Consider the following 98,327-nt stretch of genomic DNA (forward strand, 5'->3'; position numbering starts at 1 on the left):
TGGAGATGGAGGCGTGCCCGCTTTCGATGGATATTGCGATCGGGCGCGGTCTCGATGCAGCCGTGCAGGGTGCGCTTGAAATTGGCCCGGCCCACCGCGCGCTGGAAGGCCAACCCGCTGAAGTTCGCGCGGCAGCCATCCATTCGCTCCGCGAAGCGCTTGCGCCGCTCGCCAGCGGCGACACGGTGGTGCTTCCCGGGTCGATCTGGATCGTGACGGCGCGCGCTTCGTAGACGGGCTAGGCCCGCTCCTCGAAAATCATCGCCAGATGCACGATGGTCTGCACCGCCTTTTCCATGTCCTGCACGCTCACCCATTCCAGCCGCGAATGAAACGCGTGCTCGCCGGCGAAGATGTTGGGACAGGGCAGCCCCATGAACGACAGCCGCGAGCCGTCGGTGCCGCCGCGGATGGACGTCTTCGTAGGCGTCAGCCCGGTACGGCGGATCGCCTCCATCGCGTTGTCGATGATTTCGGGGTGACGATCGATCACCTGCTTCATGTTGCGATACTGCTGCTTGATCTCCAGCTTGCAGGTCGAGCGCGGAAAGTCCTTCATCACGTCCCGGACGATGCTTTCCAGCAGCGCTTCCTTCTCTTTCAAACCCTCGTCGGTGAAGTCGCGCACGATGAAATCGAGCGTGGCTTTTTCCAATGCCCCTGAAATGCCGATCGGATGCAGAAAACCTTGCTTGCCCTCGGTGGTTTCGGGCGAGCAGGTGGTCTTGGGCAGGCGTTCGATGATCGCGGCGGCGATCTTGATCGCGTGCTCCATCTTGCCCTTGGCAAAGCCGGGATGGGTGCTGACGCCTTCGATGGTGATGGTGGCGCCGTCGGCGGAAAAGGTCTCGTCCTCGATATTCCCCGCGGTTTCGCCGTCCATCGTGTAGGCAAAATCGGCGCCGAGTTTTTTCAGGTCGGCCTTGTCGACGCCGCGTCCGATCTCCTCGTCCGGCGTGAACAGGATCTTGATCGCGCCATGCCTGATCTGCGGGTTGTTCAGCAGGAACTGCGCGGCATCCATGATTTCGGCCAGCCCCGCCTTGTTGTCAGCGCCGAGCAGGGTGGTGCCGTCTGACGTGATGATGTCGTTGCCGATCTGGTCCTTGAGCGCGGGATGGTCCGCGGCGCGAATCACCTGGGTGGGGTCGGCCGGCAGCACGATGTCGCCGCCGCGGTAGTTCTTGACGATCTGCGGTTTGACGTCCTTGCCGGTGCAATCGGGCGATGTGTCCATGTGCGAGCAGAAGCAGATCACCGGCACCTGCTTATCGGTATTGGCCGGGATCGTCGCATAGACAAGCCGTGCGCGTCGAGATGCGCGTCGGCGAGGCCCATCGCCTGCAACTCGCCGGCCAGCAGCCGGCCCAAGTCCTTTTGTTTTTCGGTCGAGGGGCAGGTGGGGGAGGTCGGGTCCGACTGGGTGTCGATCACCACGTAGCGCAGGAAGCGCTCGGTCACGGTGTGTGTGAAGCCTGAAGGCAAGACCACAATCAAAACCGCTGGCAGGGCCGGGAAAGCCGGGTGGAGGGCCGAAACGTCATTCCGGGGGCCGCGTCGGCCGCGCCCGGAATGACGCCAAGTACGGATTACTCAAGGTCAGATGCCGGAAAACGCGTCCGTCAGACGGCTTCCTTCAGCTCCTTGGCCGCGCGGAAGGCAACCTTCTTGCTGGCCTTGATCTGGATCGCCTCGCCGGTGGCGGGGTTGCGGCCCATGCGGGCGGCGCGCTTGCGCACCTGGAGGATGCCGAGGCCGACGATCCGGATGCGTTCGCCCTTCTTGAGGTGCTTGGTGATGCGGCTGACCAGGTCGGTCAGGATGGCTTCCGACTGCTTCTTGGACAATTCCTGGTCCTCGGCGATGGCGGCCGCCAGATGCTTGAGCGTGACGGTGGTCGGGGTCGCTGCCTTCTTCGCCATATTTGGCCCTCCTCGTTGATGATGGCTTAAGGAAACTCAGATGTATCAGGCCTTAAACGATTCGGTGGCGAACTGACTACGCTGTTTTGCCTGCAAATAGGCCATTATTTGCATCGACATCGCAAAAATGCCCGACTTATGCGGGGATTCGCAACGACCTTGACTTGGAAGGAACGCGCCTTTATGCCGTCCCTTCGAAGCGGATCAGTCACCGATCACGGCATCCGCGGGAGTAGCTCAGTTGGTTAGAGCGCCGCCCTGTCACGGCGGAGGCCGCGGGTTCGAGTCCCGTCTCTCGCGCCAGTGATCGCTGGATTGGCAAAACTTCATTTCCTGGACATCGCCAAACGCAAAAAGGCCGCCCGAAGGCGACCCTTGTTCCGGCTATCCCGGCGGAAGTCCAGACTTTGCCTTAGCGGACCATCGAGGCGTTCGAGCTGGTCACCGTGATCGCCTTGCCGGCCTTCACCACCTGAGCAGTCTGGCTGTAATCCGAGCTGGTGCGCGCCGAGATCCCGAGTGCCGCCACCGCGATGCCAGCCACCAAGGCGACAACCACGATCTTGAGGTGGGTGGAGCGATCCGCCGAGTGAATTGAGTGGTTCATCTGAGCCTCCAGGGCGACTTTGCCGCCGCGTCGTTGGCTGGATGAGTACGCCCGCTCTGTTTCCGGATGGTTTCGTGGGTTCCGCAAAATGGTTTCGTCGGGATTTCCGGGGTATTTCGGCCGCAGGTCGTGACCGCAGCAACCGTCTGACCGCTACCGCCGCCGAGACCCTCGCACCGAAAAAGAAGCTGGGCTGAGAGGTCGCCTCTCGCCTCGCTCCCGAGTTATCCCGCCGCATCTGACGGTGGCTGGGGCCTCAAAAATAGCTTGTCTTGCGCCCCTTGTTGCGCTGCGCTAAGCCTCAGAACAATTCCAATTAACGAATCTGCGGCCCCAGAAACCGCGGAATAAGGGCTTCGCCGATGACCGGCATCTTGCAGCAATATCTTCCCCTGGTGGTGTTTATCGGGGTCGCGGGCCTGATCGGTTTGGCGCTGCTGATCGCGCCCTTTCTCCTCGCCTTCCAGCAGCCCGATCCGGAAAAGCTGTCCGCCTATGAATGCGGATTCAACGCTTTTGACGACGCCCGCATGAAGTTCGACGTCCGGTTTTATCTGGTGGCGATCCTCTTCATCATCTTCGACCTCGAAGTGGCATTCCTGTTCCCGTGGGCGGTGGCGTTCGGAAAATTGGGGGCGACCGGGTTCTGGTCGATGCTGGTTTTCCTCGCCGTCCTGACCGTCGGCTTTGCCTATGAATGGAAGAAAGGCGCGCTCGAATGGGATTGAGCCCCACCGCCGCAAGACCAGGATTTGCACCGGTGATCGCGCCGGCTGCATCAGGCATTCTCGATCCCTCGACCGGCCGCCCGGTCGGGGCCAACGACCCGTTTTTCCTCGAGGTCAACCACGAGCTGTCGGACAAGGGCTTCTTCGTCACCGCCACCGATGACCTGATCACCTGGGCGCGCACCGGCTCGCTGATGTGGATGACCTTTGGTCTGGCCTGCTGCGCGGTCGAGATGATGCAAATGTCGATGCCGCGCTACGACGCTGAACGATTCGGCTTTGCCCCGCGCGCTTCCCCGCGGCAGTCCGACGTGATGATCGTCGCGGGCACCCTGACCAACAAGATGGCGCCGGCGCTGCGCAAGGTCTACGACCAGATGCCGGAGCCGCGCTACGTCATCTCGATGGGATCCTGCGCCAATGGCGGCGGCTACTATCATTACTCGTATTCGGTCGTGCGTGGCTGTGACCGTATCGTGCCGATCGACATCTACGTGCCCGGCTGCCCGCCGACCGCGGAAGCTCTGCTGTACGGCGTGATGCTGCTGCAGAAGAAGATACGGCGCACCGGAACCATCGAACGCTGAGAGACGCCATGACTGATCCCGCAGACATGATCGTGCCGCTGCTTCGTGAAATGCGTGCTGAAAACCTGGAGCAGCACGAGCAGACAAGAGCCTTGATGATGATGCTCGACAAGCGCTTGGGCGGGGTTGAAGAGGCACAGAAGAGTTTCCGGCAAGCGCTCACCGCCGACACCCTTCTAAGCAAGCTCTTGACGGGTGAGTTCGAGGAACGGATCGAAGCTCCTGAAAACAAGGTGCGCGAGTTAGAGGGTCATAAGTGAGCAAGCTTGCTGAGCTCGGCGAAACGATAAAGGCGTCGCTGCCTGGCGTTGTTACCGGATATACGATTGCTTTTGACCAGCTCACCGTCGCTATCGACGCGAGCAAGGTCGTCGATGTCGTCAAATTCCTGCGCGACGATCCCGGCTGCCGTTTCGTCAGCTTCATCGACGTCACGGCGGTCGACTATCCGGGCCGCGAAAAGCGCTTCGACGTGGTCTATCACCTCCTGTCGCCGACACTGAACGAACGCATCCGTCTGCGCGCGCAAGCCGACGAGAGCACCCAGGTGCCCTCGATCATCGAGGTTTTCCCCGGCGCCGACTGGTTCGAGCGCGAGTGCTACGACCTCTATGGCGTGATCTTCACCGGTCATCCCGACATGCGGCGGCTGTTGACCGATTACGGCTTCGACGGTCATCCGCTGCGCAAGGATTTCCCGCTCACCGGCTTCGTCGAGGTCCGCTACGACGACCAGGAGAAGCGGGTGGTCTACGAACCCGTCCGTCTCAACCAGGAATTCCGCAAGTTCGATTTCCTCTCGCCCTGGGAAGGCGCCGACTATCCGGTCCTCCCCGGCGATGAGAAGGCGGGGCCGAAAGTCTGATCATGACCGAAGCAGCAGCACTGCGTAATTTCACCATCAATTTCGGACCGCAGCATCCGGCCGCGCACGGCGTGTTGCGACTCGTCCTAGAATTGGACGGCGAGGTTGTCGCGCGCCTCGATCCGCATATTGGCCTGCTTCATCGCGGCACCGAAAAGCTGATCGAGCACAAGACCTATCTGCAGGCGATTCCGTATTTCGACCGGCTCGACTATGTCGCGCCGATGAACCAGGAACACGCGTTCTGCCTCGCGGCGGAAAAGCTGCTCGGCATATCGGTGCCGCGCCGCGGCCAGCTGATCCGCGTGCTCTATTGCGAGATCGGCCGCATCCTGTCGCATCTGCTCAACGTCACGACGCAGGCGATGGACGTCGGCGCGCTGACCCCGCCGCTGTGGGGCTTCGAAGAGCGCGAAAAGCTGATGGTGTTTTACGAGCGCGCCTCCGGCTCGCGAATGCATGCGGCCTATTTCCGGATCGGCGGCGTGCATCAGGACCTGCCACCAAAACTGGTCGACGATATCGACGCCTGGTGCGATCCGTTCCTGCAGGTGGTCGCCGATCTCGAGACCCTGCTGACCGGCAACCGCATCTTCAAGCAGCGCAACGTCGACATCGGCGTGGTGACGCTGGCGCAGGCTTGGGAATGGGGTTTTTCCGGCGTCATGGTGCGTGGCTCGGGTGCTGCCTGGGACCTGCGCAAGGCGCAGCCCTACGAGTGCTACGCCGAGATGGATTTCGACATTCCGATCGGCAAGAACGGCGATTGCTACGACCGCTACTGCATCCGCATGGAAGAGATGCGGCAGTCCGTGCGCATCATGAAGCAGTGCATCGCGAAGCTGCGCGCGCCGGACGGGCAGGGACCGGTCGTCGTCGAGGACAACAAGATCGCGCCGCCCCGGCGCGGCGAGATGAAGCGCTCGATGGAGGCGCTGATCCATCACTTCAAGCTCTACACGGAGGGTTTCCACGTGCCGGCCGGCGAAGTCTATGCCGCGGTGGAAGCCCCGAAGGGCGAGTTCGGCGTCTATCTGGTCGCCGACGGCACCAACAAGCCCTACAAGTGCAAGATCCGCGCGCCGGGCTTCGCGCATCTGCAGGCGATGGACTTCATCTGTCGGGGCCACCTGCTGGCTGACGTCTCGGCCATTCTCGGCTCGCTCGATATCGTGTTCGGAGAGGTCGATCGGTGATGGCGATGCCGCCCATCCAGTTTGACCGTGGTTCCGGGGCTCTCGAGGGGGCCAACCTGTGGGAGCGAACGGCTGCGCTGGCATTGGCGACCGGCTCCAAGATTTCGTCGCACTTCTCGCATCGCGGCTACAATATGTGCGCCAATCTGCTGCGCAAGACGCTGCCCGAGCGCGATATCGACATCAGGCTGAATGCGGACGCGATCTTCGCCTTTCCCTATGGCGACGGCTACTGGAGCAAGCTGCTCAATCGCTCGTTCTCGTATGAAGACGAACTCGAGCTGCTGTTTCAGCACTCCGCCGATGTCGACTACACGCTGCTCGATTGCGGCGCCAATTACGGCTACTGGTCGGTACTGGTTTCCAGCGCACCCTATGGGTCGCACAAGGCGATTGCGATCGAGCCGTCGTCGCAGAACTTTGCGAAGTTGAAGAACAATGCCGAGATCAATGGCAACCGTTTCGAGGCGATGAAGTGCGCGATCGGCGCTGCGAGGGGCACCGCCCGGCTGTCCGGCACCAAGCACGAGGCATTCAGCATCGCCGGTGACGGCGATGGCGGCGAGGAAGTGCCGGTTATCGCGCTCGATAACCTGATCGATGACGGCAAGGTTTCCGCGAACGGAAAATTCCTGATCAAGCTCGATGTCGAAGGCGTCGAGATCGAGGCGATGAAGGGCGGCACGCGCCTCCTGCAGGGCGACAGCGTCATTCTGTGCGAGGAGCACGGCAATGATCCCCATCACACCGTATCGCGCTACATCCTCGAACAGACTCCGCTGAAGCTGATCGTCTACGATCCGCGCAGCAATCTGCTGGAAACCGTGACCGAGCTTTCGATACTCGATCGCATCAAGGTTTCAACCCACGTCGGCTACAACGTGTTCGGCACCGCAAGCGCTTTCTGGCACAACCGGATCAGCGCCCTGAACGCCGCGCGCCGCGCGCAATGAGAGACTGAGAGACAATGTCCGTCCGTCGCCTTGCTCCGAAGGAACTGCAGCCCGCGAACTTCACGTTCACAGCGGAAAACCTCGCTTGGGCCAAGCAACAGATCGCCAAATATCCGGAAGGCCGCCAGGCTTCCGCGGTCATACCGATCCTGTGGCGCGTCCAGGAACAGCATGAGGGATGGGTGTCGGAGGCGGCGATCCGCGCGGTCGCGGATTTGCTCGGCATGCCCTACATCCGGGCGCTCGAAGTTGCGACCTTCTACACCATGTTCCAGCTGCAGCCGGTCGGCAAGAAGGCCCATGTGCAGGTCTGCGGCACCACGCCGTGCCGCCTGCGCGGCGCTGGCGATATCATCGAAGTGTGCCAGAGCCGCATCCATCATGATCCCTTCCATCTGTCCAAGGACGGCAATTTCAGCTGGGAAGAGGTCGAGTGTCTGGGCGCCTGCGTGAACGCGCCGATGGTGCTGATCTGGAAGGACACCTACGAGGACCTGACCAAGGAAAGCTTCGGCAAGGTGCTGGACGGCTTTGCCTCCGGCAATCCGCCGAAGCCGGGTCCGCAGATCGACCGACAGTTTTCTGCCCCCGTGGGCGGATTGACCACGCTGAAGGAAACGACATGAACAGGGTTCGCGCGGCCGGGCGGGGAGTGCCGGTGCGATGAATAGCTGGCTCTACATCGCGATGCACACGGTCGCGGCTGCGGCGTTCATTTTTCTGCTGCAACGCTATGCGCTGAACGCGTCGCTCGATTCAAGCCTGCTCTGGGCGCTGACCTTCGGCGGATGTGCCGCGGGTCTCGCCTACATGCAGTCCAAACGCTGACCTCCGAGGGAAGTTTCACGTCATGCTCGACGACAAGGATCGCATCTTCAAGAACCTCTACGGCCTCCACGACTGGGGTCTCGAGGGTGCGCGCCGCCGCGGCGCCTGGGACGGCACCAAGGCGATCATCGACAAGGGCCGCGACTGGATCATCAACGAGATGAAGGCGTCCGGCCTGCGCGGACGCGGCGGGGCGGGATTCCCGACCGGACTGAAATGGTCGTTCATGCCGAAGGAATCGACCGACGGCCGGCCGAGCTATCTCGTGGTCAATGCCGACGAATCCGAGCCCGGTACCTGCAAGGACCGTGAGATCATGCGGCACGATCCGCATCTTCTGGTCGAGGGCTGCCTGCTCGCCAGCTTCGCGATGAATGCGCATGTTTGCTACGTCTACGTGCGCGGTGAATTCATCCGCGAGCGCGAGCATCTGCAGGCCGCGATCGACCAGGCCTATGAGGCAAAACTGGTCGGCAAGGACAATATCAACGGCTGGCCATTCGACATCTATGTCAGCCACGGCGCCGGCGCCTACATCTGCGGCGAAGAGACCGCCTTGCTGGAAAGCCTCGAAGGCAAGAAGGGCATGCCGCGGCTGAAGCCGCCATTCCCCGCCAATGTCGGTCTCTACGGCTGTCCGACCACGGTCAACAATGTCGAGTCGATCGCGGTGGCGCCGGATATCCTGCGGCGCGGCGCGGCATGGTTCGCCGCGATCGGCCGCCCCAATAATGTCGGCACAAAGCTGTTCTGCATCTCCGGCCATGTCGAGCGGCCCTGCAACGTCGAAGAAGCCATGGGGATCCCGTTCCGCGAGCTGATCGAGCGCCATTGCGGCGGCATCCGTGGCGGCTGGGACAATCTCAAGGCGGTGATCCCCGGTGGCTCATCGGTGCGCATGGTGCCGGCCGACCAGATCATCGACACCCCGATGGATTTCGACAGCCTCGGCAAGCTGCGCTCCGGCCTCGGCACCGCCGCCGTCATCGTGATGGACAAGTCGACCGACCTGATCCGGGCGATCGCGCGGATTTCCTATTTCTACAAGCACGAGAGCTGCGGCCAGTGCACGCCGTGCCGCGAGGGCACCGGCTGGATGTGGCGGGTGCTGACCCGCATGGCTGAGGGCCGCGCCCACAAGCGCGAGATCGACATGCTGCTGGAAGTGACCAAGCAGGTCGAGGGTCACACCATCTGTGCGCTCGGCGACGCCGCGGCGTGGCCGATCCAGGGCCTGATTGCGCATTTCCGTCACGAGATCGAGGAACGCATCGACCAGTATTCGCACAAGGCGGATGCCGACGACGCCGGCATTCGCGATCCCGCGCATATGGTAGCGGCTGAGTAGGAAAGACTTGAGGCAATGACCATACTCATCGTCGATGGCAAAGAGATCGATGTCCCCGCGGACTTCACGCTGTTGCAGGCCTGTGAAATGGCGGGCGCGGAAATCCCGCGCTTTTGCTACCACGAGCGGCTGTCGATCGCGGGCAATTGCCGGATGTGCCTGGTCGAGGTGAAGGGCGGCCCGAAGCCGGTGGCAAGTTGCGCCTGGGCGGTTCGCGATTGCCGTCCCGGTCCCAAGGGCGAGCCGCCGGAAATCTCGACCCGCTCGCCGATGGTGAAGAAGGCGCGCGAAGGCGTGATGGAATTCCTGCTGATCAACCACCCGCTGGATTGCCCGATCTGCGATCAGGGCGGCGAGTGCGACCTGCAGGATCAGGCGATGGGCTACGGCGTCGACACCAGCCGCTTCGCCGAAAACAAGCGCGCGGTCGAGGACAAATACCTCGGCGCGCTGGTCAAGACCTCGATGAACCGCTGCATCCAGTGCACGCGCTGCGTCCGCTTCGCCGCCGAAGTCTGCGGCGTGCCGGAAATGGGCGCGACCGGCCGCGGCGAGGACATGGAGATCACCACCTATCTGGAATCGGCGCTGACCTCGGAACTGCAGGGCAATCTGGTCGATATCTGCCCGGTCGGCGCGCTGACCTCCAAACCCTATGCCTTCTCGGCGCGGCCCTGGGAGCTCGGCAAGACGCAGTCGATCGATGTGATGGACGGCGTCGGCTCGGCGATCCGGGTCGATACCCGCGGCCGCGAGGTGATGCGGATCCTGCCGCGCGTCAACGAGGCGGTGAACGAGGAGTGGATTTCCGACAAGACCCGCCACATCGTCGACGGCCTGCGCACCCAGCGGCTCGACCGGCCCTACATCCGGGAGAACGGCAAGTTGCGCGCGGCGTCGTGGCCGGAGGCATTCGGCGCCATCGCGGCCAAGGCCGGCCGCATCGACGGCAAGCGGATCGGCGCCATTGCCGGCGATCTCGCCGCGGTCGAGGAGATGTTCGCGCTGAAGGAGCTGCTGGCCAAATCCGGCTCCGCCAATCTGGCGGTGCAGGGCGGCGACGCCTTCGATCCCAAAGCTGGCCGCGCCTCCTACATTTTCAATCCGACCATTGCCGGCATCGAGCAGGCCGACGCATTGCTGATCGTGGGTTCCAACCCGCGCAAGGAGGCCGCGGTTCTCAACGCGCGCATCCGCAAGCGCTGGCGCTCCGGCCAGCTCAAGATCGGCGTGATCGGCGCCAGGGCCGATCTCACCTATGATTACGACTATCTCGGCGCGGGCACGGATTCGCTGAGCGAACTCGCCGCCGGCAAGCACGCCTTCGCGAACGTGCTGAAGGGCGCCAAGAATCCGATCGTGCTGGTCGGCGCCGGCGTGGCCGCGCGCCATGACGGGGCGGCGGTTCTCGCCGCCACGGCAAAGCTCGCGCTCGATGTCGGCGCGGTTACGGGCGACTGGAACGGGTTCGGAATATTGCACGACACCGCCGCGCGGGTCGGCGCGCTCGACATTGGCTTTTCCTCGGGCGCAAGCGGCCTGACCGCGGCGCAGATGACGACATTCGGCACACTCGATGTTCTGTTCCTGCTCGGCGCCGACGACATCAAGGCGCCTGACGGCACCTTCGTGGTCTATATCGGCACCCACGGCGACCGCGGCGCGCATCGCGCTGACGTCATCCTGCCGGGGGCGGCCTATACCGAGAAATCCGGCATCTACGTCAACACCGAGGGCCGGGTGCAGATGGCCAACCGCGCGTCATTTCCGCCGGGCGAGGCGCGCGAGGACTGGGCGATCGTCCGCGCGCTGTCGGATGTGCTTGGAAAGAAGTTGCCTTGGGATTCGCTGGCCGCGTTGCGGCAGGCAATGTTCAAGGCCGTGCCGCATCTGATGCGCATCGACCAAATCGAGGCCGGCAAGGCCGATGACATCAAGAAGCTGGCGGGCAAGGGCGGCAGCGTCGAGAAGGCGCCGTTCAAGACCGTCGAGGATTTTTACCTGACCAACCCGATCGCACGCGCGTCAGCGATCATGGCGGAATGTTCCCGCCTGGCCTCCGGGCAAATGCTGACGGCGGCGGAGTGAACTGATGGCTGAATTTTTCGCAAGCGGATTCTGGACCGGCTTCCTGTGGCCGCTGATCATCATGATCGCGCAGAGCGTCATGCTGCTCGTCATTCTACTGGTCGCGATCGCCTACATCCTGTTGGCCGACCGCAAGATCTGGGCGGCGGTGCAGATCCGGCGCGGACCCAACGTGGTCGGCCCCTGGGGCCTGTTCCAGTCCTTCGCCGACCTTTTGAAGTTCGTGCTGAAGGAGCCGATCATCCCGTCCGGCGCCAACAAGGGCGTGTTCCTGCTGGCGCCGCTGGTGAGCTGCGTGCTGGCGCTGGCGGCCTGGGCGGTGATCCCGATGGATCTCGGCTGGGTTATCTCCGACATCAATGTCGGGGTGCTCTATATCTTCGCGATTTCGTCGCTGTCGATCTACGGCATCATCATGGCCGGCTGGTCGTCGAATTCGAAATACCCGTTTCTGGCAGCACTTCGCTCGGCGGCGCAGATGGTCAGCTACGAGGTCTCGATCGGTTTTGTGATCATCACGGTGCTGTTGTGCGTGGGCTCGCTGAACCTGTCGGCCGTGGTCGAGGCGCAGCACACCCGTGGCCTGGCGAGCCTGATCGGCCTGCCGCAGCTGACGATCCTGAACTGGTACGTCTGGCCGCTGTTCCCGATGTTCGTGATCTTCTACGTCTCGGCGCTGGCGGAAACCAACCGTCCGCCGTTCGATCTGGTGGAAGCCGAATCCGAGCTGGTCGCGGGCTTCATGGTCGAATACGGCTCGACGCCTTATCTGCTGTTCATGCTCGGCGAGTACGTCGCGATTACCACGATGTGCGCGCTGGCGACGATCATGTTCCTCGGCGGCTGGCTGCCGCCGATCGACGTCGTGCCGTTCACCTGGGTTCCCGGGGTGATCTGGTTCACGCTCAAGGTATTTTTCATGTTCTTCCTGATTGCGATGGCGAAGGCGATCGTGCCGCGCTACCGCTACGATCAGTTGATGCGGCTGGGCTGGAAGGTGTTCCTGCCGCTGTCGCTGGCGATGGTGGTGATTGTGGCCGGTGTGCTGCATTTCGCCGGCATCGCGCCGAAATGAGGTCGCTATGAGTGTCAACATCAACGCTACGGCCCGCTCGCTCCTGCTGACGGAATTCGTCTCGGCGTTCTTTCTCGCGATGCGCTATTTCTTCAAGCCGAAGCCGACGCTGAACTATCCGTTCGAGAAGGGGCCGATCTCGCCGCGCTTCCGCGGCGAGCACGCGCTGCGCCGCTATCCCAATGGCGAGGAACGCTGCATCGCCTGCAAGCTGTGCGAGGCGATCTGTCCGGCGCAGGCGATCACGATCGAGGCCGGCCCGCGCCGCAACGACGGCACAAGGCGCACGGTGCGCTACGACATCGACATGGTGAAATGCATCTATTGCGGATTGTGCCAGGAGGCCTGTCCGGTCGATGCGATTGTCGAGGGACCGAATTTCGAATTCGCGACCGAGACCCGCGAGGAACTCTATTATGACAAGGCGAAATTGCTCGCCAATGGCGACCGCTGGGAGCGCGAGATTGCGAAATCCATCGAACTCGATTCGCCGTACCGGTGAGGTGAGGGCATGATCCTTCCAGCCCTGTTCTTCTATCTGTTCGCCGGCGTCTGTGTCGCCTCGGCGGTGATGGTGATTGTGTCACGCAATCCCGTGCACTCCGTGCTGTTCCTGATCCTGGCCTTCGTCAACGCCTCCGGCCTGTTCATCCTGATGGGCGCCGAGTTCCTGGGGATGATCCTGGTCGTGGTCTATGTCGGCGCGGTCGCGGTGCTGTTCCTGTTCGTGATCATGATGCTCGACGTCGACTTCACCGAGTTGCGCGAGGGATTCCTGGAATACCTACCGTTCGGCCTCGTGATCGGCGCGATCTTCCTCGCCGAGTTGCTGCTGGTCGGCGGCGGCTGGGTCATCAATCCCGACGTCGCCAAATCGGTTACGTCGACGATCCCGGCCAATATCAGCAATACCGAGGCACTCGGGCTGGTGCTCTACACCAAGTACATTCATTACTTCCAGATCGCCGGCATGGTGCTGCTGGTGGCGATGATCGGCGCCATCGTGCTGACGCTGCGCCACAAGGTCAGCGTCAAGCGGCAGGACATCAACGTGCAGAACGCGCGGACGCCGGAGCTCGCGATGAGCGTGCGCACGGTGGCGTCGGGGCAGGGGCTGCAGGACGCGGACGCGCCGGAGTGGGTGAAATGACCATCGGTCTCGGACATTACCTCTCGGTCGGCGCCATCCTGTTCACGATCGGGATCCTCGGCATCTTTCTCAACCGCAAGAACATCATCGTCATCCTGATGTCGATCGAGCTGATCCTGCTCGCGGTCAATATCAACCTGGTGGCGTTCTCGACCTTCCTCGGCGACATCGTCGGGCAGGTGTTTGCGCTGCTGGTGCTCACGGTGGCCGCGGCGGAAGCCGCGATTGGGCTTGCGGTGCTGGTGGTGTACTTCCGCAATCGCGGCTCGATTGCGGTCGAAGACGTCAATCTGATGAAGGGTTAACGCGCGAAATGATCCAGGCAATCGTCTTTCTGCCGCTGATCGGCGCTGTACTCGCGGGCCTGATCGCTATCTTCGGTGCGCATGCGCGCAACCCGAGCGGCGATGTGGTCGAGCATCACGATGACGGCCATGGCCACGGCGCGTATGCGTCGGATGCCCATGACGATCACGGCCACGATGACCATGGCCATGACGACCATCATGCGGCCGAGCCGCCGGCGGCGGGCTCGCGCGCGGCCGAGCTGATCACGACCGGACTGTTGCTGGTGTCTGCCGCGCTGTCCTGGGTCGCTCTGGTCGACGTCGGCTTCATGCACCATGACGCGCGCATCGCGCTGTTCACCTGGATCAATTCCGGCGACCTGCAGATCGCGTGGGCGCTGCGCGTCGACACGCTGACCGCCGTGATGCTGGTGGTGGTCAACACCGTGTCGTCGCTCGTGCACCTCTATTCCATCGGCTACATGGATGAGGATCCGCACCGGCCGCGGTTCTTTGCCTATCTCTCGCTGTTCACCTTCGCGATGCTGATGCTGGTGACTTCGGACAATCTGGTGCAGCTGTTCTTCGGCTGGGAGGGCGTCGGCCTCGCAAGCTACCTGCTGATCGGCTTCTGGTACCAGAAGCCGTCGGCGAACGCCGCCGCCATCAAGGCCTTCGTGGTCAACCGGGTCGGCGATTTCGGCTTTGCGCTCGGCATCTTCGCGATCTTCATGATGATCGGCTCGACCGACTTCGAGACCATCTTCGCCGGCGCGCAGGGGCTGACCGGCAAGACCATCAATTTCTTCGGCTGGCACGCCGATGCGCTGACGCTGATCTGCCTGTTGCTGTTCATGGGCGCGATGGGCAAATCGGCCCAGTTCCTGCTGCACACCTGGCTGCCGGACGCCATGGAGGGCCCGACGCCGGTCTCGGCGCTGATCCACGCCGCGACCATGGTCACCGCGGGTGTCTTCATGGTGGCGCGGCTGTCGCCGCTGTTCGAGCTCGCGCCGAATGCGCAGGCCGCGGTGATGTTCTTCGGCGCCACCACGGCGTTCTTCGCTGCCACCGTCGGGCTCGTGCAGAACGACATCAAGCGCATCGTGGCGTATTCGACCTGTTCGCAGCTCGGCTACATGTTCGTGGCGATGGGAGCGGGGGCCTATTCGGTCGGCATGTTCCATCTGTTCACGCACGCCTTCTTCAAGGCGCTGCTGTTCCTGGGCTCAGGCTCGGTGATCTATGCGATGCATCACGAGCAGGACATCCGCAACATGGGCGGGCTGAAGGACAAGATCCCCTTCACCTACATCGTGATGGTGATCGGCACGCTGGCGCTGACCGGATTCCCGCTCACGGCGGGCTATTTCTCCAAGGACGCGATCATCGAATCCGCGTTCGTCTCGCACAATCCGTTCGCCTTCTACGGCTTCCTGATGACCGTGATCGCGGCGGGCCTGACCTCATTTTATTCATGGCGTCTGATCTTCAAGACCTTCCATGGCGAGCCGCACGATCAGAAGCACTATGAGGCCGCGCACGAGGCGCCGTTGTGGATGCTGGTCCCGATCGGCATTCTCGCTGCCGGATCGATCCTCGCCGGCTTCCCGTTCAAGGAGCTGTTCGCCGGCCACGGCGTGGCGGAATTCTTCCGCGACTCCGTCAAGATGCATCCCGGAATCATCGACGAGATGCACCACGTGCCGCAGGCCATCGCGTTCCTGCCGACGGTCATGATGGCGCTGGGCTTCGTGGTGTCGTGGCTGTTCTATATCCGGCGGCCCTACCTTCCGGTGGAACTCGCCAACCAGCACCAGATGCTCTACCAGTTCCTGCTCAACAAATGGTACTTCGACGAGCTCTACGATTTCATCTTCGTCCGGCCGACCAAGTGGCTCGGCCGCTTCCTGTGGAAGAAGGGCGACGGTTACGTCATTGACGGGTTCGGTCCCGACGGCGTATCGGCGCGGGTGCTCGATGTCACCCGCAATGTGGTGAAAATCCAGACCGGCTATCTCTATCACTACGCCTTCGCGATGCTGATCGGGGTCGCAGGTCTGATCACCTGGTTTATGTTCGGCGCGGGGGCCCATTGATGACTACCTGGCCCATTCTTTCGGTCGTCACCTTCCTGCCGGTGGTCGGCGCGCTGCTGATCTATCTCAGCCGCGGCGACGACGAAGCGGCGCGACGCAACGCGCGCTGGATCGCGCTGTGGACCACGCTGATTACCTTTGCGGTGTCGCTCATCCTGGTGTGGCGCTTCGATGCCGCGCAGCCGGATTTCCAGTTCGTCGAGAAGGCGCAGTGGCTCGCCAGCGGCATCACCTATCACATGGGTGTCGACGGCATTTCGCTGCCGTTCGTGATCCTTACCACCGCCCTGATGCCGTTCTGCATCATCGCGAGCTGGAAATCGATCACCCAGCGGGTGGGCGAATACATGATGGCGTTCCTGCTTCTGGAAACGCTGATGATCGGCACCTTCTCCGCGCTCGATCTGGTGCTGTTCTATCTGTTCTTCGAGGGCGGCCTGATCCCGATGTTCCTGATCATCGGGGTGTGGGGCGGCCCGCGCCGGGTCTATGCCTCCTTCAAGTTCTTCCTCTACACGCTGCTCGGCTCGGTGCTGATGCTGCTGGCGATCATGGCGCTGTACTGGAACGCCGGCACCACCGACATCCCGACGCTGATGCAGACTGCGGTGCCGCGATCCTTGCAGACCTGGGCGTGGCTGGCGTTCTTCGCTTCCTTCGCGGTCAAGATGCCGATGTGGCCGGTGCACACCTGGCTGCCGGACGCGCATGTCGAGGCGCCGACGGCGGGCTCGGTGGTGCTGGCCGCGATCCTCCTGAAGATGGGCGGCTACGGCTTCCTGCGCTTCTCGCTGCCGATGTTCCCGCTGGCCTCGCATGATTTCGCGCCGCTGATCTTCGGGATGTCGGTCATCGCCATCATCTACACCTCGCTGGTGGCGTTGATGCAGGAGGACATCAAGAAGCTGATCGCCTATTCGTCGGTCGCCCATATGGGCTTCGTCACCATGGGCATTTTCGCCGGCACCACCCAGGGCTTCGCCGGCGGCGTGTTCCAGATGGTGTCGCACGGCATTGTCTCGGGCGCGCTGTTCCTCTGCGTCGGCATCGTCTACGATCGCATGCATACCCGCGAGATCGCGGCCTATGGCGGCCTGGTCAACCGGATGCCGCTCTACGCCGTCGTGTTCATGGTGTTCACCATGGCCAATGTCGGTCTGCCCGGCACTTCCGGATTCGTCGGCGAGTTCCTGACGCTGGTCGGAACCTTCAAGGTCTCGATCCCGACCGCGACCGCGGCGACGCTCGGCGTCATCCTGTCGGCGGCCTATGCGCTGTGGCTCTATCGCAAGGTCGTGTTCGGCAAGCTGACAAAGCCGTCACTGGCCAGCATCAAGGATCTCACGCTGCGCGAGAGCCTGACGCTGGTGCCGCTGTTGTTTCTCACCATCCTGTTCGGCGTCTATCCGAAGCCGGTGCTCGATATGTCGGCAGCCTCCGTGCAGCAACTCGTCAACAACTACAACACCGCGATCACTGCCGTGAAGGCAGCCGCGCTGCTGCAATAGCGGCAGCGGGTCAGGACAACGCCATGAGTTTTGAATCTGCAGGATATCAACTGCTGCCCGTGCTGCCGGAGCTGGTGCTGGCGGTCGGCGCCATGGCGCTGCTGATGCTGGGGGCCTATGGCAAGGAGACGACCAGGCTCGTCACCGGCCTTGCGATCGGCCTTCTGGTGGTGGTCGGTGCGCTGGAACTGATGCTGCCGGCCGGCAAGCTGACCACCTTCGGCGGCAGTTTCATCGTCGATGATTTCGCCCGCTTCCTGAAGATCCTGACGCTGATCGGTTCGGCGGCGACGCTGATCCTGTCGGCGGAATTTCTGGCCGATCCGTCGCGGCGGATCTTCGAATATGCCATCTTGGTGCTGCTCTCGACGCTCGGCATGATGGTGCTGATCTCGGCCGGCGACCTGATCATGCTCTATCTCGGCCTCGAGCTGATGAGCCTCGCGCTCTACGTGGTCGCCGCCAGCAACCGCGATAATGCCAAATCCACCGAAGCCGGCCTGAAGTACTTCGTGCTCGGCGCGCTCTCGTCGGGCATGCTGCTGTACGGCGCCTCGCTGATCTATGGCTTCACCGGCACCGTCAGTTTCGCCGGGATCGCCACGGCCGCCAAGACCGGCAGCATCGGCATCGTGTTCGGGCTGGTGTTCCTGCTGGCCGGGCTTTGCTTCAAGGTTTCCGCGGTGCCGTTCCACATGTGGACGCCCGACGTCTATGAGGGCGCGCCGACCCCGGTCACCGCGTTCTTCGCCTCCGCGCCGAAGGTCGCTGCCCTCGCGGTATTCACCCGCGTGGCGCTGACCGCCTTTCCGGGCATCGTCTCGGAGTGGCAGCAGATCGTGGTGTTCGTGGCGATCGCCTCGATGGTGCTGGGTTCGTTCGCCGCCATCGGCCAGACCAACATCAAACGCCTGATGGCCTATTCGTCGATCGGCCATATGGGATTTGCGCTGGTCGGTCTTGCCGCCGGCACGGTCGAGGGCGCGCAGGGCGTCCTGGTCTATATCTCGATTTATGTCGCCATGACGCTCGGCACCTTTGCCGTGATCCTGACCATGAAGCGCAATGGCCAGCACGTCGAGAGCATCAGCGATTTCGCAGGGCTGTCGCGCACCAACCCGCTGCTGGCATTCTTCTTCGCCATGCTGCTGTTTTCGCTGGCTGGCGTTCCGCCGCTGGCGGGCTTCTTCGGCAAATTCTATGTGTTCGTGGCGGCCATCAAGGCCAATCTGTTTACGTTGGCCGTGATCGGCGTGGTCGCCAGCGTGGTCGGCGCCTATTACTATCTCACCATCATCAAGGTGATGTATTTCGACGAGCCGCTGGCCAAGCTCGACCCGATGCGGATGGAATTGCGCACGGTGCTGGCGGTCGCGGGCCTCTTCAACATCTTCTTCTTCGTCTATCCGGGGCCGCTGGTCAGCGTGGCGACGTCGGCGGCGAAGTCGCTGTTCTAGATGGCATTTAAGCTCGGTCCGCGGGCCATTTCGGCGGGCTACCGGCTCACCGCCTTCGACCAAATTGGCTCGACCAATGCGGAAGCCATGGCGCGGGCGCGCGAGGGCGAGTATGGTCCGATGTGGTTCGTGACGTCGGAGCAAACGGCTGGGCGCGGACGACGGAATCGCCCCTGGATCGCTCCGCGCGGAAATCTGGCGAGCAGCATCCTCGAAGTGATCGATGTGGCGCCTGCGGTTGCGGCGACGCTGGGTTTTGCCGCAGGACTTGCAATCGAGACGGCACTGCAAAAAGTAAGCATCGAAGCATCGCTGAGGTCGGCGGGATCGGAACATATGAAGTTTTCGCTGAAATGGCCCAACGACGTCCTGGCCGGGAATAAAAAGCTCGTCGGCATCGGACTGGAGGCGGAGGCTGTCGCGGGTGACCGGCTGGCCGTGGTGGTCGGCATCGGCACCAACGTCGTGGCGGCACCAGAGGGCACGCCGACCCCAGCGACGTCGCTGGCGGCCATCGGCGTCGACATCGGCGCGGAGGAATTATTCACCGAACTGTCGAATGCCTGGGCCGAGTCCCGCGGCATCTGGGACAATGGCCGGGGCTTTGGCGAGATCCGGCGGCTGTGGCTGGAGCGCGCGGCCGGGCTGGGACAGCCGGTCGCGGTCCAGACCGGCACCGCGTCAATCGAGGGGATATTCGACACCATCGACGAGCAGGGCTGCCTGATCGTCCGCAAAGCGGACGGCCATCGGGTCCCGATATCGGCCGGAGACGTCTATTTCGGCTCTGCAGCATCGGCGGGGGCGGTCTGATGGCGCGTCCGGATGAACTGACCTTTGCGCCGCTCGGCGGCGTCGGCGAAATCGGCATGAATCTGTCGATCTATGGCCTCGGCAACCGCCACCAGCGGTCCTGGCTGGCGGTCGATCTCGGTGTCTCCTTCGGCGACGAGGAGCATCTGCCGGGCATCGACCTGATCATGCCGGACGTCCGCTTCCTCGAAAAGGAGCGGAAGAATCTGGTGGGCCTGGTGCTGACCCATGCCCATGAAGATCATTTCGGCGCCATCATGGACCTGTGGCCGAAGCTGAAATGCCCGATCTACGCGACCCAGTTCAGCGCGGCTTTATTCGCGGCCAAATGCGCTTCCGAGCGCCATCCGCCGAAAATCCCGGTCACCGTGGTGCCGTCGGGCGGCCGCATCGACATCGGCCCGTTCAGCGTCGAGTTCATTCCGGTGGCGCATTCGATTCCGGAGTCCCACGCGCTGGCGATCCACACCTCCGCCGGCACCGTGCTGCACACCGGCGACTGGAAAATCGATCCGACGCCGATCATCGGCGTGCCGACCGACGAGCGGCGGCTGCGCGAACTCGGCGACGCCGGAGTCTTGGCGCTGATCGGCGATTCCACCAATGCGGTGCGGGAAGGCCGCTCGCCGTCCGAACTGGAAGTCGCCAAGACCATCACTGAGCTGGTGAAGAGCGCAAAAGGCCGGGTCGCGGTGACTACCTTTGCCTCCAACGTCGCGCGGCTTCGCGCCGTGGCTGACGCGGCAAAAGCCTCCGGACGCGAGGTCGTCGTGGTCGGCCGCGCCATGGAGCGGGTGGTACAGGTGGCGCGCGAGACCGGCTATCTCGACGGCGTGCAGAGTTTCCGCGGCGCCGATCTCTACGGCCATTTCCCGCCGGACAAGGTGCTGGCACTGTGCACCGGCAGCCAGGGCGAGCCGCGCGCAGCGCTGTCGCGCATCGCCAATGACGACCATCCGCAGGTCACCCTGAACAAGGGCGACTGCGTGATCTTTTCCTCGCGCACCATTCCCGGCAACGAGAAGGCGGTCGGCGGGATCATCAACGGACTGATCACGCAGGGTATCGAGGTGATCACCGACCGTACCCATCTCGTCCACGTTTCCGGCCATCCGCGCCGCGACGAGCTGCGCGAGATGATTTCATGGGTTCGTCCGCAGCTGCTGATCCCGGTTCACGGCGAGGCGCTGCATCTGTTCGAGCACGCCAAGCTGGCGCGGGCCGCGGGCGTGCCGAAAGTGCTGATCTGCCGCAACGGCGACCTGGTCAAACTGGGGCCGGGCGATTCCGGCGTGTTCGAGGAGCTGCCGTCCGGGCGGCTCTACAAGGACGGCTCGATACTCGAGGATTCCAAGTCGCGGGCGGTTGTCGAGCGCAAGAAACTGGCATTTGCCGGCTGCGCCTTCGTCGCCTTCGCCGTCACCGACAAGGGCGAGCTGGCCGACGATCCCGAGGTCGATCTGGTGGGCATTCCCGAGAAGAACACCGCGGGCGAACTGATCGACGAGATCGTGTTCGACGTGGTGGTCACGACCGTGGAGGGGCTGCCGCGGGCCAAGCGGCGCGATCCCGACGCGATGGGGGAGTCGGTGCGCCGCGCGGTGCGCGCCACGATCAACCAGCAGTGGGGCAAGAAGCCCCTGTGCTACGTTCATGTTCTGACGGTTTAGGAAATCAAGGCGGAGGGGGTGCCATGCTGGGCCGGCTCAATCATGTGGCGATCGCGGTCAAGGACGCCGAGAAGGCCGCCAAAATCTATGGCGCGGCGTTCGGGGCGGAGATTTCCGCCGCGGTGCCGCTGCCCGAGCACGGCGTCATCACCGTGTTCGTGACGCTGCCCAACACCAAGATCGAATTCATCCAGCCGCTCGGCGAGGCCTCGCCGATCGCAAAATTCATCGAGCGCAACGCTGATGGCGGCATCCATCACATCTGCTACGACGTGCCCGACATCATCGCGGCGCGCGACAAGTTGATCGGGGAGGGTGCCCGCGTACTTGGCGACGGCGTGCCGAAGATCGGCGCGCACGGCAAGCCGGTGCTGTTCCTGCATCCGAAGGATTTTTCCGGCGCGCTCGTCGAAATCGAACAGAACTGAGATGGCCTATTCGATCTCAACCGCGCTGGCGATCTACTTCGTATTGTGGTGGATCGTGCTGTTCGTGACGCTGCCGTTCGGCGTCCGCAGCCAGCATGAAGACGGCGTCGGCGCGCCCGGCACCGACCCCGGCGCGCCGATCACAACCAGGATGGGCCGCAAGCTGATCTGGACCACCGTGATCGCGGCGGTCGTCTACGGCATCGGAATGCTGGCCTATCGCGCCGGCTACCTGAACATCGAGCGGCTGTCGAATTTGATGGGGACGTCGTTCTAGGGCATGCTCAGCGCGGGACGATAACGAGTCCCCGAGGCCAGACCACCCACAGTCGTCGTCCCCCGCGAAAGCGGGGGATCCATTATTCCAGAGCAGTTGCGCTAGAACGCGAGGGCGCGGCGTACTGGGTCGCCCGGTCAAGTGCCGGGCGATGACAGCGATGCTTGCTTCGCGCCCAGAGTATAATCCCTCAATATTCAGCGTAGATTTCGATGATGTTGTCCTCGGGGTCGCGAAAGAACAGCGTGCGGTGGCGCCAGTCCGGCAGATCGGTTGGCCCCCTCAGGATCGGCACGCCCTTGGCGACCAATTCCGCATGGCAGGCGTCGACCGCGGGCGGCGGAACGCGAAAGGCCAGCTGAACCGCCGCCGATCCGGGAATTGATTTGCCGTCGTCGCAGACGGTCCAGGCCGTGCGCGGCCGCAGCGTCAACAGCGCGGCGCCCACGCGAAAACTGACCCAATGCTCTTGGTCGGTCTCGACAGGAAACTTCATGACGTGCGGTAGAATGCCCGCGTTTCATCCATCCTGTTGCACAACAGGACCGTATAATCGAGGTTGGTAATTCCACCCAGGTTCACTGAGATACTCCTCCGCTACTTTCCGTCATATGGATTCGCCGCGCGCTGAATCAATCAACGCGGAAGCTGCGAACGCATTGAATCATTCGATAGCTCTGTATTATGCTGGCGAGTGGGGAGAATTGGAAATGACGTTTCAAAGGATTGTCGCCGGGGTTCTGCTGCTGCTGGTCGCCGCTCTTGCGGGCGCCTTCTACATGAACTGGAAAACGCTGGGCCAGTTGCGGACGGTGAAAGCCTTTGTCGAAGGCTATGTCTTTGCCGAGGCGGTGGCGGCCTGCGAGAGGGCGCCGAGCACGACGCCGTTCAAATGGAATACCGGGACCAGGACCGCGGTGGTCGGGTTGAACTCGGTGCGGCCCGACAAATACACCGTCATTGCGAACTACACGCTCGTTGCTGACGGCGTTTATTGCGATTACGATCCGATCAAGAAGAAAGCCGACATCGGTTCGAACTTCCTGGAGCGGGATTGAAAAAGTCAGGCTTCGATTTGCGCCCGGCTTAAGGCGACAAGGCGATCGATGTCACCGAGCAATTTCCGCCACGCCGCGTCGATCTCGGGTGACCAGTCGTTTCCGAGCACCTCGCGCATCGTGGTCGCGATTATGCCAAAAAATTTGCCGAACAGTTCGCGTGGCGTGCCGTAGGCGTCGTGCGACTGCACCTCGCATTCGATCATGCGAAAACGTCCTGACCGCTCGCCGGCGAAGTCCAGCATCGCGTCGATGGTCTGTGCCAACATCGAGCCCCTGACGAGTTCGCTTCCGTCGCTGCGGAACATCGCCAGCGTTTCCGGGTGTTCGCGGAACAGCCTTTCATAGACCAGTGGAGTCAGATCCTCGCAACGCTCCGCGGCGAGTTCAAAGCTGTGCTGGATCGGATTGGCCTGTGCGGTCATGCGCTGCGTCGCGATTTCGTTGCGTGAGCCGGTGATTCCAGAACATCGCGAAAAATAATCTCGAAAAAAAAGAGCAGGGCGCGAAGCCCTGCTCTGAAAATTGTGTCGACCCTATTTCCCCGCAAGATTGGATTTGATCTTGATTAGACGGGGCGACGCTGCTTGTGCGCGCCAGGGCTCCTCCCGAGACTTGGACCACCAGACCTGCCTTACGGCCAGCCTGAGCCCGCATTGGTAGACCATCTTTTTCGTTTTGTCATCAATTTCAGCAACGATTGTTCAAAATTAGAGCAATCGACGAAATCATTGGGATTTAGCAACCAGCGGTGGATTTCGCCGTAGAGTGCGCCTTTTGGTAAAAGAGTAGGCTCGTGGTGGGTGATACTATCCTGATGGTTTCAGCCCGACTTGCACCACGCCGCGAACGTTGTCGGAGTTACGCCGGCGCTGATAATTCCAACCGTAATGATGGCGACTCCGACCCCGTTCCGCAGCCAGGCCGAGGTAGCCCGGCGGCGCAGCAGCGGAAGGCCGAGGCCCGCCCCCACGAGCACCGGCAAGGTGCCAATGCCAAAACCGGACATCACCAGCGCCCCGCCGAACCACGAGCCCGAAAGCATCGCATAAAATAGCGCGGCGTAGACCATAGCGCAGGGAAGAAAGCCCCAAATCGCCCCGCCCAAGAAAAGCCGGGCCGACGCCGGTAGCCGTGACGCGCTTGCGACGGTGTCCATTGTGCGACTGACGGTTGAAGCAACCTGATAGAGCACAGCCGGAAGAGGCATGAGATCGAGCATGGAAAGCCCGATCCAGGCCAGCGTCGCTGCGGATGCCCAGCGAAGAACCGCATGGGCTGACGAATGATCGAATGATCCGAAGATGCTGGAACCGATGCCGCCGACGATCGCCCCTGCGGTCACGTAGCCGATTATCCGTCCCACATTGACCAGCACCGTTGTTGCCAGGAGACTGCGCGCAGGTCGATTGGGATCGAACTCGGCGGCGAAATGCAGGCTGGCGGCTATGCCGGAGCACATGCCGAAGCAGTGCAGGCTCGATGACAACCCTAGCAGCAATCCGGCAAAAAGCAGGGGTTGGTCGAAGTCGAACATTGATATTCCCGCAGATGAGTGGGAACAACATCCGACTTTGACGGTTTCTGCATTGCGCTGCATCAAACCGCTTTGCGCCTCACTGTCAATTGTCGATCAGAAACCCCATCGCTTGATTGGTGCCGATCCCCAGCGAACCAAAGGCGCATGCGAACGGGATGAGGCCGAGGTCGAGGAGGTTGCCTCCGCTGGCAGTGACCAGGGTCCGCATACCGCCCACGTCGAGGTAATACACGGCGACCAGGAAGAGCGCGCCGAAGGCGGCCCCGGTCGCAAAGGGAATAGCGACATGGGCGATCAGCAACTTCAGATTCGTCCGGCTCATCATTTGCTCCCCAAATCTATCAGACGTCGAAGTTTCGCCCGCGCGGTCGTTTCCGGCTCCTGATAGTTCATCAGGCCGGTGAATTGCCCCTTGCTGTTCATCATGTAGATCGTTGCCGTGTGGTCCATGGTGTACCCGTCGCCCTCCAGTGGGACCCTGCGGGCATAGACGCGATAAGCGGTCATCGCGGCGGATACGTTTTCGGGCGTTCCGGACAAACCGGTGATGCGGGCATCAAAGGATGAGAGATAAAGCGCGAGTTGCTGCGGCGTATCGCGTTCCGGATCGACGGTGACGAACACAACGTTCAACTGATCGGCGTCGGGGCCAAGTTCCTTCAGCCGCGCCGTCAACTCAAAGAGCGTCGTCGGGCATACATCAGGGCAGTTTGTGAACCCGAAGAAAATCAGCGTCGGCTTGCCCAGGTAATCGCGCTCGGTGACGGATTTGCCATGGTGATCGACAAGCGCGAACCGCCCGCCGATTCCGGCCATTGCGGGCAACTTGCTTTCCTTGTGTTGAACCAGCCAGATCAAGCCAACCACGCAAGAAAGGATCAGAATGGCAACGGTTGCCACGATCCGTACGACCTTCAGGTTGTTCTCAGGCATCGCTGTGACCGTGTTTTGTTGTTGTGGCCGCGCTCGTGTGCGACGGCTCGGGCAGGAGGGATTGGCGGGCATCTTATGCTCCACGCATGGCGGCGATGTCCTGACGGACACGGCGCACTTCCAGAATCAATCAAGGGCGAGATTTCGGCCGCCAACGGCCGCAAGCACTTCAGGCGAAGCGCGGAGGCGCGCGAGGCCTGATCGGCAAGAGCTCGGCCGGATCGCGCGCGCCCAGTGCGATCCGTGGCTTCAGCGGCGATGAACGGGACGACGCATAATCCGGTGTCGAAACGGGAATCGCGTTAGCGGTCGCAGCCAATCCCGGAACCATGCACAGGATACAGCATGCGTCGTGCCGGTGATCGGCCGGCGCACCGGGAGCCTTGTCCTGGGCCGCTGGATTGTCTGACGACAGGCAAATCACGACGGACAGGCCGTCGAGCGGATTGGCCTTTCCCTGGGCCTGCAGCGCAAGGCCGGGCAGCAGGGCTGAAACCAACAGGGCATAGATCGCGACAAGCGCGACATATGCCCTCCAGCATGGCTGCTGTCGATCTATCATTCCTCGAACCTAAGGAGCCGATGTAACGTTTGCAATTGCAAACTATAGGGAGGCGATCATCCGTACATCTTCTTCCCTTGGCGCCATCGTCCTTGCTCTGCATCAAACAAGTTTTGCATTCGGGGACCTATGATCCAAAATGCATTATTGGCGGGAACCCGATCTCGACTCCGGACTCCCTCCATGATTAATTGGTTGCCTTGAAGAGGTGGTTGTTGATGCGCCGGCGGTTGTGGAAATTTCTTCCCATCGTCCTGATGGCTCTCGCGGTGCAAGTCCTTGCACCGATCGGTGCCTGCTGGGCGGCCAGCATCGCCGCCTCCGATCCCCTCCATGCGGCTCCGATCTGCTCGGGCGGTGCCGCTTCGGCGACCGACCAGACCGGTCAAACCGGCCAGCATCGTGCCCATGACGGCGCCTGCGCGATGTGCTGCGTGGCGCATGCGGGCGCAACCCTCGACACGCCCGAAGCGACCTTCGCAACGCCGTTGCGAGGCTCCGAGCGCGTGGTGTGGCTCGATGCCGCGCCCGACCGGCAGGGTTCCCGGGCCGGCTGGCACGCCCAGGCCCGCGCGCCTCCGTCCATTTCCTGACGACCAAACACTCCCCGTGATCGGTATGGCGCAGGCCATGCCGAATGGTGCCGTTGATCTGACTGGCCGCTGCGCCAGCGTCAGGAATGTCGAATGTCCAGTGCTCATAATGTCTCACGCGTGCTCGCGCGCCGCTTCTTGCTGGCCTCCGCCGCCGCGATCGTTTCTGTTTCCGCAGCTGCGCAAACCAGCCCGCAAGCGCCGCTGCCAGCCATTACCGTCGATGCGCCCCAGCAAAGGCGCGCTGCGGCGGCCCGCCCGCCGCAGCGCAGCGTCGCGCCCTCGGCGCGGGCGTCCCGTGTCAGCAATCCCGCCGCACCCGCCGCGAGCGATCAGGCGAGGGGACCCGCGCTGACGGTCCTCACCGTGCAACAGGCGCTGCGCGACATTCAGCAGACCCCCGGCGGCGTCGCCATCGTGCCCGCCGAGGCCTATCGGAATTCGACTGTCGCCAACACCATCAAGGACGTTCTGGATTACGTCCCGGGCGTATTCGCGCAGCCCAAATGGGGCGACGATACGAGGCTGTCGATCCGCGGTTCCGGCCTGTCGCGCAACTTCCATCTGCGTGGCGTCCAGCTCTACATGGACGGGATTCCGATCAACACCGCCGACGGCTATGGCGATTTCCAGGAAATCGATCCCACCGCCTACAAATACGTCGCGGTTTACAAGGGCGCCAATGCCCTGCAATTCGGCGCCAACTCAATGGGCGGCGCCATCAATTTTGTAACGGCAACCGGCCGCGATCCGTTTCCGAACGGGGTGTCGGCCGATATGGGGGCATTCGGGTTCAATCGGCTGCAAGCCAATGCCGGCGGCGCCAACGGTCCATGGGACGGCTTCGTCACCGCCTCGACGCAGGCTTCGGACGGCTTCAGGGATCACAGCAACGGGCATGCCACGCGCCTCAGCGGCAATGTCGGCTATCAGTTCTCGCCTGACGTCGAGACCCGGTTTTACCTGAACGCCAACGAAGTGCGCCAGCGCATCCCCGGCGCCGTCACCAAGGTTTCTGCCTTGAGCAATCCCCAAGCCGCCGCGCCCGCAAACGTCGCGATGGACCAGCAGCGCAATATCGATACCGTGCGGCTGGCCAACAAGACGACGATCCGCCTCGATAATACGATCATCGACTTCGGCGTCTTCGGCGCCGACCGCCATTTGATGCACCCGATCTTTCAATGGCTCGACTACCGTTACGAGGACTACGGCGGCTTCGCCAAAGTCACCGACGACCGGTTGATCGGCGGCTTCCGCAACCGCCTCGTCGCCGGCGTCAACGTCCTGAACGGCAGCATCGACAATCAGCAGTTCGCGAATGTCGGCGGCCGGAAGGGCGCGCTGCTGTCGTCCTCCATCGATCGTTCGAAAAACACCTCCCTCTTCATGGAGGACAGTTTTTACTTCCTGCCGAACGTCGCCGCGATCGCCGGAACGCAATTCCTCTACGCTGCCCGCAACCGGCAGGATCGCTTTCTCACCAACGGCGATGATTCGGGCGCGACCAAGTTCAGTCTGTGGTCGCCGAAGGCCGGTCTGCTCTGGGATATCGATCCGACCTGGCAGGCCTACGCCAACATCTCGCGAAGCGCCGAGGTGCCGAGTTTCGGCGAAAGTTCGAACGGAGGAGGAGGCACGCAGGTCATTGCCTTCACCAGTATCCGCCCGCAGATCGCCACCACCTATGAGATCGGAACCCGCATGAAGCGGCCCGATTACGCCTGGGAGATCACGGCCTATCGCGCCAACATCCGTGACGAGCTACAATGCATCTTCGGCAACGCCGCCGGAACCTGTAACGTCACCAACGCCGATCTCACCATTCACCAGGGCATCGAAGCGGGTGCCGGCGCCGCGATTTTCCGCGGCATCTTCGACAACGGCCCGGCACCCGACAAGATCTGGCTGAATGTTGCGTACACGCTGAACGATTTCCGTTTCGACAACGATCCAAACTTCCGCAACAACGTACTGCCCGGGGCGCCGCGCCACTACCTCCGTGCCGAGGTGCTGTACAAGAATCCGACAGGTTTCTATTTCGGGCCCAATATAGAATGGGTGCCGCAGTCGTATTTTGTCGACAACGCGAACACGCTGAAGACCGAGCCCTATGCGATCTGGGGCCTCAAGGCAGGCGTCGACAATGGTGGAACTTATTCGATGTATGTCGAAGCCAGAAATATCGGCAACAAGGCCTATATTGCCTCCGCCAGCATCATCAACACGGCCAGTTCGGCATCGCTGCTGTTCGAGCCCGGGTCGGGTCGCGCCGTGTATGCGGGCGTCAAGGCCCGCTGGTAAAATGAACCACGGGCCGGGGCCGATATCCTCGCGACTAACTCCTTCACCGAAGAAAAAAGGGACAAGAGACATGAAACAAGCCGTACGCACCCTAAGCTACGCCGCTGCCTTCGCCGCCCTGCTGATCGCGCCCGCGGGCGCGCAGAACGTCAAGGCCGGCGATCTCGTGATCAGTCAGGCCTGGAGCCGCGCCACGCCGGGCGGGGCGAAAGTCGCCGGCGGGTATCTCAATATCGAGAACAAGGGCGCCGCCGCGGATCGGCTGATCGGCGGTTCGGCTGATGTGGCCGGCAAGTTCGAAGTCCACGAGATGGCCGTCAAGGATGGCGTCATGACGATGCGTCCGCTCGACAAGGGACTCGCCATCGAGCCGGGCAAGACGGTCAAGCTCGCGCCCGGCGGCTATCACCTGATGCTGATGGATCTCAAGGGCCCGCTCAAGCAGGGTGACAAGGTGCCGGTCACGCTCGAGTTCGAGAAGGCCGGAAAGGTGAAGGTCTCGTTCGACGTGCAGGGGGTGGGCGCGCAGGCTCCGGCGGGCGCGGGTCATTCCGGCGGTCACGACATGAAACACACGCCCGGTCATTCCGGCATGAAGAAGTGAGGTCCCTGATGTCGAAAGCCATCCTTCTCGCCGCCATCGCCACAACAGCAGCATGGCCGGCCGCCGCGCACGTCTCGCTGGAAAATCGTCAGGCGCCGGTCGGTGCGGGCTACAAGGCGGTATTCACCGTGCCGCATGGCTGCGCCGGCTCCGCCACGACAAAAATCCGCGTGCAAATCCCCGAAGGCGTGATTGCGGTCAAGCCGATGCCGAAAGCGGGCTGGAGCGTCGAGGCGATCAGCGGCAAATACGCCGTCGAGTACAGCTATCACGGCCGGAAATTCACCGAGGGTGTCAAGGAAGTGGTGTGGAGCGGCGGCAAGCTGCCCGACAGCCATTACGACGAGTTCGTCATCAGCACCTATCTGACCGGCGGCCTCAAGCCCAACACCACGCTGTACTTCCCGGTGGTGCAAGAATGCGAGCAGGGGGTCAGCCGCTGGATCGACATCCCGGCGCCGGGCGCCGGCCATTCCCATGACGACAAATCGCCGGCGCCGGGTGTCAGGTTGATGCCGAGACCGTAAGGCGGAAAGCGGATGCGCCTGATCGCCGGCCTGGCAATACTGCTGTCGGTTCTCTGCCACGCCACCGGCGCATCCGCCCATGCCACGCTGGTGTCGACCGATCCCGGCGACGGCAGCATCCTGGCGCAGGCGCCGAAGTCGGTTCACCTGCGATTCAACGAGGCGATAACGCCGGCGGTGGTCCGCGTGATCGATGCGGCCGGCACGACGCGCGACGATGTAACCGTACGTGTCGCCGGCGATACCATCACTGTGACGCTGCCGGACAATCTGCCGCGCGGAACCCAGGTCGTCAGCTACCGCGCCACCTCGGAAGACGGCCACCCGGTCGCGGGCTCGATGGTGTTTTCGATCGGCGCCGCGACCGGCGCGGTGGCGAACGAGAGCCGCAGCAGTTCCGTCAACGGCCTGATCTGGCTGGCGCGGATCGGGGTCTATCTCGGGCTGTTTGTCGGCGTCGGCGGCGCATTCTTCATAGGCTGGATTGGCCTGATACGGGCGGGTTCGCGGCTGGTCGTCGTCGCCCTGGTGGCAGGCCTGGTCAGCGCGGCGGCGGGGCTCGGGCTGCAGGGGCTCGACTTGCTGGATCTGCCGCCGGACAGCCTGTTGACGGCGGCGCCCTGGAAGGCCGCCGCGGCAACCAGCCTGTTCCAGTCCCTGCTGATCGCGATGGCGGCGATGACCGCCGGCATATTTGCGCTGCGGAGCGGGGTCGCGGGTGTCGCCAGGACGCTGTCGGCATTCGCGCTGGCCGGCGTTGGCCTGTCGCTCGCCTCCAGCGGGCATGCCGCGACCGCGACGCCGCAATGGCTGACCGCCCCGGCCGTGTTCCTGCATGGCGTGGGCGCAGCCTTCTGGGTCGGTGCGCTCGCGCCTTTGGCGGCGATGGCGTGGCGGCCGGCGCAACCGCTGCTGCCGGTCCTGAACCGGTTCTCCCATGCCGCGATTTTCATCGTGGCCATGCTGGTGCTGACAGGGCTGGCGCTGGCCATCGTCCAGCTCGGGAGTTTTGGCGCGCTGATCGACAGCCGATACGGGATCATCCTGTCGATCAAGCTTGCGCTGGTCGCGGCACTGCTCGGGCTCGCGGCGCTGAACCGTTTTCGGCTGACATCCGCCCTTGCAATCAATCCCCAAAACACCCGGCCGCTGCGGCGATCGATCCTGGCCGAGTGGATCATCGCCGTGGCCATACTGGCCGTGGTCGTCGGCTGGCGCTTCACGCCGCCGCCGCGCGCGCTGGCTGCGGCCGCCGCCCCGCCGCTGGCGATCCATATCCACACCGAGAAGGCCATGTTCCAGGTGCTGGTTTCACCGGGCAAAGTGGGCGTCGACCATTTCGTCCTGCAACTGATGAACGGCGAGGGCACGCCACTGGCAGCCAAGGAAGCCACCCTGACGCTGAGCGTGCCGGAGCGCGGCATCGAGCCGTTCGAGCGCAAGGCCGTGCTCGGCGCCGACGGCTACTGGTCGGTCCGCGGCGTCGCGATCCCCTTTGCCGGCCGCTGGCATTTGCGCATCGATGCCCTGGTGACGGATTTCGAGAAGATCACACTGGAAGACGATTTCGACGTGCCGTCGCGCTGAAGGGATTTCAGCAAGGAATTTCAAGAGGATTTCCGGCCGCCTTTCACAAGGCCGCGTTTGCGCCTTAATCGCAAGGTCCATTGGACTGGTAAAAGTGACGCGTAATCCGCTGTTTTAGCGGCTTTTTCCGACCCCGCCCTTGTGTTTTTGCAGCCGATCCGGTTTCACTGGCACGCACCCCGTGTTCCCCCGATTCTTCGAGTGTCCTCATGCGATTGTCGCGGTTTTTTCTGCCCATCCTTAAAGAGAATCCGAAGGAGGCCGAGATCGTCTCGCATCGCCTGATGCTGCGTGCGGGCATGATGCGGCAGGAGGCGGCCGGCATCTATGCCTGGCTGCCGCTGGGGCTGAGGGTGCTGAAGAAGATCGAGCAGATCGTCCGCGAGGAACAGAACCGCGCCGGCGCCATCGAGCTGTTGATGCCGACGCTGCAACTGGCTGATCTCTGGCGCGAAAGCGGCCGCTACGACGCCTATGGTCCGGAAATGCTCCGCATCACCGACCGCCACAAGCGCGAGCTGCTATACGGGCCGACCAACGAGGAAATGATCACCGGGATCTTTCGCTCCTATGTGAAGTCCTACAAGAGCCTGCCGCTCAATCTCTATCATATTCAATGGAAATTCCGCGACGAGCAGCGTCCGCGTTTCGGCGTGATGCGCGGCCGCGAATTCCTGATGAAAGATGCCTATTCGTTCGACGTCGACGAGGCCGCGGCGCGGCGCTCCTACAACCGGATGTTCGTCGCCTATCTCAGGACCTTCGCCCGGATGGGATTGAAGGCGATTCCGATGCGCGCCGAGACCGGTCCGATCGGCGGCGATCTCAGCCATGAATTCATCGTGCTCGCCGAAACCGGCGAGTCCGCGGTGTACTGCGACAGCGACGTGCTCAATCTGCCGGTGCCCGGCGACGACATCGACTACGAAAGCGATCTCGCCCCGATCATCAAGCAATGGACTTCGGTCTATGCCGCGACCGAGGACGTGCACGACGCCGCGCGTTTCGACAGCGAAGTCCCCGCTGAGAAGAAGGTGCAGACCCGGGGCATCGAGGTCGGCCAGATCTTCTATTTCGGCACCAAATATTCCGACACGATGAAGGCCCTGGTGGCTGGCTCCGACGGCGCCGAACTGGCGGTTCACGGCGGCTCCTACGGCGTCGGCGTCTCGCGGCTGGTCGGCGCCATCATCGAGGCCTGCCATGACGATGCCGGCATCAAATGGCCGGAGGCGGTGGCGCCGTTCAAGGCTGTCATCCTGAACCTGAAGCAGGGCGCCGAGGATGTCGATGCGGCCTGCATGACGCTTTATCGCGAGCTCGAGGCCAAGGGCGTCGAGGTGCTCTATGACGACACCGACCAGCGCGCCGGCGCGAAATTCGCCGCCGCCGACCTGATCGGCATTCCCTGGCAGATTCTGGTCGGCCCCAAGGGCCTCGCCGACGGCAAGCTCGAGCTGAAGCGGCGCAGCGACGGGACGCGGGAGAATCTGAGCCCGGCGGAAGTCGTGGCGCGGCTGACTTCGTGACGAATTATCCACCGCGACAGGTGGAATGTCGGACGACACGGCCACAATTGGCCCGAATCGTGTGAGAATCGAACTATGGATGAAGCCATGAGCGAGCCAGTTCGAACCCCACCTTTCGCGCCCTTCGAATGGCTCTTGTCCGGACGCTATCTGCGCGCGCGCCGCAAGGAAGGTTTTATCTCCGTGATCGCCGGGTTCTCGTTCCTCGGCATCATGCTCGGCGTTGCCACCCTGATCATCGTGATGGCCGTGATGAACGGCTTCCGCAAGGAATTGCTGGACAAGATCCTCGGCGTCAACGGCCATATCCTGGTGCAGCCCTTGGAATCGCCGCTGACCGACTGGAAGGACGTCGCCGAGCGCATCAGTCAGGTCCAGGGCATCCGCCTCGCGGCCCCCGTGGTAGATGGCCAGGCGCTGGGCTCCTCGGCCTTCAACGCCGCCGGCGTGTTCGTGCGCGGCATCCGCGCCGCCGATCTCGTCAACCTCACCTCGATCGCCAAGAACATCAAGCAGGGCTCGCTCGAGGGTTTCGACGAGGGGCAGGGCGTCGCCATCGGCCGGCGGCTCGCCGATCAATTGTCGCTGCATTCCGGCGACAGCATCACGCTGGTGGCGCCGAAAGGCGCGGTGACCCCGATGGGCACCACGCCGCGCATCAAACCCTACAAGGTGGCCGCGGTGTTCGAGGTCGGGATGTCGGAATATGACGGCATCTTCGTCTTCATGCCGCTGCCGGAGGCGCAGGCCTATTTCAACCGCAAGGACGACGTCACCGCAATCGAGGTGTTCACCACCAATCCCGACAAGGTCGATGTCTTCCGCAAGACCGTGACCGAGGCAGCGGGGCGGCCGGTGTTTCTGGTCGACTGGCGGCAGCGCAATTCGACCTTCTTCAACGCGCTTCAGGTCGAACGCAACGTGATGTTCCTGATCCTGACCATGATCGTGCTGGTCGCGGCGCTCAACATCGTCTCCGGCCTGATCATGCTGGTGAAGGACAAGGGACAGGACATCGCGATCCTGCGCACCATGGGGGCTTCGCAGGGGTCGATCATGCGGATTTTCCTGATTACGGGGGCTGCGATCGGCGTGGTCGGCACGCTGACCGGATTTTTCGTCGGCATGGTGATCTGCCTGAATATCGAATCGATCCGCCAGTTCCTGTCCTGGATGACCAGCACCGAATTGTTTCCACCGGAGCTCTATTTCCTCTCCAAGATGCCGGCCGAGATCGACGTCGGCGAGACCATCGCGGTCGTGATCATGGCGCTGACGCTGTCGTTCCTGGCGACGCTGTACCCGTCGTGGCGTGCCGCGCGCCTCGATCCCGTCGATGCGCTCCGCTATGAGTGAGGGCCAGATGGAGCAGGGGGCGGAAGATGTACCGGTTGTCTATCTCCACGAGATAAAACGCCAGTATACCCAAGGCACGGAGACGCTGACCATTCTCGACGGCGCCAAGCTCGCGCTGTGGGCAGGGCAGTCGGTCGCGCTGGTGGCGCCCTCGGGCGCCGGCAAATCGACGCTGCTGCATATCGCGGGCCTGCTGGAGACCCCCGACGACGGCGAGGTCTATATTAGCGGGGCGCCGACCTCGCAATTGTCCGATATCGAGCGAACCATGATCCGCCGCAGCGATATCGGCTTCGTCTATCAGTCGCACCGGCTATTGCCGGAATTCACCGCGCTGGAAAACGTCATGCTGCCGCAGATGATCCGCGGCCTCAAGCGCGATGAAACCGTCAAGCGCGCCACCGAAATCCTGGCCTATCTCGGCCTCAGCGAGCGCATCAAGCACCGGCCCTCCGAACTGTCGGGCGGCGAGCAGCAGCGGGTCGCGATCGCGCGCGCGGTCGCCAACGCGCCGCGGGTGTTGTTTGCCGACGAGCCGACCGGAAACCTCGATCCGCATACCGCCGATCACGTGTTCGGGGCGTTGATGCAACTGGTCGCGGCGACCCGCGTCGCGATGCTGATCGTGACGCACAATATGGAACTGGCGGGCCGGATGGACCGCCGCGTGTCGCTGGTCGACGGCAAGGTCGTCGAGCTCGACTAGTTCTTGATGGGTCGGGAGGCCCTGCTGCAGGGCCTCCCCAAAAATCTCGAAATCAACCCCATGCACAGATCGCGTGCGCCCTATTATGATACCGTTGGCGCAAAGCTATCGCCGCTCGGGACCGATCAGGTGGCCGGCCGTTGCCGCTGTGAGCGCCGAGGCCCCGCGAAATAGGGATTGATCTCACACTGCGCGGCGCGGCCCGATGCCGAGCCGGCGCACTGGGCCAGCGAGGTGTAGCGGCATTCCCAGTAGGTGATCAGTCCATACACGTGCAGGCAAACCGGATAGGCCGGGTCATAGGTCTGGGCCGCCGCCGGTGCGGTTGCCGAGATCGATGCGATAGCCGCAATCGCCAAAGCCAGTTTACGCATCGGTGCCTCCTTCGGACGCGCCATCATTACCGGGGATAGGGGGGCGGCAAGCGGTCGCGGCCACGCGCGGCCCGGGGATCTCTGTCCGGGCCGGGATCGTAATAGGGATTTTCGATGCACCAGAGAAAACGCCCCGAAGCGGTGGCCTGGCACTGCTCATAGCTGGTGAAGTTGCATTGGCTCAGGCCGGGAATTTCGTTGCCCTGGATGCAATAGGGATAGCGGGTGCCGACGGCCTCGGCCGGCGCTGCGCCGACCATCGCGAGGCCGCCCGCGCTCAACAGAGCCAGAACCAGGTTACGCATCAAAATCTCCCATCGGCCGCTGCCGCGCTTCGTCGAATCCTTGATGGAAACCAGAACCGGTCCGGCGGCACTTCGTCAACTCACGTTCGTGCGTGCTAAGCCTTCGAGCGAGATCGCTCAATCGCGTCGACGAGGGCCGCCGTGACGCGGTCTACGGGCAGCGAGGCGTCGATGGTTCCAAGCACGCCCCTGGCGGCATGGCCGATCGCGATCGCACCCATGTTGATGGGCCGCTCGCGCTATCGCTCGTTCTGCCGGTTCTGCGCACCGCGATGGGGCTCCGGCGAGCGCGGGGCGCCGGGGCGGCAGACGCCGCCCCGCAAGGCTCGGTCAATGTGCCGGGGCTGCCGCTGGCATTGCTGCGGTCGAAACCGGCCGGATCGACAGCAGCAGAATCAGCCCGGACAACAGATAGAGCGCAATCACGAAGTACATGCTGTAAGCATTGTCACCGGTGGTTTTGACGATGAACCCGTTGATCGAAGGGGTTATCGCCGGACCGAGATTGCCGAGGCTGCTGATCAGCGCGAGGCCGCCAGCGGCGGCACCCACCGACAGATATTCGCTGATCAGCGCAAAGAACAGCGGTGTCGCAGACGCGATTCCGATCACCGCGAACGACAGCGCCAGCACCGAGCCGACCAGGTGGCCCTGAAACAGCGTGGTCACGAACAGGCCGATGGCCGCGATTGCGACGCAGGCCGCGAAATGCCATCGCCGTTCACGCCATTTATCCGAATTGCGGCCGATCAGGATCATGCCAATCACGCCGACGGCATTCGGGATCGCCGCATAGATTCCGATCAGCATCAAATCCTTGACGCCCCAGCTCTGGATCAGGGTCGGCAACCAGAAGACCATGGTATAGGTCGCGCCGAGCAGACAGAAATAGACGAGCGCCAGCAAATAGACCTTGGGATCTCCCAGCATCTGACCGAACGTTCCGGCAGGCTCGTTTTCAACGTTCTTGACGTCGCGCCGGAAACTGTCGCCGAGCAATTCCTTTTCGCGGTTGGAGAGCCAGGTGGCGCTGGCGGGCTTGTCCTCCAGCAGGAGATAGACCAGCACGCCGAGAACGACCGCAGGCATTCCCTGCACCAGGAACAGCCATTGCCAGCCGTGAAGACCGGCGAAGCCGTCGAAATACTTCAAGGTCGCGCCGCACAGCGGACCTGCGATCACGGAGATGATGGTGGTCGCCGACATGAAGGTGGCAATCACCTGTCCACGCCGCACCGACGGGTACCAGTAGGTGAAATACAGAATGACGCCGGGGAAGAAGCCCGCCTCGAACACGCCGAGCAGAAATCGCAGCACATAGAACTGCAGCGGCGTGGAGACGAACATCATGGCCGACGCCGTGAGGCCCCACAGCACCATGATGCGCAGCAATGTCTTGCGTGCGCCGATCCTCTCCAGCAGCAGGTTGCTCGGCACCTCGAACAGGAAATAGCCGATGAAGAACACGCCCGCACCGAGGCCATAGACGGTGTCGTCGAACGGCAAGGTCTGCTTCATCTGGAGTTGCGCATAGCCGATGTTGATGCGATCGAGATAGGCGATCATGTAGGCGATCAGCAGTATCGGAATCAGTCGCCAGCTCACCCGCGAAAACAGCGCCTTGATCTCCGCGCTCTCGGGCGCCAGCGCTTGCGGCGACGACTTGTTCGTATCGATTGGATGCATGGCCGTTCCCCCCTTTGAAGACTCTTTGGTTGTTACGCAGCGGTCGCGCTGCCGGACGCCCGTTCGACCGGTGGCAGCGCCTCGATCTCGCGCAGCGCGGCCCGCAGGTGCTCCACCAGCTCGTAGGACTCGTCCTGCGACAACACGCGGCGGCAGGCGGTAAGACCGAATTCCAGCAAGCCCGCGTAGCTTTGCACCGTGATGTTCAGCGCACTGCCATGATACGGGATCGACACCGGGTGGTAGTGCACCATCCGCGCGCCGGCCATGTAGAGCGGCATCGACGGGCCCGGAACATTGGAGATCAGGACATTGCCGGCCGCTGGCGCGCGACCCGCGAAGTTGGAGCGGCCGAGCAGCGAGGCGAGCCCGGTCATCAACCAGGGCGAGCCCGTGATCGGCACGTTGACCCCGAGCACCGGTTTGAGCTCCCGCACCACCGCCTTGGCGGCCTCTGACGAGGCATGGATCGCCTTGAAGCGCGCCGGCAGCTCCTTGATGTCGGTCGCCAGGTCGACGCGGACCATGGACACCTGATTGTTCATCGCGCTGTCGCCTTCCGCGCGAAGGCTCACGGGAACCACCGCGATAAGCGGTTCCTTCGGAAGCAGATCACGCTCCCTGAGGAAGCGATCCAGCGCGACGCTGCACACGGCCATGACGATGGTGTTGACGGTGCCGCCGACCCGCTTGCCGAGTTCCTTGATGTCCGCCAGCGGCAGCGACAACGTCGTGTAGGAGCGCTGGTTCGTGATTGATTCGTTGAAGATCGTCCTTGGGGCGAGGCCGAGATTCAGGGAGCGTTCGCCGCCGGCCGTGCGCTGGCTTGCGAGGACGGTTGCCGCTGCGGTGAGCGCCTTGGCAGCGGTAGGCAGCAGATCCGCCAGCTTGCGATATTGTTGGGCCGAATTGGCGACCGCCGCTTGCAACAGTTCGGTGACGCCAAGCTGGTAGGAGACGGCGCCGCTACGCTTGCGGCGTGGCGGCGGCACCTCGCGCATCTGCGGCGAGACATCGTAGAGCACCTTGGCAAGCTCGACCCCGGCCTTGCCGTCGACGCCGCTGTGGTGCGCCTTGGAATAGAACGCGACCTGTCCGTTCTCGAGGCCCTCGATGACGTACATTTCCCACAATGGCCGGCTGCGGTCGAGCAACGTCGAATGCAGCCGCGCGATCAACTGCTCGAGCTGCGCCATCGTGCCGGGCCGGCGCAGCGTAACGCTGCGCACATGATAGTCGAGATCGATGTCGTCATCCTCGATCCATACCGGTTCGGCGAGCTCGAAGGGCATCTGCGCCAGCTTGCGGCAAAGTACCGAAGCCAGATGCAGGCGCTTGCCAAGCATGGTCTTCACTTCTTCGTAGTAGTCGCCCTGATATCCCTCGGGGAGCTCGAACGCCATCAGGCTACCGACATGCATCGGCGTCTCCGGCGTTTCGAGATGCAGGAAGGAGGCATCCATGCCACTGAGTTGATCCATCCTCATCGCTCCTTTGTGGTGTCGAGGAAATGCGCGCATCCGGCGCTGAAGTCGTTCATCCTGCCGCTCCCGCGCGCCTCACTTGCCGGCGCTCCTCTTCGTCGTACAAATCCTTCTTCGAAATCTTTCCCACGGCGGTCTTCGGCAACTCGGGGCGGATGTCGAGCGCCTGCACCATCTCGTGTTTGCCGAGTTTGTCCTTCAGGAACGCCTGGAGCTCGCCGAGCGAAGGCGCCGCCGCACCGGCTCTCAGCTTGATGAAGGCCTTGGGCGACTGGCCGCGGTAGTCATCATGGATGCCTATTACCGCTACTTCCTCGACCGAGGGATGCATGTAGATCGCTTCCTCAAGCACGCGCGGATAGACATTGAAGCCGCTGCACAGCAGCATGTCCTTGGTACGATCGACGATGAATATGAATCCATCCTGATCCATGTAACCGACGTCGCCGGTGCGCAGGAAGCCGTCGGACGTGGTGACATCGGCGGTCGCCTGCGGATTGTTCCAGTAACCCTTCATGACGTTGGCGCCGTTGACGCAGATTTCCCCGCGCTCGCCGAGCGGGACGTACTGCTCCCCACCGTCGAGACCGAGGAACTTGATCACGATGCCGGGCGCCGGCATTCCGCACGATCCGGCCTTCCGCATGCCGCCGGGCTGTGCCGGCGTAAAGGTGCCGCTCGGCGAGGTTTCGGTTATGCCCCAGCCTTCGGTCAGATGGCAGCCGGTGATATCCGCGAACCGTTGCGCCACTTCGAGCGGCAGCGGCGCTCCGCCCGAACCGCAATATTTGAGCGAGCGAAGGCTGTGCTTCGGCGTCTCGGGATGGTTGATCAGCGCTGTGAACATCGTCGGCACGCCGCAGAACACGTTAACCTGCTTCTGCGAAATTTCCGCCAACGCAGCCGCAGGATCGAAGCGCACATGCTGAATGATTTCGGCGCCGGCGAGGATGCCGAACAGCACGTTCACGGTGAGCGCGTAGATGTGAAAGGGTGGCAGCACGGCGAGCATTCGTTCCTGCCCCTCGACCAGCACCGGCGGATTGCCGTGCGTCGTCTCCCAGAACTGCTGGCAGGCCGCCGATAGATTGCCATGCGTCAGCATGGCGCCCTTGGGCAGTCCGGTCGTGCCTCCGGTATATTGCAGCACGGCGATCTGTTCGCGCGGATCTGACATCGGTGGTGTTCCGGCGCGCCGTCATTGTCGAGCAGGTCGGCAAAGCGAATGCGACTGTCGTCCCATGTCACCTCGCTCACTTGCCCGGCCGCCTTCATCTCGCCTGCGAGCACGTCCGGCGACCCCGTCATCTCGGCCAGACTGCCGACGATCAGCTTCCGCAGCCTTGTCTTGCCGAGCATCGCCGCCATCTGCGGATACAGCGTGACGTGGTCGAGCGTGATCAGGAAATCGGTCCGGCTGTCCTCGATCTTGTGTTCGAGAACCCTGGCGGCATCGAGCGGCGAATAGTTGACCACCGTGCCGCCGGCCTTCAGCACGCCGAAGAAGGCGATGACGTAATGTGGCGTGTTATGCAGGAACAGGCCGACATGCACGCCCGGCCGGACGCCGAGTTGCTGGAGCCCCTTCGCCGCGCGATCCACCTGGTCGCCGAGTTCGCGATAGCTCAGACGCTTGCCCATGAACTCGATCGCGGGCCGATCCGGCCATTTCGCGATGGTGTCTTCGAGAATCTTCTGCACCGGCATCGAAACGATTTCGGCGTCCCATCGCACCCCCGCGGGGTAGGATTTGATCCAGGGCATGTCGTTCATCTTGCGGTCCTCCCGGATATGGCTCAGTGGCGCCGGATTACTTCGGCTGCAATAATTTCTGCAGGTTGCCGAGATTTTCCTGCAAGCGATCCTGAACGACCTTCCAGGTGTTGTTGCGGGCCTGCGCTTCCAACTCGGATAATTCGCTGAAATTCGCCAGGGCCTTTTCAACGCCAGCCTTGGCCGCTTCGGCCTGCCTGGCGAGACCGTCGGCGCCGGTCGCGTCCTTGATCGCAGCCTGCCATTGCGCGAGCGTCTCTTGCAGGATCTCGTTGCGCCGCTCGACAAGCGCGGTGACTCCCGCATAGGCCTGCCGGTTGGCTTCGGCCAGCGCTTCCATGTCCTTGCGCTGCCACTCGATCAGGCCCGCGATATCGAGGCCGGGCATTTGAAACTTTTCGAGCAGCGCCTTGAGATCGACGGACGACATCGCGTCGCCAGCCGGCTTGCTGTTTGATTCCATGGAACTCTCCTCTGTTGAACCTGTGTTTGAGACACGACGCGGGGGCACGATGCGCTATGCGGCGAATGGCGCGCCATCGAGGCCCGCGCCAGCGGGACGCCGCGGATCCGGATAGAGCAGGCGCCTGAGGGCGCTGCGGCCGCTGCGATCGAACGGCCGCCATTCGCCTTCCGGCATCGCAAGCCGCTCCGCGACGGCATAGAGCGCGACCGGGTTGTGCCCGAGCCCGCAATGACTGCCTTCCACCTCGATATTCTCGGTCATCGCGCTCTCTTGCTCGCGACAGCCCTGCCACGCGACGATGCCATCGCTGCGGCTATAGATCGCGGTGCTCGGTACCGGCGGCGGCAGCTTCATGGCCTCGCGCCCGGGCCAGTCTTCCGCGCGGCGCCCGCTCAGGGTTTCATAGAGCTGCCAGGCGTTGCTTGCTTTCGGTTCGTTGGCGAAGGGGCTGCCGAGCGTGATCACCTGGCGTACCAGCGATGGCGTCCGTCGCGACGCCTCGCGTGCAAAGACGCCGCCGAGGCTCCAGCCGATCAGGCTGACCTTGCGCTGATAGCGCGCGTGCAATTCTGCGAGCCGTTCATCGATGCCGGGTTCGACGCCGGGATGCGGACCATGGTTCGACCCTTGCTTCCAGCCATGAGCTGCGTAGCCCAGGTCTTTCAGCAGCGTTCGCAGCGGTCGGGTCGAGACATCGCTTGCCGCCAGGCCGGGCAACACCAGCACCGGATGGCCGTCGCCGCGCGGCGCCCGTCGCAGCAACGGATATGTCGTGAAGAACGCCTGCAATTCCCAGATGCCGCGCATCTCGAGCGCCAGCAACAGCCGCGACGGCGGCCCGACGGGTTCGGTTGCCCGATCCATCACACTTCCTCCCCCTCTGGATGCCGCGCTCATGGCGCTCTTCACATCAAGTCTTGACTTGATCGGGGATCGGAACGCTCAGGTTCGGATCAGCCCTTTCGTGCAGCTTGATTTGTGGTCACGGTAACGAGCGCCTGTGACCCTCGAAAGGTGCGAAAGGACCGCTTGCCCGGTGAGTTTGGGACACGACCCGCGATGCGAAGCCCCGTCGGAATCCTGCTGCACCGTAATCGGTCAACGGGCGGCGACCGCCAGGGCCCGGAACAAAATTTTCAAGAACAATCCCATGCCAGGCAGGAAATGGGGCCCGGCTAGATGCCAAGCGAGAGCCGGAAATCAGAGGGAGACTTGCCTGTCCAGCGCAGGAACGCGTGCCGGAAGTTGGCGGCATCGCTATATCCCAGCCGATTGGCAATTTCCTCGTTGGTCATTTTCGTTTTGCGAAGGTACTCGATGGCAAGACGCATCCGCACCTCGGCCAGGATATCGCGGTAGGCTGTGCCTTCCACCTCCAGCCTGCGCCGCAGCGCCCGCGGATGCATCGAAAGCTTTTCGGCAATCACTTCGATGCCGGGGTATCGGCCGCGCAGTTCGATCAGCAACCGCCGAACGTCCGCCGCGACGCCGCCGCCGCGATTGACCTCAGCCATGATCTGCTCGCACATCTCGCGCGCCATGGCGTGGCTGCGTGGGTCCGCGAGTGACACCGGCCCATCGGCTGTCGCCAAGTCATAGCCGTAGGCGTTGCTTCGCTGCGTGAACTGAACCGGACATCCGAACACTTCGTCGTAGACGGCGGCATGTTGCGGCGCCGGATAGACGACGCCGACGTTCGCGAACCCGAATGACGGCCCCACCACATCCCGGGCGATCATCAAATGTGCCGCCAGTGCGAACTCCACCGCAAACCGATAGGCGTCCTCGGTGGGGTCGACCCAATGCCGTGGCTCGACGGTGCACAGCACGGCCGTTCCGTCATAGGCATTGCGGGCATCGCAGAACGGGCCGATCACACGGATGTAGCGGTTGGTGAAATCGCGGAGATCTGCGTAAGTCGGACTGCTCAGCAGCGCGTATCCATACATCCCATATGTCGTGATGCGCATGCGTTGACCGGCGCGGAGCGCGATGGCCGAATCTTTCGACAGGCGGAGGGCATTGCGGATCACCGTATCGAGTTGCCGATACGAAATCTGGGTGGTGTGCGCCTCCAGCTGCGGGCGATCAAGGCCGGTACCGTCGAGAGTTTCGACCGGATCGACGCCTTGCGTGTCGAGCTCCGAAACGATCGCCGCGATCGAATGCGGTGGATAAATGCGCTGCACGAAGTCCTGCCGCGATTGGGAACACGATTCGCCATCCTGTTTTCGTGACTTGGCTCCCACGTTCATGGTCGTGCCTACCACTCCGCTTCCGCGTTACCTGCGGGCAGGGACAGTACTTAGCGCTCGCAGCGCAGACAACGCATTGTTCGGTTTTGTGAAGGTGCCTGACGTGGCGGATTCCGTGCTGCATCGCAACAAGGTCAGTGTCGAGCGTAGATCACAGCAGTCCTTCGCGTCCGGCGCCGTTGTCATTTTCGCCCTAGGCAATGATGGGCCCGTTTGCCCCGAGCACCTCTAATATAGAGGACTGGAGTACCAAAATTAGCGCGGTGGTCGACCAGGCGGGCATGCCGGTGCGCATCGTGGTGTCGCAGGGCTTGTGGCAGCGATGCTTGCCTGTTTTGTCCCTTGGAATGTGGTAGAATAGGGCATGCCGATGAAGCCGCTCGACATCACGGAAATGGACATCGAGCGCGCCCGCCGTATCGAGCGCTCATGGGCGCCGAAAGACCTTTCTGAAGGTCAGGCAGAATACGTCGTGAGAGCCATCGCTCAGGGCATCGCCCAAGGTCGCCAGCAAGGGCTGGAATTGGCGAAGGGTTCGAACGACTGACATCGTCCCAACGCCACGACGACTTCAACCAGTTCGCATCAAACGACGACTCCGCAGCGGTACAGCGGCGGCCGTCCTGAGAAGGCTCCGATGACGAATTAACTATCGGGGTTAGTTCTCAAGCTGCCCCATTTCTCACCGCTTGACTGGGAATTATATACTTGACACCACACGATACATGATTTAGTTTTCGGGCATCAGAACGGATCGAACGCCATGCCCGCCGCCAAAGCCCCTGCCAAACACTCCCAGTTCAGCGCTCCGCATTTCCAGAGCGTCGATGCTGCCCGGACCTACCTGGAAGCCCTGCGCTGGGGCGCTGATCGCGTTTGCCCGCATTGCGGCACCGTGAACGCCTCGTTCGCCACCAAGAAGCCGGGCGTCTACCGCTGCCAGTCCAAGGGTTGCCGCAAAGACTTCAGCGTCACCACCAAGAGCGTCATGGAGTCGAGCCATATCAAGCTGAACGTCTGGCTTCAGGCGTTCTTCCTGATGGCGTCGTCAAAGAAGGGTATTAGCTCCCATCAGATGCACCGCGCTTTGGGCATCACTTACAAATCGGCTTGGTTCCTGACCCATCGTATTCGCGAAGCAATGCGCGCTGGCGGCCTCATGTCTCCCATGGGCAGCGGCGGCGGCACCGTCGAAGTGGACGAAACCTATTTCGGTCATTTGGACGGCCAGCCCAAGAAGGGCCGTCTCGGCACGTCCAATATGAACACCGTTGTTACCTTGGTCGAGCGCGGCGGATCGTCCCGCAGCTTCCATGTGGACGGCAACCGCATTGCGGATATCGCCCCGATCCTGCGCGCAAACCTGAGCCGCGAAGCCAAGCTGATGACCGACGAACACGCCTCCTACATCAAGCTCGGCACCGAGTTTGCCAGCCACGATGCCGTCAACCACGGCAAGGACGAATACGTCCGCTATTGGAACGAAGTGACCGACAAGCTGCGCGACGATGGCAAGCCGGTAGTCGAAACCACGGTCATCACCACCAACACCGTCGAAGGCTACTTCTCAGTGTTCAAACGCGGCATGAAGGGTACCTATCAGCATTGCGCTGAGAAGCATCTGCACCGCTACCTTTCCGAATTCGATTTCCGTTATTCAAACCGTTCCGCGCTCGGTGTGACCGATGGTGAACGGGCAGACCTTGCCGTCAAAGGCGCGGCTGGCAAGCGTCTGACGTATCGTCAAGCTAACTGATCCTGATTTCAAACGGCAGGCCCGGCGCTTCTTGCGCTGGCGGGCAAAGCATTACCCCAAGCCCAAACCTCGATTCGTCAAATACTGGCGGACTAGGTAGCCACCGAACTCAACAAATACGGCGTTCGCACAATGACGTATACTGTCACTGCGAGCGCCGTAGAATTGGCTGCGATAAGCCCACCAATAAACAGGGGCGTATACCAAAACCCGGGCGCAGCCTGCCAAAGCTTATAAACCTCCCGCTCCTCAACGGAAAAATACGTCTGATAGATATGCGACATGCTAGCGCGCAATCGCTTCATCGTGTTCTGAGTATGCAGCATACAGGCCGCGCTATAACCAAAGGCACATAGCGATACGACAACGAGGATCGTCTTTTCCACGCTTGTAGCGTTCTTAGCCAGAGCAGCCATGATCGCGTAAACGACAAGAGAATAATTCGTAATGATCCACTGTTGGCGCTTGAGAAAAATGATGTTGTCAATCGCGCCCTTGTAAAGGATCTTCACACCCTCGCTCATGGTTTCGGTCATTGCCACCCCCTTGTATCTGAGGGTAGCCTACCGGCGTTTTGCTACTTTGGCTTGCCTTTTGTATTCTTCGTCACCTTCTTCGCCTTCGGCTTTTCCTTCAGCGGCTTGTGGGGCGTGTTCAGCGCTCCGCGAAGAGCGGACTCAAACCGCGCTTGGGCTTCCACGTCGTTGAAATTGTCTGACTCGCTCTTCTTTTTTTCCTTCATGGAGCCTCAACAGTGGACGAAAAAGAAACCCTCAAAATATTCGAGGAGGTCGGCCGACTTTGCGTTTCCTGGTCATTCCTCGAAGTTGTAACCGAAGCTGCAATATGGGGATTGCTAGATATCGACGATACTCTCGCGCCCCTGATAACCTGGAACAAAGATCTGGAGCAACGAGGCAAACTAATCGTTGAACATGGTACGCTGAAGCACCCTTCCGAAGAAGAGGCACTAAAGAAATTCAATACTGGCCTTCGAGCCGTAATTCAGGACCGCAACATCATTGTTCACGGCGCAGTGCACAAGAACGAAAGCAGGCCGCCCTGCTGGACCGTTTGGCGCGGCGTCGGAAAGGGAAAGAATTTTCCAACATCTTCAGACGCAGCCCACATCGTCCGAACTAACATAGACAAGCTTGCGGACCAGCTTCGTGCGTTCAACGCACGACATAATTATGGGCGAACTAGCAGACTATCCGATCAGATCGAGAACGATTGGCCAAAGCCGCTTTGAGTATGAACCGAACCATTTCCCGCGGATCGGATTCGCCCTCGGTATAAAGAAATAACTCCGCGACCCCCGCCTCGATCATAGCCAGGGTTACTTCAATCTCGGGCGCGCCAGCATCCGGCTTTGGGCCTTCCGCAGGCTCGGAACTATATTTTGTACCGTGTGGTGTCAAGTATATAATTCCCGCTTGACTCCTGGAACAAAAAAGGAACAATGTTCTTATTATGTTCCAGTTCTCAGGAGGCGGGCATGTTGAAGACGTTTGTGGAAGAAGCTGCGGCGCTGGCGTCGCTTACGCTGTTTGTCGGGATGATCGCGGTCTGGGCGCAGCTGATTCCCCAGCTCTGAGGCCGTGACAGAACCGGCGGCCGGCAGGAAAGCGGGGACGCTTGGCCCGGTTGCGCGGTTCGGCGTGGACAGGCCGGGCCCCAGGCATCACCATTGAGGCGCGAGTCGGCCCTGTGAGGGCGGCCTGCCTCACTCATGCCAGATGATCGCTCACGTCCATGACTTCAAAACCTTCGGCAACCGTTGCCAATGCCGGATTCGTCCATCTCCACGTCCACAGCGCCTATTCGCTGCTGAAGGGCTCGATCAAGATCCAGAAGCTGGCGGAACTGGCCAAGGCGGACCGCCAGCCGGCGCTGGCGCTGACCGATACCGACAACATGTTCGGGGCGCTGGAATTCTCCGACAAGATGGCCGGCTACGGCATCCAGCCGATCATCGGCTGCGAGCTCGCGGTCGATTTCGGCGATCAGGATCCGGCCGCGCGCAACGCGCTGGCTGCTGGCCCCGCGCGGATCGTGCTGCTGGCGGCGCGCGAGCGCGGCTACCGCAGCCTGATGCGGCTGAACTCGCGGGCGTTTTTGGAAACGCCGATCCATCAGGCGCCCCATATCAAGTTCGAATGGCTGGAAGGTGACGCCGAGGACCTGATCGCGCTGACCGGCGGTCCGGAGGGGCCGATCTCGCTGGCGATCCATGCCGATCATGCGGCGCTGGCGGCAACGCGCTGCGACCGGCTGGCGAGCCTGTTCGGCGACCGGCTCTATATCGAACTGCAGCGCCACGGCGTCGACAAGGAGCGCCGCGCCGAAGCCGGCCTGATCGATCTCGCCTACGCCAAGGGCCTGCCGCTGGTGGCGACCAACGAGCCGCATTTTGCAACGGCGGACGATTACGAAGCCCATGACGCGCTGCTCTGCATCGCCGGCGGACGCATGGTCGCCGAAACCGATCGCGAGCAACTGACCCCCGATCACCGTTTCAAGACCCGCGCCGAAATGGCGGTGCTGTTCGCCGACATTCCGGAGGCGCTGGCGTCCACCGTCGAAATCGCCGAGCGCTGCGCGTTCCGCCCGATGACGCGCAAGCCGATCCTGCCGCGGTTTACGGTAGGCGCTGCCACCGCGGACTCCGTCAGCGACGAAGCCGCCGAATTGCGCCGGCAGGCCGAGGAAGGGTTGGCCTACCGTCTCAAGGTCCACGGCTTGGCGCAGGGCGAGACCGAGGAAACCTATCGCGCTCGGCTGGCGTTCGAGATCGACGTCATCACCCGCATGGAATATCCGGGCTACTTCCTGATCGTCGCCGACTTCATCAAATGGGCGAAGAGCCAGGGCATTCCGGTCGGACCGGGCCGCGGCTCGGGCGCGGGCTCGCTGGTCGCCTATGCCCTGACCATCACCGACCTCGACCCGATCCGGTTTGGCCTCTTGTTCGAGCGCTTCCTCAATCCGGAACGCGTGTCGATGCCCGACTTCGACATCGACTTCTGCCAGGACCGCCGCGGCGAGGTCATCGACTATGTGCAGCAGCGCTATGGCCGCGACCAGGTCGCCCAGATCATCACCTTCGGCACGCTGCAGGCGCGCGGCGTGCTGCGCGACGTCGGCCGCGTGCTGCAGATGCCCTATGGGCAGGTCGACAAGCTGACCAAACTGGTGCCGCAGAATCCGGCCGCGCCGGTGACGCTGGCGGCGGCGATCGAGAGCGAGCCGAAACTGCAGGCGTTTCGCGATGAGGATCCGGTGGTGGCGCGCGCCTTCGACATCGCGCAGCGCCTCGAGGGCCTGACCCGGCACGCCTCGACCCATGCCGCCGGCATCGTGATCTCGGACCGGCCGCTGAGCGAGCTGGTGCCGCTCTACCGCGATCCGAAATCCGACATGCCGGTGACCCAGTTCAACATGAAATGGGTCGAACCCGCAGGCCTCGTCAAATTCGACTTCCTCGGCCTGAAGACGCTGACCGTGCTCGACGTCGCCGTGAAGCTGTTGAAACAGCGCAACATCGAGATCGATCTCGCGACCCTGCCGCTCGATGACGAGAAGAGTTACGCCATGCTGGCGCGCGGCGATGTGGTCGGCGTGTTCCAGGTGGAAAGCCAGGGCATGCGGCGGGCGCTGGTCGACATGCGGCCGGACCGCTTCGAGGACATCATCGCGCTGGTGGCGCTGTATCGCCCGGGCCCGATGGCCAACATCCCGACCTACTGCGCCCGCAAGCACGGCGACGAAGAGTCGGAATATCTGCATCCGATGCTGGAGCCGATCCTGAAGGAAACCTACGGTGTCATCATCTACCAGGAACAGGTGATGCAGATCGCCCAGGTGATGGCCGGCTATTCGCTCGGCGACGCCGACCTGCTGCGCCGCGCCATGGGCAAGAAGATCCGCTCGGAAATGGAAAAGCAGCGCGCCATCTTCGTCGCCGGCGCCATGAAGAACAACGTGCCGAAGGCGCAGGCCGACACCATCTTCGAACTATTGGCAAAATTCGCCGATTACGGCTTCAACAAGAGCCATGCGGCGGCCTACGCGCTGGTGTCGTACCACACCGCCTACATGAAGGCGCATTACCCGGTCGAATTCCTGGCGGCGTCGATGACGCTCGACCTCAGCAATACCGACAAGCTCTCGGAATTCCGCGCCGAAGCGCAACGGCTCGGCATCAAGGTCGAGGCGCCCAGCGTCAACCGTTCCGGCGCCACGTTCGAAGTCAGCGACAACACCATCTATTACGCGCTGGCGGGCCTCAAGGGCGTCGGCGGCCATGCGGTCGAGCTGATCGTCCAGGCGCGCAAGGAAGGCCTGTTCACCTCGCTGGCGGATTTCGCCGCAAGGGTGAATCCGCGCGCGATCAACAAGCGCGTCATCGAGAGTCTCGCGGCGGCCGGCGCCTTCGATGGCCTCGATGCCAACCGCGCGCGGGTGTTCGCCGGCGCCGAGGCCATTCTCTCGGCGTGCCAGCGCAGCCACGAGGCCGCGACCATGGGGCAGAACGACATGTTCGGCGGCGCTGCCGACGCGCCGACCATCATGCTGCCGCAGATCGAGCCCTGGCTGCCGGCCGAGCGGCTGCGTCGCGAATATGACGCCATCGGATTCTTCCTCTCGGGCCATCCGCTCGACGACTACGCCACGGTGCTGAAGCGGCTGCGGGTGCAAACCTGGGCGGAATTTTCCCGCGCCGTCAAAACCGGCGCCACCGCGGGCAAGGTCGCGGCCACGGTGGTGTCGCGGATGGAGCGGCGCACCAAGACCGGCAACAAGATGGGCATCATGGGCCTGTCCGATCCGACCGGCCATTTCGAAGCCGTGCTGTTTTCCGAAGGGCTTGCGCAATATCGCGACGTGCTGGAGCCGGGTGCGGCGGTGCTGCTGCAGCTCGGCGCCGAGCTACAGGGCGAGGACGTCCGCGCCCGGGTGCTGCACGCCGAACCGCTGGACGCCGCCGCGGCGAAAACCCAGAAAGGTCTTCGCATCTTCGTGCGCGACACTAGGCCGCTCGAATCCATCGCCAAGCGGCTCTCGATGCCCGAGCCGGGGCAGGGCGGCCCGGCGCGCGGCCCTCAGGCAAAACCGGTTGCGGTGGCGCCCGGCGGTGGCGACGGCGACGTCTCGCTGGTGATGATGCTCGACCTCGAAACCGAAGTGGAAATGAAGCTGCCCGGCCGCTTCAGGGTCTCGCCGCAGATCGCCGGCGCCATCAAGGCGGTGTCGGGCGTGGTGGACGTGCAGCAGCTGTAGGCGGGTCCGGGCCGGCGTCCGATCAGGGAGTTAATGATGGATCCCGCGCAGGTGATCGAGGAATTCGGCGTCGAGGACGGGTTGCCGATCGCGGCGATTTGCGCGGCGCAGGCTGATCGCGATGCGATGGTGCCGGTCTTTCTGCGCACGCTCGATGATCTTCTGGAACTGCGCGGACCGGTCGACCCCGCCGCGATCTTTTTCATATTTCATCTGCTCGGCGAGTGGCGCGAGAAATCCGCCTACTGGCCGTTGGCGGTTCTGCTGCGATTGCCGCCCGACGTTCTCGATACGATCCTCGGCGCCGCCATCACCGAGACGGTCCATCGCGTGATGGCGGCGGTTTTCGATGGCGAGCCCGAACCGCTGTATCAGATCATTCGCGATCCCGAAGCCGACGAGTATGTCCGCTCGCATATGTTGCACGCGATCGCCATGCTGACGCGAAGCGGCGAACTGCCGCGCGACGCGACGGCGGCCTTCCTGCGCGACTGCTTTTCGCAACTCGAGCCGCGGGAGGATTGCTATGTCTGGTCGGGCTGGCTCGACGCGGTGGCCTGGCTCGGATTGGCCGAGCTGAAGCCGCTGGCGCAGCAGGCATTTCAGCGCGGGTCGATCGATCCCGAATGGCTCACCTTCAAGGAGTTCGAAGAGGACCTGCAATATTCCGTCGACCATCCCGACGCCGAGCCACTGAACCCTGACGGCAATCTCACGCTGTTCGGCGACACGGTTGAGGAATTGTCCCGGTGGGACTCGTTCAAGCCGAAGCCGTCGAGCGACGAACCCCCGTGGGGCATGTCGGAAGCCGACGGCGTGCCTCATCGCGATCCCCTGCGCAACGTCGGGCGCAACGATCCCTGTCCCTGCGGCAGCGGGAAGAAATACAAGAAATGCTGTTTGACGTAGGCGTCCGATGCTCTGTCGGGCGGGGGCAAAAAGCCTCGTGTCCCGGACGCGGTGCAGCGTTCTCCCGGCGATGCGAAGCATCGTCCGGCACGGTGCTCCGCGGAGCCGGGACCCATGCGGGGGCACATGCGGGGCACGACGATGGACCCCGGATCAGCAGCGCACCGCCATAGCGCGTCGCAGACGCGCGTGAACGCGCTTGTGGCGCTGCGCTGCGTCCGGGGAACGAAATCCTCGTTCGCTTGACGCCGTCGCATCGGCCGGGATTTCAGCCGGTCTGCCTTCCGTCGCGCACATTTCTTTGATTTCCCGATTCATTTGTTCAGCTTGACTTCGCCGCAACGCAATATTAGTGAGTGGTCACTTACTTTAGTTGAGTGATTACTCACTGGACAGTCTCGTCAATGCCCGATGCCATCAAAACTACCCTTTCTGAACCCTGCCTTTTCTACGGTGCCCGCGTCCGGATGAGCCCACTCGGCCGCGAACGGCATCCCAAATACGGCGATCGGGAAGGGCTGATTGTGGGGAGCGGGTCTCCGAGCAGCTGGCGGGTCAAGTTCGACAACCGCAAGACCATCCAGGCGATCCACCGGGACTATCTCGAACTGGCCGCTCCACCGGCCGGCGCGTCGGCTCGAGGCGCCTCCCAAGTTGCTCCGCAACTCGATCCTCGGGGCGCGAGGCCGTGCTCGTGAACGTCAATTTCCAGCCTGGACATGTCATGCGTCGCATCCATCATCGGCCGTCGGTCTCGTTGATCCTCGTTTCGGCGCTGAGTTTTCTCGTCGCCGGATGCGCCTCGCTGCCCCGGACGCCCTATGGCGTGGCCGATGCGCCGTCGGCGCGCGTTCTCAATCTGACGGAGCTGCGGCGCTACGCCGACGAACCGGCCACCACGTTCCGGCAAGATCGACAAGACCGGCAGCAGGCCGTGCTGCGGGGGCCGCGCACTTATCTGGCGCTGTCAGGCGGCGGGGCCGACGGCGCCTACGGTGCCGGCGTTCTCAACGGCTGGACCGAGGCGGGGACACGCCCTTCGTTCTCGATCGTGTCGGGCGTGAGCACCGGCGCGCTGATCGCACCGTTCGCGTTCCTCGGCTCCGGCCATGACGCGACGTTGCGGCATCTCTACACCAGCGGCGTCGCCGAGAGCCTGCTCGACGCGCCGAGCGCATTCAACGCGATTTTCGGGGCGGGCCTGTTCGGCAACAAGCGGCTGCGCGAACTGGTGGCCAATTATATCGATGCCGACTTCGTCGCTGCGGTCGCCAGCGAACACGCCAGGGGGCGGCTGCTGCTCATCGTCACGACCAACCTGGACTCGCAGCGCACCGCGATTTGGGACATGGGAAAGATCGCCTCGCTGCGCACGCCCGAGGCCTTGAACCTGTTCCGGGACGTCGTCGCCGCATCGGCAAGTCTGCCGGTGGTATTCCCGCCGATACTGGTCACCGCCGAAGCCAACGGCAGGCAATTCCAGGAGATGCATGTCGACGGCGGCGTGACCGCGCCTGTGCTGACCCTGCCGGAGGCATTCCTGCTGCGCGACGCCAAACTGGCCAAAGCCGGCGATCTGCAGCTCTACATCCTGATCAACAACAAGGTCGAGCCGGAGTTTCAGCTCGTTGCCAACAGCACGATCGAGATCGCGGCGCGGTCCTCGTCGACCATCGTCAAGACCCAGACGCGATCGATCCTCTACAGCACCTGGGATTTCACCCGCCGCAACAAATTCGGCTTCAACCTGACCTACATCGAAGGCCGCATCCCCGCGGCGGCGAGTTCGGGATTCGATACCGCCTATATGCGCGGGTTGTTTCAGTACGGCTATGAGCGGGCGCGAAGCGGCCAGGCCTGGTCGAAATCTTCACCGCCTGACGGCATGAACCCGACAGCCGGCTACCGGACGTCATCTGCGCGGCAGGCGGTCGTCGGTCACTGACCTGTCAGACGAATCAACCACGCCTAGCCGTTCCGAAAGGAGTGCCCCATGACAACATCCGGCGGTCAGGAGAATGACCATGCGCAATAAACTGGCGAAGCGTCTCATCCTGTTGATGCTGCCGTTGCTCCCGCTGATTGCGCCCGTGTCGGCGTTCGGCCGCGAGTCTGCCGATCTTGGGTCGCCGTCCGTTCCGCAATCCAATGAGTCCGAAAGCGAAGCGCTCCTGCAGGAAATCAAGGTATTCGCCTATGCCCAAATTTCCGCCCGGCGTGCGATTGCCATCGCCGAGAGGCTTGGCGCCGGCGCCAGGGCCGTCGACCTCGGTTTCGACGGATCGACCTCCCATCCGGCCTACCGGGTGAAAGTCCTTCTGAACGGAGAATTGTGGGACGGGGCGATCGATGCTTCGACCGGGGTGGCCGTCAGTACCGGGCCAACGACGCCTGTATCGAGGCTGCGGGAGGAGAACCAGACGATACTGGCCGCTTTCTCCGCAGCCGGCATCGGTCTTTCCGAGACGATCGCCATTGCCGAACGATACGGCTCCGGCAAAACGGTCAGCGCGGGACTGCAGTACAACGGCGCGAAGCTCGTCTTGCTGGTGGTTGTTGTCAGCGAAGGCTCATTGAAGGAAATCTCGGTCGAGCCGCCGGAAAGCCGAAGCCGCCGGCGCAAGACGTCTGCCCGCGACAAGAAATGGAAACGACCTTCGTCCGGTGGATCGTCGCGGGGGGTGTCCGCCTGATCGAATAGCTTCGTTGCCCGAAAGTCCGGCCTTCATGGACCGCTGGGCCGGGGGCAGGGCGGTGATTACCCGGGAAATGCCCGGATTTAACGGCCGGGCACCCGGTATACCCGCCTCAGGGCCGCCAAAACTGGCCGTATTTCCTTGCTTCCCGCCGGAATCCGGCTATATACCGCGCCATCTCACACGGAAGCATGGCTCAAAAGGCCGTCCGGTGGCAGCCGGGCCGCAAGGCTCGTTTGCTCACACGCTTCCGGAGGAACCAACCGGAGAATATCACGATGGCGCTACCCGATTTTTCTATGCGTCAGCTGCTTGAAGCTGGCGTTCACTTTGGCCACCAATCGCACCGCTGGAATCCGAAAATGGCGGATTACATTTTCGGTGCCCGCAACAACATCCACATCATCGATCTCGCCCAGACCGTGCCGCTGTTGCATCGCGCGCTTCAGGCGGTCAGCGATACCGTCGCCAAGGGCGGCCGTATCCTGTTCGTCGGAACCAAGCGGCAGGCGCAGGACGGCGTCGCCGAGGCCGCCAAGCGTTCGGCGCAGTATTTCGTCAATTCGCGCTGGCTCGGCGGCACGCTGACCAACTGGAAGACGATTTCCGGTTCGATCAAGCGGCTGCGGCATCTCGAGGAAGTGCTCAATTCGGGCGATGCCAACGCCTATACCAAGAAGGAGCGTCTGACGCTGCAGCGCGAGCGCGACAAGCTCGACCGTTCGCTCGGCGGCATCAAGGACATGGGCGGTCTGCCCGACCTGATCTTCGTGATCGACACCAACAAGGAAGACATCGCGATCCAGGAAGCCCAGCGGCTCAACATTCCCGTTGCCGCGATCGTCGATACCAATTCGGACCCCAAGGGCATCACCTATGTGGTGCCGGGCAATGACGACGCCGGCCGCGCCATCACGCTGTATTGCGATCTGATCGCGCGTGCCGTGATCGACGGTATCTCGCGTGCGCAGGGCGATTCCGGCATCGATATCGGCGCCTCCGCGCAGCCGATCCGCGAGGAAATCCCGGTGGCGCCGCAGCCCGCCGGCTTCCAGGGCCTTGCCGGGCCGCGCGGTGCCGCCGACGACCTCAAGAAGCTCACCGGCGTGTCCGGCGCGATCGAGAAGAAGTTCAACGATCTCGGCATCTTCCATTACTGGCAGCTCGCCGAACTCGATCACGACACCGCACACAAGATCGGCGAAGAGGTCGGGCTTCCGTCCCGCGCCGATGGCTGGGTAGCCCAGGCCAAGGCGATGACCGCGGAAGCGGAATAACGCGAACAAGCGTGGCCGGAATTTTCCGGCCACCGCTTCGGTTCCAGATACGACATTCCCTGGTGGTGGAAGGCGGCGAGGCGGCAACAGCCGCGCCGCGGTCGCCCTGACAGGCAAGAAGGACATTCAACGATGGCAACGATTACAGCAGCGATGGTCAAGGACCTGCGCGAGACCACCGGCGTCGGCATGATGGATTGCAAGCAGGCGCTTGCCGAGAACGACGGCAACATGGAAGCCGCGATCGACTGGCTGCGCAAGAAGGGCCTGTCCAAGGCCGCCAAGAAGTCCGGCCGCATTGCCGCCGAAGGCCTGATCGGCGCGCTGACCCAAGGCACCAAGGGTGTCGTGGTCGAGGTCAATTCCGAGACCGACTTCGTCGCGCGCAACGAACAGTTCCAGGGCCTGGTCAAGATGATCGCCCAGGTCGCGCTCAAGGTCGGCGCTGACGTCGAGAAGATCAAGGCCGCGCCGGTCGGCGACGTTACCGTCGAGCGCGCGATTCAGGACGCCATCGCCACCATCGGCGAGAACATGACGCTGCGCCGGGCGGCTTCGCTCGAAGTCTCGAGCGGCGTGGTCGCAAGCTATGTGCACAACGCCGTGGTCGAAGGTGCCGGCAAGATGGGCGTGATCGTGGCGCTGGAATCCACCGGCAGGACCGACGAACTCGCCGCACTGGCGCGCCAGATCGCGATGCATGTCGCCGCCACCAACCCGCAGGCGCTGGATTCGGCCGGACTCGATCCGGCCGCCGTGACGCGTGAGAAGGACATTCTGTCCGACAAATACCGTCAGCAGGGCAAGCCCGAGAACGTGATCGAAAAGATCGTCGAGTCCGGCCTGAAGACCTACTACAAGGAAGTCTGCCTGCTCGAGCAGGCCTTCATCCACGACAACGCCAAATCGGTCGGCCAGGCGGTCAAGGAAGCTGAGGGCAAGATCGGCGCCCCGGTGAAAGTGACCGGGTTTGTGCGCTATGCTCTCGGCGAGGGAATCGAAAAGCAGGAATCCGATTTCGCGGCCGAGGTCGCCGCCGCCAGCGGCAAGAAGTAACCGCCGGACGAGGCCTTCCGGCGTGCTTACGCCGGAGCAGGCCGGGCAGGCCCAAGGGAAGTAGCAATGGCTGAGCCGGTCTATCGTCGGGTGGTGATCAAGCTCTCGGGCGAATATTTTGCCGGCGCGCATTCCTTCGGCATGGATCAGCCGACCATCGACCGCATTGCCGGCGACCTGATCGCCGCCAGGCAGCTCGGCGTCGAAGTCGCCGTCGTCATCGGTGGCGGCAACATGGTGCGCGGTGTCGAGGTATCCTCGCGCGGCGTGTCCCGTCCCACCGGCGACACCATGGGCATGCTCGCCACCGTGATGAATTGCCTGGCGCTGGAAGCCGCGATCGAGCGGCGCGGGACCCCGGCGCGGACCCTGTCGGCCTTCGTGATGCCGCAGGTCTGCGAGCTGTTCACCCGTACTGCAACGCACAAATATCTCGCCGAGGGCCGCATCGTGCTGCTCGGCGGTGGAACCGGCAACCCGTTCTTCACCACCGATACCACGGCGGTGCTGCGGGCGGCCGAGATCGGCGCCCAGGCGGTGCTGAAGGCCACCAATGTCGACGGTGTCTACAGTGCCGATCCCAAAAAGGATCCGTCCGCCAAGCGGTTCGACCGTTTGACGCATTCACAGGCGATCGAAGGCGGCTACAAGGTGATGGACGCGACCGCTTTCGCGCTTGCCCGCGAGACATCGCTGCCTATCATCGTGTTCTCGATCGCCGAACCGGGTTCGATAGGCGCGATCCTGCGCGGCACCGGCCACGGCACCATCGTCGGCGGCTGACAGGCCGGCGACGCATCTGATGCGCGCGGGCCTGACGGCCTCGGCGTTCAGTTTTCAGGAGGGAGAGCGTTATGCCCACGGGTGGTTTCGACATCAACGATCTGAAGCGCCGCATGCAGGGCGCCACGGCGGCACTCAAGCATGAGCTCGGTGGATTGCGCACCGGCCGCGCCGCCGCCTCGATGCTGGAGCCGGTGCAGGTCGATGCCTACGGCACCCACATGCCGCTCAACCAGCTCGCGACCATCAGCGTGCCCGAGCCACGGCTGCTCTCGGTCCAGGTTTGGGACAAGTCGATGGTCAAGGCCGTCGAAAAGGCGATCGTCGATTCCAACCTCGGCTTGAGTCCCGCGACCGAAGGCCAGGTGTTGCGGCTGCGCATTCCCGAACTCAACGAAGAACGCCGCAAGGAACTGGTGAAAGTCGCGCATAAATATGCGGAAGCCGCCAAGGTTGCGGTGCGCCATGTCCGCCGCGACGGTCTCGACACCATCAAGAAACAAGAGAAGAATCACGAGATTTCCGAGGACGATCAGGAGCGGCTGGCCCATGATGTGCAGAAGGCCACCGACGGCATGATTTCGGAAATAGACCAATTGCTTGCGGCGAAGGAAAAGGAAATCCTTACCGTTTAACGCGCTAGGATCAGCCGATGTCGAATGCTGCCGCCCCTGCGACCGAAGCCCCGGATCCTTCCGGTGCGCCGTTGCATGTGGCGATCATTATGGACGGCAACGGACGCTGGGCGGCCGCCCGCGGCTTGCCGCGCGCGGAAGGCCATCGCCGTGGCGTCGAGGCGTTGCGGCGGGTGGTTCGCGCGGCCCACGAGCTCGGCATTCAGTATCTGACGATTTTTTCCTTCAGCTCGGAGAACTGGTCGCGTCCGGCGAGCGAGATCGGCGATCTGTTCGGGCTGCTCCGGCGCTTCATCCGCAACGACCTCGCGACATTGCACCGCGATGGCGTCCGGGTCCGGGTGATCGGCGAGCGCGACGGCCTGGAGCCGGATATCTGCGCGCTGCTGAACGAGGCGGAAGAGCTGACCAAGGGCAACACCAGGCTCAATCTCGTGGTCGCGTTCAACTACGGATCGCGCCAGGAAATCGCCCACGCCGCCCAGCGGCTGGCGCGCGAGGTCGCCGAGGGAAAGCGTGACCCTTCGTCGATCGATGCCGACACAATGAGCCGATACCTCGACGCGCCCGAAATTCCCGATCCCGACTTGATCATTCGCACCAGCGGCGAGCAGCGGCTTTCGAATTTCCTGATGTGGCAGGCCGCCTACAGCGAACTGGTGTTCGTGCCGATCCACTGGCCGGATTTCGACAAGGCGGCGCTGGAAGAGGCGATCGCCGAATATGCCAGGCGGGAGCGCCGTTTCGGCGGTCTGGCCGCGAAAACCGGATCGTGACCGAGGGCGAAGCCGCACCGGCGGCGGATGCCGAGAAGGGGTCGCGCAATCTGATGATGCGCGTGCTCGCCGCCCTGGTGCTCGCACCGGCGGCCATCGCCATCGCTTATGCCGGCGGCTGGCTGTGGGCCGCGCTGGTGACGCTGGCCGCGATCGGCCTCTATGTCGAATGGCTGATGATCGTCGGCGCGGGGCGCGAGCCGCGCGTGATCGCGCTGGGCGCCGCGGCCCTTGCCGTCGGCGGGATTTGTCTCGCCTTGGGGCGGATCGATACCACGCTTGTTGTGCTGGCGGTCGGTCTCGCCGCCGTTGCGTTGCTGTCGGCTGAACGCCGGCTCTGGACCGCGACGGGATTTGTCTACGCCGCCGCCGCCGCGCTTGCATCGGTGCTGGTGCGCCTCGACCCGGTCAAGGGATTTACCGCGCTGATGCTGATCCTGCTGGTCGTCTGGGCGTCCGATATCGGCGGCTACTTTGCGGGCCGCGGCATCGGCGGACCCAAGCTGTGGCCGCGGGTCAGCCCCAAAAAAACCTGGGCGGGCGCGATCGGCGGTTTTGGTTTGAGCCTGGTCGTTGCCGGCGGCTTTGCAGCCTTCGGGTACGGCCCGGCCGGCCCGTTATTGCTGCTGGCTGCGGTACTCTCGATCGCGTCGCAACTCGGCGATCTGTTCGAATCCGCCGTCAAACGCCGTTTCGGCGTCAAGGATTCCAGTCACATCATTCCCGGGCATGGCGGTCTGATGGACCGCCTCGATGGCTTCGTCGCCGCGGTCGTCCTGGCTGCGATTTTCGGTCTTTTGCGGGGCGGCGCCGATGGCGTCGGCCGCGGTCTTATGGTTTGGTGAGAATATGAGCGCTGTCCCGTTGCGTAACAATAAGGCCGCGGCATCCGCCGTGCGCTCCGTGACCGTGCTGGGTGCCACCGGCTCGATCGGCGACAGCACGATGGATTTGCTGCGGGCCTCGCGCGACCGCTATCAAATCGAGGCCTTGACCGCGAACACCAATGTCGAGGGGCTGGCCAAGCTCGCCCGCGAATTCGGCGCGCGGTTTGCAGCCGTAGCCGATCCCGATCGCCTCGGCGAGCTGAAGGACGCGCTGGCGGGCACAAGCACCGAATGCGGCGCCGGCGAGAGCGCCATCATTGAAGCTGCGGCCCGCCCGGCCGACTGGGTCATGGCCGCCGTCAGCGGCGCGGCCGGATTGAAGCCCGCGCTCGCGGCGGTCGATCGCGGCGCCACCGTCGCGCTGGCCAACAAGGAATGCCTGGTTTGCGCCGGCGACTTCTTCATGCAGCGCGCGTTCAAGGCGGGGGCCTGCATCCTGCCGGCGGATTCCGAACATAACGCGCTGTTTCAGGCGCTGGCTTCCGGCAACCGCGAGGAACTGGTTCGCGTCATCATCACCGCTTCGGGGGGACCGTTCCGGACCTGGGCGGTCGCCGACATCGAGCAGGCGACGCTGGCGCAGGCGCTGAAACACCCGAACTGGAGCATGGGTCAGAAGATCACCATCGATTCCGCCTCGATGATGAACAAGGGGCTCGAGGTCATCGAAGCCTCCTACCTGTTCGCGCTGACGCCGGACGAGATCGACGTTCTCGTCCATCCGCAGTCGATCATCCACGGCATGGTGGAATTTTCCGACCGTTCCGTCGTGGCCCAACTCGGCGCGCCCGACATGCGCACGCCGATTGCGCATTGCCTCGGATGGCCCGACCGGATCGTCGGTCCCGCCGCCAAGCTCGATCTCGCCAAGATCGGCCAGCTGACCTTCGAGGCGCCGGATTTCGACCGGTTCCCGGCGCTTCGGCTGGCTTTCGATGCGCTGCGGACCGGGCGGGGCGCGACCACGGTCTACAATGCCGCCAACGAGGTCGCGGTGGCGGCCTTCATCGCCGGCAAGATCAAATTCGGCGCGATCGCTCGCCTGGTCGAAGCCACCATGAACGACTGGATCCGGTCCGGGAACCTGGCGCCTTTGAGCTCGGCGGACGATGCGATTTCCGTTGACCATAATGCGCGAAATAAAGCTGCCTCCCTCTTGCCTCAAATTGCCTTAAAGGCATCCTAGACGGTTGGGGACAGGGCCTGCGGCCTTGGTTAAGGGGAATTGGATGTCCGAGTTTTTTCTACATGGTTTCAATACGTTGACTCATGGCATCATCGGATATGCCATTCCCTTCCTGTTCGTGCTGACCATCGTCGTTTTCTTCCATGAGCTCGGCCATTTTCTGGTTGCCCGCTGGGCCGGGGTAAAAGTACTGACGTTCTCGCTCGGTTTCGGGCCGGAACTCGCAGGCTTCAACGACCGCCACGGCACCCGCTGGAAGCTCTCGGCGATCCCGCTCGGCGGCTACGTCAAATTCTTCGGTGACGAGAGCGAGGCCTCCACGCCGTCGTCCGAAACGCTCTCCGCCATGACTGCGGAAGAGCGCGCCGGCAGTTTCCACCACAAGAAGGTCGGACCGCGCGCCGCGATCGTGGCGGCCGGGCCGATTGCCAATTTCCTGCTGGCGATCGTGATCTTCACCTGCCTGTTCACGTTCTTCGGCAAGCCGAGCACGACGGCGCGCGTCGACAAGGTGGAAGCGGGCAGTGCCGCCGACAAGGCCGGTTTTCAGGCTGGCGACGTCGTAACCTCGATCGATGGCAAGGCGATCGGAAGCTTCTCGGAGATGCAGCGCATTGTCGGCACCCGCGCCGGCGAGCAGCTGTCGTTCACCATCAAGCGCGGCGATTCCAGCCTGCAGTTGCAGGGCACGCCGCAGCAGCGGGAAGTGAAGGATACGTTCGGCAACGTTCACCGCCTCGGTGTGCTCGGCATCACCCGGGCGACCAATCCCGGCGACACGGTGACCGAGCGGGTGGATCCCGCCACCGCGCTCTGGCTCGGCGTCAAGGAAACCTGGTTCGTCGTCGAGCGCACGATGGCCTATATCGGCGGCATCTTCACCGGGCGCGAGGCGGCCGATCAGGTCGGCGGGCCGATCCGGATCGCGCAGATTTCGGGTCAGGTCGCCACCATCGGGGTTGCCGCCCTGATCCACCTTGCTGCGGTGCTTTCGATCTCGATCGGACTGCTTAACCTGTTCCCGGTACCGTTGCTCGATGGCGGTCACCTTTTGTTCTATGCGGTGGAAGCCGTGCGCGGGCGGCCGTTGTCGGACCGGGCGCAGGAGTTTGGCTTCCGAATCGGACTTGGCCTGGTGCTGATGCTGATGGTGTTTGCGACCTATAACGACATCCTGCACCTGGCGGCATCGTGAAACGGCTTTTTTGTGACGTGGCCGATAGGCAACGTCTTGGAATGAAAATGAAATTGCACTGCGATAGGACGTTTGCGGCTTCAGCAAAAATGGATACAAGCGAGCAACAAATGGGAATCTGTTGGTTCGTAGGGGTGCGGACCAACCGTGGAATCACAAGGGCGCTTGGCGCATGAATGTTGGAATGCGAGTGCGGGGAGGCTTGTTGGCCACCCTGATCATGTTCGCGATGCCGGTCGCCGTTGCGCTGGCCGCTATGCTTGTGCCGTCTGCGGCCGTTGCCCAGACCGCATCCTCGATCGTGGTGGAGGGTAACCGGCGCGTCGATGTCGAGACCGTTCGCTCCTATTTCAAGCCGGGGCCCGGCGGGCGCCTTGGACAGGCCCAAATCGATGACGGCCTGAAGGCGCTGATTGAGACCGGCCTGTTCCAGGACGTGCGAATCAATCAGGCCGGCGGGCGGCTCTTGGTGACCGTGGTGGAAAACCCCGTCATCGGCCGCATTGCCTTCGAAGGTAACAAGAAGATCAAGGACGAGCAGATCTCGACTGAAATCCAGTCCAAGCCGCGCGGTACGCTGTCGCGCCCGATGGTGCAGTCCGACGCCCTGCGCATCGCCGAAATCTATCGCCGCTCCGGCCGCTATGACGTGCGCGTGGTTCCTGAAATCATCGAGCAGCCGAACAACCGCGTCGATCTGATCTTCACGGTGACCGAGGGGTCGAAAACCGGCGTCAAGTCGATCGAGTTCGTCGGCAACGTCGCCTATTCGTCGTATCGCCTCAAGGACGTCATCAAGACCCGCGAATCGAACCTGCTGAGCTTTCTCGGCGGCGCCGACGTCTACGATCCGGACCGCGTCGAGGCCGACCGCGACCTGATCCGCCGCTACTATCTGAAGAACGGCTATGCCGACGTTCAGGTGGTCGCCGCGCTCACCGAATACGATCCGGAGAAGAAGGGCTTCCTGGTGACCTTCAAGATCGAAGAGGGCCAGCAGTACCGGGTTGCCCAGGTCAATTTCGCCTCCAGCATCACCACGCTCGACGGCAATGTGCTGCGCAGCTTCTCGCGCGTGCGTGTCGGCTCGCTCTACAATGCCGAAGCGCTGGAGAAATCCATCGAGGAAATGCAGATCGAGGCCTCGCGCCGCGGTTACGCCTTTGCGATCGTGCGTCCGCGCGGCGACCGCAATTTCGAGGCGCATACCGTCTCGATCACCTTTGCCATCGACGAAGGTCCGCGGACCTATATCGAGCGTATCAATGTGCGCGGCAACACCCGCACCCGCGACTACGTGATCCGCCGCGAATTCGACCTGTCGGAAGGCGACGCCTACAACCGCGCGCTGGTCGATCGCGCCGAGCGCCGCCTGAAGAATCTCGATTTCTTCAAGTCGGTGAAGATCACGAGCGAGCCCGGATCCTCCAGCGACCGCGTGATTCTGGTGGTCGATCTCGAGGAGAAATCGACCGGCGACTTCTCGGTGTCGGGTGGCTATTCGACGACCGATGGCGCGCTGGCCGAGGTCAGCATCTCCGAGCGTAACTTCCTCGGCCGCGGTCTCTATGCGAAAGCGTCGGTGACCTACGGCCAGTACGCGCGCGGTTACTCGCTGTCCTTCGTGGAGCCCTATCTGCTGGACTATCGCGTCGCACTCGGGCTCGACCTGTTCCAGCGCGAACAGCTCGCCAATTCCTATATTTCTTACGGCACCAGCACGATCGGCTTCAGCCCGAGGCTGGGCTTCAGCCTGCGCGAGGATCTTTCGCTGCAGGTCCGCTATTCGATCTATCAGCAGAAGATCTCGCTGCCGGACTACCTGCGGAACTGTAACAACAACCAGTTCCTGGCCGATGGCGTCACGCCGAATCCGTCGTACAATCCGAGCCCGGCCTTCATGGCCAACGGCAATCCGGCCAGTGCCTTCAACACATCGGCGCTCGGCTGCTACGTCGATGGCGAAGCGTCGCTGCCGGTCCGCAAGGAATTGCAGAACGGCCAGACGCTGACCTCGTCGATCGGCTATTCGCTGAACTACAACACGCTCGACAACAACAAGAACCCCACCGACGGCTTGCTGGTCGATTTCAAGCAGGACTTCGCCGGCGTCGGCGGCGATGTCAGCTATCTGAAGTCCGCGATCGACGCGAAGTATTACACGCCGCTGGTCTCCGACATCGTCGGGTTGATCCATGTCCAGGCTGGCATGCTCAACAAGATCGGCAATACCGACCTGCGCATGCTCGATCATTTCCAGATGGGCTCGAATCTGGTTCGTGGCTTTGCGCCTAACGGCATCGGTCCGCGCGACATCAACCCCTATGGCACCAGCGACTCGCTCGGCGGTAGCAAATATTGGGGCATTTCGGCGGAGCTGCAGATGCCGTTCTGGTTCCTGCCGAAGGAAGTCGGACTCAAGGGCTCGGTCTATGCCGATGCCGGCGGGCTCTACGACTACAAGGGACCGACGTCGTGGGCCTTTACCAACGAAGTCAATGCGCCCGGCTGTATTCCTGGCACGACCAACCCTGTCACGACCGGAACTTGTACCGGACTGGTGTATGACAACGGCAACGTCGTCCGGAGCTCGGTCGGTGTCGGCCTGATCTGGGCGTCGCCGTTCGGTCCGCTGCGCATCGACTACGCGATCCCGCTGACCAAGGGTGCGTATGACCGTGTCCAGCAGTTCAAGTTTGGCGGCGGAACATCGTTCTAAGGCGTTTTCGAGCGAAGTGGATTTCCGTTTCGCGTGACGAGAGCGCGGCAAACAGAGACAGACCCCGGTTGTGATTGATCAGAACCGGGGCTCTCGTTCGATCACCGGCCGGACCGCGACGGGTGGAATGGCGCAGCCGACATTTTCCAAGCAACCGCCGTCGTCGACGCTGGCCGAACTCGCCGCGTTGACGAAAGCGATTCTGGTCGATCCGTCCCGCGGCGGCCTCAAGATCAGGGGCCTGGCTTCGCTCGAGGAAGCCGGCCCGATGCATCTGGCGTTCTTCGACAACCTGAAATATGCCGACCAGCTCGCTTCGACCAAGGCCGGCGCGTGCCTGGTCAGCGCGCGTTTCGAGGCCAGCGTGCCCGCTCATGTCGCGGTCCTGCGCGCGGCGCAGCCGTTCCGCGAATTTGTGACGATCGCCCGCGAGCTGTATAGCGACGCGCTTCGCCCGCAATCCTGGTTCGGCAATGCCGGCATCGCTCCCTCCGCCGTGATCGATCCGACGGCGCATCTGGAAGACGGCGTGATCGTCGATCCCTTGGCGGTGATCGGCCCAGGCGTCGAAATCGGCGCCGGAACGGTGGTCGGTTCGGCGGCGGTGATCGGCGCCAATGTCCGGATCGGCCGGGACTGCAACGTCGGCGCGCATACGGCGATCCAGTCCGCGCTGATCGGCAACAACGTCCTGATCCATCCCGGCTGCAGCATCGGGCAGGACGGCTACGGGTTCGTGTTCTTTGGCCCGGGGGGCCATCTGAAAGTACCGCAGACCGGCCGCGTCGTGATCCAGAACGACGTCGAGGTCGGCGCCGGGACCACCATCGATCGCGGCAGCCTGCGCGATACCGTGATCGGCGAGGGCACGAAAATCGACAATCAGGTCCAGATCGGCCACAATGTGACGATCGGCAGGCATTGCCTGCTGGCCGCCCAGATTGGGCTGGCGGGCAGTCTGACGATTGGCGACAATGTGGCGTTGGGCGCCAAGGTGGGGATCAACAACCATCTCAAGATCGGCGACGGCGCCCAGGTTACGGCGATGAGTGCGGTCAAGGATGACATTCCGGCCAACGGGCGTTGGGGTGGCCATTTTGCCAAGCCGACAAGGCAGTGGTTCCGGGAAATCGTGGCAGTGGAGCGTCTGGCGCGCGATGGCGCAGCCGACAAGGGCGAGGGGCGGGAATGACGGAGGCGGCGGCAGTCAGGTTTGCGCTGGTCGATATCAATGAGATCCTCAAGACGCTGCCGCATCGTTTTCCGATGCTGCTGATCGACAAGGTGATCAATATCCGCACCGATTATTCGGGCACCGGCATCAAGAATGTCACCTTCAACGAGCCACCGTTCCAGGGGCATTTTCCCGACCGCCCGGTCTATCCGGGCGTGATGATGATCGAAGCCATGGCGCAAACCGCCGGCGTGATCGGCATCAAATCGGTCGAAGGCACCGAGAAGCCGCGCGCGGTTTATTTTCTCACCATCGACAAGTGCAAGTTCCGCAAGCCGGTGATGCCCGGCGATACCATCGAATATCACATGCGCAGCATCGGCCGCCGCAAGGCGATGTGGTGGTTTCACGGCGACGCCATCGTCAACGGCGTGACCGTCGCCGAGGCCGACGTCGGCGCGATGCTGACCGACTAGCGGCGCATCGGCTGATCTGTTGCGCGCGTCGGCGGATACCGGCGTGCCGAAACACGGCGTAACCATACGTCACTGGACAGGTCAGGGATGTCGCGCTAACCACCGGAAAACCTTGACAATTAACCTCCACCCCTTGGCTTTACCGGATCCGTTGGATGAGCATGATCGATCCCACCGCGCGGATTGAGGATGGCGCTGTGATCGGCGAGGGCACCTCGATCGGACCCTATTGCGTGATCGGGCCCGACGTCGTGATCGGCGCCAACTGCAAGCTGCTCGCGCATGTCTACGTCACCGCGCAGACCACGATCGGCGACGGCTGCACGATCTATCCGTTCGTGTCGCTCGGCACCGCGCCGCAATCGTTGGCCCATCGCGGCGAATTGACAAAACTCCAGATCGGCCAGGGCTGCACCATCCGCGAGCAGTCGACCATGAGCGCAGGCACCGTGGCCGGCGGCGGCATCACCCGCGTCGGCGATCGCGGCTACTTCATGAATTGCAGCCATGTCGGGCACGACTGCGTGGTCGGCAACGACGTGATCTTCGCGACCTCGGCGACGCTGGGCGGCCATTGCGAGATCGGCGATTTCGTTTTCATGGGCGGCCTGTCGGCGGTGCATCAGTTCGGCCGCGTCGGTTCGCAGGTGATGGTCAGCGCACTCACCGCCGTGCGCGGCGACGTCATTCCCTACGGCCTTGCGAACGGCCAGTTCGCCCACCTCGCGGGGCTCAACATCGTCGGCATGAAGCGCCGCAAATTCACCCGCGAGCGCCTGGCGAAAGTTCGAACATTTTACCTGATGCTGTTTCACGGCCCCGGTGTGTTTGCCGAACGCCTGAACGAGGCGCGGCAACACGCGGGTGCCGATCCTGCGATTGCGGAGATTCTCGATTTCATCGATGCCGGAAAGCATCGCGAGTTGTGTCAGCCGCTGAAGGCCGGCAAGGCGCCCTGATCCTTGACCTTGATCCTTGGGGCGTCGGGGGCATGCTATGACGAATGAGGCTTTGCCAATTTCTTCGCCGGTCGGCGTGATCGCCGGCGGTGGCGTCATGCCGTTCGCGGTGGCGGATTCGCTGGTCGCGCGCGGCCTCAAACCCGTGCTGTTCGCGCTGAAGGGCGCCTGCGATCCGGTTGCCGTCGAGCGTTTTCGCCATCACTGGATCGCGGTCGGCCAGGTCGGCCGGGCGATAAAGCTGTTTCGCAGCGAGAACTGCCGCGATCTGGTGTTCATCGGCACCCTGGTGCGGCCGGCGCTGTCGGAGATCCGGCTGGACTGGACCACCATTCGCATGCTCGGCCGGGTCTGGGCGGCGTTCCGCGGCGGCGACGATCATCTGCTGTCCGGGATCGGCCGCATCCTCGAACAGGACGGTTTTCGTATGGTCGGGATCAAGGATGTCGCCCCTGATCTGCTGATGCCCGAGGGATGCGTCACCCGGACCGCGCCCGATGACAAGGCCGAAGCCGATATCGGGCGCGGGCGTGACGTGCTGGCCGCGCTGAGCCCGTTCGACATCGGTCAGGCCACCATCGTGATCGACGGCCATGTGGTCGCGGTGGAAGACATCGAGGGCACCGACGGCCTGCTGGCGCGGGTGGCGCGGCTGCGCGGCGAGGGGAGGATCCGCGCCAGGGCGCCGCGCGGCGTGCTGGTGAAGGCCCCGAAAAGCGGTCAGGATTTGCGCTTCGATCTGCCGACCATCGGCCCGCGCACCGTCGAGCGCGCGATCGAGGCCGGCCTCGCCGGCATTGCCATCGTCGCCGGCCATACCATTGTGGTCGAGCCGCAGGCCATGATCGCGGCCGCCGACGCGGCCGGCCTGTTCGTGACGGGTTTGCCCGCGTGATCCCGCCACGCCCAACCACCGACATCGTGCGCAAGATATTCCTGATTGCGACGGAGGAATCCGGCGACCGGCTTGGCGCCAGCCTGATGAAGGTGCTGCGCCAGCGGCTCGGCGGCGCGGTGCGTTTCGAGGGCGTCGGCGGCCAGGCGATGGCGCGCGAGGGACTGGTGTCGCTGTTTCCGATCGAGCAATTGTCGATCATGGGTTTTGCCGCCGTGGTCAAGCAGCTGCCGATGCTGCTGCGGCGCATCAACGAAACCGCCGCGGCGGTGACGCAGGCCTCGCCCGATGTGCTGGTCATCATCGACAGCCCCGATTTCACCCATCGCGTCGCGCGCCGCGTCCGCGCCAGCGATCCCGCGATCCCGATCGTCAACTATGTTTCGCCCTCGGTCTGGGCCTGGCGGCCCGGCCGGGCGCGCGCGATGACGGCCTATGTCGATCACGTGCTGGCGCTGCTGCCGTTCGAGCCCGAGGAATATCGCAAGCTGCGCGGTCCGCCCTGCAGCTATGTCGGCCATCCCCTGATCGAACAGATCGGCACGCTTCGGCCCGCGGCCGACGAGCAGAAGCGCCGCGATGAAACCCCGCCGGTGCTGCTGGTGCTGCCGGGCAGCCGCCGCAGCGAGGTCCGGCACCACATGGCGGTGTTCGGCGCGGCACTCGGCCGGCTGCGCGACGACGGCGTGGCGTTCGAACTGATCCTGCCGACCATGCCGCATCTGGTCGATGCGGTGCGGGAAGGCGCCGCAAGCTGGCCGGTGCAGCCCCGGATCGTGATCGGCGAGGCCGAGAAGCGGGCCGCGTTCCGGATCGCGCATGCGGCGCTGGCGAAGTCAGGCACCGTGACGCTGGAGCTGGCGCTATCCGGCGTGCCGATGGTGACGGCCTATCGCACCGGCGCGATCGAGGCCTGGATCATGCTGCGGATGATCAAGGTCCCCTCGGTGATCCTCGCCAACCTCGTGGTCGGCGACAACGTCGTGCCGGAATTTCTGCAACAGGATTGTACGCCGGAGAATTTGTCGCGCGCGCTGCGCGATGTGCTGGAGGACGCGCCATTGCGGCGGCGCCAGGTCGAGGCGTTTGCGAAGATCGACGCGATCATGTCGACCGGCAACGCGACGCCGAGCACGCGCGCGGCGGATATCGTGCTGGCGACGATGCGGAAGGCGCGGGGGAACGCGTAGAATCGTAGGGTGGGCAAAGGCGCACTTGCGCCGTGCCCACCATCTATCATCAGCAGCGCTTTGAAATGGTGGGCACGTTTCCGCCTTCGCTCTTTGAGCTACGGCGGAATCTTTGCCCACCCTACGCCACTGTGTATGCTCACGGTGATTGGCTGTTTGAAATTTGAATCGGAACTTTCACAACGTCATTGCGAGGAGCGCTTGCGACGAAGCAATCCAGCTTGCTTCCTTCTTTGGCGCTTCCAGAAAGCTGGATTGCTTCGCTTCGCTCGCAATGACATTGATAGAGTTGAAAACAACCTTTGAATCAAAAAGCCGGATGCGGTGACCGCATCCGGCTTTCAAATGGTCGCGATGTCTGCGCGCTTACTTGCGCTTGTCGATCGCCACGTAATCCCTGCGGCCGACGCCGGTGTAGAGCTGGCGCGGGCGGCCGATCTTCTGCTGCGGGTCCTCGATCATCTCGCTCCACTGGCTGATCCAGCCGACGGTGCGGGCGACCGCGAACAGCACGGTGAACATCGAGGTCGGGAAGCCCATCGCCTTCAGCGTGATGCCCGAATAGAAGTCGACGTTCGGATAGAGCTTGCGATCGATGAAGTAGGGATCGCTGAGCGCGATCTTTTCCAGCTCCAGTGCGACCTTCAGCATCGGGTCGTCGCCGTGGCCGGTCTCGGCCAGCACCGCGTGACACATCTTCTGCATGATCTTGGCGCGCGGATCGTAGTTCTTGTAGACGCGATGACCAAAACCCATCAGGCGGACTTCGCTGTTCTTGTCCTTCACCTTGGCGATGAATTCGGGGATCTTGTCGACGCTGCCGATGTCGGCGAGCATCGCCAGCGCCGCTTCATTGGCGCCGCCATGGGCCGGGCCCCACAGGCAGGCGATGCCGGCGGCGATGCAGGCGAACGGGTTGGCGCCGGAGGAGCCGGCGATGCGCACGGTCGAGGTCGAGGCGTTCTGCTCGTGGTCGGCATGCAGGATGAAGATCTTGTCGAGCGCGTCGGCCAGCACCGGGTTGATCTTGTAGTCCTCGCAAGGCACCGCGAAGCACATATGCAGGAAGTTCTCGGCGAAGGAGAGCGAGTTCTTCGGATACATGAAGGGCTGGCCGATGGTGTATTTGAAGGCCATCGCCGCCAGCGTCGGGACTTTCGCGATCATCCGCATCGACGCAATCATGCGCTGCCTGGGATCGTTGATGTCGGTGGAGTCGTGATAGAACGCGGCCAGCGCGCCGACCGCCGCCACCATGATCGCCATCGGATGCGCGTCGCGGCGGAAGCCCTGGAAGAAGCGGGCCATCTGCTCGTGGACCATGGTGTGGTGGATCACGCGGCTGTCGAAATCGGCCTTTTGCGCCGGGGTCGGCAGTTCGCCGTAAAGCAGCAGGTAGCAGGTTTCGAGGAAGTCGCCCTTTTCCGCCAGCTGCTCGATCGGATAGCCGCGGTATTCCAGGATGCCGGCGTCGCCGTCGATATAGGTGATCTTGGACTGGCAGCTGCCGGTCGAGGTGAAGCCGGGGTCATAGGTGAACATGCCGGCCTGGGCGTAGAGCTTGGCGATGTCGATGACATCGGGCCCGACGGTGCCGCTCAAAATCGGGAAATCATAGCTCTTGTTGCCGACGGTCAGCGTTGCGGATTTCTTGTTGGATGTTGCGTCCATCGTGTAGTCCCCGATGAGATCGTTGCGAAAACCGGCGGCCGGGGGCGCCAAAACGTGATGGCTGGCGCGGGAAACCGGGTGTTCTGGAAGTACCTCGGAAATGGGTAGCTTATTGCTGTTTGCACTGCAAGACGGCCACGGCGGCCCTGCGATACCACCTTATGCGGGGGTCTGGTCGCCGAGCCGAGCCAGGCATTCCTCGCGCCCCAGCACCGCCAGGACGTCGAAAATTCCCGGCGACGTGGTGCGGCCGGTCAATGCCACCCGGAGCGGCTGCGCCACCGCGCCGAGCTTGAGGCCGCCGGCATCGGCGAAGGCCCGCATCGCCGCTTCCGTGGTTGCCGCGGTCCACGGCGAAACCGGCTCGAGGGCTGCCTTGAGCTGGCCGATCAGCGCGCGGGTTTCCGGCGTCATCAACGCCGCCGCCTTGGGCTCGAGCTCGAGCGGGCGATCGGCGAAGATGAAATAGGCGCTGTCGATCAGCTCGATCAGCGTCTTGGCGCGCTCCTTGAGGCTCGGCATCGCCTGCAGCAATTGCGCCCGCGTGGCGTCGTTGAGCTTGGCCTTGAGGCTGGAACGATCGGGCACATGGTCCAGCACGTCCTCGAACATGGTCACCAGCGCGGAATCCTCGGCGTGGCGGATGTAGTGGCCGTTGAGGTTTTCCAGCTTGGCGAAATCGAACCGCGCCGCCGAGCGGCCGATACCCGGGAGGTCGAAGGCGTCGATCATCTCCTGGGTGGAAAATATCTCCTGGTCGCCATGGCTCCAGCCGAGCCTGACCAGATAATTGCGCAGCGCCTCCGGCAGGTAGCCGAGCGAGCGGTAGGCATCCACCCCGAGCGCGCCGTGACGTTTTGAAAGTTTTGAGCCGTCGGGGCCATGGATCAAGGGGATGTGGGACATGCTCGGAATGTCCCATCCCAGCGCATCGTAGATCTGCTTCTGGCGCGCGGCGTTGATCAGGTGATCGTCGCCCCGGATCACATGGGTGACGCCCATGTCGTGGTCGTCGACCACCACCGCGAGCATGTAGGTCGGATTGCCGTCGCCGCGCAGCAGCACGAGGTCGTCGAGGTTCTCGTTCTGCCAGACCACGCGGCCCTGGACCTGGTCCTCGATCACGGTCTCGCCTGATAGCGGCGCCTTCAGCCGGATCGTCGGCTTGATGCCGGCGGGCGCCTGCTTCGGATCGCGGTCGCGCCACAGGCCGTCATAGAGCCGGGTGCGGCCATCGGCGCGGGCCTTCTCGCGCATCGCGGTCAGTTCCTCCGCGGTCGCGTAGCAGCGATAGGCCTTGCCGCTGGCGAGCAGCTGCTCCGCCACCTCGCGGTGGCGCGCGGCCCTCGTGAACTGGTAGACGACGTCGCCGTCCCAATCGAGCCCGAGCCATTTCAGCCCGTCCAGGATGGCGGCGATCGCGGGCTCGGTCGAGCGCTCCCGGTCGGTGTCCTCGATCCGCAGCAGCATCTTGCCGCCGCGCTTCTTGGCATACAGCCAGTTGAACAGCGCCGTGCGGGCGCCTCCGATATGGAGAAAGCCGGTCGGCGAGGGGGCAAAGCGGGTGACGACGGAATCGGTCATTACGGCTGCATTTCGGGGACAATAAGGGGTTGCGCGGAGCGCGGTGGTGTATAGCAGGAACCGTGCATAACTAAAGCCTTACATAACGCTTCCTTGGGAGGTGCGGATTTGGCAGAACGTCCGCTGAATCCGAACGGGAACCAGCATGACAGCAGAAACAATGGCGGCAGAGACAGGCCGCGATTTCATTCGCGATATCGTCCAGGCCGACCTCGACGCCGGGAAATACCGCCAGATCGTGACGCGCTTCCCGCCGGAGCCGAACGGCTATCTGCATATCGGCCATGCCAAGTCGATTGCCCTCAATTTCGGCATCGCCCAGGAATTTGCCGGCCGCTGTCACCTGCGCTTCGACGACACCAATCCGACCAAGGAAGAGCAGGAATATATCGATTCGATTCAGGCCGACGTGCGCTGGCTTGGCTACGACTGGGGAGATGACCTCTATTACGCCTCGGACTATTTCGAGCGGCTGTATGACTGGGCCGAGGGCCTGATTCGATCAGGCCATGCCTATGTCGACGACCAGTCGCAGGAAGAGATCCGCGTCAAGCGCGGCACGCTGACCGAGCCCGGCAAGAACAGCCCGTTCCGCGACCGCCCGGTGGAGGAAAACCTCGATCTGTTCCGGCGCATGAAGGCCGGCGAGTTTCCCAACGGCGCCCGGGTGCTGCGCGCCAAAATCGACATGGCCGCGGGCAACATCAACCTGCGCGACCCCGTGCTCTACCGCATCCTGCACGCCACCCATCCGCGCACCGGCGACAAGTGGTCGATCTACCCGAGCTATGATTACGCGCACGGGCAGTCCGACGCGATCGAGGGCATTACGCATTCGATCTGCACGCTGGAATTCGAGGACCACCGGCCGCTCTATGAATGGCTGCTCGACAAGCTGCCGGTGCCGTCGAAGCCGCGCCAGTACGAATTCGCCCGCCTCAATTTGACCTACACGCTGTTGTCGAAGCGGGTGCTGACCGAGCTGGTGCGCGGCGGCCATGTCGCCGGCTGGGACGATCCGCGGATGCCGACCATCGCCGGCCTGAAACGGCGCGGCGTGCCGCCGGCCGCGATCCGCGAATTCATCAAGCGCATCGGGGTGGCCAAGGCCAACAGCGTGGTCGACGTCGGCATGCTGGAATTCTGCATCCGCGAGGATCTCAACAAATCGTCGCTGCGCCGGATGGCGGTGCTGCGGCCCCTGAAGGTCGTGATCGAGAATTATCCGGAAGGGCAGAGCGAGGAGCTCGACGCCGTCAATCATCCCGACGATCCAACGGCCGGCACGCGAAAGATCGCATTCGGCCGCGAGCTCTACATCGAGCACGACGATTTCATGGAAGTGCCGCCGAAGAAGTTCTTCCGGCTCTCGCCCGGCACCGAGGTGCGGCTGCGCTACGCCTATTTCATCAAATGCACCGGGGTGATCAAGGACGCGGCCGGCGAGGTGATCGAACTGCGCTGTACCTACGATCCCGCCACCAAGGGCGGCAACGCGCCTGACGGACGCAAGGTCAAGGCGACCATGCACTGGCTGTCGGCGGCGCATTCCTTGCCGGCGGAAATCCGCATCTACAATCCGCTGTTTGCAAAGCCCAATCCGGATGCCGGCAATTTTGCCGCCGATCTCAATCCGCAGTCGCTCGAAGTGTTGACCGATGCGCGGATCGAGCCCGCGATATCAGCGACCAATTCGACCGACGTGGTGCAGTTCGAGCGGCAGGGCTATTTTGTCCGGGACGCGGATTCCACGCCGGATCGTCCGGTGTTCACCAGAACGATAGGGCTGCGCGATAGCTTTGCGAAGGAAGTCGGCGGCAAGGGCTGACGCGAACTGATTGAAGGATTTCCGAATGCCAAGCGCTGCCGACGACATTGCGTCCGACATCATGTCGAGATGGGCGGATACCTTCAGCAAGTTCGATCCGGAGGCCCAGGCGTCGCTTTATTCGAAGCACGCGCTCTTCTTCGGCTCGAACCCGACGCTGTATCAGGGTCGCGACGGCGTGGCGGCGTATTTCAAGGGCCTGCCGAAATGGAATTCACGCGCTGTCCGGTTTACGGATGTCAGCACGGCGCAGATCAATCCTGACCTGGTCAACTTCGCGGCCATCGCCTCGTTCGATGTCGATGGTAGCCCGAAGTTGTCGGTCAAGATCACCTGGGTAATCGTCCGCGAGGACGGCGACTGGAAGATCGTCAGCCATCACGTGTCGTCGAGGGGCGCGCTGATCTGATCTGAAGGCAGCCGGTTCGCGCAATCAGCAATAGCCGTAGAAGCCGCAGACATAGGGCAGCCGTGCGCCGTCGGTGTCATACGGACCGCCGTAATAGGGGCCGGGATAATAGAACGACCACGACGAGCCGTAATTGTAGGTGCCCCGGTTCCACAGCGGATTGGGAAAGAGGTTGTAGGGAATGATCGGCGCCTCATCCCGGACCTTCTCCACCACGACGGCCCGGCGGGTCACGACGACAGGATCGGCGAACACAGCGCCGAGCCGGCTCTGGGTCGCAAGATCGGCGGCAGCGGCGGGCATCGCGCCAGCGGCGAACGCGAAAGCAGCAAGAGCGGAAAGCGTGATCCTGTGCGGCATGGCCGAAGTCCCGGTTGGCTCGGGGAATGCTAACCGCCACATGGTTAATAAAGATTAAGGATTCTGTATCCGTTCCGCTTTCGGGCGGATAACAGCTTCCGATAGCCTCTCGCTCGGTTGGTAATCGTAGGGTGCGTACCCGATGACAGAGCGGGGCAGGGCTCGGACGCAGGGTGTTGCCGGCACCTGGCCGCCGCGCGGGGCGGCGCAGGCCGGCGGGTTCGCGCCGTCGGGTTTTGCCGCGTGGCCGTCGCTCGTCGACAGATTGCGGGCATGGATCCGCGCCGAGGCCGGCGCCGGGCGGCTGCTGCCCTGGGTGCCCATTGCCTTCGGCACCGGGATCGCCGGCTACTTTGCCGCCGAACGTGAGCCGGTCCTGTCAGTTGCTGCCGTCGCGGCGATCGGTCTCTGCGTGGCAGCGTTCCTGCTGCGGCGACACAAGGTGTTTCCGATCGCCGTGATGGTTGCCGCAGTCGCCGCCGGTTTTGCGGTGGCGACCTGGAAGACCGCGCGGGTCGCGCATGGCGTGCTGGCGCGGCCGATCTATTCGGTGTCGGTTTCGGGTTTTGTCGAGACCCGCGACATCCGCGCGCGCACCGACCGCTTTGTCCTGCGCGTCACCTCGATGGAGAGCCCGCGCGACCTGACGAAACTGCAGCGGGTTCGGCTGTCGGTGCGCAAGGGCACCGCGCCCGCGGTCGGCAGCTTCGTCGAGCTGAAGGCGCGCTTGCTGCCGCCGATGGCGCCGCTGCGGCCGGGCGCCTACGATTTCGGCCGTGACATGTATTTTGCCGGGATCGGCGCCTCCGGTTTCGTGATGGGGGCGATCAGGACCGCGGCGCCACCCGACTCCGGCGGCTGGTCGTTGCGCTATGCCGCCTTCATGCAGGGCTTGCGCGATGCGATCGACGCGCGCATCGGCGCCGTGCTGGACGGCGACCGCCGCGCCATCGCGACGGCGCTGCTGACCGGGCGCCGCGACGCCATCACGGCACCGGTCAACGATGCGATGTTCATCTCCGGCCTCGGCCATGTGCTGTCGATTTCGGGCTATCACATGGCGGTCGTCGCCGGCGTGGTGTTCTTCGCGGTGCGCGCGCTGCTGGCGCTGATCCCGCCACTCACCGTCAGTTTTCCGATCAAGAAATGGTCGGCGGTCGCGGCACTGCTCGCCGCCGCGTTCTATCTGCTGCTGTCGGGCGCCGAGGTCGCCACGCAACGCTCGTTCTTCATGACCGCGGTGGTGCTGATCGCCATCATGGTCGACCGCCGCGCCGTGACGTTCCGCACGCTGGCGGTGGCCGCGATGATCGTGCTCACGGTCGCGCCGGAAGCGCTGGTGCATCCGAGTTTCCAGATGTCGTTCGCGGCGACGCTCGGCCTCGTGGCGCTGATCCAGATCGGCATGCCCCTTCTGTTCGCCTCGCCCGACAATTCAGCGACGGCGCGGATGGCGCTGTGGGGCGGGCGCGAAATCGCGATGCTGGCGCTGGCCTCGCTGGTGGCGGGGCTCGCGACCATGCCCTATGCCGCCTATCACTTTCACCGGGTAACGCCGTACGGCGTGATCGCCAATCTGGCGGCGATGCCGGTGGTCTCCGCGATCGTGATGCCGGCGGGGCTGCTTGGCATGCTCGCGATGCCGTTCGGCTTCGACGGCCTGTTCTGGCAGGTGATGGGCTGGGGCATCGACTGGATGATCACGGTGGCGCAATGGGTCGCCGCATTGCCGGGCTCGATCGGGCGCATGGCGGCGTTCGGGACCGGGCCGCTGATCGCGGCGAGTGTTGGCATCATCCTGCTCGGACTGTTGCGCACGCCGCTGCGCTGGAGCGGGGCGGCGGCGCTGGCGGCGGCGGTGGTCTGGGCGCTGGCGACGCCGCAGCCGGATATCCTGATCTCCGCCGACGGCCACACCATCGGCGTCCGCGGCCGGGACGGACGCCTGCATCTGATCGGGAGCGGCAAGGGAAATATCCTGGGAAGTACCAAGGACAGCTTTCTGCTGAGGGAGTGGCTGGCAGCCGACGCCGACGGCCGGCAGACCGGTGATCCCTCGCTCACCGAAGGCGTGTCATGCGACCAGGCCGGCTGCGTGGCGCAGCTGGCCGGCGGCGGGCTGGTCGCACTGGCGTTGCGGCCAGACGCGCTGGCGGATGATTGCGAGCGCGCGGCGCTGCTGGTGACCGCGCGGCAGGCGCCGGCGGCCTGCGGCGCGCTGGTGGTCGATCAGGACCGCCTGCGCCGGCAGGGTGCGCTGGCGCTGCGTAGAGCCCGCGACGGCTTTGCCCTCGACGCGGTCAAGCCGCGCGGCGTCGACCGGCCATGGTCGCCGGCGGTGGCTGATGTGGTGGAGGGCGAAGCCGGCCTGACGCGCCCGGCGGCACCGCGTGCCGTCGACGCGACGCCGTCGGAATCCGATTTGCAGGCGGAGGAGTAAGCGGCAGGGCAGCGTCACTCGCCGTGCGGGTGATCGTCGCCGGGACCGCCGGGATCGAAGGCGCCGAGATGATATTCATCCTCGACATCTTCCGTCAGCATCCTGACCAGCGCGAACGACGCGTTCGGAAACTGTTTCCAGATCGCGAGATCGTCGGCAGTGATGTTGACCCAGCCGAACGTGAACATGTAGCGGCCGGGCTCGGTGACCCGCCCGACTTTCTGCCATGTGACCTTGCCGACCGACAATGGTGTCCCGCCCGCTGCCCGCACGCTTCCATCAGCGTGGACGTGAGGCGCCAGCATTGGCCGGGTTGTGGGCGATTCTGCGGCTCTCAACGAGAATGACCAATGAAAATTGGTGGCGTCAGACCAACAATCGTCATTGCGAGCGAAGCGAAGCAATCCAGCTTACGGCAAACAAGAAAGCTGGATTGCTTCGTCGCAAGTGCTCCTCGCAATGACGGGTACCGCTGACGTGGATGGCCGGGACAAGCCCGGCCATGACGAAATGGATATCGTTTTCAGAGCAGAGGCGCCGCAACGCCTGCCTCAATACTTTCGGTACAGCCCGATCAGCTTGCCCTGGATCCGGACCCGGTTCGGCGGCAGGATGCGGACTTCGTAGGAGGCGTTGGCGGGCTCCAGCGCGATCGAGGCGCCGCGGCGGCGGAAGCGTTTCAGCGTCGCTTCCTCCTCGTCGATCAGCGCCACCACGATGTCGCCGGTCTCCGCACTCTCGTTGCGCTGGATCAGCGCCATGTCGCCGTCGAGAATGCCGGCGTCCACCATGGAATCGCCGCGCACTTCGAGTGCGTAATGTTCGCCGCTTCCGAGCATGTCCGGCGGCACGCTGATGGTGTGGCTGCGGGTCTGCAATGCCTCGATCGGCGTGCCGGCGGCGATGCGGCCCATCACCGGCACCGAGACCGGACGCTCGCCGTCATTGTCGGAACTGGCGCTGCGGACCTTGCCGAGGGTGCCTTCGATGACGCTGGGCGTGAAGCCGCGGCGGCCATTCCCGGCGCCGCCTCCGGACAGCTCGGGCATCTTGATGACCTCGATGGCGCGGGCGCGATTGGGCAGGCGGCGAATGAAGCCGCGCTCTTCAAGGGCGGTGATGAGGCGATGGATGCCGGACTTCGACCGCAAATCCAGCGCGTCCTTCATCTCGTCGAAGGAGGGCGGAACGCCAGACTCCTTCAGACGTTCGCTGATGAATCGCAGCAGTTCATATTGTTTGCGCGTGAGCATCTCGACCAATCCCCAGTTTGATAGCGTCGTTCGAGTCAGAGAGGCGGAGTTCTCAGCGGACTCGCGAGAGTCCAGGAGAGTCCCGAATTCCACTTTAATGGCACCAATACTCGAAACAAATCATGAACGAACACTATATGTTCCATATGTGTTCCGCAACCACTTAATTTCCCGTGAACAGACCAGGATTTGTTGGGACAGGCCTTAACGGCGCAAACCGCTCAGTCCGGCAGCCGCAGGATCGCGCATGAAGTGCCGGCGAGGGCTGCCGGCGCAAAGGGCGCACGCACGATTAACGCCCGTGCCGCAGCGAGATTCCCGAGCAGCGACGAGTCCTGATGGTTGACCGGAGTGGCGATCAGGGCACCGTCGGCGCGCCGCTCCAGCCGGGCCCGCAAATAGTCTTCGCGCAGGTCATTGGCGGCGACGTCGCGTCCCAGCAGCGCGGTCTCGCTGACGTGGTGGACGGCTGATCGGCCCGACAATGCGCGAATCAGCGGCGCCAGGAACAGGAAGCCGCAGACATAGGACGACACCGGATTGCCGGGCAGGCCGATCACCCGCATCGCGCCGAGCCGCCCATGCATCATCGGCTTGCCCGGCCGCATCGCGATCCGCCAGAACGTCATGGCGACGCCCTCGGCCTCCAGCGACCGCTTCACCAGATCGTGGTCGCCGACCGAGGCGCCGCCCATGGTGATCAGGATGTCGGCGCCACTGTCGCGGGCGCGGCGGATGCCGTCGGTGGTGGCCGCCAGGGTGTCGGCGGCGATGCCGAGATCGATGGTTTCGGCGCCTTCATGCCGCGCCAGCGCGCGCAGCGCGTAGCCGTTGGAATAGACGATCTGCCCGGGGCCGGGGGTTGCGCCCGGCATCACCAGTTCGTCGCCGGTGGCGAGCATCGCCACAACGGGCCGGCGGCACACCGGAATCTCGGGGTGGTTCATGCCGGCGGCCAGCGACAGGTCGCGGTCGGTGAGCCGGATGCCGCGCGCCAGCAGCACATCGCCCTCGCGAAAGTCGATGCCGGCCGGGCGGATATGCCGTCCCGGTCGGGCGGCCTCGGTGATGGTGATGCCGCCATCCTCGGCCACGGTGTCTTCCTGGATGATGACGGCGTCGGCGCCCTCGGGGATCACGCCGCCGGTAAAGATCCGCACCGCTTCGCCGGCGCCAACCTTGACGTCGAACGGGCGGCCGGCCGCGACCTCGCCGATCACCTTGAGCCGCGCCGCGACATGGTCGGCGTCGGCCGAGCGCACCGCATAGCCGTCCATCGCCGACATCGCCTGCGGTGGCTGGGTCCGCAACGCCGCGACGTCGCGCGCCAGCACCCGGTGATGCGCGGCATCCAGCGCGACCATTTCCTCCGGCAGCGGCTCGGCGCCCGAGAGAATGGCGGTAAGGGCATCGACGACGGGCATGAGCGCCACGGTGAGACTCCACTGAAGATGACTACGGATGAGGCCAATAGGCCGCAACCGTCATTGCGAGCGTAGCGAAGCAATCCATTCCGGCAAAGCAAAGAAAGAATGGATTGCTTCGTCGCAAGTGCTCCCTTGCGCAAACGCTTCGCGTTTGTCGCAGGCAATGACGGCTGATAGTCCTAAATCCCGAGATCCGCCAGCGCCTTTGCCACATCATCCGTCGACGTCACGTGAACCCCGATCAGCCCGCGCGCCCGTGCGCCCGCGATATTGTCGGCGGAGTCGTCGAAAAACACGATCCGCTGCGCCGGCACGCCGATCGCCTGCACCACGTGATCGTAGGCCGCCGCATCCGGTTTCCGAAATCCGATTGTCGACGACAAGAACAGTTCGCGGAAGTGCCCGAGCACGGCGGGATAGGTCTTCGAGAAATGCGCGACATGCGGCGGGTTGGTGTTGGAGAACGCGTAGAGCGGCATCCGCGCCGCGGCGCGCGCCAGCAGCGGCGCGATCCCGGGCATTTCGCCGGTGAAGATCGCGTTCCAGCCTTCCAGGAACTGGGCGTCCGATATGGCGATGCCGAGCGAGCCGCGCAGGTTCTGGAAGAACGCGGCGTCGTCGATCACGCCGGTCTCGTGGCGCCTGAAATGATTATCGACCACAAACCGCGCCATGACATCGGCGGGCGCGCAGCCGGCATGGCCGGCCCAGATGGTCATGACCTTGCTGAAATCGATATCGAGCACGACGCGGCCGAGATCGAAGAGGAGGGCGTCGGCGGAGGCCGGGGAGAGGGGCTGGGTCATGGGGACGGTTTACGAAAAACGGGCGAAGCGGGCAACGGGTGACCGCGCGCCGACCCGTAGAGTCTCGGTGAAAAGGCTCCTCATTCCCTCAGCGGGAGACGATCAATTTTCAGTCGTCGTCCGCAGCCCATGGGATGGTGCCGCTCTTCCACTTGGCCTCGACCTTGTCGGCATCTTCGATCAGTTGATCGATGACGCTGATCGGCTTCTTGCCGGGGTTCTTCTTGCAGAATTCGTGGATCAGCGGGAGCAGCTTCTTTTCGCCCATCAGGGAAAGATCGACGTACTGACTGTCTCCCTCCAACAGGGCAATGTTGGCGGCGCTCATGTAACCCTGGACCCAAAAGAATACCATGGTATTGGCGATGTTGTTGAAGCCTTCGGCGGGATTCATGTCCTTTGCCAGCTTTTCGCAGGAAGCAACGCCTATTCCGGTCGTCGCGAGGGGTTCTGCAAGAACAGGCGCAGTTGAAAGGAAGAAGCAAGCGGCAATGGATGGCAGTCGATATCGATTGCGGTTTCGTGAGCTCATGAGAAATCCCCTTGTTGCAACCCAGCGGATGGTCCCGCTGCCTCATCGATCTCCCGAAACGGGTGCCGGATTATCGATCGCATTTCGAACCACTTCCGCGAGACGCGACAGCCGGTAGGGTTTTTCGAGAAGCACGATCCCGGCGTCTGAACTGAGCTGTTGCGAACTGACATCCGAATATCCGGTCGTATACAGAACCTTGATCCCGGGTCGCAGCTGCCGGATGAGTTCGGCCAGTTGCCAGCCGTCCGTCGATCCCGGCATGACAATGTCCGTGAACAGGAGATCGATCGGGAGTCCGCTGCGCACTTCCCTCAACGCTTCGGTCGCGTTACTGGCGGCGATTGTCCTGTATCCCAGTGCCTGAAGTTGCTGCGTGACAAAATCGCGAACGATGGCGTCGTCTTCGACACAGAGGATGGTCTCGTCGCCGCGAGGAAGCCGTTTTTGGAAATTGTCGGCAGCAGCCGAGGGTTCATCGTCGGATACCGGAAGGTACAGCCTGAACGTCGTCCCCTTGCCCTCTTCGGTTTCGAAGTCGATGTGTCCGCCGGACTGCTTGACGAAGCCGTACACCATGCTGAGACCGAGCCCGGTGCCCTTGCCGACGCCTTTGGTGCTGAAGAATGGTTCGTAGATCTTGCTCTGAATGGCTTTGTCGATCCCGGTTCCCGTATCCGTGACGCTGATGGTGACATAGCTGCCCGCGGAAAGGTCGCGGACGGCAGCTTCGTCCTGATCGATTGCAACCGTATCGGCATCGATCGTCAGCCGGCCTCTGTTTGGCATGGCGTCGCGCGCGTTGATCCCCAGATTGACCAGTGCAGACGAAAGCTGATCCGGATCGACGAACACTGTTCCGATGTAGTCTCGCTTGGCAAAATCAATCTCGATCTGGCGGCCGAGCACCGACGTCAGCAGGTCGCAGGTCGTCGCAATCAGCGCCTCGACATCTGTGCTCCGGGGCCGCAGCGGCTGTTTTCGCGCGAACGCCAGCAAACTCGAGGTCAGCTTGGCGCCGCGGTCGGCGGCCGATCCGATCATTTGAACGATCGCCGCCAGCTGCGGGCGGTCGGCAACGCCGTCCGCGAGCGTGTCGATCGTTCCCGGAATGACCGTCAGCAGGTTGTTGAAGTCATGCGCCACTCCGCCGGTGAGTTCGCCGATCGATCGAATTTTCTGCGCATGCGCCAGCTTGATCTGCGCGGCTTCCCTGGCCGCGACTTCCTGTTCGACACGCTGCTCCAGCGTCCGGGTCAATTCGCGCAGGTCATCTTCGAGCTTCCGGCGCTCGGTGATGTCCATGTTGATGCCGATCAGGCGCGTCGGCTTTCCCGCGCCACCAACGATCTGTCCGCGGCTGTAAATCCAGCGCACGCCGTTCGGGCCCAGAATGCGATGCTCGAGTTCCCCGGAACCGCCGGTTTCGATGATGTCGGCCAGCCTCCGTTCGAGCATCGGCAGATCATCGGGATGCATCAGGCTCCGCCATTCATCGACCGAAATCGACCGCGCCCCAGATGGTTCGATGCCGTGCAGGCGGCACTGCTCGTCGGACCACAGATTGGGGCCGCCCGCGATATCCCAGTCGTAGCTCCCGATATGGCCCGCTTCCTGACTGAGGCGCAGCAGTGATTCACTGGCCGCCAGTCGCTCTGCCGCCTCGTTGGGCGCCGTGACCGTCTCCATGGCAAGCACTGCGCCGCCGACGCTCTGATCGGGCAGGCGCCATGGCTGCATGTGCCAGCGCATCCAGGTCATCGTTCCATCGGAACGTCGAAAGCAAAAATCGTCCTTGGTAATTGTTTCGCCTGACAGTACGCGTTGATTGGTTTCCCGGGCCTTGTCGGTCGCGCGCCGGAACTCGAAAACAGAGCGACCGACAATCGACTTCTGTGTCTCTCCCGTGATCTCATTATCAACAAGGTATCGAGCGCTGACGGCGAGATAGCGCATCTGCGCATCGAACATCGCGATGCAACCCGGCGTGGTCTCGATGAAGTTCTTCAGAGACCAGGAAGATAAATCCGAACTCGCCGCATCCGACGGGGGGTCGTTCGGTGGCAGCCCCGCAGCAAACGTCGTCATGTTCCATGGCCCATCGAAAAAAAGCGGCTCGAAAATTTCCGTCAATAGCGATCACATTATCAAACCGACATAGCGTAATCCCCGAAGGCTCAGGTGTCATGCGGTATTATAATGCAGTTAGCATTTTCCTGCGCCTGTTGCCCAGCGGACGTGGCGGGTTGTCCGGTTGAAGGCTGCAAGGCGCCCCCTGGCGGACGTTGTGGCCTCCCACCCCATCCTCAATCCTCCTCCGGCGGCTTGGTGTGCCGGAACATCCGCAGCAGCGCCAAATCGTAGCCGATCTTCAGGCAGCCGCAGACCACCAGCGGCAGCCCTGAAAATGGCCCGACCAGCATGAAGCCGGCGATGGCCGGGCTGATCGAGGAGGCGAGGCTGCGCGGCACCGCGGTGACGCTGGCGGCCGCGGTGCGCTCGGCCGGCGTCACCACGGCCATCACGTAGGATGAGCGCGTCGGCACGTCCATCTGCGACAGCGCGGAGCGCACCAGCAGCAGCGTCAGCACCACGGTGAGGTCGCTTGAGAACGCCGCCGCGATCAGGCAGAGGCTGGAGGGGATGTGGGTGTACACCATGGTGTTGATCAGGCCGATCCGTCCGGCCAACCAGGCGGCCACAGGAAACGAGAACGCGCCGAGCAGGCTGGAGGCGAAGAAATAGACGCTGGCGGCTTCCAGCGACAGGTCGAAGCGCTGGAACAGCCACAGCGCCAGCAGCGACTGGACGACGAAACCGCCGGCAAAAGCGTCCATGCTGAACAGCGCGGCCAACCGGTAGACGATGGCTCTCGATGGCCCGAGTGCGCTCTTCGGCGCGTTGGCGATGTGGCTGTGGTCGCGCGGCAGGCGGCGGTACAACAGCGCCGCGAGCAGTCCCAGCACGGCATACAGATAGAACATCAGCTTGATGGCGGATAGCCGCGACCAGCCGAGCGAAGCGAGCTGCTCCGGCAGGGCCGCCGCCAGCGAGCCGACCGCCGCGGTCAGCGCGCCGATCAGGCTGTAGCGGGCAAAGATGGCGGTGCGGTCGCGGGCCGCGGTTTCCCGCGTCAGCAGCGCGTGTTCGAGCGGCACCAGCATGCCGGAATCGCCGCCGGACGGATTGATGCTGCCGATGAAGGCGATCAGCAGCACAAAGGCAAAGGTCTCGGCGGCCGGAAATACCAGGCCGGTGAAAACGATCAGCCCGGCGCCGGCGAGAAACAGGCTGCGCAGCTCGAACCGCGGCGCGATGAAGCCGGTGAGCAAGGTGAGGGCCGCGGTCCCCAGCAGCGAGGCGCTGGCGACGATGCCGATCTGTTGCGGGCTGAAGCCCACGGCCGAGAGGTAAACCGGCAGGATGATGATGGCAAAGCCGTCGCCGAAGCCGCGCAGCGCGCGGGCGGCATAGAGGCAGAGAATATCGGAAGGAGTCCGGATCGAGCTGTTCGCCATGTCTCATCTCCTCGAACGGAGCGAGACAACGCTTGGCTGCGCGCAGCTGACCGGGCGGTTGCCGATGACCCGGTGTCGATGCAGATAATCACGCCGGGCAGGGCGGTTCAAGAGGGCGCAATCGGGATCCTTTGTGCCGCCGCAGCGCGCGAACCTCATCCTGAGGAGCCGCGCGCCTTCGCGCGGCGTCTCGAAGGATGGCAGCAGGCCATGTGCCAGATGGTTCGAGACGCGCGCCGGACAGCGTAAGGACGCTGCCCGACGCGCTCCTCACCATGAGGGAGCGTGAATGAGGTCCGTTCTTGGTCGCTCGCGCCGCATTGACGCGAGACAGGTCAGGCCGTAGCGTTGTGATCGATGCTCATCATCTCGATCATTCTGGAATTCACGGTCATGATCGTCGCGGTTCTCGCGGCGCGCCAGGGCCGTCCGTACCTGTACGGTCTTGCATTCACCTTCGGCGCCTACGTGTTCTACGATCTCGCCCGCTTCCTGCAGTGGGGCGTCGAGGGACCGCTGCTGTCCGGCCTGTTCCTGATCGCAAGCGCCAGCGCGCTGGTCGCGGTGTGGGGCTTGTACAAGGATCGACCGCGGTAGCGTCAGGGACCCGCGGCCGTTGGCAAATGGGAGACGTCCGTTGCGCCCAAATCCAATAAAACCGCGGCTGGCGGCCGGCGGCTGTGCGTTCGGCACGATGACATTCGAGTTCTTCACATCAGGCTATCCCGCGATCTGCCGCGAGGCCGGCGCCGAATTCATTCTCTACGACATGGAGCATTCGGGCGTCGGATTCGAGACGATGAAGGCCCAGTTCGCATTCTGCCGCGGGCTCGATCTGGTGCCCCTCGTGCGCGTGCCCTCCGGCGACTACCACCACGTCGCGCGGGCGCTCGATATCGGCGCGATGGGCATCATGGTGCCGATGGTCGAGACGGCGGAGCAAGCGCAGGCGATCGTCGACTGCACCAGATATCCGCCGGCGGGCCGTCGCGGCGCCGCGTTCGGTGTCGCCGGTCACGATGACTATGCGGACGGCGCCGTGACCGACAAGATCGCGGAGGCCAACGCGCGCACGATGGTGATCGCGCTGGTCGAGACCGCCAAGGGCATCGAGAACGTCGATGCGATCGCGGCCGTCGACGGCGTCGACGTGGTCTGGCTCGGTCATTTCGACCTGACCAATTTTCTGGGCATTCCGGCGCAGTTCGACCATCCGATCTTCCATGCGGCTGTCGATCGTCTGGTCGAAGCCTGCAACAAGCACGGCAAGACGCCGGGCTTTCTCGCCGGCGACGGGAAGTGGGCGCGTGACTTCCGCGCCAAAGGCTTTCGCATGATCGCCTATGGCGTCGACACCCTGCTGATGCAAAGCGCGCTCGCGGAGGGCATCAGGCTCTTGCAAGGCACGGTGGAGGAATAGGGCGGGGCGGCCTGGGCTGCGCGGCAACCGCAGCGTCGAATTGGATTGTCAGTTCGGGACCCATCCAGCGTGCGGTTCACGAAGCCTTTGCCGCTGGCTGCAGCAGCGTATATCGTTCGCGACCAAGCATGACCGCCCGGCGCAGCCGGGGAACGATGTCAGGCAACCTGAGGAAATGTTCCCATGTCCGAAACGCTGCTGTTTTCACCGCTGAGCATCCGCGGCGTCGAATTGAAGAACCGCATCGTGGTGCCGCCGATGCACCAGTATTCCGCGATCAAGGGCTTTCCGACCGACTGGCATCTGATGAATGCCGGCAAATTCGCCGCCGGCGGCGCCGGCCTCGTCGTCGTCGAATCGACCAAGGTGGAGCGGCGTGGTTGTGGCACCGTCGGCGATCTCGGGATCTGGGACGACAAATTCATCGAGCCGCTCGGGCGCCTGGTGAAATTCATCAAGCAGCAGAATGCCGCCGTCGGGATCCAGCTCGGCCATTCCGGCCGCAAGGCGCGCGCCACCCGTCCGTGGGAAGGCGACCGGCCGCTGCAGCGAACCCCTGAGATCGACGACTGGGAGGAATGGACGCCGGTGGCGCCGAGCGCGATCGCCCATAGCGAGAAATGGCCGGTCCCGCGGGCGCTGGAGCGGCAGGAGGTGAAGGACCTGGTGCAGGCCTGGGGCGAGGCCGCGCGGCGCGCCGATGCCGCCGGCTTCGATGTGCTGGAGCTGCACGGTGCCCACGGCTATCTCGTGCACGAGTTCCTGTCGGAAAAATCCAACCAGCGTTCGGACGAATATGGCGGCTCCGAATTGAACCGGATGCGGTTCATCACCGAGGTGACCGAAGCAGTGCGGATGCACTGGCCGGCGCACAAGCCGCTGTTCGTGCGGCTGTCGGTGGAGGACAATGCGGGGTGGGGCCCGGAACAAAGCGCGCGGCTGGCGACCATTCTCAAACCGAAGGGCGTGGATGTCATCGACTGCTCGTCCGGCGGCATCACCGACGTGGCGCCGATCCTCGGCAAGGAGATAAAATACAGCTATCAGGTGCCGCTGTCCGAATATGTGAAGCGGCACGCCGATATCATGACCATGGCGGTCGGCCTCATCATCCACGGCGATCAGGCCGAGCAGATCTTGCGCGATGGGCAGGCCGACCTGATCGCGGTCGGGCGCGAGATCCTCAACAATCCGAACTGGCCGATGGACGCCGCGCTGAAACTGGGCGTCGAAGGTCCGTTCCGCAACGTCCCGCCGCAGTTCGGCTACTGGCTCGGCACCCGCGACAAGCGCGGTTTCGGCACCCAGCCCTCGACCTTCCAGAACGGCCTACGTGATCCCGGCAAAGTGTCCTGACGTTAGTACGATCGACCTCATTCTGAGGAGCATCGTGAAGCGATGCGTCTCGAAGGATGGCGGCAGGCGGTGTGCCAGATGGTTCGAGACGCGCACCGGACAGCGCAAGGGCGCTGCCCGACGCGCTCCTCACCATGAGGGAGTTGGTGTGTCCGCCCAGTTGACCTCATCCTGAGGAGGCCACGAAGTGGCCGTCTCGAAGGATGGGCAGCAATCCGGGCTCAGGCCACGGCGGCGGATTTCTTGCGGTGCGCGAAGAACAGCTGCCTGATGTCGGCGGCGGTCCTGGCCGGACTGAACAGCCAGCCCTGCATTTCAGAGCAGCCGAGCGCGCGCAGCATTTCGCGTTGCTGCTCGGTCTCGACGCCTTCGGCGATCGTGATCATGTTGCGCGCGGCGATATCCACCACCGCCTTCACGATGCTGGAAGTTCCGCCGGCGTCGGCGATGTCGTTGATGAAGCAACGGTCGATCTTGATCTTGTCGAATGGGAACTTGTGCAGGTAGCTCAGCGAGGAATACCCGGTGCCGAAATCGTCGAGCGCGATGCGCACGCCGATGGCGCGAAGCTGATGCAGGATGGCGAGCGCGGCCTCGTCGTCGCGAATGAGGACGGCTTCGGTGATCTCCAGTTCGAGCCGGCTCGCCGTCAGGCCGGAGGCGGCAAGTGCGGCCAGGACCTTCAACGCGAAGGTGCCGCTCCTGAACTGGACCGGCGAGACGTTGACCGCGATGCTGATTTCGTCGGGCCAGGTCGCGGCCTCCACGCAGGCCGTGGTCAGTACCCATTCGCCGAGCTGATTGATCAGGCCGGTGTCTTCCGCGATCGGAATGAACTCGGCGGGCGAGATCACGCCGCGTTCGGGGTGGCGCCAGCGCAGCAGCGCCTCGCAGCCGGAGATCCTGTTGTCGCGAAGCTTGACGCAGGGCTGATACTGAACCTCGAACCCGCCGTCGGCGATGGCCTGACGCAGGTCCATTTCCAGGGTGCGCCGTGCCTTGACCCTGGCGTCCATCTCCGGCTCGAAGAAGCGATGGGTACGGCGCCCGGCGGCCTTGGCGGCATACATCGCCAGATCCGCGTTTTTCAGGATCTGGTCGAAATCGGCGCCGTGCTGCGGCGCCAGCGCAATGCCGATGCTGGCGTCGGTGGTGAGCTGGTGACCGAGGCATTCACAGGGCTGCCGGATCGCTTCGAACACCCGCGCCACCAGGTCGGTGACGTCGGCCACGGTCTTGACCGCGGTCTGAATGATTGCAAATTCGTCGCCACCGAGGCGCGCGACGAAATTGCTCGATCCGGTGCATCGCTGCAGCGTGACGGCCACCGATTTCAGCAGTTCGTCGCCGATCAGATGTCCGAGCGAATCGTTGACGCTCTTGAATTCGTCGATATCGAGGTAAAGCACGGCGAACTGTTCGCCCGCGGCGAGGGTTGCGAATTCGCCCTTCAGCCGGTCATGGAACAAGGCGCGGTTGGGCAGATCGGTCAGCGCATCGTAGTGTGCGAGATGCGTGATCCGCGCCTCGGCGCGCGTTCGCTCGGTGATGTCCTCGTGCGTCGCCACCCATCCGCCATCCGCCAGCGGCTCATTGATGATCTGGATCGAGCGGCCGTCGGGGGGCTCGATCACGTTGACGTTTTTCTGCGCGATGTCGCGCAGGGTGGCGGTGTAGTATTTATCGACGTCGCCGGCGAAGGATCCGGTGGCCTTTCGATGGGCGATCACCGCGCGGAAGCTGACGCCGGGCTTCACCACGTCCCGCGACAGGCCGTACATGTCGATGTAGCGCTGGTTGCAGATCACCAGCCGCTGCGACGAATCGAACAGCAGCAGCCCCTGCGTCATGTTGTTGACGGCGGTATCCAGCCGCTGCTTTTCCAGCTGCAGCCGCTGCTGCGACGCCAGATGCTGCTTCGACAGCTTGCGCACCACCAGGAACAGCAGGGCGGCGATCACGAGGACGAAAAGTCCGGCAACGATGACCAGAAAGACGATCTGTTCCTGCCAGTCGGCCAACGCGGTCGCGACCGTCGTCGTCGCCATGATCACGATGGGAAAGTTGGCCAGGGTACGGGATGCAATCAGCCGTTCGCGGCCGTCCACCGGACTGGCCAGCCGGGTGGAGCCGTGTTCCTTGTCGAACAACGCCTGTTGATGTGCCGGGCCGGTCTTGAAGTTGCGGCCGACCATCTCCTCGATATGGGGATGGCGCGCCAGCAGCGTGCCGTCGCGATGGTGCATCGCAATCGTCGCATCCTGCCCAAGCGCTACCGATTGGAAGAATTTCGCGAAGCTGGCGGGCTCGATGCCTCTGCCGATCACGCCCAGCAATTCGCCGTTTGGCCCGGTCAGCTTGCGCGCAAGCACGGTGGTCCAGGCGCCGGTGACGCGGCTGTGGACCGGTTCGACCAGCAGCAGAGGGGATTTGGGGTCCGACTTGAAGGTCTTGAAAAAAGCCCGGTCGGCGATGTTGATGGGCCGCGCCGGCCAGCCGGTGGAGGAGTTGATCATCACGCCGTCCGCATCGAACATATTGATGCTGCCGACATAGGAAAATGCGTCGATCTTGGCCTTGAGCATCTGGTGAATGTCCGCGCTGGACATCCGTCGCTTGTAGTGCTCGCGGGTTTCGATGCCGGCGGTCTGCACGAAGGTGGCGACGTCCTGCTGGATCGCGCCGAAATCCTGCAGTTGCTGGTCGAAATGACGGGCCAGCAACAGCACGGTGTTTTCGAGTTCGCGGGCGCTGCTGTTCAGCGCGCGTTCGCGAAAATGGCCGGCCATGACGGTGGCGCCGACGGCGATGGCGGCGATCAGGAATCCGCCGCCGACGATGAGCCAGCGGATCGGGTTGCCGCTGACCGGGCGGGGGAAGTTCAGCAAGGCGGTCGGTTGTTCCGTCATCGCTCGTGATCGCTGCCATGGCTCGACGCCAGTGGCATTTTCTCATGCCCCGGCTGCGGACATGATTATTACGTTGCCGTTATGGAAACGGTGTTAGGAAGTTGAGTTAACGGGGGATTACCACCGGCAAGTAACGGGCGGGGAAATGCCGCGAAGGGATTCTTCGATGTGCTACCGACGCGGTAAGGAAACCGGATCAGGCGGCCCGAGTTCCGCCGGCATCATTTGCCGGCAAGCGAGCGATCATATGGGAAATTGATTCCGGCGCGCGATCGATCAACCGAATCTTAACCATCTAACGCATTGAGGACATTCGGTGCCGGTCTGGCACGCAACTTGCGAAGCTTGATGAAGTTACCAACCCAAGCCAACGCAGGAAGCCATCACGATGAAAACGATGCTGAAGAAGTTTATCGCCGACGAATCCGGCGCGACCGCAATCGAGTACGGCCTCATCGCAGCCGGCATCTCGCTCGCAATCATCGCCGTCATCAACGGCCTTGGCACCAAGCTCAATACCAAGTTCACGGCGATCAACAGCTCCCTGAAATAATCGCAGGCGCGCGATCCAGAATGGCGATTGGGCGGGCCGTCTTTCGCTACTGCATGCGGGGGGTGGAAGGATTGGCGGTCCGCGATTTCTTTCCGGCTACGCCAACGGTTTCGCCGCCCGGCCACGTCCGGTCATTTTTCGCGGTCCCGCGCCGGTAATTGGGATCAGTGTAGGGATTGCCCGGCCCCTCATTCTGGCAGTTCGCATTGGGGTAGAAAAAAGCGCAGTAAGCCGGGTCGTAGATGACGTGCTGGGCCAGAACCGGTGTAGCGATCGCGGTCGACAGAATGGCCACCGCGCCAAGAAGTTTGAAGATCGACATTGCGTTTCTCCGGGTTGATCGGTGCGCAGGGGGCGCCTGAAGAATAACCCCGAAGCCGACGCGCACTTCCGTTCTCGCCGATCACTCCACCGTGAAGGCGGAGGAGGGAGCAGGTGGCGCCGCTCAGGCACGGTAGTGTCCGGATTTTCCGCCCTTTTTCTCGACGAGGTGAATGCCCTCGATACGGACGCCGCGCTCGACCGCCTTGATCATGTCGTAGATCGTCAGACAAGCGACCGACACCGCGGTCAGCGCTTCCATCTCGACCCCGGTCGGCCCGGTGACCTTGACGGTGGCTCGGACGATGCAGCCGGGAAGCTTGTGGTCCGGGGCGATATCCAGCGTGACTTTCGACAGCGCCAGCGGATGGCACAGCGGGATCAGATCCGAGGTGCGCTTTGCCGCCATGATGCCGGCGACGCGCGCGGTGCCCAGCACGTCGCCCTTTTTGGCATTGCCCGAAACGATCAGCGCGAGCGTCGCCTCGCTCATCACGACGCGGCCTTCCGCCACCGCGACGCGTTCGGTCGCGGGTTTTTCCGAGACATCGACCATCCGTGCCTCACCCCTGGCATCGATATGGGTGAGGGCGGAACCGGGCTTTGACGGTTCGGAAGATTTGGAAGATTCGGAGGATTTGGAGGATTTCCGCGCCATGCGTCAGCGCGTCCCGGTGGCGCGCGGGGCATCGCCGCGCGCCAGCAGCGTGCGCGTTGCGGCGGCGACGTCGGGCTGCCGCATCAGGCTTTCGCCGACCAGGAATGTTTGCATGCCGACCCGCGCCAGCCGCGCGAGATCGGCTGATACGAAGATGCCGCTCTCGCCGACCATCAGCCGGTCCTTCGGAATCAGCGGCGCCAGCGCCTCGCTGGTCGCCAGCGTGGTCTCGAAGGTCCGCAAGTTGCGGTTGTTGACCCCGATCATTGGCGAACGAAGTTTTAGCGCACGATCGAGTTCGGCGCGTTCATGGATCTCGATCAGCACATCCATGCCGTGCGCCAGCGCTGCATCCTCGATATCGCGGGCGGCGCCGTCGTCGAGCGCCGCCATGATGATCAGGATGCAGTCGGCGCCGTAGGCGCGGGCCTCGACCACCTGATAGGTGTCGTAGATGAAATCCTTGCGCAGCACCGGCAATTGGGTGGCGGCGCGGGCGGCTACCATGAAATCGAGATGGCCCTGAAACGACGGCGTGTCGGTCAGCACCGAAAGACAGGCGGCGCCGCCGGCCTCGTAGGCCCTGGCCAGCGCCGGCGGATCGAAGTCCGCGCGAATGAGCCCCTTGGAGGGGGAGGCCTTCTTGACCTCGGCAATCAGCGCGTAGTCGCCCTGGCCAAGCTTGCGGCGGATTGCGCTGACAAAGCCGCGCGGCGGGATGGCGGTCTTCGCCAGCGCTTCCAGATCGCCAAGCGGATGCGCGCGCTTGGCGGCCGCGATTTCCTCGCGCTTGTAAGCCTCGATCTTGGTCAGGATGTCGGACATCGATGAGCCCCTTGGGATCAGCCGTTGGAGACCACGATCAGTTGCTTCAGCCGCGTCAGTGCCGCGCCACTGTCGATCGACTGGGCGCCGAGAGCAACGCCTTCCTTGAGGCTCTTGGCGCGACCGGCCACGACCAGGGCCGCCGCCGCGTTCAGCAGCGCCACATCCCGGTAGGGGCTCGGCATCCCGTCGAGCACGCTCTGCAGGGCGATCGCATTGGCATCGGCATCGCCGCCCTTCAGGGCGTCGCCGCCGACGCGGGCGAGACCGGCTTCTTCCGGCGTCACTTCGAAGGTGCGGATATTGCCGTTCTCGAGCGCTGCGACGAAGGTCGGGCCGGAGAGGGTGATTTCATCGAGGCCGTCGGAGCCGTGCACTACCCAGACGGATTCGGAGCCGAGATTCTTCAGCACCTGCGCCAGCGGCTGTACCCATTGCCGTGAAAATACCCCGACCATCTGCCGCTTCACGCCGGCCGGATTGGACAGCGGACCCAGCAGATTGAAGATGGTGCGGGTCGCCAGTTCGACGCGGGTCGGGCCGACGTTCTTCATCGCGGGATGGTGCGACGGCGCGAACATGAAGCCGATGCCGGCCTCGGCCACGCAGCGGCCGACCCGCTCCGGCGTGATGTCGATCTTGACCCCGAGCGCGGACAGCACGTCGGCCGCCCCGGAACGCGACGACAGCGCGCGATTGCCGTGCTTGGCGACCGGCACGCCGCAGCCCGCGACGATGAACGACGCACAGGTGGACACGTTGACCGAGCCGGAGCCGTCGCCGCCGGTGCCGACGACGTCGATCGCATCGGCGGGAGCTGTGACGCGCAGCATCTTGCTGCGCATCGCCGACACCGCGCCGGTGATCTCGTCGACGGTTTCGCCGCGGACGCGAAGCGCCATCAGCAATCCGCCCATTTGCGAGGGCGTCGCCTCGCCGGACATCATGCTGTCGAAGGCGGAGGCCGCCTCGTCGCGTGACAGCGTCGCGCCGGTCGCGACTTTTCCGATGATAGATTTAAGGTCGTCCATCGCGTGCTTTCGGGAGTGTTAGTTATTCGCGCCCGTCACCTGTGCGAAGGCGGCCTTGTTGATGGTGGTGCCGATCGTCTGTTCGATCTTGCTGACGTATTGCGCGACCTGTTCGTCGGTCAGCCCGCGCTGAAGCGTGTCCTTCAGTTTCTTGATGTCGTCCGAGGCGAGGTCGACCGGGGGCACGCTGATGTCGGTCACGCGGAACACGATCCATTCATTGCCACCGGCGCCGGCGCTTTGTCCCACGGCATCCTTGGGAGTCCGGAATGCCGCCGTGACGGCGCTGACGGGCAAGCCGGGCAGGGAAGCATCGCGCCGCACGTCCTTGGCGGTTTCGACTTTCGATCCGGCAGCCACCGCCTCGTCGGCGAGCTTGCCGCCCTGGTCGAGCTTTTGCACCATCTCGGTCGCCTTGGCTCGCAGCCGGGTCATGATCTGGTCGTCGCGCCATTTCGCCTCGACCTGGTCCTTGACCTCATCGAGGGTGCGTTCGCGCGAGGCGATGACATCAAGCACGTCATACCAGACGTAACCGCCGTTGAACTGGATCGGATCGTTGTCGACGCCGACATTGCTGTTGAAGGCTTGCGACACGACGTCGAGGCCGCGGGGAATGTTGGTCACCGGCTGGCCGTTGAGAAGGCGGCCGGAGCGGTCGACCGCGTCGATGGTCACGGGGGCAAGCCCCAGCTTCTGCGCGGCTTCGATGACGCCGGCGCCGCCGCCGCGCTCGTCTTCCATCTTGTTATGGAGATCCGAGACCTTGGCGCGCGCGCGCTCGGTGGCAATGTCCTTTTTCAGGTTTGCGGCGACGCTTTCATAGCTGGGTTCGACTCCCGGCTCGATCTTGCCGATCTTGACCAGGGCAACGCCAAACCGGCCGGGCACGGGCTGGCTGATCTCGCCCGACGGCAGCGCGAACGCCGCGTCCGCGACGGCGCTGTCGAGAATACCCGACTTGGCAACCAGACCGAGGTCGACGTCGGACGGGTTGAGACCGCGCTCCTTGGCGAGATCTTCGAATGACATTCCGCCCGCGAGGCGGCCCCGGGCCGCCGCGGCTTCCTCCGCGTTCGGGAAGATGATCTGCGATACCTGACGCTTCTCCGGCGTGCCGAGCTTGCCGCGGTTCAGTTCGAAGATTTTCCTGGCTTCGTCGTCGGACACCTCGGACCATTTGCCGATTTCTTCCGGCGTCACCGCGACAAAGGATATCTTGCGGTACTCGGGAGCGCGGAACTGGGTCTTGCGATCCTCGAAATAGCTGGCCAGCGTTTCCGGCGACGGCGGTTCGATGGTTCCGGCCTGGGCGGCGTCGAGTTTGACGTAGTCGATGGTGCGCTGTTCGTTCTGGAAGCGGCTCAGCGCATCGATCAGCACTTTCGACGGTTCGAGACCGGCGGAGACCGTGCCGGCGATCTGACGGCGCAGCGATACCCGCCGCTGTTCGGCGATATATTTCTGTTCGGTGAAACCGAACTGCCGGATCGTGGCCTGGAAACGGGCCGGATCGAAATTGCCGGCCACTCCCTTGAAATTCGGATCGCTGTAGATCATGCGCATGATCTCGGCGTCGGACTGACCGAGCCCCATCCGCCGCGCTTCTTCGTCCAGCGCCGCCTCGGCGATGGTTTGCTGCAGGACCTGGCGATCGAGGCCGAAGGCCCGGGCCTGATCCATCGTCAGCGGGCGGCCGAACTGGCGGCCGAGCTGCTGCAGCTTCTCGGTGTAGAGCTGGCGGAACTGTTCGGTCGAAATCTCGGTCCGGCCAATCTTGGCCAGCGTCGACTGCCCGAATCCCTTGAAGATGTCGGCGATACCCCACACCGCAAAGCTGAGGATCAGCACCCCCATGACGATACTCATGATGGTCTTGCCGAGCCAGTTTGATGAGGCTTTGCGTATTCCTCGAAGCATGGGTCCAACTTGTTTGCAGGAGGGAACCGGGTTGCGCCCACAGGGATTCGGTCGAATTCCGGAAAAGGGCGTCACCGAGTTGATAAAGCATCATAAAGTGGCAGCCGCGCCGTCGCAACCTTGGCGCGGGGGGCCAATTGAAGCGGCAGGTGGCTTGCCGGCCGCATAACCGCTATCTGGAACCGGGCGCCGCGCTCTGCTAGCTCATCCCGGCATTAATATCTGGCAGGAAATCCTGAAATGACCGACGCCATCCGGCCGCTGATTGCCGGCAACTGGAAAATGAACGGCCTTAGGGCCTCCACGGCCGAATTCGAGGCCATGCTCGCGGGCGCGGCCGGGGTCGCAACCAAGGCAGATCTGCTGGTTTGCCCGCCAGCGACGCTGATCGCGGCCTTCGCCGAGAAGGCGCGCGGCTCGAAGAACCTCGCGATCGGGGCGCAGGATTGCCATCCCAAGGCCTCGGGAGCCAATACCGGCGATATTTCAGCCGAAATGCTGGCGGATGCCGGTGCCAGCGCCATTATCGTCGGCCATTCCGAACGGCGTGCCGACCACGGCGAGGGCGACGCGCTGGTGCGACAAAAGGCCGAAGCGGCCTGGCGCGCCGGCCTCACCGCCATCGTTTGCATCGGCGAGACCCAAGCTCAGCGCGATGCCGGCCAAACCCTCGATATCTGCCGCGGCCAGCTCACGGGCTCACTGCCGGACACGGCCACATCCGGCAACCTGGTGGTGGCCTATGAACCGGTCTGGGCGATCGGCACCGGGCTCACTCCAACATCAGGAGATGTCGAGCAAATTCATATGTTTATCCGGGGACTCCTCGTCGCCCGATTTAACGGGGAGGGGGTGAAAATGCGGATTCTCTACGGCGGCTCGGTGAAACCCTCGAACGCCCGGGAATTGATGGCGGTCGCCAACGTCAACGGCGCGCTGATCGGCGGCGCCAGCCTGAAAGCGGCAGACTTTCTTGCGATTGCGGGCAGTTATGCCTAATTAACGAGAAGCGGTGCGCGGGATGAAAGTCCCTGCGGGGGTGACAATGCCCCTTGCAATCGTGTAACACCCGCGCGACTTCAAACACCGCAAAGCCCTGATAGCAGCCGGATGCCGGCGCTCTCTTGGTTTGCGACGGAAGGTAGAGATGCAGACTGTCGTTATCGTCATTCACCTCATGATCGTCGCGACGTTGATCGGCGCGGTGCTGTTGCAGAAATCCGAAGGCGGCGGCCTCGGCGTCGGCGGCGGCGCCGGCTTCATGTCGAGCCGCGGCACTGCCAATTTGCTGACGCGCACGACGGGGTTTCTGGCGGTCGGTTTCTTCATCACCAGCCTGCTGTTGTCCTGGCTCGCCAGCTACGACCGCAAGCCGAGTTCGATCATCGATGCCAATCCGGCCTCGCAGTCGCAGCCGGCAGGCCCGGCGACGCCGATTTCGCCGCCGACCTCAGGCGGCATCCTGGATTCGCTGAAGAAGGCGGATGAGCAGCAGAAACAGTCGGCACCGTCCGGCCCGCAGGCGCCGCGGTCGCAATAAAGCAGGGTGGCCATGCAGGACGGCAGCTTCCGTCCTGCATCCAAAACCGCCATCAACACACTGACATTTCTCTAGATTTCAAGTCACCCACAGCCAAAGCGAAACTTCGCCTGGAGCTGCGATTCGTTTTGGCGAATCGGGTGGGTAGCCTTAAAGGTTGGGTCCCATGGCGCGGTATATTTTCATCACCGGCGGCGTGGTTTCTTCGCTCGGAAAAGGTCTGGCTTCAGCGGCACTCGGTGCCCTGTTGCAGGCGCGCGGCTACAAGGTCCGCCTGCGAAAACTCGACCCCTATCTCAATCTCGATCCCGGAACGATGTCGCCGTACCAGCACGGCGAGGTGTTCGTGACCGACGACGGGGCGGAGACCGACCTCGACCTCGGCCATTACGAGCGGTTCACCGGCCATCCGGCGACCAAGCAGGACAACATCACCACCGGCCGCATCTACCAGGACATCCTGACCAAGGAGCGCCGCGGCGACTATCTCGGCGCCACCATCCAGGTGATTCCCCACGTCACCAACGCGATCAAGGACTTCGTGCTGGAAGGCAACGAGGGCTTCGACTTCGTGCTGATCGAGGTG

At 63.3% G+C, this 98,327-nt stretch carries 95 protein-coding genes, 1 tRNA gene and 3 pseudogenes; 63 read left to right on the forward strand and 36 right to left on the reverse strand.

The window, feature by feature from the left end:
• Window positions 1-233 (forward strand): annotated as a pseudogene (locus tag Q7T45_RS11140) (SAM-dependent methyltransferase); the annotation flags it as partial.
• Between the two features lie 5 nt (window positions 234-238).
• Here Q7T45_RS11140 and pepT read toward each other — a convergent pair.
• Together pepT and Q7T45_RS11150 are read right to left on the reverse strand one after the other, a co-directional pair.
• Window positions 239-1,485, reverse strand: a pseudogene (gene pepT / locus Q7T45_RS11145) (peptidase T).
• Between the two features lie 137 nt (window positions 1,486-1,622).
• Window positions 1,623-1,922 carry an HU family DNA-binding protein gene (locus tag Q7T45_RS11150; RefSeq protein WP_304870686.1) on the reverse strand — a complete coding sequence of 100 codons (300 nt, stop codon included), beginning with the start codon at window positions 1,920-1,922 and terminating at the stop codon, window positions 1,623-1,625.
• Between the two features lie 226 nt (window positions 1,923-2,148).
• On the opposite strand from Q7T45_RS11150, the gene Q7T45_RS11155 reads away from it, so the two are divergent.
• Window positions 2,149-2,225: transfer RNA gene (locus tag Q7T45_RS11155), tRNA-Asp, on the forward strand.
• 109 nt (window positions 2,226-2,334) lie between these two features.
• On the opposite strand, the gene Q7T45_RS11160 is transcribed toward Q7T45_RS11155, so the two are convergent.
• Window positions 2,335-2,529: a hypothetical protein gene (locus Q7T45_RS11160; RefSeq protein WP_304746757.1), complete on the reverse strand. Its 195-nt coding sequence runs from the start codon at window positions 2,527-2,529 to the stop codon at window positions 2,335-2,337.
• Window positions 2,530-2,891: 362 nt separating this feature from the next.
• Here Q7T45_RS11160 and Q7T45_RS11165 point away from each other — a divergent pair, with 362 nt between their 5' ends.
• From Q7T45_RS11165 to Q7T45_RS11265, 21 genes are read left to right on the forward strand one after another with little or no spacing between them, the layout of a single operon-like run.
• Entirely contained in the window at window positions 2,892-3,257 is a 366-nt protein-coding gene (locus Q7T45_RS11165) for an NADH-quinone oxidoreductase subunit A (protein WP_304746759.1), read from the forward strand.
• The gene (locus tag Q7T45_RS11170; protein WP_304870688.1) at window positions 3,248-3,844 is read left to right on the forward strand and encodes an NADH-quinone oxidoreductase subunit B family protein; all 597 of its coding nucleotides are present in this window, start codon (window positions 3,248-3,250) and stop codon (window positions 3,842-3,844) included. The genes Q7T45_RS11165 and Q7T45_RS11170 overlap by 10 nt, the downstream gene beginning before the upstream one ends.
• A gap of 8 nt (window positions 3,845-3,852) precedes the next feature.
• Complete coding sequence (locus tag Q7T45_RS11175; protein WP_304870690.1) at window positions 3,853-4,104, forward strand: hypothetical protein; 252 nt, start codon at window positions 3,853-3,855, stop codon at window positions 4,102-4,104.
• On the forward strand, window positions 4,101-4,709 hold the full coding sequence (locus Q7T45_RS11180) for an NADH-quinone oxidoreductase subunit C (protein ID WP_304870692.1): 609 nt from the start codon (window positions 4,101-4,103) through the stop codon (window positions 4,707-4,709). The genes Q7T45_RS11175 and Q7T45_RS11180 overlap by 4 nt, the downstream gene beginning before the upstream one ends.
• Window positions 4,710-4,711: 2 nt before the next feature.
• Window positions 4,712-5,905, forward strand: coding sequence for an NADH-quinone oxidoreductase subunit D (locus Q7T45_RS11185; RefSeq protein WP_304870694.1), 1,194 nt, complete (start codon window positions 4,712-4,714; stop codon window positions 5,903-5,905).
• Window positions 5,905-6,858 carry an FkbM family methyltransferase gene (locus Q7T45_RS11190; RefSeq protein WP_304870696.1) on the forward strand — a complete coding sequence of 318 codons (954 nt, stop codon included), beginning with the start codon at window positions 5,905-5,907 and terminating at the stop codon, window positions 6,856-6,858. The genes Q7T45_RS11185 and Q7T45_RS11190 overlap by 1 nt, the downstream gene beginning before the upstream one ends.
• A 14-nt stretch (window positions 6,859-6,872) precedes the next feature.
• Window positions 6,873-7,484, forward strand: coding sequence for an NADH-quinone oxidoreductase subunit NuoE (gene nuoE / locus Q7T45_RS11195; RefSeq protein WP_304870699.1), 612 nt, complete (start codon window positions 6,873-6,875; stop codon window positions 7,482-7,484).
• A gap of 37 nt (window positions 7,485-7,521) precedes the next feature.
• Window positions 7,522-7,686, forward strand: coding sequence for a hypothetical protein (locus Q7T45_RS11200; RefSeq protein WP_304870701.1), 165 nt, complete (start codon window positions 7,522-7,524; stop codon window positions 7,684-7,686).
• A gap of 22 nt (window positions 7,687-7,708) precedes the next feature.
• Window positions 7,709-9,034, forward strand: a complete 1,326-nt coding sequence (nuoF, locus tag Q7T45_RS11205) for an NADH-quinone oxidoreductase subunit NuoF (protein WP_304870703.1) — start codon at window positions 7,709-7,711, stop codon at window positions 9,032-9,034.
• A gap of 15 nt (window positions 9,035-9,049) precedes the next feature.
• Window positions 9,050-11,122 (forward strand): NADH-quinone oxidoreductase subunit NuoG, encoded by a 2,073-nt coding sequence (gene nuoG / locus Q7T45_RS11210; protein WP_304870704.1) that lies wholly within the window; start codon window positions 9,050-9,052, stop codon window positions 11,120-11,122.
• 4 nt (window positions 11,123-11,126) lie between these two features.
• Complete coding sequence (gene nuoH, locus Q7T45_RS11215; protein ID WP_304870705.1) at window positions 11,127-12,197, forward strand: NADH-quinone oxidoreductase subunit NuoH; 1,071 nt, start codon at window positions 11,127-11,129, stop codon at window positions 12,195-12,197.
• 7 nt (window positions 12,198-12,204) lie between these two features.
• The gene (nuoI, locus tag Q7T45_RS11220) at window positions 12,205-12,699 is read left to right on the forward strand and encodes an NADH-quinone oxidoreductase subunit NuoI (RefSeq protein WP_304870707.1); all 495 of its coding nucleotides are present in this window, start codon (window positions 12,205-12,207) and stop codon (window positions 12,697-12,699) included.
• 9 nt (window positions 12,700-12,708) lie between these two features.
• Window positions 12,709-13,347, forward strand: coding sequence for an NADH-quinone oxidoreductase subunit J (locus Q7T45_RS11225; protein WP_304870709.1), 639 nt, complete (start codon window positions 12,709-12,711; stop codon window positions 13,345-13,347).
• Window positions 13,344-13,652 carry an NADH-quinone oxidoreductase subunit NuoK gene (gene nuoK, locus Q7T45_RS11230; RefSeq protein WP_304870711.1) on the forward strand — a complete coding sequence of 103 codons (309 nt, stop codon included), beginning with the start codon at window positions 13,344-13,346 and terminating at the stop codon, window positions 13,650-13,652. The genes Q7T45_RS11225 and nuoK overlap by 4 nt, the downstream gene beginning before the upstream one ends.
• A gap of 8 nt (window positions 13,653-13,660) precedes the next feature.
• Entirely contained in the window at window positions 13,661-15,733 is a 2,073-nt protein-coding gene (gene nuoL / locus Q7T45_RS11235) for an NADH-quinone oxidoreductase subunit L (RefSeq protein WP_304870713.1), read from the forward strand.
• On the forward strand, window positions 15,733-17,241 hold the full coding sequence (locus Q7T45_RS11240) for an NADH-quinone oxidoreductase subunit M (RefSeq protein WP_304870715.1): 1,509 nt from the start codon (window positions 15,733-15,735) through the stop codon (window positions 17,239-17,241). Before nuoL ends, Q7T45_RS11240 begins: the two co-directional genes overlap by 1 nt.
• 23 nt (window positions 17,242-17,264) lie before the next feature.
• Complete coding sequence (nuoN, locus tag Q7T45_RS11245) at window positions 17,265-18,698, forward strand: NADH-quinone oxidoreductase subunit NuoN (RefSeq protein ID WP_304870717.1); 1,434 nt, start codon at window positions 17,265-17,267, stop codon at window positions 18,696-18,698.
• Window positions 18,699-19,511 carry a biotin--[acetyl-CoA-carboxylase] ligase gene (locus Q7T45_RS11250; RefSeq protein ID WP_304870719.1) on the forward strand — a complete coding sequence of 271 codons (813 nt, stop codon included), beginning with the start codon at window positions 18,699-18,701 and terminating at the stop codon, window positions 19,509-19,511.
• Window positions 19,511-21,181 carry a ribonuclease J gene (locus tag Q7T45_RS11255; RefSeq protein ID WP_304870721.1) on the forward strand — a complete coding sequence of 557 codons (1,671 nt, stop codon included), beginning with the start codon at window positions 19,511-19,513 and terminating at the stop codon, window positions 21,179-21,181. Before Q7T45_RS11250 ends, Q7T45_RS11255 begins: the two co-directional genes overlap by 1 nt.
• Before the next feature lie 23 nt (window positions 21,182-21,204).
• Window positions 21,205-21,609 (forward strand): methylmalonyl-CoA epimerase, encoded by a 405-nt coding sequence (gene mce / locus Q7T45_RS11260; protein ID WP_304870722.1) that lies wholly within the window; start codon window positions 21,205-21,207, stop codon window positions 21,607-21,609.
• Window position 21,610: 1 nt separating this feature from the next.
• Window positions 21,611-21,886: a DUF1467 family protein gene (locus tag Q7T45_RS11265; protein ID WP_304870724.1), complete on the forward strand. Its 276-nt coding sequence runs from the start codon at window positions 21,611-21,613 to the stop codon at window positions 21,884-21,886.
• Window positions 21,887-22,076: 190 nt separating this feature from the next.
• Here the strand turns inward: Q7T45_RS11265 and Q7T45_RS11270 are convergent, their stop codons facing one another.
• Window positions 22,077-22,382 carry a VOC family protein gene (locus Q7T45_RS11270; protein WP_304870725.1) on the reverse strand — a complete coding sequence of 102 codons (306 nt, stop codon included), beginning with the start codon at window positions 22,380-22,382 and terminating at the stop codon, window positions 22,077-22,079.
• A 214-nt stretch (window positions 22,383-22,596) separates the two neighbouring features.
• Between Q7T45_RS11270 and Q7T45_RS11275 the strand changes: the two genes are divergently transcribed.
• Window positions 22,597-22,944 (forward strand): hypothetical protein, encoded by a 348-nt coding sequence (locus tag Q7T45_RS11275; protein ID WP_304870727.1) that lies wholly within the window; start codon window positions 22,597-22,599, stop codon window positions 22,942-22,944.
• Window positions 22,945-22,949: 5 nt separating this feature from the next.
• Here the strand turns inward: Q7T45_RS11275 and Q7T45_RS11280 are convergent, their stop codons facing one another.
• The 5 genes from Q7T45_RS11280 to Q7T45_RS11300 all read right to left on the reverse strand — a co-directional run bounded on the left by Q7T45_RS11280 (window position 22,950) and on the right by Q7T45_RS11300 (window position 25,979).
• Entirely contained in the window at window positions 22,950-23,369 is a 420-nt protein-coding gene (locus Q7T45_RS11280) for a globin (protein WP_304870729.1), read from the reverse strand.
• A 398-nt stretch (window positions 23,370-23,767) separates the two neighbouring features.
• Window positions 23,768-24,481 (reverse strand): sulfite exporter TauE/SafE family protein, encoded by a 714-nt coding sequence (locus Q7T45_RS11285; protein ID WP_304870731.1) that lies wholly within the window; start codon window positions 24,479-24,481, stop codon window positions 23,768-23,770.
• 85 nt (window positions 24,482-24,566) lie between these two features.
• A complete protein-coding gene (locus Q7T45_RS11290) occupies window positions 24,567-24,806 on the reverse strand; it encodes a hypothetical protein (RefSeq protein ID WP_304870733.1) in 240 nt (79 codons plus the stop codon).
• The gene (locus Q7T45_RS11295) at window positions 24,806-25,489 is read right to left on the reverse strand and encodes an SCO family protein (RefSeq protein WP_304870734.1); all 684 of its coding nucleotides are present in this window, start codon (window positions 25,487-25,489) and stop codon (window positions 24,806-24,808) included. The genes Q7T45_RS11290 and Q7T45_RS11295 overlap by 1 nt, the downstream gene beginning before the upstream one ends.
• 97 nt (window positions 25,490-25,586) lie before the next feature.
• Window positions 25,587-25,979 (reverse strand): DUF2946 family protein, encoded by a 393-nt coding sequence (locus Q7T45_RS11300; RefSeq protein ID WP_304870737.1) that lies wholly within the window; start codon window positions 25,977-25,979, stop codon window positions 25,587-25,589.
• Between the two features lie 218 nt (window positions 25,980-26,197).
• On the opposite strand from Q7T45_RS11300, the gene Q7T45_RS11305 reads away from it, so the two are divergent.
• The 8 genes from Q7T45_RS11305 to Q7T45_RS11340 all read left to right on the forward strand — a co-directional run bounded on the left by Q7T45_RS11305 (window position 26,198) and on the right by Q7T45_RS11340 (window position 35,185).
• Window positions 26,198-26,572: a DUF2946 domain-containing protein gene (locus Q7T45_RS11305; RefSeq protein ID WP_304870738.1), complete on the forward strand. Its 375-nt coding sequence runs from the start codon at window positions 26,198-26,200 to the stop codon at window positions 26,570-26,572.
• Between the two features lie 93 nt (window positions 26,573-26,665).
• The gene (locus tag Q7T45_RS11310) at window positions 26,666-28,876 is read left to right on the forward strand and encodes a TonB-dependent receptor domain-containing protein (RefSeq protein WP_304870741.1); all 2,211 of its coding nucleotides are present in this window, start codon (window positions 26,666-26,668) and stop codon (window positions 28,874-28,876) included.
• 70 nt (window positions 28,877-28,946) lie between these two features.
• Complete coding sequence (locus Q7T45_RS11315; protein ID WP_304870743.1) at window positions 28,947-29,480, forward strand: copper chaperone PCu(A)C; 534 nt, start codon at window positions 28,947-28,949, stop codon at window positions 29,478-29,480.
• An 8-nt stretch (window positions 29,481-29,488) separates the two neighbouring features.
• The gene (locus tag Q7T45_RS11320) at window positions 29,489-30,007 is read left to right on the forward strand and encodes a YcnI family protein (protein ID WP_304870744.1); all 519 of its coding nucleotides are present in this window, start codon (window positions 29,489-29,491) and stop codon (window positions 30,005-30,007) included.
• 12 nt (window positions 30,008-30,019) lie between these two features.
• Entirely contained in the window at window positions 30,020-31,594 is a 1,575-nt protein-coding gene (locus tag Q7T45_RS11325; protein WP_304870746.1) for a copper resistance CopC/CopD family protein, read from the forward strand.
• 209 nt (window positions 31,595-31,803) lie between these two features.
• The gene (proS, locus tag Q7T45_RS11330; protein ID WP_304870748.1) at window positions 31,804-33,123 is read left to right on the forward strand and encodes a proline--tRNA ligase; all 1,320 of its coding nucleotides are present in this window, start codon (window positions 31,804-31,806) and stop codon (window positions 33,121-33,123) included.
• 75 nt (window positions 33,124-33,198) lie between these two features.
• Window positions 33,199-34,479: a lipoprotein-releasing ABC transporter permease subunit gene (locus Q7T45_RS11335; protein ID WP_304870750.1), complete on the forward strand. Its 1,281-nt coding sequence runs from the start codon at window positions 33,199-33,201 to the stop codon at window positions 34,477-34,479.
• Window positions 34,480-34,486: 7 nt separating this feature from the next.
• Window positions 34,487-35,185 carry an ABC transporter ATP-binding protein gene (locus Q7T45_RS11340; protein WP_304870837.1) on the forward strand — a complete coding sequence of 233 codons (699 nt, stop codon included), beginning with the start codon at window positions 34,487-34,489 and terminating at the stop codon, window positions 35,183-35,185.
• 125 nt (window positions 35,186-35,310) lie between these two features.
• On the opposite strand, the gene Q7T45_RS11345 is transcribed toward Q7T45_RS11340, so the two are convergent.
• The 9 genes from Q7T45_RS11345 to Q7T45_RS11385 form a co-directional block, all read right to left on the reverse strand.
• Window positions 35,311-35,559: a DUF3551 domain-containing protein gene (locus Q7T45_RS11345; RefSeq protein ID WP_304870752.1), complete on the reverse strand. Its 249-nt coding sequence runs from the start codon at window positions 35,557-35,559 to the stop codon at window positions 35,311-35,313.
• 26 nt (window positions 35,560-35,585) lie between these two features.
• The gene (locus tag Q7T45_RS11350; RefSeq protein WP_304870755.1) at window positions 35,586-35,864 is read right to left on the reverse strand and encodes a DUF3551 domain-containing protein; all 279 of its coding nucleotides are present in this window, start codon (window positions 35,862-35,864) and stop codon (window positions 35,586-35,588) included.
• 330 nt (window positions 35,865-36,194) lie between these two features.
• Complete coding sequence (locus tag Q7T45_RS11355) at window positions 36,195-37,550, reverse strand: MFS transporter (protein WP_304870756.1); 1,356 nt, start codon at window positions 37,548-37,550, stop codon at window positions 36,195-36,197.
• A 32-nt stretch (window positions 37,551-37,582) separates the two neighbouring features.
• Window positions 37,583-39,031, reverse strand: coding sequence for a wax ester/triacylglycerol synthase family O-acyltransferase (locus tag Q7T45_RS11360; RefSeq protein WP_304870757.1), 1,449 nt, complete (start codon window positions 39,029-39,031; stop codon window positions 37,583-37,585).
• A 55-nt stretch (window positions 39,032-39,086) separates the two neighbouring features.
• Complete coding sequence (locus Q7T45_RS11365) at window positions 39,087-40,211, reverse strand: AMP-binding protein (protein WP_304870759.1); 1,125 nt, start codon at window positions 40,209-40,211, stop codon at window positions 39,087-39,089.
• Window positions 40,133-40,807: an AMP-binding protein gene (locus Q7T45_RS11370; protein WP_304870761.1), complete on the reverse strand. Its 675-nt coding sequence runs from the start codon at window positions 40,805-40,807 to the stop codon at window positions 40,133-40,135. The genes Q7T45_RS11365 and Q7T45_RS11370 overlap by 79 nt, the downstream gene beginning before the upstream one ends.
• Before the next feature lie 37 nt (window positions 40,808-40,844).
• Window positions 40,845-41,270 carry a phasin family protein gene (gene phaP, locus Q7T45_RS11375; protein WP_304870763.1) on the reverse strand — a complete coding sequence of 142 codons (426 nt, stop codon included), beginning with the start codon at window positions 41,268-41,270 and terminating at the stop codon, window positions 40,845-40,847.
• Between the two features lie 54 nt (window positions 41,271-41,324).
• Entirely contained in the window at window positions 41,325-42,137 is an 813-nt protein-coding gene (locus tag Q7T45_RS11380) for a triacylglycerol lipase (RefSeq protein WP_304870766.1), read from the reverse strand.
• A 311-nt stretch (window positions 42,138-42,448) separates the two neighbouring features.
• Complete coding sequence (locus Q7T45_RS11385; RefSeq protein ID WP_304870767.1) at window positions 42,449-43,528, reverse strand: AraC family transcriptional regulator; 1,080 nt, start codon at window positions 43,526-43,528, stop codon at window positions 42,449-42,451.
• 370 nt (window positions 43,529-43,898) lie between these two features.
• Between Q7T45_RS11385 and Q7T45_RS11390 the strand changes: the two genes are divergently transcribed.
• Together Q7T45_RS11390 and Q7T45_RS11395 are read left to right on the forward strand one after the other, a co-directional pair.
• The gene (locus Q7T45_RS11390; RefSeq protein WP_304870769.1) at window positions 43,899-44,075 is read left to right on the forward strand and encodes a hypothetical protein; all 177 of its coding nucleotides are present in this window, start codon (window positions 43,899-43,901) and stop codon (window positions 44,073-44,075) included.
• Between the two features lie 216 nt (window positions 44,076-44,291).
• Window positions 44,292-45,284 carry an IS1595 family transposase gene (locus Q7T45_RS11395; RefSeq protein ID WP_304870771.1) on the forward strand — a complete coding sequence of 331 codons (993 nt, stop codon included), beginning with the start codon at window positions 44,292-44,294 and terminating at the stop codon, window positions 45,282-45,284.
• A gap of 92 nt (window positions 45,285-45,376) precedes the next feature.
• Here the strand turns inward: Q7T45_RS11395 and Q7T45_RS11400 are convergent, their stop codons facing one another.
• A complete protein-coding gene (locus Q7T45_RS11400; RefSeq protein ID WP_304870772.1) occupies window positions 45,377-45,820 on the reverse strand; it encodes a hypothetical protein in 444 nt (147 codons plus the stop codon).
• A 41-nt stretch (window positions 45,821-45,861) separates the two neighbouring features.
• Entirely contained in the window at window positions 45,862-46,026 is a 165-nt protein-coding gene (locus Q7T45_RS11405) for a hypothetical protein (protein WP_304870773.1), read from the reverse strand.
• 12 nt (window positions 46,027-46,038) lie between these two features.
• On the opposite strand from Q7T45_RS11405, the gene Q7T45_RS11410 reads away from it, so the two are divergent.
• From Q7T45_RS11410 to lpxB, 19 genes are all read left to right on the forward strand, one after another.
• A complete protein-coding gene (locus Q7T45_RS11410) occupies window positions 46,039-46,536 on the forward strand; it encodes a hypothetical protein (RefSeq protein WP_304870775.1) in 498 nt (165 codons plus the stop codon).
• A 503-nt stretch (window positions 46,537-47,039) separates the two neighbouring features.
• Window positions 47,040-50,567, forward strand: coding sequence for a DNA polymerase III subunit alpha (dnaE, locus tag Q7T45_RS11415; protein WP_304870777.1), 3,528 nt, complete (start codon window positions 47,040-47,042; stop codon window positions 50,565-50,567).
• 33 nt (window positions 50,568-50,600) lie between these two features.
• Entirely contained in the window at window positions 50,601-51,476 is an 876-nt protein-coding gene (locus tag Q7T45_RS11420) for a DUF1186 domain-containing protein (RefSeq protein WP_304870779.1), read from the forward strand.
• Between the two features lie 724 nt (window positions 51,477-52,200).
• On the forward strand, window positions 52,201-53,421 hold the full coding sequence (locus Q7T45_RS11425; protein WP_304870780.1) for a patatin-like phospholipase family protein: 1,221 nt from the start codon (window positions 52,201-52,203) through the stop codon (window positions 53,419-53,421).
• Between the two features lie 79 nt (window positions 53,422-53,500).
• A complete protein-coding gene (locus Q7T45_RS11430; protein WP_304870781.1) occupies window positions 53,501-54,169 on the forward strand; it encodes a PepSY domain-containing protein in 669 nt (222 codons plus the stop codon).
• A 281-nt stretch (window positions 54,170-54,450) separates the two neighbouring features.
• Window positions 54,451-55,449 (forward strand): 30S ribosomal protein S2, encoded by a 999-nt coding sequence (locus Q7T45_RS11435; protein ID WP_304870782.1) that lies wholly within the window; start codon window positions 54,451-54,453, stop codon window positions 55,447-55,449.
• 132 nt (window positions 55,450-55,581) lie between these two features.
• Window positions 55,582-56,505 carry a translation elongation factor Ts gene (gene tsf / locus Q7T45_RS11440; RefSeq protein WP_304870783.1) on the forward strand — a complete coding sequence of 308 codons (924 nt, stop codon included), beginning with the start codon at window positions 55,582-55,584 and terminating at the stop codon, window positions 56,503-56,505.
• Between the two features lie 66 nt (window positions 56,506-56,571).
• Complete coding sequence (gene pyrH / locus Q7T45_RS11445; RefSeq protein WP_304870785.1) at window positions 56,572-57,288, forward strand: UMP kinase; 717 nt, start codon at window positions 56,572-56,574, stop codon at window positions 57,286-57,288.
• Window positions 57,289-57,359: 71 nt separating this feature from the next.
• Window positions 57,360-57,923 carry a ribosome recycling factor gene (gene frr, locus Q7T45_RS11450; RefSeq protein ID WP_304870787.1) on the forward strand — a complete coding sequence of 188 codons (564 nt, stop codon included), beginning with the start codon at window positions 57,360-57,362 and terminating at the stop codon, window positions 57,921-57,923.
• Window positions 57,924-57,940: 17 nt separating this feature from the next.
• Window positions 57,941-58,699, forward strand: coding sequence for an isoprenyl transferase (locus Q7T45_RS11455; RefSeq protein ID WP_304870789.1), 759 nt, complete (start codon window positions 57,941-57,943; stop codon window positions 58,697-58,699).
• Window positions 58,696-59,544: a phosphatidate cytidylyltransferase gene (locus Q7T45_RS11460; RefSeq protein WP_304870791.1), complete on the forward strand. Its 849-nt coding sequence runs from the start codon at window positions 58,696-58,698 to the stop codon at window positions 59,542-59,544. Before Q7T45_RS11455 ends, Q7T45_RS11460 begins: the two co-directional genes overlap by 4 nt.
• A gap of 4 nt (window positions 59,545-59,548) precedes the next feature.
• Window positions 59,549-60,772, forward strand: a complete 1,224-nt coding sequence (gene dxr / locus Q7T45_RS11465; protein ID WP_304870793.1) for a 1-deoxy-D-xylulose-5-phosphate reductoisomerase — start codon at window positions 59,549-59,551, stop codon at window positions 60,770-60,772.
• A gap of 43 nt (window positions 60,773-60,815) precedes the next feature.
• A complete protein-coding gene (gene rseP, locus Q7T45_RS11470; RefSeq protein ID WP_304870795.1) occupies window positions 60,816-61,967 on the forward strand; it encodes an RIP metalloprotease RseP in 1,152 nt (383 codons plus the stop codon).
• A 172-nt stretch (window positions 61,968-62,139) separates the two neighbouring features.
• Window positions 62,140-64,686, forward strand: a complete 2,547-nt coding sequence (bamA, locus tag Q7T45_RS11475; protein ID WP_304870797.1) for an outer membrane protein assembly factor BamA — start codon at window positions 62,140-62,142, stop codon at window positions 64,684-64,686.
• Between the two features lie 127 nt (window positions 64,687-64,813).
• Window positions 64,814-65,878, forward strand: coding sequence for a UDP-3-O-(3-hydroxymyristoyl)glucosamine N-acyltransferase (gene lpxD / locus Q7T45_RS11480; RefSeq protein ID WP_304870799.1), 1,065 nt, complete (start codon window positions 64,814-64,816; stop codon window positions 65,876-65,878).
• On the forward strand, window positions 65,875-66,336 hold the full coding sequence (gene fabZ, locus Q7T45_RS11485) for a 3-hydroxyacyl-ACP dehydratase FabZ (RefSeq protein ID WP_304740795.1): 462 nt from the start codon (window positions 65,875-65,877) through the stop codon (window positions 66,334-66,336). Before lpxD ends, fabZ begins: the two co-directional genes overlap by 4 nt.
• A 155-nt stretch (window positions 66,337-66,491) precedes the next feature.
• Window positions 66,492-67,295, forward strand: a complete 804-nt coding sequence (gene lpxA / locus Q7T45_RS11490) for an acyl-ACP--UDP-N-acetylglucosamine O-acyltransferase (protein ID WP_304870801.1) — start codon at window positions 66,492-66,494, stop codon at window positions 67,293-67,295.
• Window positions 67,296-67,332: 37 nt separating this feature from the next.
• Window positions 67,333-68,190, forward strand: a complete 858-nt coding sequence (locus Q7T45_RS11495) for an LpxI family protein (RefSeq protein WP_304870803.1) — start codon at window positions 67,333-67,335, stop codon at window positions 68,188-68,190.
• On the forward strand, window positions 68,190-69,380 hold the full coding sequence (gene lpxB, locus Q7T45_RS11500; RefSeq protein ID WP_304870838.1) for a lipid-A-disaccharide synthase: 1,191 nt from the start codon (window positions 68,190-68,192) through the stop codon (window positions 69,378-69,380). Before Q7T45_RS11495 ends, lpxB begins: the two co-directional genes overlap by 1 nt.
• A gap of 366 nt (window positions 69,381-69,746) precedes the next feature.
• On the opposite strand, the gene gltA is transcribed toward lpxB, so the two are convergent.
• Both gltA and gltX read right to left on the reverse strand, forming a co-directional pair.
• Complete coding sequence (gene gltA / locus Q7T45_RS11505; protein ID WP_304870805.1) at window positions 69,747-71,051, reverse strand: citrate synthase; 1,305 nt, start codon at window positions 71,049-71,051, stop codon at window positions 69,747-69,749.
• Between the two features lie 159 nt (window positions 71,052-71,210).
• Window positions 71,211-72,635 carry a glutamate--tRNA ligase gene (gene gltX, locus Q7T45_RS11510; RefSeq protein WP_304870807.1) on the reverse strand — a complete coding sequence of 475 codons (1,425 nt, stop codon included), beginning with the start codon at window positions 72,633-72,635 and terminating at the stop codon, window positions 71,211-71,213.
• Window positions 72,636-72,780: 145 nt separating this feature from the next.
• Between gltX and Q7T45_RS11515 the strand changes: the two genes are divergently transcribed.
• Both Q7T45_RS11515 and Q7T45_RS11520 read left to right on the forward strand, forming a co-directional pair.
• A complete protein-coding gene (locus Q7T45_RS11515; protein ID WP_304870809.1) occupies window positions 72,781-74,463 on the forward strand; it encodes a glutamine--tRNA ligase/YqeY domain fusion protein in 1,683 nt (560 codons plus the stop codon).
• A 25-nt stretch (window positions 74,464-74,488) separates the two neighbouring features.
• Window positions 74,489-74,872: a nuclear transport factor 2 family protein gene (locus Q7T45_RS11520; RefSeq protein WP_304870811.1), complete on the forward strand. Its 384-nt coding sequence runs from the start codon at window positions 74,489-74,491 to the stop codon at window positions 74,870-74,872.
• A 24-nt stretch (window positions 74,873-74,896) separates the two neighbouring features.
• Here the strand turns inward: Q7T45_RS11520 and Q7T45_RS11525 are convergent, their stop codons facing one another.
• Window positions 74,897-75,232 (reverse strand): hypothetical protein, encoded by a 336-nt coding sequence (locus Q7T45_RS11525; RefSeq protein WP_304870813.1) that lies wholly within the window; start codon window positions 75,230-75,232, stop codon window positions 74,897-74,899.
• A 142-nt stretch (window positions 75,233-75,374) separates the two neighbouring features.
• On the opposite strand from Q7T45_RS11525, the gene Q7T45_RS11530 reads away from it, so the two are divergent.
• Window positions 75,375-77,672 (forward strand): ComEC/Rec2 family competence protein, encoded by a 2,298-nt coding sequence (locus Q7T45_RS11530; protein ID WP_304870815.1) that lies wholly within the window; start codon window positions 75,375-75,377, stop codon window positions 77,670-77,672.
• Window positions 77,673-77,686: 14 nt separating this feature from the next.
• On the opposite strand, the gene Q7T45_RS11535 is transcribed toward Q7T45_RS11530, so the two are convergent.
• From Q7T45_RS11535 to Q7T45_RS11565, 7 genes are all read right to left on the reverse strand, one after another.
• Entirely contained in the window at window positions 77,687-77,944 is a 258-nt protein-coding gene (locus tag Q7T45_RS11535; RefSeq protein WP_304870840.1) for a hypothetical protein, read from the reverse strand.
• A gap of 279 nt (window positions 77,945-78,223) precedes the next feature.
• Complete coding sequence (lexA, locus tag Q7T45_RS11540) at window positions 78,224-78,925, reverse strand: transcriptional repressor LexA (protein ID WP_304870817.1); 702 nt, start codon at window positions 78,923-78,925, stop codon at window positions 78,224-78,226.
• A 221-nt stretch (window positions 78,926-79,146) separates the two neighbouring features.
• Window positions 79,147-80,358 (reverse strand): gephyrin-like molybdotransferase Glp, encoded by a 1,212-nt coding sequence (gene glp, locus Q7T45_RS11545; RefSeq protein WP_304870818.1) that lies wholly within the window; start codon window positions 80,356-80,358, stop codon window positions 79,147-79,149.
• A 173-nt stretch (window positions 80,359-80,531) separates the two neighbouring features.
• A complete protein-coding gene (locus tag Q7T45_RS11550) occupies window positions 80,532-81,158 on the reverse strand; it encodes an HAD family phosphatase (RefSeq protein WP_304870819.1) in 627 nt (208 codons plus the stop codon).
• 109 nt (window positions 81,159-81,267) lie between these two features.
• A complete protein-coding gene (locus tag Q7T45_RS11555; protein WP_304870820.1) occupies window positions 81,268-81,690 on the reverse strand; it encodes a hypothetical protein in 423 nt (140 codons plus the stop codon).
• 42 nt (window positions 81,691-81,732) lie between these two features.
• A complete protein-coding gene (locus Q7T45_RS11560) occupies window positions 81,733-83,823 on the reverse strand; it encodes a PAS domain-containing sensor histidine kinase (protein ID WP_304870821.1) in 2,091 nt (696 codons plus the stop codon).
• A gap of 173 nt (window positions 83,824-83,996) precedes the next feature.
• On the reverse strand, window positions 83,997-85,208 hold the full coding sequence (locus Q7T45_RS11565; RefSeq protein WP_304870822.1) for an MFS transporter: 1,212 nt from the start codon (window positions 85,206-85,208) through the stop codon (window positions 83,997-83,999).
• 357 nt (window positions 85,209-85,565) lie between these two features.
• Between Q7T45_RS11565 and Q7T45_RS11570 the strand changes: the two genes are divergently transcribed.
• From Q7T45_RS11570 to Q7T45_RS11580, 3 genes are all read left to right on the forward strand, one after another.
• Complete coding sequence (locus Q7T45_RS11570) at window positions 85,566-85,805, forward strand: hypothetical protein (RefSeq protein WP_304870823.1); 240 nt, start codon at window positions 85,566-85,568, stop codon at window positions 85,803-85,805.
• 40 nt (window positions 85,806-85,845) lie between these two features.
• The gene (locus Q7T45_RS11575; RefSeq protein ID WP_304870824.1) at window positions 85,846-86,628 is read left to right on the forward strand and encodes an HpcH/HpaI aldolase/citrate lyase family protein; all 783 of its coding nucleotides are present in this window, start codon (window positions 85,846-85,848) and stop codon (window positions 86,626-86,628) included.
• Window positions 86,629-86,811: 183 nt separating this feature from the next.
• Window positions 86,812-87,984, forward strand: a complete 1,173-nt coding sequence (locus tag Q7T45_RS11580) for an NADH:flavin oxidoreductase/NADH oxidase (protein WP_304870825.1) — start codon at window positions 86,812-86,814, stop codon at window positions 87,982-87,984.
• A 221-nt stretch (window positions 87,985-88,205) separates the two neighbouring features.
• Here the strand turns inward: Q7T45_RS11580 and Q7T45_RS11585 are convergent, their stop codons facing one another.
• A complete protein-coding gene (locus tag Q7T45_RS11585) occupies window positions 88,206-90,893 on the reverse strand; it encodes an EAL domain-containing protein (protein WP_304870827.1) in 2,688 nt (895 codons plus the stop codon).
• Between the two features lie 388 nt (window positions 90,894-91,281).
• Here Q7T45_RS11585 and Q7T45_RS11590 point away from each other — a divergent pair, with 388 nt between their 5' ends.
• Entirely contained in the window at window positions 91,282-91,446 is a 165-nt protein-coding gene (locus Q7T45_RS11590; RefSeq protein WP_304740765.1) for a Flp family type IVb pilin, read from the forward strand.
• A gap of 46 nt (window positions 91,447-91,492) precedes the next feature.
• Here the strand turns inward: Q7T45_RS11590 and Q7T45_RS11595 are convergent, their stop codons facing one another.
• The 5 genes from Q7T45_RS11595 to Q7T45_RS11615 form a co-directional block, all read right to left on the reverse strand.
• Complete coding sequence (locus Q7T45_RS11595) at window positions 91,493-91,768, reverse strand: hypothetical protein (RefSeq protein ID WP_304870829.1); 276 nt, start codon at window positions 91,766-91,768, stop codon at window positions 91,493-91,495.
• 123 nt (window positions 91,769-91,891) lie between these two features.
• Window positions 91,892-92,425 (reverse strand): cyclic pyranopterin monophosphate synthase MoaC, encoded by a 534-nt coding sequence (moaC, locus tag Q7T45_RS11600; protein WP_304870830.1) that lies wholly within the window; start codon window positions 92,423-92,425, stop codon window positions 91,892-91,894.
• A gap of 3 nt (window positions 92,426-92,428) precedes the next feature.
• Entirely contained in the window at window positions 92,429-93,250 is an 822-nt protein-coding gene (gene trpC, locus Q7T45_RS11605) for an indole-3-glycerol phosphate synthase TrpC (RefSeq protein WP_304870831.1), read from the reverse strand.
• Between the two features lie 17 nt (window positions 93,251-93,267).
• Entirely contained in the window at window positions 93,268-94,281 is a 1,014-nt protein-coding gene (gene trpD / locus Q7T45_RS11610) for an anthranilate phosphoribosyltransferase (protein WP_304870832.1), read from the reverse strand.
• 18 nt (window positions 94,282-94,299) lie between these two features.
• A complete protein-coding gene (locus Q7T45_RS11615) occupies window positions 94,300-96,201 on the reverse strand; it encodes a peptidylprolyl isomerase (RefSeq protein ID WP_304870833.1) in 1,902 nt (633 codons plus the stop codon).
• 240 nt (window positions 96,202-96,441) lie between these two features.
• Between Q7T45_RS11615 and tpiA the strand changes: the two genes are divergently transcribed.
• The 3 genes and pseudogenes from tpiA to Q7T45_RS11630 form a co-directional block, all read left to right on the forward strand.
• Window positions 96,442-97,200 (forward strand): triose-phosphate isomerase, encoded by a 759-nt coding sequence (gene tpiA, locus Q7T45_RS11620; RefSeq protein WP_304870834.1) that lies wholly within the window; start codon window positions 96,442-96,444, stop codon window positions 97,198-97,200.
• Between the two features lie 148 nt (window positions 97,201-97,348).
• Window positions 97,349-97,741, forward strand: a complete 393-nt coding sequence (gene secG / locus Q7T45_RS11625) for a preprotein translocase subunit SecG (protein ID WP_304870835.1) — start codon at window positions 97,349-97,351, stop codon at window positions 97,739-97,741.
• Between the two features lie 166 nt (window positions 97,742-97,907).
• Window positions 97,908-98,327, forward strand: a pseudogene (locus Q7T45_RS11630) (CTP synthetase); the annotation flags it as partial.

It is taken from the genome of Bradyrhizobium sp., assembly GCF_030646015.1.
Taxonomy (GTDB): domain Bacteria; phylum Pseudomonadota; class Alphaproteobacteria; order Rhizobiales; family Xanthobacteraceae; genus Bradyrhizobium.

Excerpts from the sequence above, each read along its gene's own strand:
- Q7T45_RS11150 (WP_304870686.1), bottom strand. The coding sequence starts at position 1,922 with ATGGCGAAGAAGGCAGCGACCCCGACCACCGTCACGCTCAAGCATCTG.
- Q7T45_RS11160 (WP_304746757.1), bottom strand. The coding sequence starts at position 2,529 with ATGAACCACTCAATTCACTCGGCGGATCGCTCCACCCACCTCAAGATC.
- Q7T45_RS11165 (WP_304746759.1), top strand. The coding sequence starts at position 2,892 with ATGACCGGCATCTTGCAGCAATATCTTCCCCTGGTGGTGTTTATCGGG.
- Q7T45_RS11170 (WP_304870688.1), top strand. The coding sequence starts at position 3,248 with ATGGGATTGAGCCCCACCGCCGCAAGACCAGGATTTGCACCGGTGATC.
- Q7T45_RS11175 (WP_304870690.1), top strand. The coding sequence starts at position 3,853 with ATGACTGATCCCGCAGACATGATCGTGCCGCTGCTTCGTGAAATGCGT.
- Q7T45_RS11185 (WP_304870694.1), top strand. The coding sequence starts at position 4,712 with ATGACCGAAGCAGCAGCACTGCGTAATTTCACCATCAATTTCGGACCG.
- Q7T45_RS11190 (WP_304870696.1), top strand. The coding sequence starts at position 5,905 with ATGGCGATGCCGCCCATCCAGTTTGACCGTGGTTCCGGGGCTCTCGAG.
- nuoE (WP_304870699.1), top strand. The coding sequence starts at position 6,873 with ATGTCCGTCCGTCGCCTTGCTCCGAAGGAACTGCAGCCCGCGAACTTC.
- Q7T45_RS11200 (WP_304870701.1), top strand. The coding sequence starts at position 7,522 with ATGAATAGCTGGCTCTACATCGCGATGCACACGGTCGCGGCTGCGGCG.
- nuoF (WP_304870703.1), top strand. The coding sequence starts at position 7,709 with ATGCTCGACGACAAGGATCGCATCTTCAAGAACCTCTACGGCCTCCAC.
- nuoG (WP_304870704.1), top strand. The coding sequence starts at position 9,050 with ATGACCATACTCATCGTCGATGGCAAAGAGATCGATGTCCCCGCGGAC.
- nuoH (WP_304870705.1), top strand. The coding sequence starts at position 11,127 with ATGGCTGAATTTTTCGCAAGCGGATTCTGGACCGGCTTCCTGTGGCCG.
- nuoI (WP_304870707.1), top strand. The coding sequence starts at position 12,205 with ATGAGTGTCAACATCAACGCTACGGCCCGCTCGCTCCTGCTGACGGAA.
- Q7T45_RS11225 (WP_304870709.1), top strand. The coding sequence starts at position 12,709 with ATGATCCTTCCAGCCCTGTTCTTCTATCTGTTCGCCGGCGTCTGTGTC.
- nuoK (WP_304870711.1), top strand. The coding sequence starts at position 13,344 with ATGACCATCGGTCTCGGACATTACCTCTCGGTCGGCGCCATCCTGTTC.
- nuoL (WP_304870713.1), top strand. The coding sequence starts at position 13,661 with ATGATCCAGGCAATCGTCTTTCTGCCGCTGATCGGCGCTGTACTCGCG.
- Q7T45_RS11240 (WP_304870715.1), top strand. The coding sequence starts at position 15,733 with ATGACTACCTGGCCCATTCTTTCGGTCGTCACCTTCCTGCCGGTGGTC.
- nuoN (WP_304870717.1), top strand. The coding sequence starts at position 17,265 with ATGAGTTTTGAATCTGCAGGATATCAACTGCTGCCCGTGCTGCCGGAG.
- Q7T45_RS11250 (WP_304870719.1), top strand. The coding sequence starts at position 18,699 with ATGGCATTTAAGCTCGGTCCGCGGGCCATTTCGGCGGGCTACCGGCTC.
- Q7T45_RS11255 (WP_304870721.1), top strand. The coding sequence starts at position 19,511 with ATGGCGCGTCCGGATGAACTGACCTTTGCGCCGCTCGGCGGCGTCGGC.
- mce (WP_304870722.1), top strand. The coding sequence starts at position 21,205 with ATGCTGGGCCGGCTCAATCATGTGGCGATCGCGGTCAAGGACGCCGAG.
- Q7T45_RS11265 (WP_304870724.1), top strand. The coding sequence starts at position 21,611 with ATGGCCTATTCGATCTCAACCGCGCTGGCGATCTACTTCGTATTGTGG.
- Q7T45_RS11270 (WP_304870725.1), bottom strand. The coding sequence starts at position 22,382 with ATGAAGTTTCCTGTCGAGACCGACCAAGAGCATTGGGTCAGTTTTCGC.
- Q7T45_RS11275 (WP_304870727.1), top strand. The coding sequence starts at position 22,597 with ATGACGTTTCAAAGGATTGTCGCCGGGGTTCTGCTGCTGCTGGTCGCC.
- Q7T45_RS11280 (WP_304870729.1), bottom strand. The coding sequence starts at position 23,369 with ATGACCGCACAGGCCAATCCGATCCAGCACAGCTTTGAACTCGCCGCG.
- Q7T45_RS11285 (WP_304870731.1), bottom strand. The coding sequence starts at position 24,481 with ATGTTCGACTTCGACCAACCCCTGCTTTTTGCCGGATTGCTGCTAGGG.
- Q7T45_RS11290 (WP_304870733.1), bottom strand. The coding sequence starts at position 24,806 with ATGAGCCGGACGAATCTGAAGTTGCTGATCGCCCATGTCGCTATTCCC.
- Q7T45_RS11295 (WP_304870734.1), bottom strand. The coding sequence starts at position 25,489 with ATGCCCGCCAATCCCTCCTGCCCGAGCCGTCGCACACGAGCGCGGCCA.
- Q7T45_RS11300 (WP_304870737.1), bottom strand. The coding sequence starts at position 25,979 with ATGATAGATCGACAGCAGCCATGCTGGAGGGCATATGTCGCGCTTGTC.
- Q7T45_RS11305 (WP_304870738.1), top strand. The coding sequence starts at position 26,198 with ATGCGCCGGCGGTTGTGGAAATTTCTTCCCATCGTCCTGATGGCTCTC.
- Q7T45_RS11310 (WP_304870741.1), top strand. The coding sequence starts at position 26,666 with ATGTCCAGTGCTCATAATGTCTCACGCGTGCTCGCGCGCCGCTTCTTG.
- Q7T45_RS11315 (WP_304870743.1), top strand. The coding sequence starts at position 28,947 with ATGAAACAAGCCGTACGCACCCTAAGCTACGCCGCTGCCTTCGCCGCC.
- Q7T45_RS11320 (WP_304870744.1), top strand. The coding sequence starts at position 29,489 with ATGTCGAAAGCCATCCTTCTCGCCGCCATCGCCACAACAGCAGCATGG.
- Q7T45_RS11325 (WP_304870746.1), top strand. The coding sequence starts at position 30,020 with ATGCGCCTGATCGCCGGCCTGGCAATACTGCTGTCGGTTCTCTGCCAC.
- proS (WP_304870748.1), top strand. The coding sequence starts at position 31,804 with ATGCGATTGTCGCGGTTTTTTCTGCCCATCCTTAAAGAGAATCCGAAG.
- Q7T45_RS11335 (WP_304870750.1), top strand. The coding sequence starts at position 33,199 with ATGGATGAAGCCATGAGCGAGCCAGTTCGAACCCCACCTTTCGCGCCC.
- Q7T45_RS11340 (WP_304870837.1), top strand. The coding sequence starts at position 34,487 with ATGGAGCAGGGGGCGGAAGATGTACCGGTTGTCTATCTCCACGAGATA.
- Q7T45_RS11345 (WP_304870752.1), bottom strand. The coding sequence starts at position 35,559 with ATGCGTAAACTGGCTTTGGCGATTGCGGCTATCGCATCGATCTCGGCA.
- Q7T45_RS11350 (WP_304870755.1), bottom strand. The coding sequence starts at position 35,864 with ATGCGTAACCTGGTTCTGGCTCTGTTGAGCGCGGGCGGCCTCGCGATG.
- Q7T45_RS11355 (WP_304870756.1), bottom strand. The coding sequence starts at position 37,550 with ATGCATCCAATCGATACGAACAAGTCGTCGCCGCAAGCGCTGGCGCCC.
- Q7T45_RS11360 (WP_304870757.1), bottom strand. The coding sequence starts at position 39,031 with ATGGATCAACTCAGTGGCATGGATGCCTCCTTCCTGCATCTCGAAACG.
- Q7T45_RS11365 (WP_304870759.1), bottom strand. The coding sequence starts at position 40,211 with ATGTCAGATCCGCGCGAACAGATCGCCGTGCTGCAATATACCGGAGGC.
- Q7T45_RS11370 (WP_304870761.1), bottom strand. The coding sequence starts at position 40,807 with ATGAACGACATGCCCTGGATCAAATCCTACCCCGCGGGGGTGCGATGG.
- phaP (WP_304870763.1), bottom strand. The coding sequence starts at position 41,270 with ATGGAATCAAACAGCAAGCCGGCTGGCGACGCGATGTCGTCCGTCGAT.
- Q7T45_RS11380 (WP_304870766.1), bottom strand. The coding sequence starts at position 42,137 with ATGGATCGGGCAACCGAACCCGTCGGGCCGCCGTCGCGGCTGTTGCTG.
- Q7T45_RS11385 (WP_304870767.1), bottom strand. The coding sequence starts at position 43,528 with ATGAACGTGGGAGCCAAGTCACGAAAACAGGATGGCGAATCGTGTTCC.
- Q7T45_RS11390 (WP_304870769.1), top strand. The coding sequence starts at position 43,899 with ATGAAGCCGCTCGACATCACGGAAATGGACATCGAGCGCGCCCGCCGT.
- Q7T45_RS11395 (WP_304870771.1), top strand. The coding sequence starts at position 44,292 with ATGCCCGCCGCCAAAGCCCCTGCCAAACACTCCCAGTTCAGCGCTCCG.
- Q7T45_RS11400 (WP_304870772.1), bottom strand. The coding sequence starts at position 45,820 with ATGACCGAAACCATGAGCGAGGGTGTGAAGATCCTTTACAAGGGCGCG.
- Q7T45_RS11405 (WP_304870773.1), bottom strand. The coding sequence starts at position 46,026 with ATGAAGGAAAAAAAGAAGAGCGAGTCAGACAATTTCAACGACGTGGAA.
- dnaE (WP_304870777.1), top strand. The coding sequence starts at position 47,040 with ATGACTTCAAAACCTTCGGCAACCGTTGCCAATGCCGGATTCGTCCAT.
- Q7T45_RS11420 (WP_304870779.1), top strand. The coding sequence starts at position 50,601 with ATGATGGATCCCGCGCAGGTGATCGAGGAATTCGGCGTCGAGGACGGG.
- Q7T45_RS11425 (WP_304870780.1), top strand. The coding sequence starts at position 52,201 with ATGCGTCGCATCCATCATCGGCCGTCGGTCTCGTTGATCCTCGTTTCG.
- Q7T45_RS11430 (WP_304870781.1), top strand. The coding sequence starts at position 53,501 with ATGCGCAATAAACTGGCGAAGCGTCTCATCCTGTTGATGCTGCCGTTG.
- Q7T45_RS11435 (WP_304870782.1), top strand. The coding sequence starts at position 54,451 with ATGGCGCTACCCGATTTTTCTATGCGTCAGCTGCTTGAAGCTGGCGTT.
- tsf (WP_304870783.1), top strand. The coding sequence starts at position 55,582 with ATGGCAACGATTACAGCAGCGATGGTCAAGGACCTGCGCGAGACCACC.
- pyrH (WP_304870785.1), top strand. The coding sequence starts at position 56,572 with ATGGCTGAGCCGGTCTATCGTCGGGTGGTGATCAAGCTCTCGGGCGAA.
- frr (WP_304870787.1), top strand. The coding sequence starts at position 57,360 with ATGCCCACGGGTGGTTTCGACATCAACGATCTGAAGCGCCGCATGCAG.
- Q7T45_RS11455 (WP_304870789.1), top strand. The coding sequence starts at position 57,941 with ATGTCGAATGCTGCCGCCCCTGCGACCGAAGCCCCGGATCCTTCCGGT.
- dxr (WP_304870793.1), top strand. The coding sequence starts at position 59,549 with ATGAGCGCTGTCCCGTTGCGTAACAATAAGGCCGCGGCATCCGCCGTG.
- rseP (WP_304870795.1), top strand. The coding sequence starts at position 60,816 with ATGTCCGAGTTTTTTCTACATGGTTTCAATACGTTGACTCATGGCATC.
- bamA (WP_304870797.1), top strand. The coding sequence starts at position 62,140 with ATGAATGTTGGAATGCGAGTGCGGGGAGGCTTGTTGGCCACCCTGATC.
- lpxD (WP_304870799.1), top strand. The coding sequence starts at position 64,814 with ATGGCGCAGCCGACATTTTCCAAGCAACCGCCGTCGTCGACGCTGGCC.
- fabZ (WP_304740795.1), top strand. The coding sequence starts at position 65,875 with ATGACGGAGGCGGCGGCAGTCAGGTTTGCGCTGGTCGATATCAATGAG.
- lpxA (WP_304870801.1), top strand. The coding sequence starts at position 66,492 with ATGAGCATGATCGATCCCACCGCGCGGATTGAGGATGGCGCTGTGATC.
- Q7T45_RS11495 (WP_304870803.1), top strand. The coding sequence starts at position 67,333 with ATGACGAATGAGGCTTTGCCAATTTCTTCGCCGGTCGGCGTGATCGCC.
- gltA (WP_304870805.1), bottom strand. The coding sequence starts at position 71,051 with ATGGACGCAACATCCAACAAGAAATCCGCAACGCTGACCGTCGGCAAC.
- gltX (WP_304870807.1), bottom strand. The coding sequence starts at position 72,635 with ATGACCGATTCCGTCGTCACCCGCTTTGCCCCCTCGCCGACCGGCTTT.
- Q7T45_RS11515 (WP_304870809.1), top strand. The coding sequence starts at position 72,781 with ATGACAGCAGAAACAATGGCGGCAGAGACAGGCCGCGATTTCATTCGC.
- Q7T45_RS11520 (WP_304870811.1), top strand. The coding sequence starts at position 74,489 with ATGCCAAGCGCTGCCGACGACATTGCGTCCGACATCATGTCGAGATGG.
- Q7T45_RS11525 (WP_304870813.1), bottom strand. The coding sequence starts at position 75,232 with ATGCCGCACAGGATCACGCTTTCCGCTCTTGCTGCTTTCGCGTTCGCC.
- Q7T45_RS11530 (WP_304870815.1), top strand. The coding sequence starts at position 75,375 with ATGACAGAGCGGGGCAGGGCTCGGACGCAGGGTGTTGCCGGCACCTGG.
- lexA (WP_304870817.1), bottom strand. The coding sequence starts at position 78,925 with ATGCTCACGCGCAAACAATATGAACTGCTGCGATTCATCAGCGAACGT.
- Q7T45_RS11550 (WP_304870819.1), bottom strand. The coding sequence starts at position 81,158 with ATGACCCAGCCCCTCTCCCCGGCCTCCGCCGACGCCCTCCTCTTCGAT.
- Q7T45_RS11555 (WP_304870820.1), bottom strand. The coding sequence starts at position 81,690 with ATGAGCTCACGAAACCGCAATCGATATCGACTGCCATCCATTGCCGCT.
- Q7T45_RS11565 (WP_304870822.1), bottom strand. The coding sequence starts at position 85,208 with ATGGCGAACAGCTCGATCCGGACTCCTTCCGATATTCTCTGCCTCTAT.
- Q7T45_RS11570 (WP_304870823.1), top strand. The coding sequence starts at position 85,566 with ATGCTCATCATCTCGATCATTCTGGAATTCACGGTCATGATCGTCGCG.
- Q7T45_RS11580 (WP_304870825.1), top strand. The coding sequence starts at position 86,812 with ATGTCCGAAACGCTGCTGTTTTCACCGCTGAGCATCCGCGGCGTCGAA.
- Q7T45_RS11585 (WP_304870827.1), bottom strand. The coding sequence starts at position 90,893 with ATGACGGAACAACCGACCGCCTTGCTGAACTTCCCCCGCCCGGTCAGC.
- Q7T45_RS11590 (WP_304740765.1), top strand. The coding sequence starts at position 91,282 with ATGAAAACGATGCTGAAGAAGTTTATCGCCGACGAATCCGGCGCGACC.
- Q7T45_RS11595 (WP_304870829.1), bottom strand. The coding sequence starts at position 91,768 with ATGTCGATCTTCAAACTTCTTGGCGCGGTGGCCATTCTGTCGACCGCG.
- moaC (WP_304870830.1), bottom strand. The coding sequence starts at position 92,425 with ATGGCGCGGAAATCCTCCAAATCCTCCGAATCTTCCAAATCTTCCGAA.
- trpC (WP_304870831.1), bottom strand. The coding sequence starts at position 93,250 with ATGTCCGACATCCTGACCAAGATCGAGGCTTACAAGCGCGAGGAAATC.
- trpD (WP_304870832.1), bottom strand. The coding sequence starts at position 94,281 with ATGGACGACCTTAAATCTATCATCGGAAAAGTCGCGACCGGCGCGACG.
- Q7T45_RS11615 (WP_304870833.1), bottom strand. The coding sequence starts at position 96,201 with ATGCTTCGAGGAATACGCAAAGCCTCATCAAACTGGCTCGGCAAGACC.
- tpiA (WP_304870834.1), top strand. The coding sequence starts at position 96,442 with ATGACCGACGCCATCCGGCCGCTGATTGCCGGCAACTGGAAAATGAAC.
- secG (WP_304870835.1), top strand. The coding sequence starts at position 97,349 with ATGCAGACTGTCGTTATCGTCATTCACCTCATGATCGTCGCGACGTTG.